The 114,451-nt window shown below is 67.7% G+C and carries 109 protein-coding genes, 2 tRNA genes, 1 pseudogene and 2 riboswitches (1 of these 114 only partly in view); of the genes and pseudogenes, 61 read left to right on the top strand and 51 right to left on the bottom strand.

Features of this window, described 5'->3' with window-relative positions; translation table 11 throughout:
- The 5 genes from glp to PQI66_RS08320 form a co-directional block, all read left to right on the top strand.
- Positions 1-1,112, top strand: partial view of a molybdotransferase-like divisome protein Glp gene (gene glp, locus PQI66_RS08300; protein ID WP_339997396.1) — the 3' portion only. It extends 139 nt beyond the left edge of the window; only the last 1,112 of its 1,251 coding nucleotides appear in the window; the start codon falls outside the window, past its left edge; its stop codon occupies positions 1,110-1,112.
- Positions 1,113-1,125: 13 nt separating this feature from the next.
- Positions 1,126-1,725: a GNAT family N-acetyltransferase gene (locus PQI66_RS08305; protein ID WP_445228020.1), complete on the top strand. Its 600-nt coding sequence runs from the start codon at positions 1,126-1,128 to the stop codon at positions 1,723-1,725.
- Positions 1,726-1,845: 120 nt separating this feature from the next.
- Positions 1,846-3,045, top strand: coding sequence for a divisome protein SepX/GlpR (gene sepX, locus PQI66_RS08310; RefSeq protein ID WP_339997400.1), 1,200 nt, complete (start codon positions 1,846-1,848; stop codon positions 3,043-3,045).
- 54 nt (positions 3,046-3,099) lie between these two features.
- A complete protein-coding gene (locus tag PQI66_RS08315; RefSeq protein WP_339997402.1) occupies positions 3,100-3,510 on the top strand; it encodes a DoxX family protein in 411 nt (136 codons plus the stop codon).
- Between the two features lie 5 nt (positions 3,511-3,515).
- Positions 3,516-4,349, top strand: a complete 834-nt coding sequence (locus PQI66_RS08320; RefSeq protein WP_339997404.1) for a hypothetical protein — start codon at positions 3,516-3,518, stop codon at positions 4,347-4,349.
- Positions 4,350-4,359: 10 nt separating this feature from the next.
- Here the strand turns inward: PQI66_RS08320 and PQI66_RS08325 are convergent, their stop codons facing one another.
- Positions 4,360-5,961 carry a dolichyl-phosphate-mannose--protein mannosyltransferase gene (locus PQI66_RS08325; protein WP_339997406.1) on the bottom strand — a complete coding sequence of 534 codons (1,602 nt, stop codon included), beginning with the start codon at positions 5,959-5,961 and terminating at the stop codon, positions 4,360-4,362.
- 45 nt (positions 5,962-6,006) lie between these two features.
- Here PQI66_RS08325 and rsmI point away from each other — a divergent pair, with 45 nt between their 5' ends.
- The 12 genes from rsmI to ppk2 all read left to right on the top strand — a co-directional run bounded on the left by rsmI (position 6,007) and on the right by ppk2 (position 20,740).
- The gene (gene rsmI, locus PQI66_RS08330) at positions 6,007-6,966 is read left to right on the top strand and encodes a 16S rRNA (cytidine(1402)-2'-O)-methyltransferase (protein ID WP_339997408.1); all 960 of its coding nucleotides are present in this window, start codon (positions 6,007-6,009) and stop codon (positions 6,964-6,966) included.
- A gap of 201 nt (positions 6,967-7,167) precedes the next feature.
- The gene (locus PQI66_RS08335; protein WP_339997691.1) at positions 7,168-8,823 is read left to right on the top strand and encodes a BCCT family transporter; all 1,656 of its coding nucleotides are present in this window, start codon (positions 7,168-7,170) and stop codon (positions 8,821-8,823) included.
- Positions 8,824-8,907: 84 nt separating this feature from the next.
- Positions 8,908-10,737: a methionine--tRNA ligase gene (metG, locus tag PQI66_RS08340; RefSeq protein ID WP_339997410.1), complete on the top strand. Its 1,830-nt coding sequence runs from the start codon at positions 8,908-8,910 to the stop codon at positions 10,735-10,737.
- Positions 10,738-10,742: 5 nt separating this feature from the next.
- A complete protein-coding gene (locus PQI66_RS08345; RefSeq protein WP_339997412.1) occupies positions 10,743-11,408 on the top strand; it encodes a TenA family protein in 666 nt (221 codons plus the stop codon).
- Between the two features lie 36 nt (positions 11,409-11,444).
- Positions 11,445-12,281, top strand: coding sequence for a TatD family hydrolase (locus tag PQI66_RS08350; protein WP_339997414.1), 837 nt, complete (start codon positions 11,445-11,447; stop codon positions 12,279-12,281).
- Positions 12,282-12,510: 229 nt separating this feature from the next.
- On the top strand, positions 12,511-13,662 hold the full coding sequence (locus tag PQI66_RS08355) for a transglycosylase family protein (RefSeq protein ID WP_339997416.1): 1,152 nt from the start codon (positions 12,511-12,513) through the stop codon (positions 13,660-13,662).
- A gap of 24 nt (positions 13,663-13,686) precedes the next feature.
- A complete protein-coding gene (rsmA, locus tag PQI66_RS08360) occupies positions 13,687-14,601 on the top strand; it encodes a 16S rRNA (adenine(1518)-N(6)/adenine(1519)-N(6))-dimethyltransferase RsmA (protein ID WP_339997417.1) in 915 nt (304 codons plus the stop codon).
- Entirely contained in the window at positions 14,598-15,656 is a 1,059-nt protein-coding gene (locus PQI66_RS08365; protein ID WP_339997418.1) for a 4-(cytidine 5'-diphospho)-2-C-methyl-D-erythritol kinase, read from the top strand. Before rsmA ends, PQI66_RS08365 begins: the two co-directional genes overlap by 4 nt.
- Before the next feature lie 39 nt (positions 15,657-15,695).
- Complete coding sequence (locus tag PQI66_RS08370) at positions 15,696-17,534, top strand: ABC-F family ATP-binding cassette domain-containing protein (RefSeq protein WP_339997419.1); 1,839 nt, start codon at positions 15,696-15,698, stop codon at positions 17,532-17,534.
- Positions 17,535-17,585: 51 nt separating this feature from the next.
- Positions 17,586-19,469, top strand: a complete 1,884-nt coding sequence (locus tag PQI66_RS08375) for an alpha/beta hydrolase (protein WP_339997421.1) — start codon at positions 17,586-17,588, stop codon at positions 19,467-19,469.
- 17 nt (positions 19,470-19,486) lie between these two features.
- On the top strand, positions 19,487-19,810 hold the full coding sequence (locus PQI66_RS08380; protein WP_339997422.1) for a putative quinol monooxygenase: 324 nt from the start codon (positions 19,487-19,489) through the stop codon (positions 19,808-19,810).
- Between the two features lie 18 nt (positions 19,811-19,828).
- The gene (gene ppk2 / locus PQI66_RS08385) at positions 19,829-20,740 is read left to right on the top strand and encodes a polyphosphate kinase 2 (protein WP_339997423.1); all 912 of its coding nucleotides are present in this window, start codon (positions 19,829-19,831) and stop codon (positions 20,738-20,740) included.
- 10 nt (positions 20,741-20,750) lie between these two features.
- Here the strand turns inward: ppk2 and PQI66_RS08390 are convergent, their stop codons facing one another.
- Complete coding sequence (locus PQI66_RS08390; protein WP_339997424.1) at positions 20,751-22,643, bottom strand: AMP-dependent synthetase/ligase; 1,893 nt, start codon at positions 22,641-22,643, stop codon at positions 20,751-20,753.
- Positions 22,644-22,802: 159 nt separating this feature from the next.
- Between PQI66_RS08390 and PQI66_RS08395 the strand changes: the two genes are divergently transcribed.
- Positions 22,803-23,858 (top strand): 3-hydroxyisobutyryl-CoA hydrolase, encoded by a 1,056-nt coding sequence (locus tag PQI66_RS08395; protein WP_339997426.1) that lies wholly within the window; start codon positions 22,803-22,805, stop codon positions 23,856-23,858.
- Here the strand turns inward: PQI66_RS08395 and PQI66_RS08400 are convergent.
- Positions 23,833-24,591 (bottom strand): nicotinamide mononucleotide transporter family protein, encoded by a 759-nt coding sequence (locus PQI66_RS08400; RefSeq protein ID WP_339997428.1) that lies wholly within the window; start codon positions 24,589-24,591, stop codon positions 23,833-23,835. The two genes, PQI66_RS08395 and PQI66_RS08400, sit on opposite strands and share 26 nt — an antisense overlap.
- 9 nt (positions 24,592-24,600) lie before the next feature.
- Positions 24,601-24,733, bottom strand: a riboswitch (FMN riboswitch).
- Positions 24,734-24,889: 156 nt separating this feature from the next.
- Here PQI66_RS08400 and PQI66_RS08405 point away from each other — a divergent pair.
- The 3 genes from PQI66_RS08405 to PQI66_RS08415 are packed head-to-tail and all read left to right on the top strand — an operon-like array spanning position 24,890 to position 26,149.
- The gene (locus tag PQI66_RS08405) at positions 24,890-25,603 is read left to right on the top strand and encodes a DUF1648 domain-containing protein (RefSeq protein WP_339997693.1); all 714 of its coding nucleotides are present in this window, start codon (positions 24,890-24,892) and stop codon (positions 25,601-25,603) included.
- Between the two features lie 46 nt (positions 25,604-25,649).
- On the top strand, positions 25,650-25,970 hold the full coding sequence (locus PQI66_RS08410; protein WP_339997430.1) for a DUF1648 domain-containing protein: 321 nt from the start codon (positions 25,650-25,652) through the stop codon (positions 25,968-25,970).
- Positions 25,940-26,149: a hypothetical protein gene (locus tag PQI66_RS08415; RefSeq protein WP_339997432.1), complete on the top strand. Its 210-nt coding sequence runs from the start codon at positions 25,940-25,942 to the stop codon at positions 26,147-26,149. The genes PQI66_RS08410 and PQI66_RS08415 overlap by 31 nt, the downstream gene beginning before the upstream one ends.
- Positions 26,150-26,277: 128 nt before the next feature.
- Here PQI66_RS08415 and PQI66_RS08420 read toward each other — a convergent pair whose 3' ends face one another.
- The gene (locus tag PQI66_RS08420; RefSeq protein ID WP_339997434.1) at positions 26,278-26,928 is read right to left on the bottom strand and encodes a TetR/AcrR family transcriptional regulator; all 651 of its coding nucleotides are present in this window, start codon (positions 26,926-26,928) and stop codon (positions 26,278-26,280) included.
- Positions 26,918-29,368 (bottom strand): MMPL family transporter, encoded by a 2,451-nt coding sequence (locus tag PQI66_RS08425; RefSeq protein ID WP_339997435.1) that lies wholly within the window; start codon positions 29,366-29,368, stop codon positions 26,918-26,920. The genes PQI66_RS08420 and PQI66_RS08425 overlap by 11 nt, the downstream gene beginning before the upstream one ends.
- Before the next feature lie 112 nt (positions 29,369-29,480).
- Between PQI66_RS08425 and PQI66_RS08430 the strand changes: the two genes are divergently transcribed.
- Positions 29,481-30,152 (top strand): GAP family protein, encoded by a 672-nt coding sequence (locus PQI66_RS08430; protein WP_339997436.1) that lies wholly within the window; start codon positions 29,481-29,483, stop codon positions 30,150-30,152.
- A 4-nt stretch (positions 30,153-30,156) separates the two neighbouring features.
- Positions 30,157-31,161, top strand: a complete 1,005-nt coding sequence (locus PQI66_RS08435; RefSeq protein WP_339997438.1) for an alpha/beta hydrolase-fold protein — start codon at positions 30,157-30,159, stop codon at positions 31,159-31,161.
- Here the strand turns inward: PQI66_RS08435 and PQI66_RS08440 are convergent.
- Both PQI66_RS08440 and PQI66_RS08445 read right to left on the bottom strand, forming a co-directional pair.
- Positions 31,142-32,674, bottom strand: a complete 1,533-nt coding sequence (locus PQI66_RS08440; protein WP_339997440.1) for an alpha/beta fold hydrolase — start codon at positions 32,672-32,674, stop codon at positions 31,142-31,144. The genes PQI66_RS08435 and PQI66_RS08440 overlap by 20 nt on opposite strands.
- Positions 32,675-32,743: 69 nt before the next feature.
- Positions 32,744-34,423, bottom strand: a complete 1,680-nt coding sequence (locus PQI66_RS08445; RefSeq protein ID WP_339997442.1) for a peptide chain release factor 3 — start codon at positions 34,421-34,423, stop codon at positions 32,744-32,746.
- A 131-nt stretch (positions 34,424-34,554) separates the two neighbouring features.
- On the opposite strand from PQI66_RS08445, the gene PQI66_RS08450 reads away from it, so the two are divergent.
- Positions 34,555-36,555, top strand: a complete 2,001-nt coding sequence (locus PQI66_RS08450) for an aconitate hydratase (protein WP_339997444.1) — start codon at positions 34,555-34,557, stop codon at positions 36,553-36,555.
- Entirely contained in the window at positions 36,548-37,405 is an 858-nt protein-coding gene (locus tag PQI66_RS08455) for a DNA-formamidopyrimidine glycosylase family protein (protein WP_339997446.1), read from the top strand. Before PQI66_RS08450 ends, PQI66_RS08455 begins: the two co-directional genes overlap by 8 nt.
- 3 nt (positions 37,406-37,408) lie before the next feature.
- Here PQI66_RS08455 and PQI66_RS08460 read toward each other — a convergent pair whose 3' ends face one another.
- The 10 genes from PQI66_RS08460 to PQI66_RS08505 all read right to left on the bottom strand — a co-directional run bounded on the left by PQI66_RS08460 (position 37,409) and on the right by PQI66_RS08505 (position 46,171).
- A complete protein-coding gene (locus PQI66_RS08460; RefSeq protein ID WP_339997447.1) occupies positions 37,409-38,203 on the bottom strand; it encodes an ABC transporter permease in 795 nt (264 codons plus the stop codon).
- Entirely contained in the window at positions 38,200-39,162 is a 963-nt protein-coding gene (locus tag PQI66_RS08465; RefSeq protein ID WP_339997449.1) for an ATP-binding cassette domain-containing protein, read from the bottom strand. The genes PQI66_RS08460 and PQI66_RS08465 overlap by 4 nt, the downstream gene beginning before the upstream one ends.
- 41 nt (positions 39,163-39,203) lie before the next feature.
- The gene (locus PQI66_RS08470; protein WP_339997451.1) at positions 39,204-40,403 is read right to left on the bottom strand and encodes an HNH endonuclease signature motif containing protein; all 1,200 of its coding nucleotides are present in this window, start codon (positions 40,401-40,403) and stop codon (positions 39,204-39,206) included.
- An 83-nt stretch (positions 40,404-40,486) separates the two neighbouring features.
- Positions 40,487-41,371, bottom strand: a complete 885-nt coding sequence (locus tag PQI66_RS08475; protein ID WP_339997452.1) for a spermidine synthase — start codon at positions 41,369-41,371, stop codon at positions 40,487-40,489.
- On the bottom strand, positions 41,368-42,012 hold the full coding sequence (pth, locus tag PQI66_RS08480; RefSeq protein ID WP_339997454.1) for an aminoacyl-tRNA hydrolase: 645 nt from the start codon (positions 42,010-42,012) through the stop codon (positions 41,368-41,370). Before pth (PQI66_RS08480) ends, PQI66_RS08475 begins: the two co-directional genes overlap by 4 nt.
- A gap of 11 nt (positions 42,013-42,023) precedes the next feature.
- Positions 42,024-42,593: an aminoacyl-tRNA hydrolase gene (gene pth / locus PQI66_RS08485; protein WP_339997456.1), complete on the bottom strand. Its 570-nt coding sequence runs from the start codon at positions 42,591-42,593 to the stop codon at positions 42,024-42,026.
- A gap of 35 nt (positions 42,594-42,628) precedes the next feature.
- Positions 42,629-43,261 (bottom strand): 50S ribosomal protein L25/general stress protein Ctc, encoded by a 633-nt coding sequence (locus PQI66_RS08490; RefSeq protein ID WP_339997457.1) that lies wholly within the window; start codon positions 43,259-43,261, stop codon positions 42,629-42,631.
- A 176-nt stretch (positions 43,262-43,437) separates the two neighbouring features.
- Positions 43,438-44,403, bottom strand: coding sequence for a ribose-phosphate diphosphokinase (locus PQI66_RS08495; RefSeq protein ID WP_339997458.1), 966 nt, complete (start codon positions 44,401-44,403; stop codon positions 43,438-43,440).
- 123 nt (positions 44,404-44,526) lie between these two features.
- Positions 44,527-45,978, bottom strand: coding sequence for a bifunctional UDP-N-acetylglucosamine diphosphorylase/glucosamine-1-phosphate N-acetyltransferase GlmU (glmU, locus tag PQI66_RS08500; protein ID WP_339997460.1), 1,452 nt, complete (start codon positions 45,976-45,978; stop codon positions 44,527-44,529).
- Positions 45,979-46,099: 121 nt separating this feature from the next.
- Positions 46,100-46,171: transfer RNA gene (locus PQI66_RS08505), tRNA-Gln, on the bottom strand.
- Positions 46,172-46,241: 70 nt separating this feature from the next.
- On the opposite strand from PQI66_RS08505, the gene mfd reads away from it, so the two are divergent.
- Together mfd and PQI66_RS08515 are read left to right on the top strand one after the other, a co-directional pair.
- Entirely contained in the window at positions 46,242-49,970 is a 3,729-nt protein-coding gene (gene mfd, locus PQI66_RS08510) for a transcription-repair coupling factor (RefSeq protein ID WP_339997462.1), read from the top strand.
- A gap of 31 nt (positions 49,971-50,001) precedes the next feature.
- Positions 50,002-51,159: a MazG nucleotide pyrophosphohydrolase domain-containing protein gene (locus PQI66_RS08515; RefSeq protein WP_339997464.1), complete on the top strand. Its 1,158-nt coding sequence runs from the start codon at positions 50,002-50,004 to the stop codon at positions 51,157-51,159.
- Here PQI66_RS08515 and PQI66_RS08520 read toward each other — a convergent pair.
- From PQI66_RS08520 to PQI66_RS08530, 3 genes are read right to left on the bottom strand one after another with little or no spacing between them, the layout of a single operon-like run.
- Positions 51,086-52,009, bottom strand: coding sequence for a metal ABC transporter permease (locus PQI66_RS08520; RefSeq protein ID WP_339997466.1), 924 nt, complete (start codon positions 52,007-52,009; stop codon positions 51,086-51,088). The genes PQI66_RS08515 and PQI66_RS08520 overlap by 74 nt on opposite strands.
- Positions 52,009-52,707 carry a metal ABC transporter ATP-binding protein gene (locus PQI66_RS08525; protein WP_339997467.1) on the bottom strand — a complete coding sequence of 233 codons (699 nt, stop codon included), beginning with the start codon at positions 52,705-52,707 and terminating at the stop codon, positions 52,009-52,011. The genes PQI66_RS08520 and PQI66_RS08525 overlap by 1 nt, the downstream gene beginning before the upstream one ends.
- A complete protein-coding gene (locus PQI66_RS08530) occupies positions 52,707-53,630 on the bottom strand; it encodes a metal ABC transporter substrate-binding protein (RefSeq protein WP_339997468.1) in 924 nt (307 codons plus the stop codon). Before PQI66_RS08530 ends, PQI66_RS08525 begins: the two co-directional genes overlap by 1 nt.
- 129 nt (positions 53,631-53,759) lie before the next feature.
- On the opposite strand from PQI66_RS08530, the gene PQI66_RS08535 reads away from it, so the two are divergent.
- The 7 genes from PQI66_RS08535 (at position 53,760) to PQI66_RS08565 (ending at position 58,886) form a co-directional block, all read left to right on the top strand.
- Positions 53,760-54,431 carry a metal-dependent transcriptional regulator gene (locus PQI66_RS08535; protein ID WP_339997470.1) on the top strand — a complete coding sequence of 224 codons (672 nt, stop codon included), beginning with the start codon at positions 53,760-53,762 and terminating at the stop codon, positions 54,429-54,431.
- The gene (locus tag PQI66_RS08540) at positions 54,428-55,129 is read left to right on the top strand and encodes a hypothetical protein (protein ID WP_339997471.1); all 702 of its coding nucleotides are present in this window, start codon (positions 54,428-54,430) and stop codon (positions 55,127-55,129) included. The genes PQI66_RS08535 and PQI66_RS08540 overlap by 4 nt, the downstream gene beginning before the upstream one ends.
- A 90-nt stretch (positions 55,130-55,219) precedes the next feature.
- Positions 55,220-56,500, top strand: a complete 1,281-nt coding sequence (gene eno / locus PQI66_RS08545) for a phosphopyruvate hydratase (protein WP_339997472.1) — start codon at positions 55,220-55,222, stop codon at positions 56,498-56,500.
- A gap of 30 nt (positions 56,501-56,530) precedes the next feature.
- Positions 56,531-57,253, top strand: coding sequence for an FtsB family cell division protein (locus tag PQI66_RS08550; protein WP_339997473.1), 723 nt, complete (start codon positions 56,531-56,533; stop codon positions 57,251-57,253).
- Positions 57,253-57,840, top strand: a complete 588-nt coding sequence (locus PQI66_RS08555) for a DUF501 domain-containing protein (RefSeq protein WP_312980932.1) — start codon at positions 57,253-57,255, stop codon at positions 57,838-57,840. Before PQI66_RS08550 ends, PQI66_RS08555 begins: the two co-directional genes overlap by 1 nt.
- The gene (locus tag PQI66_RS08560; protein ID WP_339997475.1) at positions 57,837-58,796 is read left to right on the top strand and encodes a Ppx/GppA phosphatase family protein; all 960 of its coding nucleotides are present in this window, start codon (positions 57,837-57,839) and stop codon (positions 58,794-58,796) included. The genes PQI66_RS08555 and PQI66_RS08560 overlap by 4 nt, the downstream gene beginning before the upstream one ends.
- Before the next feature lie 16 nt (positions 58,797-58,812).
- Positions 58,813-58,886 (top strand) — tRNA-Leu (locus tag PQI66_RS08565).
- A gap of 123 nt (positions 58,887-59,009) precedes the next feature.
- On the opposite strand, the gene PQI66_RS08570 is transcribed toward PQI66_RS08565, so the two are convergent.
- Entirely contained in the window at positions 59,010-60,161 is a 1,152-nt protein-coding gene (locus PQI66_RS08570) for an SPFH domain-containing protein (protein ID WP_339997476.1), read from the bottom strand.
- 155 nt (positions 60,162-60,316) lie between these two features.
- Between PQI66_RS08570 and PQI66_RS08575 the strand changes: the two genes are divergently transcribed.
- Together PQI66_RS08575 and thiC are read left to right on the top strand one after the other, a co-directional pair.
- Positions 60,317-61,069: a sulfite exporter TauE/SafE family protein gene (locus PQI66_RS08575; RefSeq protein WP_339997478.1), complete on the top strand. Its 753-nt coding sequence runs from the start codon at positions 60,317-60,319 to the stop codon at positions 61,067-61,069.
- Positions 61,070-61,121: 52 nt separating this feature from the next.
- Positions 61,122-61,230: riboswitch (TPP riboswitch) on the top strand.
- Complete coding sequence (gene thiC, locus PQI66_RS08580; protein WP_339997480.1) at positions 61,229-62,986, top strand: phosphomethylpyrimidine synthase ThiC; 1,758 nt, start codon at positions 61,229-61,231, stop codon at positions 62,984-62,986. It overlaps the preceding riboswitch by 2 nt.
- On the opposite strand, the gene PQI66_RS08585 is transcribed toward thiC, so the two are convergent.
- Positions 62,977-63,159, bottom strand: a complete 183-nt coding sequence (locus PQI66_RS08585; RefSeq protein WP_339997482.1) for a hypothetical protein — start codon at positions 63,157-63,159, stop codon at positions 62,977-62,979. The two genes, thiC and PQI66_RS08585, sit on opposite strands and share 10 nt — an antisense overlap.
- Here PQI66_RS08585 and PQI66_RS08590 point away from each other — a divergent pair.
- The 5 genes and pseudogenes from PQI66_RS08590 (at position 63,149) to PQI66_RS08610 (ending at position 66,026) form a co-directional block, all read left to right on the top strand.
- Positions 63,149-63,319, top strand: a complete 171-nt coding sequence (locus PQI66_RS08590; protein ID WP_339997484.1) for a hypothetical protein — start codon at positions 63,149-63,151, stop codon at positions 63,317-63,319. The genes PQI66_RS08585 and PQI66_RS08590 overlap by 11 nt on opposite strands.
- A gap of 242 nt (positions 63,320-63,561) precedes the next feature.
- Positions 63,562-63,940, top strand: a pseudogene (locus PQI66_RS08595) (aldo/keto reductase); the annotation flags it as partial.
- 221 nt (positions 63,941-64,161) lie between these two features.
- On the top strand, positions 64,162-64,602 hold the full coding sequence (locus PQI66_RS08600) for a VOC family protein (RefSeq protein WP_339997485.1): 441 nt from the start codon (positions 64,162-64,164) through the stop codon (positions 64,600-64,602).
- A 67-nt stretch (positions 64,603-64,669) separates the two neighbouring features.
- Positions 64,670-64,849, top strand: coding sequence for a hypothetical protein (locus PQI66_RS08605; RefSeq protein ID WP_339997487.1), 180 nt, complete (start codon positions 64,670-64,672; stop codon positions 64,847-64,849).
- Positions 64,850-65,105: 256 nt separating this feature from the next.
- The gene (locus tag PQI66_RS08610) at positions 65,106-66,026 is read left to right on the top strand and encodes an NADP-dependent oxidoreductase (RefSeq protein ID WP_339997489.1); all 921 of its coding nucleotides are present in this window, start codon (positions 65,106-65,108) and stop codon (positions 66,024-66,026) included.
- A gap of 19 nt (positions 66,027-66,045) precedes the next feature.
- Here PQI66_RS08610 and PQI66_RS08615 read toward each other — a convergent pair whose 3' ends face one another.
- The 5 genes from PQI66_RS08615 to PQI66_RS08635 all read right to left on the bottom strand — a co-directional run bounded on the left by PQI66_RS08615 (position 66,046) and on the right by PQI66_RS08635 (position 70,364).
- Positions 66,046-67,677: a CotH kinase family protein gene (locus tag PQI66_RS08615; protein WP_339997492.1), complete on the bottom strand. Its 1,632-nt coding sequence runs from the start codon at positions 67,675-67,677 to the stop codon at positions 66,046-66,048.
- Between the two features lies 1 nt (position 67,678).
- On the bottom strand, positions 67,679-68,365 hold the full coding sequence (locus PQI66_RS08620; protein WP_339997494.1) for a DUF4956 domain-containing protein: 687 nt from the start codon (positions 68,363-68,365) through the stop codon (positions 67,679-67,681).
- Positions 68,366-68,380: 15 nt separating this feature from the next.
- Entirely contained in the window at positions 68,381-69,220 is an 840-nt protein-coding gene (locus PQI66_RS08625) for a polyphosphate polymerase domain-containing protein (protein WP_339997496.1), read from the bottom strand.
- A gap of 115 nt (positions 69,221-69,335) precedes the next feature.
- The gene (locus tag PQI66_RS08630; protein WP_339997498.1) at positions 69,336-69,686 is read right to left on the bottom strand and encodes a Fe-S protein; all 351 of its coding nucleotides are present in this window, start codon (positions 69,684-69,686) and stop codon (positions 69,336-69,338) included.
- A gap of 126 nt (positions 69,687-69,812) precedes the next feature.
- Positions 69,813-70,364, bottom strand: coding sequence for a DinB family protein (locus PQI66_RS08635; protein WP_339997694.1), 552 nt, complete (start codon positions 70,362-70,364; stop codon positions 69,813-69,815).
- A gap of 100 nt (positions 70,365-70,464) precedes the next feature.
- Between PQI66_RS08635 and PQI66_RS08640 the strand changes: the two genes are divergently transcribed.
- Positions 70,465-70,938, top strand: a complete 474-nt coding sequence (locus tag PQI66_RS08640) for an SRPBCC family protein (RefSeq protein WP_339997500.1) — start codon at positions 70,465-70,467, stop codon at positions 70,936-70,938.
- A 2-nt stretch (positions 70,939-70,940) separates the two neighbouring features.
- Here the strand turns inward: PQI66_RS08640 and PQI66_RS08645 are convergent, their stop codons facing one another.
- On the bottom strand, positions 70,941-71,822 hold the full coding sequence (locus PQI66_RS08645; protein ID WP_339997502.1) for a siderophore-interacting protein: 882 nt from the start codon (positions 71,820-71,822) through the stop codon (positions 70,941-70,943).
- Positions 71,823-71,847: 25 nt separating this feature from the next.
- Positions 71,848-72,834 (bottom strand): ABC transporter substrate-binding protein, encoded by a 987-nt coding sequence (locus tag PQI66_RS08650; RefSeq protein ID WP_339997504.1) that lies wholly within the window; start codon positions 72,832-72,834, stop codon positions 71,848-71,850.
- A gap of 229 nt (positions 72,835-73,063) precedes the next feature.
- Between PQI66_RS08650 and PQI66_RS08655 the strand changes: the two genes are divergently transcribed.
- From PQI66_RS08655 to PQI66_RS08670, 4 genes are all read left to right on the top strand, one after another.
- Entirely contained in the window at positions 73,064-74,338 is a 1,275-nt protein-coding gene (locus PQI66_RS08655; RefSeq protein WP_339997505.1) for an AraC family transcriptional regulator, read from the top strand.
- 79 nt (positions 74,339-74,417) lie between these two features.
- On the top strand, positions 74,418-75,122 hold the full coding sequence (locus PQI66_RS08660) for an HAD-IA family hydrolase (RefSeq protein ID WP_339997506.1): 705 nt from the start codon (positions 74,418-74,420) through the stop codon (positions 75,120-75,122).
- Positions 75,123-75,131: 9 nt separating this feature from the next.
- The gene (gene ilvD, locus PQI66_RS08665) at positions 75,132-76,856 is read left to right on the top strand and encodes a dihydroxy-acid dehydratase (RefSeq protein ID WP_339997507.1); all 1,725 of its coding nucleotides are present in this window, start codon (positions 75,132-75,134) and stop codon (positions 76,854-76,856) included.
- A gap of 54 nt (positions 76,857-76,910) precedes the next feature.
- Positions 76,911-77,645 (top strand): lysophospholipid acyltransferase family protein, encoded by a 735-nt coding sequence (locus tag PQI66_RS08670; protein ID WP_339997509.1) that lies wholly within the window; start codon positions 76,911-76,913, stop codon positions 77,643-77,645.
- On the opposite strand, the gene PQI66_RS08675 is transcribed toward PQI66_RS08670, so the two are convergent.
- From PQI66_RS08675 to PQI66_RS08690, 4 genes are all read right to left on the bottom strand, one after another.
- Positions 77,630-78,658, bottom strand: a complete 1,029-nt coding sequence (locus PQI66_RS08675; RefSeq protein WP_339997510.1) for an ABC transporter substrate-binding protein — start codon at positions 78,656-78,658, stop codon at positions 77,630-77,632. The two genes, PQI66_RS08670 and PQI66_RS08675, sit on opposite strands and share 16 nt — an antisense overlap.
- Complete coding sequence (locus PQI66_RS08680; protein WP_339997511.1) at positions 78,655-79,449, bottom strand: ABC transporter permease; 795 nt, start codon at positions 79,447-79,449, stop codon at positions 78,655-78,657. The genes PQI66_RS08675 and PQI66_RS08680 overlap by 4 nt, the downstream gene beginning before the upstream one ends.
- Positions 79,446-80,237, bottom strand: a complete 792-nt coding sequence (locus PQI66_RS08685) for an ABC transporter ATP-binding protein (RefSeq protein WP_339997512.1) — start codon at positions 80,235-80,237, stop codon at positions 79,446-79,448. The genes PQI66_RS08680 and PQI66_RS08685 overlap by 4 nt, the downstream gene beginning before the upstream one ends.
- A 177-nt stretch (positions 80,238-80,414) precedes the next feature.
- The gene (locus PQI66_RS08690) at positions 80,415-80,618 is read right to left on the bottom strand and encodes a DUF7489 domain-containing protein (protein WP_339997514.1); all 204 of its coding nucleotides are present in this window, start codon (positions 80,616-80,618) and stop codon (positions 80,415-80,417) included.
- Positions 80,619-80,697: 79 nt separating this feature from the next.
- Between PQI66_RS08690 and PQI66_RS08695 the strand changes: the two genes are divergently transcribed.
- Positions 80,698-81,327, top strand: a complete 630-nt coding sequence (locus PQI66_RS08695) for a TetR/AcrR family transcriptional regulator C-terminal domain-containing protein (RefSeq protein WP_339997516.1) — start codon at positions 80,698-80,700, stop codon at positions 81,325-81,327.
- Positions 81,328-81,354: 27 nt separating this feature from the next.
- Here PQI66_RS08695 and PQI66_RS08700 read toward each other — a convergent pair whose 3' ends face one another.
- The gene (locus PQI66_RS08700) at positions 81,355-82,539 is read right to left on the bottom strand and encodes a calcium:proton antiporter (RefSeq protein ID WP_339997517.1); all 1,185 of its coding nucleotides are present in this window, start codon (positions 82,537-82,539) and stop codon (positions 81,355-81,357) included.
- 108 nt (positions 82,540-82,647) lie between these two features.
- On the bottom strand, positions 82,648-83,955 hold the full coding sequence (locus PQI66_RS08705) for an SLC13 family permease (protein WP_339997518.1): 1,308 nt from the start codon (positions 83,953-83,955) through the stop codon (positions 82,648-82,650).
- Positions 83,956-84,212: 257 nt separating this feature from the next.
- Here PQI66_RS08705 and PQI66_RS08710 point away from each other — a divergent pair, with 257 nt between their 5' ends.
- Complete coding sequence (locus PQI66_RS08710) at positions 84,213-85,286, top strand: alpha/beta hydrolase (RefSeq protein ID WP_339997520.1); 1,074 nt, start codon at positions 84,213-84,215, stop codon at positions 85,284-85,286.
- A 3-nt stretch (positions 85,287-85,289) separates the two neighbouring features.
- Here the strand turns inward: PQI66_RS08710 and PQI66_RS08715 are convergent, their stop codons facing one another.
- Positions 85,290-85,934, bottom strand: coding sequence for a TetR/AcrR family transcriptional regulator (locus PQI66_RS08715; RefSeq protein ID WP_339997522.1), 645 nt, complete (start codon positions 85,932-85,934; stop codon positions 85,290-85,292).
- 66 nt (positions 85,935-86,000) lie between these two features.
- Between PQI66_RS08715 and PQI66_RS08720 the strand changes: the two genes are divergently transcribed.
- Complete coding sequence (locus PQI66_RS08720) at positions 86,001-87,422, top strand: DHA2 family efflux MFS transporter permease subunit (protein WP_339997523.1); 1,422 nt, start codon at positions 86,001-86,003, stop codon at positions 87,420-87,422.
- 105 nt (positions 87,423-87,527) lie between these two features.
- Here PQI66_RS08720 and PQI66_RS08725 read toward each other — a convergent pair whose 3' ends face one another.
- Together PQI66_RS08725 and PQI66_RS08730 are read right to left on the bottom strand one after the other, a co-directional pair.
- The gene (locus PQI66_RS08725; protein WP_339997524.1) at positions 87,528-88,085 is read right to left on the bottom strand and encodes a GNAT family N-acetyltransferase; all 558 of its coding nucleotides are present in this window, start codon (positions 88,083-88,085) and stop codon (positions 87,528-87,530) included.
- A gap of 47 nt (positions 88,086-88,132) precedes the next feature.
- A complete protein-coding gene (locus PQI66_RS08730; protein ID WP_339997525.1) occupies positions 88,133-88,744 on the bottom strand; it encodes a TetR/AcrR family transcriptional regulator in 612 nt (203 codons plus the stop codon).
- A 61-nt stretch (positions 88,745-88,805) separates the two neighbouring features.
- On the opposite strand from PQI66_RS08730, the gene PQI66_RS08735 reads away from it, so the two are divergent.
- Positions 88,806-89,378 carry a GNAT family N-acetyltransferase gene (locus PQI66_RS08735; protein WP_339997527.1) on the top strand — a complete coding sequence of 191 codons (573 nt, stop codon included), beginning with the start codon at positions 88,806-88,808 and terminating at the stop codon, positions 89,376-89,378.
- On the opposite strand, the gene PQI66_RS08740 is transcribed toward PQI66_RS08735, so the two are convergent.
- Complete coding sequence (locus tag PQI66_RS08740) at positions 89,326-90,546, bottom strand: MFS transporter (protein ID WP_339997528.1); 1,221 nt, start codon at positions 90,544-90,546, stop codon at positions 89,326-89,328. The genes PQI66_RS08735 and PQI66_RS08740 overlap by 53 nt on opposite strands.
- A gap of 16 nt (positions 90,547-90,562) precedes the next feature.
- Positions 90,563-91,189, bottom strand: a complete 627-nt coding sequence (locus PQI66_RS08745) for a TetR/AcrR family transcriptional regulator (RefSeq protein ID WP_339997530.1) — start codon at positions 91,187-91,189, stop codon at positions 90,563-90,565.
- Between the two features lie 162 nt (positions 91,190-91,351).
- Between PQI66_RS08745 and PQI66_RS08750 the strand changes: the two genes are divergently transcribed.
- Entirely contained in the window at positions 91,352-93,826 is a 2,475-nt protein-coding gene (locus PQI66_RS08750; RefSeq protein WP_339997532.1) for a prolyl oligopeptidase family serine peptidase, read from the top strand.
- Positions 93,823-94,425: a hypothetical protein gene (locus tag PQI66_RS08755; RefSeq protein ID WP_339997534.1), complete on the top strand. Its 603-nt coding sequence runs from the start codon at positions 93,823-93,825 to the stop codon at positions 94,423-94,425. Before PQI66_RS08750 ends, PQI66_RS08755 begins: the two co-directional genes overlap by 4 nt.
- Before the next feature lie 24 nt (positions 94,426-94,449).
- On the opposite strand, the gene PQI66_RS08760 is transcribed toward PQI66_RS08755, so the two are convergent.
- The 3 genes from PQI66_RS08760 to PQI66_RS08770 all read right to left on the bottom strand — a co-directional run bounded on the left by PQI66_RS08760 (position 94,450) and on the right by PQI66_RS08770 (position 96,263).
- Positions 94,450-95,079, bottom strand: coding sequence for a class I SAM-dependent methyltransferase (locus tag PQI66_RS08760; protein ID WP_339997535.1), 630 nt, complete (start codon positions 95,077-95,079; stop codon positions 94,450-94,452).
- A gap of 9 nt (positions 95,080-95,088) precedes the next feature.
- Positions 95,089-95,370, bottom strand: coding sequence for a PLDc N-terminal domain-containing protein (locus tag PQI66_RS08765; protein WP_339997536.1), 282 nt, complete (start codon positions 95,368-95,370; stop codon positions 95,089-95,091).
- An 80-nt stretch (positions 95,371-95,450) separates the two neighbouring features.
- Entirely contained in the window at positions 95,451-96,263 is an 813-nt protein-coding gene (locus PQI66_RS08770) for a methyltransferase domain-containing protein (protein ID WP_339997539.1), read from the bottom strand.
- A 103-nt stretch (positions 96,264-96,366) separates the two neighbouring features.
- Here PQI66_RS08770 and PQI66_RS08775 point away from each other — a divergent pair, with 103 nt between their 5' ends.
- Together PQI66_RS08775 and PQI66_RS08780 are read left to right on the top strand one after the other, a co-directional pair.
- On the top strand, positions 96,367-96,690 hold the full coding sequence (locus PQI66_RS08775) for an ArsR/SmtB family transcription factor (RefSeq protein WP_339997540.1): 324 nt from the start codon (positions 96,367-96,369) through the stop codon (positions 96,688-96,690).
- Entirely contained in the window at positions 96,687-97,859 is a 1,173-nt protein-coding gene (locus PQI66_RS08780; RefSeq protein ID WP_339997541.1) for an MFS transporter, read from the top strand. Before PQI66_RS08775 ends, PQI66_RS08780 begins: the two co-directional genes overlap by 4 nt.
- Here the strand turns inward: PQI66_RS08780 and PQI66_RS08785 are convergent.
- Both PQI66_RS08785 and PQI66_RS08790 read right to left on the bottom strand, forming a co-directional pair.
- On the bottom strand, positions 97,831-98,892 hold the full coding sequence (locus PQI66_RS08785; protein WP_339997543.1) for a glucose 1-dehydrogenase: 1,062 nt from the start codon (positions 98,890-98,892) through the stop codon (positions 97,831-97,833). The two genes, PQI66_RS08780 and PQI66_RS08785, sit on opposite strands and share 29 nt — an antisense overlap.
- 21 nt (positions 98,893-98,913) lie before the next feature.
- The gene (locus tag PQI66_RS08790; protein ID WP_339997545.1) at positions 98,914-99,792 is read right to left on the bottom strand and encodes an SMP-30/gluconolactonase/LRE family protein; all 879 of its coding nucleotides are present in this window, start codon (positions 99,790-99,792) and stop codon (positions 98,914-98,916) included.
- Positions 99,793-99,894: 102 nt separating this feature from the next.
- On the opposite strand from PQI66_RS08790, the gene PQI66_RS08795 reads away from it, so the two are divergent.
- Genes PQI66_RS08795 through PQI66_RS08805 form a run of 3 tightly spaced genes read left to right on the top strand, consistent with a single transcriptional unit; the run spans position 99,895 to position 103,982 of the window.
- Entirely contained in the window at positions 99,895-100,533 is a 639-nt protein-coding gene (locus PQI66_RS08795) for a YczE/YyaS/YitT family protein (protein ID WP_339997546.1), read from the top strand.
- Positions 100,534-100,564: 31 nt separating this feature from the next.
- Positions 100,565-101,998: a magnesium chelatase gene (locus PQI66_RS08800; protein WP_339997547.1), complete on the top strand. Its 1,434-nt coding sequence runs from the start codon at positions 100,565-100,567 to the stop codon at positions 101,996-101,998.
- Positions 101,991-103,982 carry a VWA domain-containing protein gene (locus PQI66_RS08805; RefSeq protein WP_339997549.1) on the top strand — a complete coding sequence of 664 codons (1,992 nt, stop codon included), beginning with the start codon at positions 101,991-101,993 and terminating at the stop codon, positions 103,980-103,982. The genes PQI66_RS08800 and PQI66_RS08805 overlap by 8 nt, the downstream gene beginning before the upstream one ends.
- A 5-nt stretch (positions 103,983-103,987) precedes the next feature.
- On the opposite strand, the gene PQI66_RS08810 is transcribed toward PQI66_RS08805, so the two are convergent.
- The 3 genes from PQI66_RS08810 to PQI66_RS08820 all read right to left on the bottom strand — a co-directional run bounded on the left by PQI66_RS08810 (position 103,988) and on the right by PQI66_RS08820 (position 106,148).
- Complete coding sequence (locus PQI66_RS08810) at positions 103,988-104,770, bottom strand: SCO1664 family protein (protein WP_339997551.1); 783 nt, start codon at positions 104,768-104,770, stop codon at positions 103,988-103,990.
- Complete coding sequence (locus tag PQI66_RS08815; protein ID WP_339997552.1) at positions 104,767-105,342, bottom strand: DUF3090 domain-containing protein; 576 nt, start codon at positions 105,340-105,342, stop codon at positions 104,767-104,769. Before PQI66_RS08815 ends, PQI66_RS08810 begins: the two co-directional genes overlap by 4 nt.
- Before the next feature lie 74 nt (positions 105,343-105,416).
- Positions 105,417-106,148 (bottom strand): histidine phosphatase family protein, encoded by a 732-nt coding sequence (locus PQI66_RS08820; protein WP_339997554.1) that lies wholly within the window; start codon positions 106,146-106,148, stop codon positions 105,417-105,419.
- Positions 106,149-106,394: 246 nt separating this feature from the next.
- On the opposite strand from PQI66_RS08820, the gene PQI66_RS08825 reads away from it, so the two are divergent.
- Genes PQI66_RS08825 through PQI66_RS08835 form a run of 3 tightly spaced genes read left to right on the top strand, consistent with a single transcriptional unit; the run spans position 106,395 to position 111,900 of the window.
- A complete protein-coding gene (locus tag PQI66_RS08825) occupies positions 106,395-107,900 on the top strand; it encodes a DUF3375 domain-containing protein (RefSeq protein ID WP_339997556.1) in 1,506 nt (501 codons plus the stop codon).
- Positions 107,897-108,562, top strand: coding sequence for a DUF4194 domain-containing protein (locus PQI66_RS08830; RefSeq protein WP_339997557.1), 666 nt, complete (start codon positions 107,897-107,899; stop codon positions 108,560-108,562). Before PQI66_RS08825 ends, PQI66_RS08830 begins: the two co-directional genes overlap by 4 nt.
- Before the next feature lie 2 nt (positions 108,563-108,564).
- Complete coding sequence (locus tag PQI66_RS08835) at positions 108,565-111,900, top strand: ATP-binding protein (RefSeq protein ID WP_339997696.1); 3,336 nt, start codon at positions 108,565-108,567, stop codon at positions 111,898-111,900.
- Positions 111,901-112,231: 331 nt separating this feature from the next.
- On the opposite strand, the gene PQI66_RS08840 is transcribed toward PQI66_RS08835, so the two are convergent.
- The gene (locus tag PQI66_RS08840) at positions 112,232-112,420 is read right to left on the bottom strand and encodes a hypothetical protein (protein WP_339997559.1); all 189 of its coding nucleotides are present in this window, start codon (positions 112,418-112,420) and stop codon (positions 112,232-112,234) included.
- A gap of 482 nt (positions 112,421-112,902) precedes the next feature.
- On the opposite strand from PQI66_RS08840, the gene PQI66_RS08845 reads away from it, so the two are divergent.
- Positions 112,903-113,079, top strand: a complete 177-nt coding sequence (locus PQI66_RS08845) for a hypothetical protein (protein WP_339997562.1) — start codon at positions 112,903-112,905, stop codon at positions 113,077-113,079.
- A 17-nt stretch (positions 113,080-113,096) separates the two neighbouring features.
- Here the strand turns inward: PQI66_RS08845 and PQI66_RS08850 are convergent, their stop codons facing one another.
- Together PQI66_RS08850 and PQI66_RS08855 are read right to left on the bottom strand one after the other, a co-directional pair.
- On the bottom strand, positions 113,097-113,357 hold the full coding sequence (locus PQI66_RS08850; protein ID WP_339997564.1) for a hypothetical protein: 261 nt from the start codon (positions 113,355-113,357) through the stop codon (positions 113,097-113,099).
- 551 nt (positions 113,358-113,908) lie between these two features.
- A complete protein-coding gene (locus tag PQI66_RS08855; protein ID WP_339997566.1) occupies positions 113,909-114,223 on the bottom strand; it encodes a hypothetical protein in 315 nt (104 codons plus the stop codon).
- Between the last annotated feature and the right edge of the window lie 228 nt (positions 114,224-114,451).

The following is a 114,451-nucleotide window of genomic DNA, read 5'->3' on the forward strand; positions in this document are numbered from 1 at the left end:
ACCAGGCCGCGGTGGACGGGTACGCGGTGCGTTCCGTGGATGTCCGCCACGCCGGCAGCGTCGACCCGGACGTGCCGTCGGCGAAGCTGCCGGTGGTCGGCGACGTGGGGGCGGGGTCGCACCGTCCGGTGCGGCTGCAGCCGAGGCAGGCGGTACGGGTGCAGGCGGGAGCTCCGATCCCGACCCTCGCCGACGCCGTGGTCCCCCTCGACTGGGCGGAGGACGACGGCCGCCGGACCGAGGCACTGCGGCCGGTCGCCACCGGGCAGTTCATCCACCGGGCCGGGTCCGACGTTCAGCCGGGCGATGTCGTGGTCGAGCAGGGGTCGGTGATCGGTGCGGCGCAGGTCGGACTGCTGGCCGCCGTCGGGCGGTCGAAGGTGCTGGTCTACCCGCGTCCCCGGATGGCGGTGCTGTCCTTCGGCCCCGAACTCGTCGACATCGACCGGGAGCCGGGGCTCGGCCAGATCCATGACGTCAACTCCTACGCCCTGGCCGCGGCCGGCAGGGAGGCGGGGGCGGACGTCAACCGTCTCGGGATCGTCGGCGGTGAGGACCGCAGGCTCCGCGACATCATCGAAGGCCAGCTGATCCGCTCGGAGATCCTGGTGATCGCCGGGGGCGTCGGCGGGGCGTCGAGCGACCGGCTCAGAGAGATCCTGGGCGAGCTCGGGGAGCTGGACGTCTCCCGGGTGGCCATGCACCCCGGGTCGGTGCAGGGGTTCGGGATTCTCGGTGCGGACCGGGTCCCGACGTTCCTGTTGCCGTCGAACCCGAGTGCGGCGCTGGTCGCGTTCGAGGTCATGGTCCGCCCGCTGGTGCAGATCCTGCGCGGGCAGCGCCAGGCGAAGCGACGGGTGGTCAAGGCGAGGACGATCGCCGGACTGCAGTCCGCCCCGCACCGCCGCGGTTTCATCCGTGCCCAGCTCATGCGCGACCGGGAGACCGGCGAGTTCCTCGTGGACCCGCTCGGCGCCGGGGCGGGCGGTGAACCGACCCACCTGCTCGGCAGTCACGGGCAGTCGAACTGCCTGATCGTCGTGCCCGGTGACCTGACCAGGATCGAACCCGGTGAGGTCGTCGACGTGATGTTCCTGACGAACCGGGTGTGAGCCCCCCGTGCTGGTGACGAACCGTCATCCCGGGTGGCCGGCGACGACGCCGGCGGTGCCCACCGCCGCTGGCGACGTCCGGCTGCGACCGCTGTCCCGACGGGACGGCCGCCGCTGGTCGGAGTTCCGGAACGCCGACGAGCATGTCCTGCGCCCGGTGGAACCGACGGTGCCGGGACCGTGGTGGGAGGCGCACACCCGGGCGATGTGGCGACGCAACTACTCCGGCCTCACGGCGATGGCGGGTCAGGGGACGCTGCTGCCCTTCGCCATTGAGGTGGACGGGGCCTTCGCCGGGCAGTTGACGTTGGGCAACGTCCAGCACGGTGTGGTCTGCAGCTGCTGGATCGGGTACTGGGTGTACTCCGGCTTCAGCGGCAGGGGGGTGGCCAGCGCCGCCCTGTCGGCCGGTGTGGACCACGCGATGACGGCGGTGGGGATGCACCGGGTGGAGGCGACGGTGCTGGAGTCGAATGTGGCGTCGCGGCGGGTGCTGGAGAAGGTCGGTTTCCGTCAGGAAGGCCTGCTGCAACGCAACCTCCACATCGACGGCCAGTGGCGTGACCACCTTCTCATGGGCTTGACGGTGGAGGAGCGGCGTCCCGCCCGGTGAACCGGTGGACATGCTGCACGGCGCGCCTGCGGCGCAGCCCGCGGAGTGGCACGTATCGTCGGTGGCATTGTTCTATCGTGATGCGTCCTGCAATGTCGTCGGTGAAAGGAATGGCCGCTAGTGTCCGGCTCCCTCAGCTCTCTGATCCTGATCGCGGTCGTCTGGCTTCTTCTCCTTGCGCCGTTGTTCCTGCGTAACCAGTCACCGGTCCGACGCACCTCCAGCGCCCTGTCGGAGACCCGCGTGCTGCACGAAGGCGGGGCGCAGATCGACCGACCCCGCAAACGGCCGCTCCCTGCGGAGTCGCTGTACCACGCCGACGTGGACGAGGACATCGAACTCGTCGAGGCTGAGCCCGAGCAGGTGATCATCGACGACACCGGGCGTGACGTGCCGGGGATCATCGAGGGCGAGGTCGTGGGCTACCGCCCCCTCGACGACGAGGACACCGGCGAGTTCGCCCCGGTGGACCCCGACGCCGAACTCATCGACGGGCTGGACGACGATGCCGGCGACAGCGCCGGTGAGGCTGCGGAGGTTCCGGAGACCATGGACGACGAGTCCGGGGACGCGGGCGGGTCCGTGGAGCAGGTGGAGCCGCCGGCGCAGGTGGAGTCCGCCGTCGCCGTGACAGATGACGGTCAGTGGGACGGGCGCACCGCGCGGTTCTCCGAGATCCCGTCGGCGTACCTCCGTGGCGGAGACATCGACGTGTCGGTCGGTGCCGGCGAAGAGACGGACGGGGAACCCCTGGTCCCCGGTGCGGAGGTGGCGCCGCCGGCGGACTTCCTCGACGACGGGTACGGCGACGGTGAACTGACCGCCGAGGAACTCGACTACGCCGCGGCGCGACGTGGCCGCGGGTTCTACGACCCGGAAGCCTCCCAACGCATGGTGGAACGACGTCAGACGAGGCGCAAGCGGGTGCTGTCGGTTCTGGCGGCTCTGTGTGTGGTGTCGGTCGTCGTCGCCGCCCTGCTCGGCGGTGCCGCCTGGTCCGCCGTGGTCGTCACGGTCGCGCTCGCCGGTGTGTACCTCTACTACCTGCGCCGCCAGGTCGTCGAGGAGGCACGGCTGCGACGGAGGCGTATCGCCAGGATGCGACGGGCCCGACTGGGCGTGCGCAACACCGACGACCGCGAACTCGGTGTGCCGGACCGTCTGCTGCGGCCGGGGGCCGTCGTCCTGGAGAGCGACGACGTGGACCCGGAGTTCGCCGACCTCGACTACACCGACTACACCGACTACAGCGACTACGGCGACTACGAGGAGTACGACGGCTACGCCGACCGCCGTGACTCCCACATCCGGGCGGTGTAGTGCCACGTACCGCGAAGGGACGGCGGGGGCCCGGGGCGATATGATGGCCCCATCATGAACAATCCTGCCTTCCGCGACGCCGCCCTCCTGATCATGCGTGTGGCCCTCGGGGTCGTCTTCATCGCCCACGGGTGGGACAAGGTGTTCCACGTCGGTGCGGACGAGACCGCGCAACAGTGGGCATCGATGCACATTCCCCAGCCGACGCTGTCGGTGTGGGTGGTCGCCGTCGTCGAGATGCTCGGTGGAGCGCTTGTCGTCCTGGGTTTTCTCACCCCCGCCGCGGCCGGTGTCCTGGCCCTGGACATGGTCGCAGCCTTCTACTTCGTCCATCTCGGCAACGGGCTCTTCGTGTCTGACGGGGGTGGAGAACTGGTCATCGTCCTGTTCGCCGCCTGTCTTGTTCTCCTTGTCTTCGGTGCCGGACGGGCGAGCCTGGACAAGGCCCTGTCCAGGTTCGGGTGACGGCGGTGGGGGAGTCACGTCAGGACATGCACGCGGTGGTCCGTGCCGCGTTGTCTGCCAGGCTCGACGGGGAGAACGCGCCGTCGGACATCGGCGACGACATGATCGACACCCACCTGTCCGCCTGCGCTGACTGCCGTGAGTGGTTCGCCGCGGCGAGCGACCTGAACCGTCGGCTGAGGATGTCCGTCGCCCCGGCGACCGGAGGTTCTGGCGGTACGGGCGGTGCCGGTGGAGCGCGGGCGCTGGCGGAGTCCATGGCACGTGTCGCCGATGAGACACCGCAGTTGTCCCACCGGCTGCGCAACCGGTCGCTCCCTCTGGTGCTGAGCAGGATCGCGCTGGTCGTCGTGGCGGTGTGTTATGTCGCCTGGTCGTTGCTGCTGCTCACCGGTGCAGCCGGCGGTGGTGCCGAGGCACTGGACGGGGGGCCCGGCGGCACCGTGGGTAATGCCGGTGACCCCGACGTCGCGTCACTGTCGGTCGATGCGGCGGCGGTGCGGCTCGCGCTCGCGGCAGGCCTGCTCTGGGGTGCCGCGCGTCCGCGGTCCGCCCCCGGACTCTTCCCGGTGTTCCTCGCGTTGTGGGGTTTCGGTGCGGGGTTCGCGACCCGTGACATCGTCCTGGGGTTCCTGGACGGGGGCACGGACGTGACCCTCATCGCCGGGCTGCTGCTGCACCTGGCGGCCTGCGTGGCGCTGGTCAGTGTGTGGCTGTCGCGGAACCACGCCGTGACCCCGCTACGGCAGTCGCTGCGGGGGTTGTCGGCGCGTCCGGTGCGGTACAGTCCGGACGACGTGGAGGAGAACTCGTCCTGGCGACCGGGCGACGACCGGTGAGGACGCCCGGTCACGTCCAGCCGGGCAGCCACATCCGCAACTGCCACTGCTCGTCGGAGATCGGCATGCCCGTGTAGATCGGCAGGAAGAACAGGAACATCCACACGACCAGCACCAGGTAGCCGACGGTGAGCAGCATCCCGGTCTTGCCGGCGACGAGCGACCGGATTTCGGCCCCGAGGCCGACCCCACTCGCGTCCCTGCGCCGGGACACCGGTTCGTCGGGGCGCAGAGCCCACCCGGAGACCTGCCCCAGGGCCAGCGCGATCCCGATGATGAGGAACGGGGCGAGGTTCGTGGCGTAGAAGAGGTACATCTGCCGGTCGACGTTCAACAACCACGGGAGGAAGCCGGCGGCGTAACCGATGACGGGGACGAGCCAGCGCATGTCACGGCGGCCGATGAGCCGCCAGATGCCCCACAGGAGAACCGGTACGGACAGCCACCAGATGGCCGGTGTGCCGACCAGCAGCACGACCTCACGGTGGTCGTTGTCGTCGCCGGCGGAGTGGTACAGCAGGGCACGGGTGGACGCCAGCCAGTCCCACGGCTTGGATTCCCAGGGGTGGTGGTGCCCGTTGGAGTTCGTCAGCTCGCTGTGGAAGCCCAGCACAGAGACATGGTAGTAGAGGAAGCTGAGCCAGCTGTCGGGCAGGACGTCCAGCCCCCAGGCACTGATCCGGTCGCTGTCGGCGGCGGCCTCGTGCCGGAACACACCGGTCTCCGAGGCGAACCACGACCGCCAGGACAGCAGATAGGCTCCCACCGGGACGAGGACGAGTGAGGCGAAGGCGGGGACACAGTCGCGCAGCAGCGTCCCGACGAACGGCCGGGTGACGCCGAAGCGCCGCCGCCGCCACCAGTCGACGGCGACGACGGCCACGCCGAAGAAGGCCATGTAGTACAGGCCCGACCACTTCACCGCGAGCGCGCAGCCCAGGGCGACCCCCGCGGCGAAGCGCCACCACCGGTAGCCCAGGCGCGGGCCCAGCGCGTGGTCGCCGGTCCGTCCGTCGGCGGCGACGAGGGCGAACCGGTACTCCATCTGCGCGTGGTCGCGCAGCAGCAGGTACACCGCCAGGACGACGAAGAACACCTGGAAGTGGTCCAGCATCGCCGAACGTCCGGTGACGAACAGGATGCCGTCGCACAACGCCATGACGCCGGCGGTGAGGCCGACCCAGTCCGACCCGCTGAGTCGTCGGGCCGTGGCCGCGATGAGCAGGATGACACCGACGGCGAGGAGCGCGACGATGACGCGCCAGCCCCAGGGGTTGTTCCCGAAGACGGCCATGCCGAGCGCCTCGAGGTGTTTGGCGAGCGGGGGATGGACGACGAGGCCGTAACCGGGGTTGTCCTCGATACCGCCGATGACCAGCCGGCCGCCGCCTTCGGTGCCGCGGAGGACCTGCCAGGACTGCGGGACATAGTGCTTCTCGTCGAAGACCGGCGTGCCGGCGTCGGTGGGGTGCCAGAGCCACAGCAGCCGGCTGAGCAGACCCAGGACCCCCAGCGCCGCCAGGATCGACCACCAGCGGCGTGGACGGTGCGACCGGCCTGCCGTGGGGGCCGGTCGGGGCGCGGTGCCTGTCGTGGCGGAAGTCTCGGTCACAGTGGCTCATCCTATACTCCGGCCGCGGGGTAGAGTCTGGTGACCATGGAGGACAGCAACACCGGCAGAGACACCGGCAGAGACACCGGCAGCGACAGTACCGACGAGGTTCCCGACACCGACCCGGTGGTCCGCGCACTGGAGCGCGCACGCCAGGCCCGCCCGCTCTCCGACGGCGGTGTGATTCTCGCGGCGACGCCGCTGGGCAACCCGTTGGATGCCTCGGTCCGGCTCATCGACGCGCTCGGCAGCGCCGACGTCATCGCCGCGGAGGACACCCGGCGCACGCGGGCGTTGGCGGACGCCCTCGGCGTGGAGATCTCCGGGAAGATCGTCTCGAACTTCGACCACAATGAAGCCGACCGCGCCGCGGGCCTGGTCGCCCGGGCCGCTGCCGGGGCACGGGTACTGGTGGTGACCGACGCGGGGATGCCCGCCGTCTCCGACCCCGGTTTCCCGCTGGTCCAGGCGGCGCAGGAGGCCGGTGTGCCGGTGACGTGCCTGCCCGGACCCTCCGCGGTGCCCACCGCCCTGGCCCTGTCGGGGGTGGGGGTGGGCCACTTCGCCTTCGACGGTTTCGCCCCGCGGAAGGACGGAGCACGCCGCCAGTGGTTGGAGTCGGTGCGGGACTCGCCCCGCGCGGTGAGTTTCTTCGAGTCACCGCACCGGCTGGCGACGACCCTGTCGACCGCGGCGGAGGTCTGCGGTGAGGACCGTGAGGCGGCGGTCTGCCGTGAACTGACCAAGACCTACGAGGAAGTGGTCCGTGGTCCGTTGGGGGAGCTGGCCCGGTGGGCGTCGGACGGCGTGCGCGGAGAGATCACGGTCGTCATCTCGGCGTCCCCCGGGCCGGTCGTGCGCGACCCGGGGGAACTGGTCGGCGAGGTCGAGCAGAAGGTGGGGGAAGGGACCCGGATGAAGGACGCCACCAGGGAGGTCGCCGCTGCTCACGGAGTGTCCCGACGGGAACTCTACGAGGCGGTTCTGGCGGCCCGCGGAGACTGACCGGACAAGCTCCCCGGGAGCAGTGGTGGAGGGGCCCCCGACGCCGTACGCGGGGAGTATGGCAGAGTGGTCTGCATGTCCGTTTCAGAAGAGAACCCGCAATCTGACGATATCGGCCCGCCGGGCACCGGTTCCGGTGATGCTCCTTTCACCGATCCGGGACTGAACCTGGAGAAGATCTCGCCGGTCGCCACCGAGGACATGCTGCCTCCTCCGGCCGAGGACGAGAACGCCAAGATCGACAAGGCCGTCGTCGGCTTCGCCGCCCTGATCGTGCTTGCCGTCGTGGTCTGGGGGCTGATCGCCCCCGACAACTTCTCGTCCTTTGCCGACAGTGCGCTCGACTTCGTGGTCACAGACTTCGGCTGGGTGTACATCATCGCCGGCTCGGTGTTCGTGTTCTTCATCCTGTGGGTCGCCTTGAGCAAGTTCGGCAATGTGCGGCTCGGCCAGGACCACGAGCGTCCCGAATTCAACGCGGCCAGCTGGATCGCGATGATGTTCGCCGCCGGCATGGGCATCGGCCTGATGTTCTACGGTGTGGCGGAACCGATGAACTTCTACCGCAACGGCGTTCCCGGTGAAGCGACCGAGAGCAATCCGGTGGCCTTCTCCACCACGTTGTTCCACTGGACGCTGCACCCGTGGGCGATCTACGCCATCGTCGGTCTCGCGATCGCCTACGGCACCTTCCGTCTGGGTCGCAAGCAGCTGCTGAGCTCGGCGTTCATCCCGCTGATCGGGGTGCGCCGCGCCGAGGGCTGGCTGGGCAAGCTCATCGACGTGCTCTCGATCTTCGCCACCGTCTTCGGTACCGCCGCGTCCCTGGGGCTCGGCGCCCTGCAGATCGCCTCGGGCCTGGACGCCACCGACATGGTGCACAGCCCGGGGACCGGGTGGCTGATGCTGATCATCGGCGTCCTCGGCATCTGCTACCTGATCTCGGCCTTCTCCGGCGTGAGCAAGGGCATCCAGTACGTGTCGAACTTCAACATGGTCATGGCCGCGGTTCTGGCCTTCTTCGTGCTGATCGTCGGCCCGACCGTCGTGATCGCCAACACGGTGCCGACCGCGTTCGGGAACTACATCCAGGAGTTCTTCGGCATGGCGGCCCGCACGGCGGACTCCGCACCGGGCATGGACGAGTGGCTCGCCGGCAACACGCTGTTCTACTGGGCCTGGTGGATCTCCTGGTCGCCCTTCGTCGGTACCTTCATCGCCCGCATCTCCCGGGGGCGTACCGTCCGCGAGTTCATCCTCGTCGTCATGCTGGTCCCCACCGCGGTGTCCGTGGTCTGGTTCGCGATCTTCGGCGGCAGCGCCATCCACCTGGAGGACCAGGGCTCGGACGTGTACGGGGACGGCACCTCGGAGTACATGCTGTTCAACCTGCTGCACGAGCTCCCGCTGGGCACCGTCTCGTCGATCATCGCCATGATCCTGCTCGCCACCTTCTTCATCACATCCGCCGACTCGGCGTCGACGGTGATGGGCACGATGAGCCAGAACGGCAAACTCATCGCCGACCGCAAGGTCACCGTGCTGTGGGGTCTGCTCACCGCACTGATCGCCGTGGTCCTGCTGCTGTCCGGTGGCGACGACGCGCTCAACAGCCTGCAGACCGTGACGATCATCGCGGCCAGCCCGTTCGTGATACTGATCTGTTTCCTGTGCCTGGCGATATACAAGGGTCTGTCCCAGGATCCGCTGTTCCTCGACGAGAAGCAGAAGCGTGCCTTCGCACTGCGACTCGCCCGCGAACGCCGTCACCAGGAGACGGCCGAAGCCCGGGCGGCACGGGAGCGCCGCCGTGGTAAGCGGGGTGGCGCCCCGGAGAAAGCCGACGCCACCACGTAGTACAGTCTGTGCATGACGCAAGCGCGCACCGGGGAACCAGCCCCTGGTGCGCGCTTCATCTGTGTCATGGCTTAATCTGGTCGCATGTCGAAACACGTGCTCACCGCCGTTGCCTGGCCCTATGCAAACGGACCCCGCCACATCGGACATGTCGCCGGCTTCGGCGTCCCCTCGGACGTCTTCGCCCGGTTCCAGCGAATGTCGGGCAACAAGGTGCTGATGGTCTCCGGCACCGACGAGCACGGAACTCCTCTGCTGGTCCAGGCGGAGAAGGAGGGGGTCGGCGTCCAGGAACTCGCCGACCGGTACAACCGCGTCATCGTCGAGGACCTCGCCGATCTCGGCCTGTCCTACGACCTGTTCACCCGGACCACGACCCGGAACCACTACGCGGTGGTCCAGGAGCTGTTCCGCGGACTCAACGACAACGGTTACATGGTCCGTCAGACCACCACCGGTGCCATCAGCCCGTCGACCGGGCGTACGCTGCCGGACCGCTTCATCGAGGGGACCTGCCCGCTGTGCGGCGCCACGGACGCCCGCGGTGACCAGTGCGACAACTGCGGCAACCAGCTCGACCCCGCCGACCTCATCGACCCCCGGTCGAAGATCAACGGGGAGACCCCCGAGTTCGTGGAGACCGAGCACTTCATGCTCGACCTCCCCGCCGTCGCCGAGGCCCTGGAGTCCTGGTTGACCACCCGCGAGGGCTGGCGGCCCAACGTGCTGAAGTTCTCGCTCAACCTGCTCAAGGACATGCGTCCGCGGGCGATGAGCCGGGACATCGACTGGGGCGTGCCGGTACCGATCGAGGGCTGGCAGGACAACAACGCCAAGAAGCTCTACGTCTGGTTCGACGCGGTCGTCGGCTACCTCTCCGCCTCCATCGAATGGGCCTGGCGCACCGGCCAGCCCGAGGCGTGGCGCGAGTGGTGGTCCGATCCGGAGGCCCTGTCCTTCTACTTCATGGGCAAGGACAACATCACCTTCCACTCCCAGATCTGGCCCGGTGAGCTGCTCGGCTACGCAGGAAAGGGCGCTCACGGAGGTGAGGCCGGCGAGTTCGGTGAGCTGAACCTGCCGACCGAGGTCGTCTCCTCCGAGTTCCTCACGATGTCGGGGTCGAAGTTCTCCTCGTCCAAGGGTGTGGTGATCTACGTGCGGGACTTCCTGCAGGAGTTCGGTCCGGACGCACTGCGCTACTTCATCGCCGTCGCGGGCCCGGAGAACATGGACACCGACTTCACCTGGGACGAGTTCGTTCGTCGCATCAACACCGAACTGGCCAACGGCTGGGGGAACCTGGTCAACCGCACGGTGTCGATGGCGCACAAGAACTTCGGCGAGATCCCGGCGGCCGGTGAGTTCACCGCCGAGGACACCGACCTGCTGGAGGACGCCGCGGCAGCCTTCGACCGGGTCGCCGAGTGCCTCGAGCACTCCCGGTTCAAGGCAGGTATCGCCGAGGCGATGCGTATCGTCGACCGTGGCAACCAGTACATCGCGGCGCAGGAGCCGTGGAAGCTGGCGAAGGACGAGTCTCAGCGTGAGCGTCTGGCGACCGTCCTACACACCGCGCTGCAGGTGGTCTCCGACGCCAACACCCTCCTGACCCCGTACCTGCCGTTCTCCGCCCAGCAGGTCTTCGAGACCCTCGGCGGTACCGGTGTCTGGGCCGCCCAGCCGACGGTCGTCGAGGTCACCGACGATTCCCCGCGCACGCCGGTGGGCGTCGGTCTGCCGGCTGAAGGACGCAGTTACCCGGTCATCATGGGCGACTACGACAACCAGCAGGCCCACTGGGGTCGGACCACCCTGACCCCGGGGACGGCGCTGACGAAGCCGTCGCCGCTGTTCACGAAACTGGATCCGGAGCTCGCCGAGACCGGTCCGTCCTGGGCTGCGGTGGAGTAGACGGCATGACGGACGAGCGGTTCACCGACCGGTTGCGCGGGGAGAACCGGGGGACCTGGGACGCCGCGGCGACCCACGGTTTCGTCCGGCAGCTTTTCGCCGGGACCCTCCCCGACGAGCGGATGGCGGCCTACCTCGTGCAGGACTACCGGTTCGTCGACGGGTTCATGGCGCTGCTCGGTGCCGCCGTCGCCACCGCGGACACCTTCGCCTCGCGCCGTCGGCTGGCGGAGTTTCTCGGGGACGTCGCCGGCGACGAGAGCACCTACTTCGTGGACGCGATGGAGGATCTCGGTGCGGCGGAGCGGCAGGACGCCCCTGACACGGACTCCACGGCAGGGTTCAAGAGAATCTTCGCCGAGGCGACGGAGACCCGGAACTACGCGGCGATCCTCGCCGTCCTCGTCGTCTGTGAGTGGCTGTACCTGGACTGGGCGACGAGGGAGTCGAACCGCGCCGAGGCTCCGGAGGGTTATGGCGGGTACCCGGCCAGGTACGTGCACGCCGAATGGGTGCGGCTCCACGACTACCCGGACTTCCACGACCTCGTCGCCTTCCTGCGTGACGAGGTGGACCGCGTCGCGGCACAGTCTGCGGAGAATGCGTCGACGGCGCGGGAGTTCTTCCGGCGGACCGTGGAGCTGGAGCTCGCGTTCTTCGGGCAGTCCTGAGGGCGGTCCTCCTCCGGCGCCCGCTAGCCTGGGGGCATGTCACGGAAGAAGCCACGTCCTGTCCCTGTGCCTCCCGAGCCGCTGGCGGAGGTGTTCGACGCGCACACCCACCTGGCGTCCTGCGGGGCCGCCGACGCGGAGTCCGTGCGCGCCGTGATGGACCGCGCTGCCGCCGTCGGGGTGCGCTCCGTGTGCACCGTTGGTGACGGCATCGCGGAGGCCGAACTGGCGCTGGAGGCGGCCCACGCCGACGACCGCGTCGTCGCGGCCTGTGCCGTGCACCCGACGAAGGCCGGTGAACTCACCGACGATGCCCGGGTGCGGCTCCGGGAGCTCGTGGCGGACCCACGCTGCGTGGCGGTGGGGGAGACGGGCCTGGACACCTACTGGATCACCCACGATCCCGACGGCACGGCACCACTGGAGGTCCAGGAGGAGGCGTTGCGCTGGCACATGGACCTGGCGTCCGGGGTCGGCAAGCCGCTGATGATCCACAACCGTGAGGCCGACGACGACCTCCTGCGGGTGCTGTCGGACGCCCCGTCGGATCTCACGGTGATGCTGCACTGCTTCTCCTCCCCGCTCGAGGTGGCACGCGAGGCGGTCGACCGGGGCTACTACCTGAGCTTCTGCGGCAATGTCACCTTCAAGCGCAACGAGGAGTTGCGACAGGCTGCCGCCCTGGTCCCGGAGGACCGGATCCTCGTGGAGACCGACGCCCCCTACATGACGCCCGAGCCGTTCCGGGGCGCCCGGAACGAGCCCGCCTTCGTCGGTTACACCGCACGGCTGCTGGCCGAGGTGCGCGGTGTCGACCCGGACGGGTTCGGCGCACTGGTGTCGGCGAACGCCCGACGGCTCTACGGTCTGTGAGCCCGCAGGACTGGGGTGGATGTGACGGAGGGGTCTGCTGAGCACTGCCGGGGCGTCGCGGGTGTGACGATGGCGACAGAAACGGGGGCGGATCACCGAATTTCTTGATCGTGACCCAATCGTTACCGTATCGTGATCAACGTTATGTCGGTTGTCCCGAACCGCCGACCCTGACAGGCCTGACCGGCCTGACCGCCAGGAGTCGTCGTCACCGGAGGTAGAAGAGCGCGTGTCCCCCAAGAAGAAGTCCACCCTGCACCGTATCAACAGCACCAGCTCGGTCCCGCTGCGCGCGGCGACCGGCGGCATGCTGGCGGTGCTGGTTGCCGGCGGCACCGTCGTCGCCACCAGTCACAAGGACGTCACCCTCGACGTCAACGGTGAGATCATGCAGGCCAGTGCGATGTCCGGCGACATCCGCGGTCTGCTGGAGGACAACGACGTCGCCGTCGACGACCGTGACATGATCACCCCGGGCCTCGACGAGAAGGTCGAGAACAACGGCACCGTCACCGTCCGCTCGGCCCGCCAGGTCGCCGTCACGGTGGACGGTCAGCTCAAGGACGTCGACACCACCTCGCTCACCGTCGCCGACCTGCTCTCCGAGCTCGGCTACGAGGGCAACGCCGCAGCCCTCTCCGAGGGAGTCGGCACGCAGATCCCCGTCGAGGGCATGGAACTCAACATCACCACGCCGCGGGACTTCACCCTCAACGACGGCAACCCCGGTGAGGAGCCCGCACGCCTGTCCCTGGCGGCGGCGACGGTCGGCGAGGCGTTGGAGCTGCGGGGCACTCCGCTCGGCAAGGACGACGTCGTCACCCCGCCCGCCGGCACCCCGCTGACCCCCGGCACGCACATCGAGGTCCACCGCGTCTCGACCGACGAGGTCACCGAAGAGCGTCCCTTCGACCCGCCGGTCACCGTCAAGGAGGACCCGGAGAAGCCCGAGGGCGAGGAAGAGGTCGTCGAGGAGGGCTCGGCCGGCCGCGAGAAGGTCACCGTCAAGGTCACGAAGACCAACGGCGAGGAGACCGACCGCGAGGTCGTCGACCGTACCGAGCTGGAGCCGGCCACCGAGCGCGTCGTCATCCGCGGGACGAAGAAGGGCTCCAGTGCCGCAGCCGTGGCCGGTGGCTCCGTGTGGGACGAACTGGTGCAGTGTGAGGCGACCGGTGACTGGTCCGCCAACACCGGCAACGGCTTCTCCGGCGGTCTGCAGTTCACCCCGTCCACCTGGGCGGCGTTCGGCGGCACCGAGTACGCCCCCGAGGCGCACATGGCCTCCCGCGAGGAGCAGATCGCCGTGGCGGAGAAGGTCCAGGCAGCGCAGGGCTGGGGCGCATGGCCGGCCTGCACCTCCAAGATGGGGCTGCGGTAGATCCACCGGCTAGGCTGGTGAACCGTGGAACCTGAGAACAGCACCGACGTCCGTCTGCTCGGCCCCGGCGACATCCGGGCGTTGGCGGCCGAGCTTGACGTCACCCCGACGAAACGGCTCGGCCAGAACTTCGTCATCGACCCCAATACCGTCCGGCGCATCGTCTCGGCGGCCGAGGTCGGCCCCGACGACCACGTGGTCGAGGTCGGTCCCGGTCTGGGATCGTTGACCCTGGCACTGCTGGAGTCCGTCGGCACGGTCACCGCCGTGGAGATCGACCCGCGGTTGGCAGGACGGCTGGAACGCACCGTCGGCGAGTTCGCCCCGTCGCGTGCCGGTGCCCTGAACGTGGTCACCGCCGACGCGCTCACCGTCGGAACGGACGACCTCCCCGCTCCGACCGCGCTGGTGGCGAACCTCCCGTACAACGTCTCGGTGCCCGTCCTGCTGCACCTGCTCGAGGTCTTCCCCAGCATCCGTCGGGTCCTGGTGATGGTGCAGCTCGAGGTCGCCGACCGTCTCGCCGCCGACCCGGGCAGCCGGGTCTACGGTGTCCCCAGTGTGAAGGCCGGCTTCCACGGCCGCGTCCGCAAAGCGGGCACCATCGGCAAGAACGTCTTCTGGCCGGCCCCGAAGATCGACTCCGGGCTGGTGAGAATCGACCGGTGGGACGACGGCGACCGCCCGTGGCAGGACTCGGTCGACACCGTGGGGGAGGACGTGCTGCGCCGTGAGGTCTTCGCCGTCACCGACGCCGCGTTCCTGCAGCGGCGCAAGACACTGCGCGCCGCTCTGTCCGGCTACTTCGGGTCGGGCCCGGCGGCGGAGAAGGTCCTCACCGACGCCGGGATCGACCCCCGCGAACGAGGGGAGAAGCTGGACACCGCGGCATTCGTGGATCTGGCGGTGGCGTCCCTGGCGGCGAGGGGTGCGTCATGACGGCGGGACGTTCAGTCACGGCGACGGCCCAGGGGAAGGTCAACCTCCACCTCGCCGTCGGCGACGCCCGTGAGGACGGCTACCACGAGCTGAGGACCGTCTTCCAGGCCCTCGACCTCACCGAGACGGTCACCCTGACGGTCGTCGGCGTGCACGAGGGGGTGCCGGCAGACCTGCTCGACCTCGTCGCGTCGGTGTCGGTCACCGGTCGCGACGCCGCGAAGGTGCCGACCGGTGAGGCACTGGGGGACAACCTCGCCGTCCGGGGGGTGTTGTCGGTGCTGGAGCACTACCGCGACGAACTGGCCGGCGTGCCGTCGGCGACGTTCCCGGTACTCGACATCCTGGTGGACAAGGGCGTCCCGGTGGCCGGCGGCATGGCGGGCGGCTCGGCGGACGCGGCGGCGGCGATGATGGCCACCCGCGAGATCCTGCACGGTGACGGTGCCGCGGAGAGCGGCTTCGACCGTGCACCACGTCCGGGCGACGAGACACTGTCGGCGCTGGCCGCCACACTCGGCGCCGACGTCCCCTTCTGCCTCGCCGGCGGTACCGCGCTCGGCCACGGCCGCGGCGACGTCGTGGTGCCCGTGCTCACCCGGGGCACCTACCACTGGGCCTTGGCGATGGACCCGCGGGGGCTGTCGACTGCGGAGGTCTTCGCCCGACTCGACGAGCAACGGGACGCCGCGGCCCGGGGCGACCGTCCTGACCTGCGGGCCGGTGGTCCCGAGGAGGCGCAGCGCGCCATCCTCGCCGGGGACGTCGACGCACTTGCCGCCCACCTCGACGGCACGACCGTCAACGACCTGCAGGCACCCGCCATCAGCCTGAGCCCGGACCTGCGCCGCACGCTGGCGGCCGGCAAGGACGCCGGTGCCCTGGCGTGTCTGGTCTCCGGGTCCGGGCCGACGGTGGCGATGCTCTGCCGCGACCGGGACCACGCCGTCGACGTCGCGACCGCGTTGTCGTCGGAGGGCGTCGGCGGCAGGGCCGTACCGACCACCACCGCGGCGTCGAGCCGGCACGGTGCGCGTATCGTGTCACCTGCCTGACCCCTGTCTTCCCCACCGAGAGGATCCCCCCGAACCGCCATGGCAACACCGGTCAACCTGATCAACCTCGAGAACGTCGAGAAGTCCTACGGACTGAAAACCCTGCTGGACAAGGTCAGCCTGGGGGTGAACACCGGCGACCGTATCGGTGTCGTCGGACTCAACGGCGGGGGCAAGTCCACGCTCCTGCGCATCCTCTCGGGCGCGGACACCGCGGACGCCGGACGAGTGTCGCACAACAACGACCTGCGCCTGGCACGGGTGTCACAGGACGTCGACCTGGTCGGCGAGACCGTCGGACAGTCCGTCCTGGACCCCCTGGGCCTGCAGACCTACGAATGGGCCTCGGACCCGCGGGTCCGGGAGGTCCTCCACGGTCTCGGCGTCGTCGACCTCGGCACACAGGGCCTCGACACGCCCGTCGCCGGCCTGTCCGGTGGTGAGCGGCGGCGCGTCGGTCTCGCCGCCGCGCTGGTCCGTGACCTCGACCTGCTCATCCTCGACGAGCCGACGAACCACCTCGACGTCGAGGGTGTGCAGTGGCTCGCCTCCCACCTGTTGTCCCGCCGGTGCGCACTCATCGTGGTCACCCACGACCGGTGGTTCCTCGACACCGTCGCCAACCACACCTGGGAGGTGCACGACGGTGTCGTCGACGTCTACGAGGGGGGTTACAACGACTGGACGTTCGCCCGCGCCGAGCGTGCCCGGCAGGCCGACGCCGCGGAGCAGCGTCGTGCCAACCTCGCGCGCAAGGAGCTGGCCTGGCTGCGCCGTGGGGCACCGGCCCGGACGTCGAAGCCGCGCTACCGTATCGAGGCCGCGGAGGCGCTGATCAAGGATGTCCCGGCCCCGCGTGACTCCGTGGAGCTGATGAGTTTCGCCACCCGTCGCCTGGGGAAGAAGGTCATCGAGCTCGAGGACGCCACCATCGCCACCCCCGACGGCCGACCCCTCGTCGACGACCTCACCTGGCGACTCAACCCCGGTGAACGGATCGGTCTGGTCGGCGTGAACGGATCGGGGAAGACCACGCTGCTGCGCACCCTCGCCGGTGAGTACCCGTTGGCGGCGGGACGGCGCGTCGAGGGGCGGACGGTGAACATCGGCTGGCTCCGCCAGGAACTCGACGACCTCGACCCGGCCCGTCGGCTCCTCGACGCCGTGGAGGACGTCGCCACCCGGGTGCAGATCGGCGACCGGGAACTCACCGCGTCCCAGATGGCCGAACGCCTCGGCTTCTCCTCCAAACGCCAGCGCACCCCGGTCGGGGACCTCTCCGGCGGGGAGCGTCGGCGCCTGCAGCTGACCCGCGTGCTCATGGCCGAGCCGAACGTCCTGCTGCTGGACGAGCCCACCAACGACCTCGACATCGACACCCTGCAGGAACTCGAGAGCCTGCTCGACGGCTGGGCGGGAACCATGGTGGTGATCTCCCACGACCGTTACCTGGTCGAGCGGATCTGTGACTCCACCTGGGCGCTCTTCGGCGACGGGAGGCTCACCAACCTGCCCGGCGGTATCGCCCAGTACCTGGAACGACGTGCGGAGCAGGCCGCCGGGGAGAACCGGCACGCCGGCAACATGTCCCTCGGCGGGACGCCGGCGGCACAGCAGCAGACGGGCCTGTCGGCACAGGAGGACCGTGCACTGGCCAAGGAGCTCAACGCCCTGGAACGGCGCATGTCCAAGGTCCAGGTGACCATCGGGGACCTCAACCAGCGTCTCGCCACCGCCTCGGCGCCCGCGGACGGCACCGTCGACACCGCACTGCTGGCCGAACTCGACTCCGCGCTCACCGCGGCGAAGGACGAACACGACGAGCTGGAGATGACCTGGCTGGAGACCGCGGAGAAGCGGGAGACCGGCGGCGCCTGAGGTTGCTAGACTCGCTACCTGTACATGACGAGGCGGTGAGGGAGGTGTCCGGTGGCGCACGACAGCGACACACCGGGGTCGGTGACAGGTCGACCCCCGGTCGTGCGGCACGTCGGTGACGACGACTTCCCCGGGGTGATCGTCCGGCAGCGGCACGGGGGTCGGGACGACCGCCGTGGCAGACCGGACCGTGACGGCTTCCTGCGGTCCCTGATCGAACCCAGCCCGTGGGGGCTGGTCGTCGGCGCCCTGATGTTCGCCCTGTCCCTGACGCCGTCGCTGCTCACGCGGGACTGGCTGTTCCAGGGGGTCGCGGCCGGCCTGTCGGCGGCGACCGGCCATCTGATCGGTGTCCTGCTGCAGTGGGTGTGGGTGCTGTGGATCCGTGACCTGGTCGAGCCGCTGTCGCTGCTGCTGACGCGCGGCCGTGCGGTGCCCGGGCACTGGCGACCACGCCTCCGGATCGCGCTGATCGCGGTGATCGTCGTCGCGCTGCTGGTGTGGATCCTCTTCGCGGTGCGGTGGCAGCAGGAGATCGCCGACCTGATGGGGGACGAGGCCTACACCGCCGGAGAGTTCCTCAAGGTCCTGCCGGTGGGGCTGCTGTTGTGGGTCGGTATCTACCTCGTGGGCACGGTGTTCGCCCGTGGCACGGTGATGCTGGCCAGGGCTGTGCCCGGTCAGCACACCCGCTACGGGCTGAAGCTCCTGGTGTCGTGGTGTGTCGTCGGGCTGGTGACGGTCTTCGTGGCCGACCAGGTGCTGCCCGGGACGATCCTGCGGGTCAGCGAACGGATCTTCTCGGTGCGTGACAAGGAGATCCGGGAGGACCTGGTCCGCCCCCACGTCAGCGAGCGCAGCGGTGGCCCGGGCTCCCACAACGAGTGGGAGGAACTGGGCGCCTACGGGACCAGGTTCACCGCACTGGGGCTGTACAAGGACCAGCTCGAGGGGCTCACCGGGCGTCCGGCGGAGGAACCCATCCGCGTCTACGCCGGGCTGGACAACGGTGACACGGACCACGAGCGGGCCCTCAACGTCGTCGAGGAGCTGGAGCGCACGAATGCGCGGGACCGGGAGGCGCTGATGGTCGTACCCACGACGGGGACGGGATGGGTGAACCCCACCGCCGCCCAGGCGTTTGAGCTGATGTTCGACGGCGACACCGCGATCGCCGCGGACCAGTACTCGTACCTGCCGAGCGCACTGCAGTTCATCACCGACCGCAACCGGGTGCGGGAGGCGGGCAAGGAGCTGATCTCCACCGTGGCGGACTGGTGGAACCGGCTTCCGGAGGACAACCGTCCGAAGCTGTACGTCTACGGTGAGTCCCTCGGCACCACCGCCGGTGAGGGTGGGTTCTCCGGGATCCGTGACATCGCGTCGACGGTGGATGGCGTGCTGTGGCTCGGCCCGCCGAACAGCAACGAGCTGTGGCGCGATTTCGTCTCCCGTCGGGACCCCGGTACCCGGGAGGTCGACCCGGAGTACTCCGGCGGGATGATGGTGCGGTTCGCGGAGAACTCCGAGCAGATCCAGAAGTGGATCGACGATCCCCAGGAGGGGGGCGCCTCATGGCCGGGGACGCGTGCGCTGTACGTCCAGCATCCGTCGGATCCGGTGGTGTGGTGGTCCCCGAACCTGATCTTCCGTGAGCCGGACTGGTTGAAGGAGGCGCCCGGCTTCGACCGGTCACCGACGATGCAGTGGATGCCGATCATCACGTTCTGGCAGGTCACCCTGGATCTTCCCCGTGCGGGTAATGTGCCGAACGGGCACGGCCACAATTACGGTACCTCGGTGTTGGACGGTCTCGTCGCGGTGGCGGGGGAGGACCGGTTCTCGGTGGCCGACGTCGAGAAGCTGCGTGGTGAACTGGACGGGGCGATGGAGAACCAGGGCCCGGAGAAGGAGGTCGGCGTCGACAACGGGTGACGCGTACCCTGGTCCCCATGATTCTGATCAACGTTCGCTTCCGTCCGCTGCCCGAGTACGTCGAGAACTTCCGGGAGGTCGTCGCCGACTTCACCGACGCCACCCGTGCCGAGGACGGCAACCTGTGGTTCGACTGGTTCCGCGGCACCGATGACCCGTCCGAGTACTTCCTCGTCGAGGCCTTCGAGGACGGGGCTGACGGGGCGCACGTCAACAGTGACCACTTCGCCGCCGCCTGTGACCTGTTCCCGACGGTGCTGTCGGAGACCCCGCAGATCATTAACACCTCCATCCCGGGTAAAAGCGAATGGGACCGGATGGCGGAGTTCTCCGTGGACTAGCAGGTAAGCTCGGTCCCCATGACGTCACAGAAGGCTCCGGGACAGACAACCGCCAGGGAGAACCCGGGGGAGACCCCAGCGGAGAACCCGGCGGGAACGCGTCCGCCGGCACTGGACAAGAAGGCCTACGAGAAGGAGCTGAAGAAGCTCCAGGCTGACCTCGTGGACCTGCAGCAGTGGGTCCGGGAGACCGGGGCGCGCATGGTGATCATCATGGAGGGGCGTGACGCGGCCGGCAAGGGGTCGGCGATCAAGCGGATCACCCAGTACCTCAACCCCCGCTTCTGCCGGGTGGAGGCGTTGCCGGCACCGACGTCCCGGGAGCAGGGGCAGTGGTACTTCCAGCGGTACGTCGAGAAGCTCCCGACCGCGGGGGAGATCGTGATCTTCGACCGGTCCTGGTACAACCGTGCCGGTGTGGAGCGGGTCATGGGGTTCTGTTCCGCCTCCGAGTACCGGCGGTTCCTGCACCAGGCCCCGATCTTCGAGCGCCTGCTCGTCGAGGACGGGATCATGCTGCGCAAGTACTGGTTCTCGGTGTCCGACGAGGAGCAGGTCAGCAGGTTCACCTCCCGGCGTGAGGATCCGTTGCGGCAGTGGAAGCTGTCGCCGATGGACCTGCAGTCGATCACGCGGTGGGAGGACTACTCGCGGGCGAAGGACGAGATGTTCGCCCACACCGACACCCCCGCCGCCCCGTGGTACACGGTGGAGAGCGAGGACAAGAAGCGGTCACGGATCAACGTGATCAACCACATCCTGTCCTCGGTGCCGTGGGAGAAGGTCGAACACACGCCTCCGCGCATCCCCGAACGCCCGGAGGTGGCCTCGGACTACGAGCGTCCGCCGCGCACGGAGTTCCGCTACGTCCCCGACCGGGCCTCCCGCCTGGAGCGGGGGCAGCAGAAGAAAAAGAAGCGGAAGAAGTAGCGGTCCCCGCTCACTCCTCGTAGAAGGAGGCGATCTCCTTCGCGAAGTGGTCGTGGATCACCGTGCGGCGGAGCTTGAGGGACGGCGTGATCTCCTGGTAGTCGACACCCAGGTCGCGGTGCAGGACGGCGAACTTCTTGACCTGTTCCCACCGGTTGAGGTGCGTGTTGAGTTCGTCGATGTAGCCCTGCACCATCGTCCTGGTTTCAGGGGCGCTGACGATGTCCTTGTAGGACCCGGAGAGTCCCTGCCGCGCCGCCCATGCCGTGACGGCGTCCTCGTCCAGGGTGACCAGCGCCGAGACATACGGCCGGTCGTTGCCGACCACCACCAGCTGGCTGGCGACGGGGCAGAGACCCTTGAACTTTGCCTCGACCTGCGCGGGCGCGACGTACTTGCCGTTGGAGGTCTTGAACAGCTCCTTCTTCCGGTCGGTGATCCTCACCCGGCCCTCACCGTCCATCTCGCCGATGTCGCCGGTGTGGAACCATCCGTCCGGCTCCAGGACCTCGGCCGTCGCCTCGGGGTTGTTGTGGTAGCCGTCCATCACGCCCGGCCCCCTGACCAGGACCTCGCCGTCCTCGGCGATGCGGACCTCGATCCCCTCGAGCGGCCGGCCGACGTACCCGGCCCGGTAGATGTAGGGACGGGTGAGGCAGGTCGCCGCACTGGTCTCGGTGAGACCGTACCCCTCGAGGATCGGCATCCCCGCGGCCCCGAACCACCGTGCGATGTCGGTGTTCATCGCGGCGGAGCCGGAGATGAAGTAGTTGACGTTGCCGCCGAAGCGTTCACGGATCTTGGACATGACGAGACGGTCGCCGATCTTCGCCTGCAGCCGGACCCAGGGGCCGGCCGTACCGACGCCGTTGTCCGCGTCGAAGACCCGGACCCCCGTACGGCTCGCCCAGTGGAACAGCTTCTCCTTGACGCCGCCCTCGGTCGCCATCATCGTGGCGATACCGTTGTAGGCCTTCTCGAAGATTCGGGGTGCTGAGCCCATGAACGTGGGCTTGACGACGGCGAGGTTCTCGATGATCTTGTCGATGCGCCCGTCAATCGCCGTCTCGTAGCCGACCTGCAACGGCAGGACGAGCAGCAGTTTGCCCATCACGTGGGCCAACGGCAACCAGAGGAACTGTTTGTCGTCGATGGTCAGGAGCTTCTCCGGGCCGGAGTTCGAGGTGATCTCGGAGGCACGGGCCTCGAACACCCACACCCGGTGGGGGAGACGCACGCCTTTCGGGCGGCCGGTGGTGCCGGAGGTGTAGATCAGGGTCGACAGGTGTTCGAGTCGGGTGGCGTCGATACGGTCGTCGACGGCGGTGGGGTGCGTCGACAGGTGGTCGCGTCCGCGGCGGCGCAGGTCGTCGAGGGTGATCACCCAGCCTGGAGCCGTCTCCTCCACCGCGTCCGGTACGTCACCGCTGATCAGCACAACCGTCTGGACCCCGGGGATGTCGTCGCGGAGACCGAGGAGCTTGTCCACCTGGTCCCGGTCCTCCGCGAAGACGACCCGCGTCCCCGAGTCATCGAGGATAAACGAGACATCGTCGGCGATGGTGGTGGGGTAGACCGTGACCGTGGCGGCGGAGGCGTACATGATGCCGTAGTTCGCCAGCGCCCACTCGTAGCGGGTGGAGCTCGCGATGGCGACGCGCTCTTCAGCGTCGATCCCCAGCGAGATCAGGCCGCCCGCCACCTCAGCGGCCTGCGTACCGAGCTCGGCCCAGGTGACAGCCTCCCACGTCTCACCCGATGCGCCGTCGGCCACCGGGAAGCTGTAGGCCCGCCGGTCGGGGGTCTCCTTGATCCGGTTGCGGAGCATGTGGCCGACCGACTGGATTGCGGGGTCGATCGGCACGGTGGTGGACGAGCTGCTGCCTGTGGACGCGGTGGTCATGTCTTCTCCATCCGGACGGTGGTGGGGATCGCCTCGACGATCATCCTTTGTGTCACGATAGCAAATGAACCGTGTTTCAGCTCACAGTTTCATGACGTTCACCCCGGCGTAGTGGGGTGCCCGCGCCACGGCGCACGGTTTCGTGCCACCATGGCAGTCATGGACACCACCCCCGCTTCCCAGTCGCCCCTGGTCCGTGTGGAGAGTCTCCACGGAGCAGGAGTCATCACACTCGACCGCCCGAAGGCGCTCAACGCCCTGAACCACGAGATGATCACTGCGATCGCCGCTGCTCTCGAGGCATTCCGCCACGACGACGCCGTCGACCGGGTCCTGTTGTGCTCGGCGGGGGAGAAGGCCTACTGCGCCGGCGGCGACGTGCGCTCGGTGCGGGACTCCGACCTCACCGGCGACTTCACCGCGGGGGACGACCTGTTCCGTGACGAGTACGACATGAACCATGCGTTGGCCTCGTTCCCGAAACCCACGGTCGCCGTGGTCGACGGTATCGCCATGGGCGGTGGGCTGGGTGTCTCCGCCCATGCCGACATCCGGGTGATCACGGACCGGACCTGGCAGTCGATGCCGGAGATGGCGATCGGGTTCATCACCGATGTCGGGATCTCGCACGCCTTCACGCACCTGCCGAATGTTCCGGAGGAGTCGCGGGCCGCCCTCGGGTTGTTCCTGGCGACGACGGGGTACCGGCTCACCCCGGACGATCTGCTGTGGAGTGGCCTGGCGACGCACCTGACCGCGGAGCCGGCGGCGTTCCGGTCCGTCCTCGTCGAGGACGGCACGGAGGCGGCGCTGAGCGGCACGACGACGGGTCACGGAGACTCCGTGATCGCCGGGAACCTGGGGTGGATCACGGCCACGTTCTCCGGGGAGGACTGGTCAGCGATCGAGCGCAGGGTCGGGGACGCCGAGGGCGACTTCGCGGACGGCGTCCGGGGGATGCTGGCACCGGCGAACCCGTTGTCGCTGGTCGCGGCCACGGCGCTGCTGAACCACGCCGCCCGTAGCACGCTGCGTGAGGCGCTGGACGCCGAACTGGCGCTGGGGAAGCTGCTGCGGCGTCAGTCCAATTTCCCGGAAGGGGTGCGTGCGGTGCTGGTGGACAAGGACCGGCAGGCGCACTTCGATCCGGCCACCACGGCCGAGGTCACCGAGACGCAGGTCGCGGAGATCAGGCGGACTGTGGAACGGAGCTGACCTGTCCGGCCGCCGTACGTCGCTGCACCCTCAGCCACACCACGAACCCCCAGGCGACGAACACACCGTAGACGAGGTAGAGCACGGCACTGGGGTAGTAGCCCGCCGTGAACAGCAGCGGGACGCCGACGATGTCGACGGCGATCCAGATCAGCCAGAACTCCGTCCACCCCCGTGCCATGCCGAAGGTGGCGAGCAGGGAGCCGGTGAAGATCCAGGCGTCCGCCCACGGTCCCCAGGAGCCCAGGGCGCTGAAGATCCAGGCGAAACCGCAGGTCCCGATGACGGCGACGGCGAGCATGAACAGCCGTTCGCGTGACGTCGCCCAGCGTGGCTGGACCGCCTCGTAGGTGTCGGCCGGTTCAGAGAGGATTGACCGGGAGGGGTCGGTGTCCTCGGGCTCCCTCATGCCGGCGGTCGTGGCCCGGTGCCACTGCCACCAGCCGTAGACGCTGACGATGAGGAACATCACCTGACGTCCTGCCTGGCCGTAGAGGTCGAGGTCCTGGGGGGTGTGGAACATGCCGCCGAGGAAGACGGTGAACAGCAGGATGTTCCCGGCGATGCCCACCGGCCAGGCCCAGACGACTCTCCGCATGCCTCCGATGGCAGAGGCGATGCCGAAGCCGTTGCCGATGACTTCACGCCAGAGAACCGCAGAATCGCCGATCGACCACTGCGCGTTGAGGAATGTCGTGAGGGCATCGGTGACCGACGCCAGAATTCCGGACATGAGGTGTCCAGCCTTTCTCTCCCGTCCGGACTGTGACCGTCGGCTCCGGAATTACACCGGATCTGCTTGACCCACCTGGTGGAGGTGGCGCTCGCGGGCTTTCACCGCCGGTGGGGAATTTCACCCCGCCCTGAGAATGCGTACAGGACGTCACGTTACACCTGTCGTCGCGGTGCGGCGGGCGTTCTGCTCATCCGGACTGTTACTCTCTGAGAATATGTCGGCGGAATCACACGGAAAACCTGGGAAACCCGGGAAACCTGGGAAACCTCGGAAAGCAGACTATCCGCCGGTGACGATGCCGGGGTACCTCTACCTGCTGGCGTTGCTGCCACCTGCCGTGGCGGCGATCGCGCTGGTGGCGTCCTATGACGCACTGCCTGATCCGATGCCGACACACTGGGGCTTCACCGGGGAGCCGGACTCCTGGTCGCCGAAGTCGATGGGGACGCTACTCTTCAACGTGCTGTTGGGTCCGTCGATATGCGTCTTGACCATGGTATTCGCCGGCATCTTCATCCGGATGCACTCCGGGTCCCTGTTTGAGCGAGGTGGGGCGAAGTCGACCGTGGATGCCCAGCGCACCTGGCACGAACTCAAGGTGATGCAGCCGCTGACGGGCTGGTACTGCGTCATGCTCTCGACGTCGATGACCGTGATGATGCTCGGCCTGAACGGGCCGTGGGGGTGGTTGCAGGGAGTCTCCGGATGGCTCGACGCGCTGGGGATGCTCGGCATTCTCGCCGGCACCGTTTGGCTGCTCGTGGTGATGGGACGCCATGGCGACGCCATCGCCGAAAGGTTCCCCCACCCGGACGGACGCCGACGCCGGTGGCTGATGTTCATGGACATCCCGGGGAGTGACAGGGTGATGGTCGACACCGGATCGGGAATGAACTTCACGTTCAACGTCGCGACCCGTGGTGGACGGATCGGCGCAGTGGTCATACTGCTTCTCCTCGCAGGCACGGCTGTGATGTTCCTGTCTATGGCCGTCACGGCGCTGTTCTGAGTCGCTGATAACGTAGATTCTTATGGATGCTCGGCGGACGCCCAGGGTGGCGACTTTGTGGCCTGTACATCTTCTGGCGCTCGTCCCACCGGTCGTCCTCGGTGTCGGGCTCGTCGCCGGTTACGGCGCTGTTCCGGACCCGATGCCGGTTCACTGGGGTGTCGACGGCTCCCCGGACTCCTGGGTCGACCGTTCCCTTCCGTTGCTGCTGTTCATCACCCTCGCCGCGCCCGTCGTCACCGTGGTGGGCTTTCTCGTGGCCGCAGCGGGGATGGCCTCGCAGGCCCATGGAACTGGGCGGGCGGCGGTCTCGTGGTGCTCGGTGGAGTCGGTGCCGTGGCGACACTCGTCATCCTGGTGCTGGTGACCGGGCAGGCCAGTCGAACCATTGACTTCCAGTACCCGTCGTCCTCCGGTCGCCGCACGCGGTGGCTGGTGTTCGTTGACGCTCCGGGGGACGGGGTCATCGCGCAGAACAACCGCGGAAAGTACACGCTGAACATGGCGACGACGGTCGGCAGGTTGCTTGCCGGGGCGGCGGTCTGACGTCGGCCGGTGCCGGTACAGACACGAACGACGGTTTCTGTCTGATGTCGGGCGCGAAGTGGCTCTTTCGCCCGACGATTCAGACAGAAACCGTCGTTCAGTCCAGGTTCAGTACGTGTCGGGCAGCCTCAGCCCCCGAATCCGCCGCGCAGCAGCGCGAACCCTTCGTCGAGGACCTCGGCCGGGGTCTGGTCGGTCGACGCCCAGCTGGGGAACATGACCATGCAGTCGCGTCCCTTCTCTGCGGCCCGCGACTCCACCGCGATCGCCCCGGCGGTCAGGCACGACACCATCATCAGCGCACTGGCCTGCCGGCTCATCGTTCCCCGGGCCCGTTGGTGGAGGGCGTCCAGCAGTCCGTCGGCGATGTGTATCACCCGCTCCTTGTCCTCCGGTCCCGTGATGTAGCTGAGGTGGTCGGCGATCGACCGGAGATTCAGCAGGGTGCCGGGGTCGTCGGAGACCGTGCCGTCGTCGTCCACGCGGTCGGTCACCAGCTGCTGCATGATGTCCAGGGGGTGTTCCTCCGCGGGGGCGTCCTCCACTTCCTGGCGCAGTTCGTCGATCGTCTCCTCGATGAAGAACAGTAGCGCGTCCTCCCGCCGGGGGAAGTAGTTGTGGAATGTCCGGGGGGACACCCCGGCCCGTTCGGCGACCGCGGCGACGGTCATTCCGTCGCTGCCCTCGCTGAGCAGGAGTTCGGCGGACGCGCGTGCCAGTGCGCGCCGGGTCTCCTCCTTCTTCTGCTCCCGGTGGGAGAGTGCGTCGTTAGCGGCCATCTGTCGTGGTGCTGTCGTCGGACGGGTCGGCGGCGTGTTCGCCGTTGGTGCCGTCGGGGGTGTCGGCGCCCACGGTGGCGGGCTGCTTCTCGTGCTTGCCGGCGGTGTCGTCGTGCTCCGGTGCCTCGAGGCCGACGAGGCCTTCGCCCTCGACGTCGACGGACGGGATGATCTTGTCGAGCCAGGCGGGCAGCTTCCACGCCCGGTCACCGAGCAGGAAGAGCACGGCGGGAACGATCGTCATGCGCACCACGAAGGCGTCGATGAGCACGGCCATCGCCAGGGCGGAGCCCATGACGGCGATGAACGGCTCGTCCATCAGGATGAAGGCGGCGAACACCGAGATCATGATCAGGGCGGCGGCGGTGACCACGCGGGCGCCGTGCTTGAAGCCGTTCGAGACGGCGTTGCCGGCGGTCTTGCCGTGGACGTACCCCTCGCGCATGCGGGTCACCAGGAAGACCTGGTAGTCCATCGCCAGTCCGAAGACGATGCCGATGAGCATGATCGGCAGGAAGGAGATGATCGGCTGCGGGTCATTGGTGATGCCGAGCCAGCCCCACTGCCAGATGCCCACGGTCAGACCGAAGGTGGCGGCGACGGACAGGGCGAAGCCGAGCGCGGCGATCAGCGGGACCCACAGGGAGCGGAACACCACGACCAGCAGGACGAAGGCGAGGACGACGACGATCGCGACGTAGGGGATGAGGACGTCGGAGAGCCGGTCGGAGATGTCCTCGAAGATCGGGGTGACACCCGTGATCGAGTACTCGCCGCCGGTGTTCTCGTGGAAGGTGCCCTCAGCGTCGCGCAGTGCCTGCAGGGTGTCGTTGGTGGCTTCGTCGGTGGCGCCGGTGGTGGGGGTGACCATCACCTGTGCGGCGGTGCCGTCCTCGGAGACCTGGGCGATCTGGGCGTTGGAGACGCCGTCGACCTGGCTGATCTCCTCGACGGCGGCACCGAAGGTGGCCGGTCCCTGTTCGGGGTCGTCGGTCTTGACCAGTGCGACCATCGGAGCGTTGCGGCCGGGGCCGAAGTCCTCGTTGATCCACTCGGACGCGGTCCGCTGCGGGCTGCCGAGCTTCGCGGAGTCGTCGGTGGGCATGGCCAGCTGCAGGCCGAGGGCCGGGATCGCCAGGACGACGAGCAGCAGCACCGAGCTCAGCGCGAACACCAGCGGGCGCCTGCGGATCTGGCGGACCCACTTCAGGCCCATGGTGGGCTTCTCGTCCTCGGGGTCCGGGGCCTTGACCACCGGTGCACGTCCGGCGAAGGACTTCGTGCCGAAGGCGCCGAGGATGGCGGGCAGCAGCGTGACCGCGACGATGACGGCGATGAACACGGTCAACGCCGCAGCCAGCGCCATGGCGGTGAGGAAGGGGATGTTGATGATCGACAGCGCGGTCAGTGCGATGATCACCGTGAGCCCGGCGAAGCAGACCGCGGATCCGGCCTTGCCGACGGCGAGGCCGGCCAGGTGGGCCCGTTGGCGGTGGGTGGTGCCCTTGACCGCCTGGGCGAGCTCCTTCGGTGTCATGTTGTTGCCGCCGGCGAAGGCGACGAGTTCATTCCTGAACCTGGACACGATGAACAGGGCGTAGTCGATGCCGACGGCCAGCCCGATCATGGAGGCCAGGGTCGGGGTCATGTTGTTGATCGAGTCGGTCAGCGCGGTGCCGGCGTAGATCAGCATGATTCCGGTGCCCACGCCGACGACGGCGGTGATCAGCGGCAGGCCGGCGGCGACGAAGGAGCCGAAGGTGATGATCAGGACGAGGGCGGCGACGGCCATGCCGATGAGCTCGGCGGTGCCGCCGATCTCCTGCGTCTGGAAGACGTTGCCGTTGTAGGAGACCTCGAGGTTGTCGGTGGCGGCGTTGTCGAGGACGTCGGTGACACTGCTGATGTCTTCAGAGGAGACGTCCTGGGCGGTGTCACCCTTGAAGGTCACCGTGAATGTTCCGGTCCGCTCATTCTCGCTGACGGGGGAGAGGGCCTGCAGGTCGGCCTGGATCTGCTCCTCCGGCATACCCTGCTGGGCCTTCGCCTCGGTGAGCTGCTGCTCCATTCCCGCGGCGGCCGTCACCGGGTCCACGATGGACTCGGGGTCGACCAGGGCGTCCTCGCCCTGCAGCTCGGTGATGAGGTTGTCGAGGTCGGCCTTCGTCGCCTCGTCGGTCAGTGAGCCACCTTCGGGGGCCCGGACGACGACGGTGCCCGTGGGGGCCTCCATGTCGTCGCCGCCACCGGGGAAGAGCTCGCCCATCTCCTCCTGGGTCTCCACGGACTCGAGCCCGGGGATGGTGAAGGACATGGAGGTGGGCTTCATCATGGTCGCGGCAGCGGTGCCCGCACCGATGAGCAACAGCAGCCAGACGGCGATGAATCGCCACCGGTACAGGTATGCGGATCGTCCGATCCGGTAGAGGAGTTTAGCCATGGACGATATTATTGCACCGCTTGCGCAATATTGCACGGTCAGTGCACAGCTATGTTTTTAGCTGCGCTGGGGGACGGTATGCCGTCGCGGCCGCCGTGTAGGATCAGCCGGTGTGCTGTACGTGCTGAGTTTCGCCCTGATGGACACGGTCAACTTCCTGTTGATCGGTGTCCTCGTCGCCGTCGGCGTGGCCCAACCGCTGCGGGACAAGGGTGGACGGTACGGACCTGTCGCCGGACTGCTGGTGTTCGGTGACTGGCTCGGGGTGCTGCTGCTCGCCCTGCTCACCATGGTCGTCTTCGACGGACTCGGTGAGAAAATCGAAACCCTTGTGGAATCCCCGGTGTTCGGCGTCCTGCTCATTCTCACGGGTGTCGCCAGCGCCGTCCTGGCGTGGCGCGGCGGCGGGGACGGGTCGTCCGGCCTGGTGCGGCGCATCATGAGGCCACTCAAGACACCCTCCTGGGCGACCGTCGGCACCGGCGTGGTCCTGGGGCTGGTGCAGTCGGTGACATCCGTTCCTTTCTTCGCCGGCATCGCCGTGATGAGCGCCGGTGACTTCGCCACCGTCACCCGCTACGTCGGCATGATCGCCTACGCCTCGGTCGCGTTGAGCCTGCCGTTCCTGTGCGCCCTGGTGGTCGGGTACATCAGGATGCGTCCCTACAGTGCCGTGGGTCGTGGGTTCGGGTGGATGCGGCAGAACCAGGGGACCGTCGCCCGCGCCGGGGGCTACATCGTGGCGCTGTTCCTCATTCTGCTCGGCGTCATCCACCTGGTGTGACGCAATGGACCTGACCTTCGTCTACCGCGGCAGCGCCGACCGCGTGCTCCTGCACATCGACGGGATCCACGACCACCACACCCCGGACCTGCACCGGATGGAGTCGCACGGGGAAGGGTGGAGGTCCACCCTCGCCGTGCCGGACGACCTCGTCTCGTCCTACCGGGTGATCCCGGTGGACGCGACCGCCGCGGCGCGGTTCGACGCCACGGCCGATTCGCGTGCGCGGTGGCTGGACCTGATGGACTCCGTCGTCCCGCACGTCCTGGACCATCCCGCCTGGTACCCGCCGCTGCCCGGCAGTGGCGCGTCCGGACGGTTGATCATGCCGGAGGGCCCGGAGCGGCCCGGGTGGGTCGAGGGGGATCCGGTGGTCTGGGACGAGGCCGAGGTCCACGCGCGACGGCTGTGGACCGGCGGACTCCGCGACGCGGAGCACCTGCTCGTGATCAGCGACGGTGCGACGTGGGCACGGACCGCGCTGCCCGCGACACTGCGCCGGCTGCGCGACCAGGGACGTCTGCCGCACGTCGGCGTCGTCGCCGTGGACACCGCCGATGACCGGGTCGCTCTGCTCTCGCGTTCTGAGGACTACCGCACCCTCATCGCCGACCGGGTACTGCCCTGGGCACGCGGCGTCGTCGACGTTCCGGCGGAGCGTACCGTCATCGCCGGTGAGAGCCTCGGCGGACTGTCGGCGGTGGACCTGGTGCTGCACCGTCCGGACGCCGCCCGCCTCGCCGTCGCGACGTCCGGATCCTTCTGGTTCGGCGACGTCGCCGCCGAGGTCCGGGCATCCGGTGCGCCGGATGGTCTCCGGATCCACCTCAGCGCCGGGCGCGGAGAGGGACGGGACATGCCGGGCCATGCCACCAGGGTGGTCGCGGCGCTGCGGGAGGCGGGCGTCCCGACCAGCCTCGACATCGGGACCCACGGCCATGAGATGGCCGGCTGGACCGGCGCACTGACCCGGGGCCTGGTGGAGCTGCTCAGGCGAAGTACACGCTGATCTCGTCCTCGAACGTCGCCGGGGCCTCCAGTTGGACGCCGTGGGAGAAGCCCTCGGCGACGAGCAACTCGCCGCCCATGGCACGGTGCATGTCGGTGGCGCCCGCGGCGGTGACGGCGGTGTCGTGGGAGTAGCCGATGTGCAGCGGTGCCTGCTCCAGTTCGGCGCCGGACGGGTCCGTCGGCACCGTCGTGGCAGGCCAGCCGTCGCAGTAGAGGCCGGAGCCGAGGAGGTCCTCGTTGTACCGGATGAGGTCGCCGCCGGTGTACTGGGTGACCAGGGTCGGCACGACGAGGGAGGGGTCCGCGGCGGTGGTGTTCTCGTTGCACACGATCGCACGGTCGACGTAGGTCGACTGCGTCTGCATCAGCTCCAGGGCGGCGGCCTCCTCCTCGGACAGCTGCGGCTGCTCACCTGGCTGCGCACCCGGATTGCTGAGCTGCTCGCCGATCACCGGCCACACCTTCTCGCTGTACAGTCCGTCCATCAGCCCCTGCTGCCCGGCGGACACACCCGTCAGCGCGCTCTCGTCACCGAGGAGCATGCGTGTGGTGTCCGACAGGGTCCCGGCCCGCCACTGGGCGTAGACCACGGCGTCGACCACCTGAGAGGCGAGCCGGCCGGGCAGCGGGACATCGTCGGCGCCGGCGGCGGGCGGGGCGGTCGGCAGCTGGACGCCGTAGGGTCCGGCGACGACCTCCGCCCACCGCTGGTAGACCTGCAACGGGGTGGTGCCGAGGTGGTACTCGTCGTCGCGCTCGGCGAGCCAGGAGAACATGGCGTTGAGGCCGTCCACGCGGGCCTGCTTCCGGACCTGCCCGAGTCCGAACCACCGCTGTTCCGGGGAGGCGGAGGAGTCGAGCAGCACCTTACCGGTGGTCCCGGGGAACAGGGTGGCGTAGGTGGCCATCAGCGGCCCGCCGTAGGAGATGCCGTAGAGGTTCAGCGTCTGCTCACCGAGGGCCTTGCGTGCCTCGTCGAGGTCACGCGCGGTGTTGTCGGTGGTGACGGTCGCGGCGTAGCCGGGGTCGTTCGCCTCGCAGGCGGCGAGCATGTCGGCCGCGGGTATGCCCGGGGTGCCGCAGTCCAGCGGGGTTCCCCAGGCCAACCCGCGGGGTTCGACGGCGAGGAGGTCGTAGCTCTCCCGGACGTCGGCGGGCAGCGCGATCCGGCCCTCTGCCTCAGGGGAGCCGATGTCACTGCTGGTGAACATGCTCAACGCGTCCCCGCCGGGACCACCGGGGTTGCCGGCGATGACGCCCTTGCGCTCCCCGGTGGCGGCGATGCGGCTCATGGTCAGCGTGATGGTGCCGGCGTCAGGGGTCGAGTAGTCCTTCGGGACCTCGATGTCGGCGCACTCGGCGGACGGGTCGGCGAAGGACCCGGCGGGGCAGGTGCCCCACTCCAGGGGGCCGGGGGCGGCCTCACCGGCGACGGCGACGGGAGCGGTGAGGGCACCGGCGAGGAGGGTGGCGAACGTTGTTCGGAGGATCAGCGAGGGCCGGAAGGACACGGGGGAGCACTACCTTTCACAGAGACGTCCCGCCGGACCTTACCTCATTTCCGGGTGGAAATCTTACGCTCAGTCGGCGACCATCGGCTCCATGGTGAGTTCCGGGTGCTCCTTCTCCACGAAGGCGAGCTTCCACTTGTCGCCGAAGAGGGCGACGAGCTCGCCGTCGGAGCGGGTGAAGATCTCCACGCCGCGCTGTCGTCCCAGCTCGGGGGCGCTGGCGGCGTCGGTACGTCGGGCCACGGAGTAGGGCACGGGTTCGGTGACGGTCTCCACGTTGTACTCGGCCATCATCCGGGCCTGCATGACCTCGAACTGCATCGGGCCGACGGCGGCCATGACCGGGCTGGCGTCGCCGCGGGCGTCGTTCTTCAGGATCTGGACCACGCCCTCGGAATCGAGCTGGTCCAGGGCCTTGCGGAACTGCTTGTACTTGCCCAGCGTCTTCGCACGCAGGGTGCGGAAGTTCTCCGGGGCGAACTGCGGCATGGGACGGAACTGGACCTTCCGTCCGGCGTAGATCGTGTCGCCGGGCGCGAGGGTGCCGGCGTTGACCAGCCCGACGATGTCGCCGGGGTAGGCGGCCTCGACGGTGTTGCGGTCGCGGCCGAAGACGGTGAGGGCGTACTTCGTGGAGAAGGAACGCCCCGACTGGGCGTGACTGACCTGCATGCCACGGGTGAACTCCCCGGAGACCACGCGCATGAAGGCGAGCTTGTCGCGGTGGTTGGTGTCCATGCCGGCCTGCACCTTGAAGACCACGCCGGCGAAGGCGTCGGTGATGTTCCGGACGGGGTCGATCGCCGCACCTGCGGAGGACGCCGCGGCCTCGACGACGGCCGGGTCGGATTCCCGGGGTCCGGGCTGTGGCGCCAGTGCGCAGAGCGTGTCGAGGATCTGGTGGACGCCGAAGTTCAGCATCGCGGACGCGAAGATCAGCGGGGACGTGGTGCATTCCAGGAAGAGCTCCTGGTCGTGCACGGCACCGTCGGCGGCGAGGAGCTCGGCCTCCTCGGCCGCGGTGTCCCAGGCGTCCTCCTCCCTGGTGGACGCCTCGTCCGGCGAGTAGTGCTCCTCGGGGGCGATGGTGGAGCCGCCGGCGGTGCGCAGGAAGTGGATGTACTCCTGCACCTCGCCCTCACGGTCGAGGCGGGCGAGCCCGCGGAAGTCACCGGCGGGGCCGACGGGCCAGAACAACGGGGTCGGCTGCAGACCGATCTCCGTGACGATCTCGTCCACCAGCTCCAGGGGCTCCTTGCCCGGACGGTCCCACTTGTTGACCACGGTGATGATCGGCAACCCGCGGGCCTTGCACACGCGGAAGAGCTTCAGCGTCTGGGGCTCCAGGCCCTTGGCTCCGTCGACGAGCATCACGGCGGCGTCGACGGCGGTGAGTACCCGGTAGGTGTCCTCGGAGAAGTCGGCGTGACCGGGGGTGTCGACCAGGTTGATCATGTACGGCTCGCCGGTGTGGCCCTCCGGGGCGTACTCGAACTGCAGCGCGGAGGACGCCACGGAGATCCCGCGGTCCTTCTCCATGTCCATCCAGTCGGAGACCGTGGACTTGCGGCCGGCCTTGCCGTGGACGGCGCCGGCCTCGTTGATGACACGGGCGTGCAGCGCCAGCGCCTCGGTCAGCGTGGACTTACCGGCGTCCGGGTGGGCGATGACGGCGAAGGTCCGCCGTCGGTGCGCTTCGGAGTCGACGGTGGAGGTGCTGGCCGGGGATGTTGCTGCGGTGTCTGACACGTCTGGACACCTTACCTGCGTTGCAGTCGCTCCGGAAAAGGGGGACAAGGGGGGCGACGTACTTGTTCACGATCTGAAACATGTTTCACTCCGGCGTAGCGTGGGGGCACGCGATGAAGGAGGTGTGCCGTATGCAGACCGCACAGCACGAGAAGAGGAATGTCGCACAGAAACTCATCGCCGACCACCTGGTCGGCGGTGACACGGCGGACACGGCAGACAGGGCCGTTCCTGCTCCGGGGAGTGAGATCGGCCTGACCGTCGATCAGACGCTCACCCAGGACGCCACCGGCACCATGGTGATGCTGGAACTCGAGTCGATGGGACTGGACCGGATCCGGACGGAGCTTTCCGTCCAGTACGTCGACCACAATCTGCTGCAGACCGACGAGAAGAACCCCGATGACCACCTTTTTCTCGAGTCCGCGGCCCAGCGGTTCGGCCTGTGGTTCTCGAAGGCGGGCAACGGCGTGTCGCACCCGGTCCACCAGGCCCACTTCGGTCGGCCCGGTGCCACGATGATCGGCTCGGACTCCCACACCTGTGCCGCCGGTGCCCTGGGAATGCTGGCCATCGGCGTCGGTGGCCTCGAGGTCGCCATGGCCATGGCGGGTCAGCCGCTCTACGTGTCGATGCCGGAGGTCTGGGGTGTCGAGCTCACCGGTGAGCTTCCCGCCTGGGTGTCGGCGAAGGACGTCGTACTCGAGATGCTCCGCCGCCACGGGGTGAAGGGCGGCGTCGGACGGATCATCGAGTACCACGGTCCGGGACTGGACAACCTCACGGCGATGGACCGCCACGTAATCGCGAACATGGGCGCCGAACTCGGCGCCACCGCGACCGTCTTCCCCGCCGACGACGCGGTGCGGTACTACCTCGCCGCCGTCGGACGTCCCGACGACTACACCCGGATCGTCGCCGACGCCGGTGCGCGGTACGACGTCACCGAACACATCGAGCTCGGCGACCTGGAGCCGCTGATCGCCCGCCCGTCGTCCCCCGGCAACGTCGTCCCGGTCCGGGAGGTGGCGGAGGAGGACGAGGAGGTCTCCCAGGTGGTCGTGGGGTCGTCCGCGAATCCGGGCCTGCGTGACTTCGCCGTCGTCGCGGAGATCCTGGACGGGAGACAGACGGCGCAGACGGTGTCCGTGGACATCAACCCGACCTCCCGTGAGGTGCTGGCCGACCTGATTGCCGGAGGATGGCTGACGTCGCTGGTGACGGCGGGCGCCCGGATCCACCAGTCCGGGTGCATGGGATGCATCGGTATGGGGCAGGCGCCGGCCAGCGGCCGGAACTCGCTTCGCACCATGCCCCGGAACTTCCCCGGCCGCTCCGGGACGGAGGAGGACGCCGTCTGGCTGTGCTCACCGGAGACCGCGGCCGCTGCTGCGCTGACCGGGAAGATCACCGACCCGCGTGAGCTGGAGTCGTTGTACGACATGAGCTGCCCGGTACCGCAGATGCCCGAGCGTTTCAGCTCCGTCGACGACATGCTGCTGGCCCCGCCGGAACCGGAGGAGGCGTCGAAGGTCGAGCTGGTCAAGGGGCCGAACATCTCGTCGCTCCCGGAGTTCACCCCGCTGGACGACAGTATCGCTGTGCCCACCCTGCTGGTCATGGGCGACGACGTGTCGACCGACGAGATCATGCCCGCCGGGTCACGGGTGCTGCCGTACCGCAGCAACATCCCGAAGATCTCGGAGTTCAGCTTCTCCCGCATCGACGACACCTACGTCGAGCGCGCCAGCGCGACCGAGGGTGGGCACGTGGTCGTCGCCGGCGAGAACTACGGTCAGGGGTCGTCCCGTGAGCATGCGGTGATCGCCCCGAGGTACCTGGGGCTGCAGGCCGTGGTGGCGACGTCTTTCGCGCGGATCCACTGGCAGAACCTGGCGAACTTCGGGATCCTGCCACTGGAGTTCGTCGATCCCTCCGACCACGACGCCGTCTCGCAGGACGACGAGTTCGTGGTCACCGGGCTGCGTGACGCCCTCCGCGAGGGAAACCAGGTCGCTGCGACGATCGGTGGTCGCGATGTGACGCTACGCCACCGGCTGTCGGAGCGGCAGGTCGAGATGGTGATCGCCGGGGGACGTATCCCGTACACCGCGGGTGGTTCCGGTGCCTGAGCTCCCCGAGGTGGAGGCGCTCGCCGCAGATCTGCGACGCCGCATCGGCGGGAGGGTCGTCGACCGCGTCGACCTGACGGCGTTCTCCGCGCTCAAGACGGTGGCCGTGGCGCCGTCCTCACTCGTGGGTGAGACGGTCACCGACGTCCGTCGCCACGGGAAGTTCCTCGACCTCCGGATGGACGGGGTCCACCTGGTCATGCACCTGGCGCGAGCGGGGTGGGTCAGGTGGCGTGACACTGTCCCGGCGACCCCGCCCAAGCCCGGCAAGGGGCCCCTCGCCGTCCGGCTGGTGCTGGGGGAGGGGTGCCTGGACGCCACGGAAGCGGGGACGAAGAAGAAACTCGCGCTCTATCTCGTGAACGATCCTGCCGAGGTGACCGGGGTCGCGGCACTCGGGGTCGATCCGGTGGGGCCGGAGTTCACCTTCGAGGCGTTCTGCGGGGTGCTGGACGAGGCTGGTCGCGCCCGGATCAAGGGCGCCCTCCGCGACCAGACACTCATCGCGGGAATCGGCAACGCCTACTCCGACGAGATCCTGCACCGGGCCCGCATGTCACCGTTCGCCTCCGCCACGATGCCGCGCGGGGAGCGACGCCGACTGTATGAGGCGGTCGTCGGGACGATGACCTCGGAAATCCAGCGCCTCTCGGGGCTCGATGCCGCGGACATCAAACACGCGAAGAAGGACGGCATGCAGGTGCACGGCCGTGCCGGGGAACTCTGCCCGGTCTGCGGCGACACCGTACGGGAGGTCGTGTTCAGCGAGTCGTCGTTCCAGTACTGTCCGACGTGCCAGACCGACGGGAAGGTTCTCGCCGACCGGGGGATGTCGCGGCTGCTGAAGTAACCGCTACTCCGCGCGCCGGAACCTCATCACCGACAGCGGCGCGAAGACCAGGACCAGGACGATCGCGGCCGCGAAGACCGCGAGGACGGGGTTCTGCATCGTCCAGATGTCCGGGGCCGGTGCGTCCCCGGTGTTGCCGAAGAGGTCACGTGTCGCCTGGACCAGTGCGGACACCGGGTTCCACTCGGCGAAGACCCGCAGTGCCGTCGGCATCGTCTCGGACGGGACGAAGGCGTTGGACAGGAAGGTCAGGGGGAACAGGACCATGAAGGTCGCGGAGTTCATCACCTCAGGGCTGCGGACGACCTGGCCGAGCAGCACCATCACCCAGGAGAACGCCCACGAGAACAGCAGGAGCAGCCCCATCCCCGCGAGGAAGCGTCCGACCCCGTCCTCGAACCGCCACCCGACGGCGACACCGGACACGACCATGACGACCAGCGTGAGCGTGTTGAGGACGAGGTCGGCGAGTGTTCTCGCCACCAGGACCGCGGACGGCGCCATCGGCAGGGTCTTGAACCGGTCGATCAGGCCCTTCTTCCGGTCCTCGGACATGAACATGCCGGAGAAGGTGGACCCGAAGACCACGGTCTGCACGAAGATGCCGGCCATGAGGAAGTCGGTGTAGTCCTGCCCGGGGACCTGGATCGCGCCGCCGAAGACCTGGCTGAAGAGCAGCACGAACATGATGGGCTGGACCATGCCCCACATCAGCACGTCCGGGGTGCGACGGAAGTGGATGAGGTTGCGCAGCGTCACCGCGCGGACGTCGGTGAACCAGTTGCTGACTGTGGTCATGACGCGTCCTTCCCGGCGCTGTCTCCGGTGAGGGAGAGGAAGACGTCGTCGAGGGTGGGCCGGGCCAGCCCGATGTCGTGGACGTCGATGTGGTGTGAGCGGATGTCGTGGACGGCGCGTTCGAGAGCGGCGGGTCCGTCGTCGACGGCGAGGGTGAGCGTGCGTTCCTGCCTGGTGACGCTCTCACCGCCGACGGCGAGTGGCTGCAGCAGCTGTGTCGCGGCATCGACGTCGGACGGGTCGGCGAGGGTGACGGTGACGCGCTGGCCACCGACCTGCGTCTTGAGGACGTCGGCGGTGCCCTCGGCGATGACGGTGCCGTTGTCGATCACGCTGATCTCGTCGGCGAGCTGGTCGGCCTCCTCCAGGTACTGGGTGGTCAGCAGGAGCGTGGTGCCGGCGGCGACACGTTCCCGGATCACGTCCCAGAGGCTGAGCCGGGCCGCGGGGTCGAGGCCCGTCGTCGGTTCGTCGAGGAAGAGGATCCGCGGATTGTTGACGAGTGATGACGCCAGGTCGGCGCGGCGGCGCATGCCCCCGGAGAAGCCTTTGACCGGGCGGTCGGCGGCGTCGGTGAGGTTGAAGAGTTCGAGGAGCTCGTCCGCACGCTTCGTGGCAGTCCGGTCACCGAGGTGGAACAGGCGGCCGATGAGCATGAGGTTCTCTCGGGCGGAGAGGTCTTCGTCGATGGTCGCGTACTGACCGGATGCGCCGATGATCTCCCGGACGCGGGCAGACTGCTTCACCACGTCGAGCCCCGCCACGGTGGCGGTGCCGGAGGTGGGTCGGATGAGGGTGGTCAGTACTTTGACTGTGGTTGTCTTGCCCGCACCGTTAGGTCCGAGGAGTCCTCGGACGGTGCCTTCTTCCACGGTGAGGTCGAGGCCGTCGAGGGCCCGGACCTCACCGGAGGAGGACTGGTAGGTTTTCCGGACGCCATGCAGCTCGATGAGGGGCATGGTGACGGATAGTACTGGACGGGGCGGGCGGTGAACAGTACTCAACCGGGATGCCCCGCCTGGGACAGTGGTCCGGCGGCGACCGTGGTGGCACGGATGCCGCCGGGGCCGTGCCAGTGCAGGGTGAGGGCGTCGTCCGGGGTGGTGGGTTCCCAGATCCCGGCGGTCTTGAGGGTGTGGTGGTTGCGGCAGAGGCAGATGCCGTTGGTCACACTGGTCGGGCCGTCGCTGTCGGGGTCGGTGTGCGGGGAGTTGACCAGGTGGTCATGCTCGCAGTCGTCGGCGGGGATCTCGCACCCGGGGAACCTGCAGTGCCCGTCGCGGCCTTCGATATGGGCCCGCTGCACCGTCGTGAACCGGTAGGCGTCGGTCGGCGGGACCTGGTCGAGCGGGGGAAGCTCGCGGATGTGCCGGGCGATGGCGGTCAGTTCCGCGCCCGTGGCGGGGGAGACCCACCCGGTACCGAGGATGTAGGCCGGGCCGTCGTCACGCATGCGGTAGGTGTTCACCGTGACCTTCAGTTGGTCACGCCGACCGCCGAGTGCGCCGAGGGCGACCTCCCCGCGACAGCGGGACATCGACGGTGGCGACGGAGGTGCGGTCTTCGCGGTCTGGTCGGCATGGTCGGTGAGGGCCTCCCGGCGCACGTCGAGTGCTGCCGAGCTGATTGAGGACCACAATGCGTCGGCGACGAACTCGCTGCCGCAGTCCAGGGTGAAGCGGCTCCCGCGACGGGTCAGGGACACCGTCGCGGCCTCCTCCTTCTCGGTCGTTTCGACGATCAGTGGTGCGACGGCGGTCAGCACCTCGTCGGCGACGTCGGCGATCGCGGTCAACGCGGTGATGCCGGTCGTGCGGATCCAGTTGGCGATGCCGAGGGCGACGGCGGCGTCGAGACACTGCGGTACGTCCGCTCCGGCGGCGTGGAGCGCCGTGGCGTGCCGGTTGATGCGGCTCCAGATGGCGTCGAGATGGTCGACGGAGTAGCGGCCGTCGTCCCGGAAGTGGCTGAACAAGGTCGGCATACGCTGGGCGATGTCCGCGGCGTGTGCGTACCGGTACGCCTCCCTGGTGGTCCGACGCCGGACGGCCTGCGCGGTGGACAACCGGCTGTCATCCGGGATGCCCATGAGGAATGCGACGAGTTCGAGCTCGGCGGTGTTGATCTGGACGGAGTAGGTGGTGGCGAGAGAGGTGTAGCTCTCACCGGTGGTGGGTTCGGTGGTGTAGGTGCTGGTCATGGTCCCCTCCTTCGGATACGAACACTGTATCGGAGGCCCCGGACATGAAACGGACGCACATGGTCAAGACTCGAACATGCGTTCTATTCAGGGATGGGGTCCGCCCGTCGCGGCTTCGCACCGGAGAAGAACTGCCGCACCCAGGCCTCGTCCTTGTACTGCGCGGGCACCGCGCCGCCGAGGAGCTCGCGGGCGACGGCGGCGTGGGCGGTGGACCCGGCCTCCAGCAGGGGGGCGTCCGACGCGAGCAGGATGATGTTGCCGTACCGGCGGCCCTTGAGCATCGACGGGTCGGCGATCACGGCGAGGTGCCCCCACACCTCGGCCATGCCCGCGAGTTCAGCCTTCGCACCGCGCAGGTCGGGGTGGTCGCCACAGTTGGCGATGTACACCCCGCCGGGAGCCAGGCCCCGGTGGCAGTCACGGAAGAACTCCACCGTCGTCAGACCGGCCGGGGTGACTGCGCCGGCGAAGGCGTCGCGGATGATCACGTCGCGGCTGGCCGGAGCGAATGATTCTGCGACCTCGCGGGCGTCGTCCACCCGGATCTTCACCCGTGGCGACCGGGGGATGTCGAACCACTCACGGGACAGGCGCGCGAGCTCGCCGTCAAGTTCGACGACGGTGTTGCGGGAGTCCGGGTAGACGTCCGCCACGTAACGCGCCAGCGTGCAGGCACCGCCGCCGAGGTGTGTGACCCGCAGGCTGGCCGGGTCCAGGTGCTCGGCGACGTGTGCCCGTAGCCCGCCGGCGATCCACTGCATGTACTCGAAGACGAGCACACTGGGCGCACCGAGGACGACGTGGCTGCTCGGCACCCCGTTGACGCTGATCAACCACCCGTCGGTGGTGTGGGGGTCCGGCTCGAGCTCGAGGATGCCGTAGTCGCCCTCGTAGGTTCCGGCGACGGGGGAGGGGTGTCGGCCGGACTTCCGTTTCGGGTACTTCGCGTTCTTCGGGGTGCTCACGCCCGGGAGTGTATCTCGTTCTGGGCCGCAGGGAGTCCGCGGGTGACCGTGATGTCGACGGCGTCGGCGGCGGTGGCGACGACGGCACCCCAGTCGGTGTCCTCGTCGAGCGGGGTGAGGACGTGGTCGATCACGCTGGTGCCGGCCACCGGGCGCCCGATGCCGATCCGGACGCGTACGTAGTCCCGGGTGCCGAGTTCGGCACTGACCGACTTCAACCCGTTGTGACCGTTCTCGTTGCCGCCGAGCTTCACCTTGACCTTGCCGGCGGGCAGGTCGAGTTCGTCGTGGATGACGATCACGTGGTCCGGGCTGACCCCGTAACTCGTGGCGAGCGGGGCGACGGCCTCCCCGGACAGGTTCATGAACGTCGTCGAGCGCACCAGCAGGACACCGTGGTCGTTGATCTCCACCCGCGCCACCTGCGCCTTCGTTCCGGGGATGCCGCGCAGTCCGTCCGCACCCGCACGGTCGACCAGGAGGTCGGTGACGAGGTAGCCGACGTTGTGGCGGGTCCCCGCGTACTTCCCGCCGGGATTGCCCAGCCCGACGACCAGCCACTGTGCGGGGGCCAGGGCGTCGGCCCCGGGGGACACGGGACGGCGACGGAACGGGGCGACCAGGCGGGAGAGCAGGCTCATGCCGCTAGAGTCTACCGGCCGGCCGCCAGGTCGAGAATCAGGTCCGCTGCGTCGGCGAGTGTGATCGGCAGCTCCGCACGCTCGGTCTTCGCGAAAGGCTTGAGGACGTAGGACGCTGGCGCCATGCGCCCCGGCGGGCGTCCGATACCGATCTGCACCCGCTGGAAGTCGCGTGTGCCCAGGGACTTCGCGATGTCACGCAGACCGTTGTGTGAATTCAGGCCACCACCGGACTTCAGCTTCACCACCCCCGGGTCGAGGTCCAGTTCGTCGTGGACGACCACCACGGAGTCGGCCGGCACCCGGTAGTAGGACGCCAGAGCCTTCACCGGGCCACCGGACTGGTTCATGTAGCTGCGGGGGACGGCGAGAATGACCTGGCGGTCGCCGATCCTGGTCTCCGCGACCCGCGCGTTGAGCTTGCGGTTGGTGCTGAACGTCGCCGGACCCGCCGGGCCACCGCAGCGCCCGGCAAGCTCGTCGAGGACCATGGCGCCGACGTTGTGGCGGGTGCCGTCGTACTGTGCCCCGGGGTTTCCGAGGCCGACAACGAGAAAGGGAGACCGGTCAGTGCTGTTCACTGATCCAGTCTCCCATACCGGGGTGCGGCGTAAAACTACTCCGCGGACTCCTCGGAGGGGGCCTCGGCGTCGGCGTCGGCGTCGCCGGCAGCCTCGTCGGTCTCCTCGGGCTCCGGGGCGACCTCGGGCTCGATGATGTTGACGATCAGGGTGTCGGCGTCGGACACCAGGGAGGTGTTGCCCGGCATCTTCAGGTCGCCGGCGGTGACCTGGTCGCCGATCTGCTTGCCCTCGATAGAGAAGGTGATCTCCTCCGGGATGGAGAGGACGTCGGCCTCGATGGTGACGACGTCGGCGTCCTGCACGACCTGGGTGCCCGCGGCGGCCTCGCCCTCGGCGACGACGGGGACCTCGACCTCGACGGTCTCGCCGCGCTTGACGGACAGCAGGTCGGCGTGGTCGATGTCCAGGGTCAGGACGTTCTGGTCGACGGCCTTGATCATGCAGAGGTTGTCCTCGCCGTCGATCTCGACCTCGAGGATGGCGTTGGAGCCGTGGTTACGCACGATGCCCTGGAACTCGAGCAGCTCGAAGCTGACGTGGATCGGCTCGTGGAAGGAGCCGTAGATCACGGCCGGGATGCGCCAGTCGCGACGCAGACGGCGGGACGCGCCCTTGCCGAACTCGGTGCGCGGCAGGCCGCTGATGCGGGTGATGTTCGTTGCCATGGTGTTCTCCTCATGGTCGGGGACGGACGGAACTGATCGGTCTCACGAAAAAAGCCGCAGACTCTGCTGCGGCTCAAGGTGCGGTGACCGTCCCGTGGTGAAAGGACACCCTGGAACGAATGCGCGCCGATAACGGCCGGTATACACCAGCCCTCGCCGAGACGGTCACGAGTGTATCACTCGAAGAGCGTGGTGACCGAACCGTTCTCGAAGATCTCGTGGATGGTCTTGGCGACCAGCGGGGCGATCGGCAGGACGGTGAGGTTGTCCCAGCCCTCGGTGCTCTGCGGGAGGGTGTCGGTGGTGATGACCTCGCGGGCACCGCAGTTGTCGAGCCGTTCACGGGCGGGGTCCGAGAACACACCGTGGGTGGTGGCGATGATGACGTCGCCGGCACCGGCCTCACGCAGGACCTTCACGGCACCGGCGATGGTTCCGCCGGTGTCGATCATGTCGTCGAGCAGGATGCAGGTCATGCCCTCGACGTCACCGACGACGCGGTTGGCGGTGACGCTGTTGGCGACGTCGACGTCGCGGGTCTTGTGGACGAAGGCCAGCGGGGCGCCGCCGAGCACGTTCGACCACTTCTCGGCGACCTTCACGCGACCGGCGTCGGGGGAGACCACGCAGAGGTTGTCCTTGCCGTACTTGTCGATGATGTAGTCGGTGAGGATCGGCATGGCGTGCATGTGGTCGACGGGACCGTCGAAGTAGCCCTGGATCTGGTCGGTGTGCAGGTCGACCGAGACAATGCGGTCGGCACCGGCGGTCTTCAGCAGGTCGGCGATCAGCCGGGCGGAGATCGGCTCACGGCCGCGGTGCTTCTTGTCCTGGCGCGCGTAGGGGTAGAACGGCAGGATCGCGGTGATGCGCTTGGCGGACCCGCGCTTGAGCGCGTCGATCATGATCAGCTGCTCCATCACCCACTTGTTCAGCGGCTGCGGGTGGGACTGCAGGACGAAGGCGTCCGAGCCGCGGACCGACTCCTCGAACCGGACGAAGATCTCGCCGTTGGCGAAGTCGTGTGCCGTGGTGGGGGTCAGCGCGATACCCAGTTCACGGGCGACGGCTTCGCCGAGCTCTGGGTGGGCACGACCGGAGAAGAGCATCAGGTTCTTCTGGTTGTCGATCCAGTGGGACACGGATTCTACGACCTTTCCGACTTTGGGGAGGTGTGTGGGGCACAGGGCGTCAAACAGCTTATCGCTGCTGTGAGTGTAAGACGGGGGCTTCGCACGAACCAATCCGGCTAACCCCGCCCGGGGTCAGGATTCAGGGGTGTGCTGTGCCGCCTCGGCAGCCTCGGCGGCGGCGCTTCCGGGCCGCTTGCGCTGGACCCAGCCCTCGATGTTGCGCTGCTGTCCGCCGGAGACAGCCAACGCGCCGGCCGGGACGTCCTCCTTGATCACCGTTCCGGCGCCGGAGTAGGCGCCGTCGCCCACGGTGACCGGGGCGATGAACATCGTGTCGGACCCCGTACGGACATGGGAGCCGACGGTCGTGTGGTGCTTGTCCACGCCGTCGTAGTTGACGAAGACGCTGGAGGCGCCGATGTTGGAGTACTCGCCGATGGTGGCGTCGCCGACGTAGGTGAGGTGCGGGACCTTGGAGCCGCGCCCGATGGTCGCGTTCTTCGCCTCGACAAACCCGCCGAGCTTGCCCTCCTCGCCGAGGACGGTACCGGGGCGCAGGTAGGTGAAGGGGCCGACCTCGGCACGGGCACCGATGGTGGCGTCGACGGCGTGGGTGCGTACGACCGAGGCGCCCTCGCCGACGGTCACGTCCTGCAGGGTGGAGTCCGGTCCGACGGTGACGTCGGCGGCGATCGAGGTGCGGCCCTTGAGCTGGGTCCCCGGCAGGACGGTGACGTCGGCGCCGACGGTGACCTCGACGTCGATCCAGGTGGTGGCGGGGTCGACGATCGTGGCACCGCCCCGCATCGCGGCCTCGACCGTGCGACGGTTGAGCTCCCTGCCGGCGGCGGCGAGCTGGACGCGGTCGTTGACGCCGGCGAGTTCGCGGTAGTCCTCGGAGCGGTAGGCGCGCACCGGGTGGCCGTCGTGCCGGGCGATGCCGAGGACATCGGTGAGGTAGAGCTCGCCCTGGGAGTTGTCGGTGCGCAGGCGGGTGAGCGCGTCACGCAGGATCGCGGCGTCGAAGGCGAAGACCCCGGAGTTGATCTCGGTGACGTGGCGTTCCGTCTCCGTCGCGTCCTTCTCCTCGACGATCGCGGTGACCTCGTTCTCCTCGTTACGGATGATGCGGCCGTAACCGTACGGGTCAGTCAGGTCCGTGGTCAGCACCGTTACCGCCGTCGGCACCTCGGTGTGTGCGGCGTGCAGGTGGCCGAGCGTGTCGCCGGTGAGCAGAGGGACGTCGGCGTTCGTGACGATGACCGTGCCCTCGAACCCCTCCAGGGCGGGCATGGCGCACTGGACGGCGTGTCCGGTGCCGAGCTGTTCCTCCTGCACGGCGAGGTCGACCGGTGCGGTGAGCTCGCCGGCGATCGTCTCGGCGGCGGGGCCGACCTGGTCACGGCCGTGGCCGACGACGGCGACGATACGTTCGGGGGAGACGGTGTCGGCGGCGTGCAGACTGTGAGCCAGCAGTGTCCGCCCGCCGATGGAGTGCAGGGTCTTCTGCGTGGCGGATTTCATGCGGGTCCCGGCGCCGGCGGCGAGTACGACGACGGCGACCGGCTTGTTCTGTTCAGTCACGATGGGCGGTGTCCTTACACATTGGCGGATCAGCGTAGCGGGGGTCACGCGAATGACCGACAGTCTAACGCCGCGAACCTGTGGTCCGACGAACCGGTACACCCCACCCGGACACGAAAAGCTCCCCCACCAGGACTCGAACCTGGAATGACGGTACCAAAAACCGCAGTGTTGCCGATTACACCATGGGGGAAGGACCAGGTCCGTGCGTCCCGGTCAACCGGTCACTCTACCTGATGGTCGTCAGACTACGATGGTTGCCCATGAGTGCCACCCACACAACCCCGACACCTCCGCTGTCCGGGGTACTGCGTTCCGTCGCCTCCGATCCCAAACTCAGGGGCATGGTCACCCACGTCGGTGACCGGCGTCTGCACCTGCAGGGGCCGGAGGCGGCGTGGCCGTTCGCCGTCGGCACGCTGGCACAGCACGCGCCGGTCCTGCTGGTGACGGCGACGGGACGCCAGGCCGAGGACCTCACGGCCCAGCTCACCGGAATGCTGGGGGACCGGGTCGCGATGGTGCCGTCCTGGGAGACGCTCCCGCACGAGCGGCTGTCACCGGGGGTGGAGACGGTGTCGCAGCGTCGTCAGGCGTTGTACCGGCTCGCCCACGGCGATGTCCGGGTTCTCGTGGCACCGACCCGGTCGGTGGTCCAGCCCGTGATGGCCGGCCTGGGGGACGTGGAGCCGGTACGGCTCGTGGAAGGCGAGGAACTCGACTTCGCCGACGTGCAGAAACGCCTCGTGGAATTCGGCTACACCCACTCGGACGTGGTCGGCCGACGTGGCGAGTTCGCGACCCGCGGAGGGATCCTCGACATCTTCCCGGCGACCGCGGAGATGCCGGTGCGTGTCGAGTTCTGGGGCGACGAGGTCAGCGAGGTCCGGGCCTTCTCGGTGGGCGACCAGCGCACGATCCCGGAGGCGGTGACGCAGCCGGTGCTCGCGCACCCGGTCCGTGAACTGCTGATCACCGACGACGTCGCCCGGCGCGCCGCATCGCTGGCACGGGAGAACGCGGGCAACCCGGAGCTGGCGGAGGCGTTCGACAAGATCAGCCAGCACACCCCGGTGCAGGGGATGGAGTCGCTGATCCCGCTGCTCTACGACGGGCCGATGCAGACTCTGCCCGAGCTCATGCCCGACGGCGCCCACACCGTGGTGCTCGCGCCGGCGGCGGTGGAGCGCCGGGCGGAGGATCTCATCGCCACCGGCCGTGAGTTCCTCGCCGCCGGATGGGAGGTCGCGGCGATGGGTGGTGCGGCGCCGATGGACGTCAATGCCATTAACGCCATCGCCGACAGCTCCGGCGACCGGGACGTCGACCGCGCGGGGTACCGGAGCCTGGCGTCGTTGCGGGCGACGCAGGACGCCCTGGAGGCACCGTGGTGGACGCTGTCGCCGACCGGTGTCGCGGACTGGGACGACGACGCTGATGACGAGTCCGAGCCGCTGCTGCTCGACTTCGACCCCGCGCCCGCGCCGCACGGTGAGATGGAGGCCATCGGCCAACTGATGTCCACGATCCGTCGTCGGGTGGAGGACGGCGGACGGGTGGCCTACGCGGCACCGTCGCCGACGATCGTGGCCCGGATGCTGCGGCGGTTCCGGGAGGCCGGGATCGCCGCGGAGGCCGTGGGGGTGGACCTTGACGGCATCACCGGGCAGGGGCGGATGCGTCGCTCGAAGCACACCCCGGACGAGGTTCCCGCCGCCGGGACGGTCAGCATCTACCAGGCCGCGGCGCACGCCGGGCTCGACACCCGCGAACTGCTGTTCGTCACCGAGTCCGATGTCACCGGCAACCGTGTGGAGGCCAGCGCGAACGGGCGGCGTAAACCGGCCAAGAAACGCAACCGGGTGGACCCGCTGGCCCTGGCACCGGGTGACCTGGTCGTCCACGACCAGCACGGCATCGGCAAGTTCGTGAAGATGACCGAACGCACGATCGGCAAGGGGCCGGACGCGTCCCGACGTGAGTACCTGGTGCTGGAGTATGCCCCGTCGAAGCGGGGTGGTCCCGGTGACCAGCTGTACGTGCCGATGGACCAGCTGGACCTGCTGTCCCGCTACGTCGGTGGCGAGAAGCCGTCCCTGTCGAAGATGGGCGGGTCGGACTGGAAGAACACGAAGAAGAAGGCCCGGGGAGCGGTCCGGGAGATCGCCGGCGAGCTGGTGCAGCTCTACGCGGCCAGGCAGGCCGCACCCGGCTACGCCTTCGACCCGGACTCACCGTGGCAGCGGCAGATGGAGGAGGCGTTTCCCTTCACCGAGACCGAGGACCAGTTCAACGCCATCGAGGCGGTGAAGGGTGACATGGAAAAGCCGGTGCCGATGGACCGGGTCATCGTCGGCGACGTCGGCTACGGCAAGACCGAGGTGGCGGTGCGTGCGGCCTTCAAGGCGGTGCAGTCCGGTCGACAGGTCGCCGTCCTGGTGCCGACGACGCTGCTGGCGCAGCAGCACTACCGCACGTTCATCGACCGGATGCAGGACTTCCCCACCCAGGTCCGGGAGTTGTCGCGTTTCACCTCGCCGAAGGAGTCGGCGGAGGTCTTCGCGGGCATGGCCGACGGCACCGTCGACATCGTGATCGGCACGCACCGGCTGCTGGGGACCGGGATCCAGTGGAAGAACCTGGGGCTGATCGTCGTCGACGAGGAGCAGCGTTTCGGTGTGGAGCACAAGGAACACATCAAGTCGCTGCGTACCCACGTCGACGTGCTGACCATGTCGGCCACCCCGATCCCGCGGACCCTGGAGATGTCGATGGCGGGCATCCGGGAGATGTCGACGATCCTCACCCCGCCGCAGGACCGGCATCCGGTGCTGACCTACGTCGGCTCGCAGGACGAGAAGCACGTGGCGGCGGCGATCCGTCGGGAGCTGCTGCGCGACGGGCAGGTCTTCTACGTCCACAACAAGGTCAAGAGCATCGAGGACACCGCCTCGAGGATCCGGCAGCTCGTGCCGGAGGCCCGGGTGGTCGTCGCGCACGGCCAGATGAGTGAGGAACAGCTCGAGACCACCGTGCAGGGTTTCTGGGACCGGGAGTTCGACGTGCTGGTGTGCACCACCATCGTGGAGACCGGGCTGGACATCGCCAACGCCAACACCCTGATCGTGGAGAACGCCCACCACATGGGACTGTCCCAGCTGCACCAGCTGCGTGGACGCGTCGGGCGCTCGCGTGAGCGTGCCTACGCCTACTTCCTCTACCCGAAGGGGGAGACGCTCACCGAGACGTCCTACGACCGGCTGACCACCATCGCGCAGAACAACGACCTGGGCGCCGGCATGGCGGTGGCGATGAAGGACCTGGAGATGCGCGGGGCGGGCAACGTCCTGGGTGCCGAGCAGTCCGGCCACATCGCCGGGGTCGGCTTCGACCTCTACGTCCGGCTCGTCGGTGAGGCCGTCGAGGCCTTCCGCGCAATGGCGGACGGGGAGACGGTGGACGGTTCGGACACGGCGGAGCGTCGGGAGATCCGGATCGACCTGCCGGTCGACGCCCACATCCCGGTGACCTACATCGCCAGCGAGCGGCTGCGTCTGGAGGCCTACCGGAAGTTCGCCGAGGCCACCGACGACGGTGCCCTGGAGCAGGTCCTGGAGGAGCTGCGGGACCGCTACGGCGACATCCCGGAGGAGGTGCAGCGACTGGTGGTCGTGGCACGCCTGCGGATGGTGTGCCGGGACCTGGACGTCACCGAGGTCATCCAGACCGGGGCGAAGATCAGTTTCTCCCCGATCACGCTGGCGGACTCCGGACAGGTGCGGCTCAAGCGGCTGTTTCCCGCGGCGACCTACCGTGCGACACCGAAGACGGTGCTGGTCCCGGTGCCGAAGGAGGGGTCAGGGATGCGTGCCGTCGCCCTGCGCGACCTCGACCTGGTGCAGTGGTGCGCCAACGTGCTCACCGACCTGGCGGGCGTGCCGCGACGCGACGTCACGGCGGTGGCCGGACACACGGAGCCGGTTACCCGCTGAGACCGGACGGTGACCCGGTACACTGACCTCCATGTCAGTCGTGCTGCTGGATCCCAGGTTCCCCGCGATGCTGCCTGTGGAGGCGGTACCGCTGCTCGGTGATGACGTCTGCTACACCGAGGAGGTGCCCGTACGGATCCGTTGGGTCATCGCCGACCTCGGCGGGCACACGGTGGACGACACGGAGGTGATCGTCACCACCGACCTCGCCAATGACGCGGTCATGGAACGGCTCGAGCGCGGGGACGCGCTGGTCAAGGCACCGAGTCTGCTGATGGAGATGGCCGGTGACCGGGAGATCGAGGCGCCGTCGGACACGGCGTTGGCTGCGACGACCGGGCAACAACCGGCGGCCGTGGACTACTCGGGCGGCGGCGTCGTGGACGGGGAGATCGTCGGCACGGACGACCACACCGCCGCGGTGGCAGGACTGCGACGCACCTCGCGCACCGAGGTGCCGTCGTCGGTGATGGACGAGGTCGAGGATGCCGTGGCGCTGATGACCCGGGCGATGCGGCAGGGGGAGTGGGAGCAGTCCCAGACCCACCACTCCTTGCTGGCCTACCTGCGGGAGGAGACCGAGGAACTGGCTGAGGTCATCTCCCAGGTGGAGCCCGGTGAGGACGAGTCCGGCATCGACCAGCAGGAGCTGTGCACCGAGCTGTCGGACATTCTGCTGCAGGTGCTCTTCCACGCCGAGATCGCCAACCGGCGCGGCGCGTTCGACATCGGGCACGTCGCCGGCGCGTTCGTGGCGAAGATGCGCTCGCGGGCTCCGTACCTCTTCGAGGACGTGGAGCGTCCGGTGTCCCGTGACGAGCAGGACCGTCTGTGGGCCGAAGGACGGGAGAAGGAGGGTAAGCCGGCCTACAAGGAGAAGGCCACACACCGTGAGGAGCCCCATGCCGGGACCTTCGCCGCGGTGACGGCCCCGTCGCCGTCTGCACCGTCTGCACCGTCTGCACCGTCTGCACCGTCTGCGCTCGCGGCAGCCGAGGAGGTCATCATCCTGGCTCGTCGCAACGGCCTGCACGACTCCGAGATCCCGACGGACATCCGGTTCCCGATGATCGGCCTGGAGCGGGACAACGTCGGCGACTCGGACAACCGGCTGATCACCGCGGTGGAGACGTTCCGTCGTGAGCTGGAGCACCGCTTCGGGGGGAACTCCGAGGGGTGGGGGAAGTAGCGCGACGGCGTCGCAGCACCGCCGTGGTCACCAGTCCCTCGCGCGGGGCGAACAGGTAGACCAGCAGGAAGACCCCGGCCTGGACCAGCACGATCGCGCCGCCGGCGGAGATGTCCTCGTAGAAACTCAGCCAGATCCCGGCCACCGAGCTGCCCCACGCCACGGCCGGGGCGATGAGCATCATCCGGGCGATCCGCCGGGTGAGCAGGTAGGCCGTCGCACCGGGGGTGATGAGCAGGGCGACGACGAGGATCACGCCGACCGCCTGCATGGAGGCCACGACAACCAGGGCGAGGCAGACCATCACCGTCCACCGGATCGCGCCGGTGCGCATCCCGATGATGCGGGCATGATCGGGGTCGAAGGCCCAGGCGGTGATGGTGCGGCGCATGACGAGCATGATCACCAGGGCGAGTGCGCCGAAGAGGAGGACCTGGACCAGCGACTCCCGGGAGATGCCGAGCAGGTTGCCGAAGAGGATCTCCTGCAGGTTCGTCCCTGCCGGGGTCACCGAGACCAGGACGAGCCCGAGGGCGAACAGCGCGGTGAAGATGACCCCGATGGCGGTGTCGCCCTTCAAGGTGGTGCGTTGCCCCACCGCCCCGACCATGCCGACGGCGAGCAGCGCGGCGATTAGGGCGCCGACGGCGAACGGCCAGCCGAGGATGTAGGAGACCACCACCCCGGGCAGGACGGCGTGGGAGACCGCGTCGCCCATCAACGACCAGCCGATGAGCACGAGCCAGCAGGACAGCAGGCCCGCGATCACGGCCGTGACCGTGGCCACGAGCAGGGCGCGCTGGATGAATCCGTACTCGAGGGGTTCGAGGAGCCACAGAAGGTCGGACATTATCTCCCCTCTCCGGGTGTGCTGAAGGTGGACAGGAGGTTGCCGGTGGTGAGGACGTCCGCCGGGGCGCCGTGGGCGACGACGGTGCGCTGCAACATGGTGACCGTGTCGCACAGCTCCGGGACGGAGCCGAGGTCGTGGGTGGAGATCAGGACGCAGCGTCCGTCCCCGGCCATGGCACGCAACAGGTCGCTGATCGTCGTCTGGCTGACCGTGTCGACCCCGGCGAACGGTTCGTCGAGCAGGACGACACCGGCGTCCTGCGCCAGCCCGCGGGCGACGAACGTCCTCTTCTTCTGGCCGCCGGAGAGCTGGCCGATCTGACGGTCGGCCAGTGCGGTCAGGTCGGTGCGGGCCAGGGCATCGTCCACCGCCTTCCGGTCGGCGGGGCGGGGACGTTTGAGCAGGCCCATGTGCCCGTAGCGACCGGTCATCACCACGTCGCGCACACTCACCGGGAAGGTCCAGTCGACCTTCTCCGACTGGGGCACGTAGGCGGTGCTGCCGGTGACGGTGACTGTCCCGGTGTCGGGGCGGACGCCACCGGTGAGGGTGGCGAACAGGGTGGACTTGCCGGACCCGTTCATGCCGACCAGTCCGTGGACGGCGCCGGCGTCCAGGTCCAGGGAGACGTTGTCGAGTGCGCGGACCGTCCCGTAGCTCACCGACACGTCCCGCAGGGTGATGGCGTGTCCCACTAGCTGTCGCCCCGCATGCCCGCGACGATGGTGTCGACGTCGTAGCGGATCAGGTCGAGGTAGGTCGGGGCGTCGCCACCGGCCTCGGTGAGGGAGTCGACGTAGAGCGTGCCGCCGTCGCGCGCGCCGGTGTCCCGGATGAGCTGCTCCTTCGGCCCCGGGTCCACGGTGGATTCGCAGAAGACCGCGGGGACGTCGTTGTCGTCGACGAAGGACGCGGCGGTACGGATCTGGTCGGGGGTGATCTCCGCGTCGGAGTTCACCGGCCAGATGTAGCTCTCGGCCAGGCCGGCGTCCCGGGTGAGGTAGCTGAACGCGCCCTCACAGGTCTGCAGGGCACGCTGACTCTCCGGCAGGTGGGACAGTCCCTCGGTCAGGTCGTTCTGGACCTCGTCGAGCTGTCTCTTGTAGGCCTCGGCGTTGTCCCGGAAGGTGTCGGCGTCGGCCGGTTGAAAGTCGCTGAGGGCCTCGACGATGTTGTCGACGTAGACCGTCGCCAGCACCGGGCTCATCCAGGCGTGGGGGTTGGGTTCGTCGGTGCCGTCGATCGGGACGGGGTCGATGCCCTCGGTGACGGTGACGCGGGTGGCGTCGGAGTCGGCGGTGAGCTTGTCCACCCAGTTCTCCAGTCCCAGGCCGTTGCTGAGGATCACCTCGGCGCCGGCGGCAGTGCGGATGTCCCCCGGGGTGGGGTCGTACCCGTGGATCTCGGCGCCGGGGCGGGTCAGCGAGGAGACCTCGAGGGCGTCCCCGGCGACCTCCTGTGCCATGTCGGCGAGGATCGTGAAGGTGGCGAGGACCTCGGGGACGTCACCGCCTGTGCTGCCTGTGCTGCCTGTGTCACCTGACGAGCAGGCGACGAGGCCGCCGGCCAGAAGGACGGAAGCGGTTGTCGCGGCGGTTCCGCGGATAGTCGGGATCACAGAAGTTCTCCATGGGCGATGAGATAAGTTCAACAACGCGAACTCTATACTTCATGCCGTTTTACCCGCAACGGTGCCGGTGGGGCCGTTGCCGTGGAGCACAGGGGGAGTTGGGGTAGACTCACCGCCATGCATGTCACCGATCTGCCGGACCGGTCGCAGGACTACCTCAAGAAGATCTACGATCTCCAGGAGTGGGACCGCAGCGGCGCGTCCCTCTCCGTCCTCGCCGACGAGCTGGGGCAGCGCCGCTCCACCGCGTCGGAGGCGGTGAAGCGGCTCGTCGCCGAAGGGCTCGTCGTCCACGCGCCCTACGGTGACATCACCCTCAGCGAGGACGGTCGGCGACTGGCCCTGCAGATGGTCCGCCGCCACCGGCTCATCGAGACCTACCTGCTGCGCGAGCTCGGCTACGGTGTCGATGAGGTCCACGACGAGGCGGAGGTCCTCGAACACGCCGTGTCCGACACCTTCATCGCCCGTATCGACGCGGCGATGGGGCACCCCGTCCGCGACCCCCACGGTGACCCCATTCCCGACCCGGACGGGGCGATCGCTGTCCCGGACACCGAACCACTCTCCGAGGCGGGTGTGGGCCAGCGACTGCTCGTCGACCGGATCAGTGACCGCGACGGGGCACTGCTGCGCTACCTGCAGGACAACGGCATCGCGCCGGGGGCCCGCCTCGTCGTCGGGGAGCGCCCCTACCCGGACATGGCCGTGGTCACCGTGGAAGGGCGTGACGTCCAGCTCTCCGTCGCCTCCCTGTCGGCGATCCTCTGCCTCGCGGAGGGGACGTGACGGACGTGTCCCGAGGCTCCCGTCCGAGCGGCCGCGCCGGGTGCGGCGGCTTCCTCGGCCTGGTCGCCACCGTCCTGCTCGTCGTCATCGTCGTCGGGGTGTTCCTGGTCGACGAGCAGGAGCCCGAGGAGGAGCGCGTCCCGGTGCCGGAGGACGTGCCGCCGGCGCGCGCCGCCACCGTGCACGACCTCGCCGCCACGGCCGAGTCACTCTCGATGCCCGAAGACCACCTCGCCGGCTACGTCAGTGGCGCCCAGACCGCGGCGACGGAGTTCCCGTCCTGCAACATCGCCTGGAACACCCTGGCGGGCATCGGGTTCATCGAGTCCCACCACGGCACCTACGGGGTGGGGGAGGACGGCGGTCGCATCATCGGGCCACGGTTGGACGGGTCCGGCGACTTCATGGAGATCCCGGACACCGACAACGGTGAACTCGACGGGGACCCGGAGTACGACCGTGCCGTCGGACCGATGCAGTTCCTCCCCGAATCCTGGGGGATCTACGGCGCCGGGGGAGACCCCCACGACATCGGCGACGCCGCGGCCGCCGCCGGACGTCTGCTCTGCGGCCATGAGCGGGACCTGGACACCGCCGACGGGTGGAGTCGGGCACTGTTCAGCTACAACCGCTCCGAGGAGTACATGATCTCGGTGCGGGACGCCGCGGCGAACTACGCGCTGGGTCAGGCGGCCTGACCGGTCTCCTGACGGACACGGTGCCGATAGGGCAGTATGATGGTGACTGACATCCCACCGACTTCTCCAGCCGAGGAGGCTGACACCCACATGGCCGAAATCATGCAGATCATCGCCCGCGAAATCCTGGACTCCCGTGGTAACCCGACAGTCGAGGTCGAGGTGGGTCTGGACGACGGCTCCGTCGGACGGGCCGCCGTGCCCTCCGGTGCCTCCACCGGCGTGCACGAGGCGCACGAGCTGCGTGACGGTGGTGACCGTTACCTCGGCAAGGGCGTCCTCGGCGCAGTGAAGAACGTCATCGACGAGATCGACGAAGCACTCGTCGGTATCGAGGCGGACGACCAGCGCCTCGTCGACCAGGCCATGATCGAACTGGACGGCACCCCCAACAAGTCCCGTCTCGGCGCCAACGCCATCCTCGGTGTCTCCATGGCCGTGGCCCGGGCGGCCGCCGAGTCCGCCGGCCTGCAGCTCTTCCGCTACGTCGGTGGCCCCAACGGCCACGTCCTGCCGGTGCCGATGATGAACATCCTCAACGGTGGTGCCCACGCCGACTCCGGGGTGGACGTCCAGGAGTTCATGATCGCCCCGATCGGTGCGGAGACCTTCAGCGAGGCCCTGCGTATCGGCGCCGAGGTCTACCACTCCCTGAAGAAGGTGCTGAAGGACAAGGGACTGTCCACCGGCCTGGGTGACGAGGGTGGCTTCGCCCCTTCCGTCGACTCCACCCGTGCGGCACTGGACGTCATCGACGAGGCGATCTCCGCCGCCGGTTACACCCTCGGCACGGACGTGGCCCTCGCGCTCGACGTCGCCGCCTCCGAGTTCTACGAGGACGGCCACTACAACTTCGAGGGCGGCAAGCGCACGGCCGAGGAGATGGCGACGGTCTACGGCGAACTCGTCGAGGAGTACGCCCTGGTCTCCATCGAGGACCCGCTGCACGAGGACGACTGGGAGGGTTGGGCCAAGCTCACCGCCGAGATCGGCGACAAGGTCCAGCTCGTCGGCGACGACCTCTTCGTCACGAACCCGGAGCGCCTGCGCCGCGGCATCGACGAGGACGTCGCCAACGCCCTGTTGGTCAAGGTCAACCAGATCGGCACCCTCACCGAGACCTTCGACGCCGTCGCCCTGGCACACAACAGCGGCTACAAGTCGATGATGTCCCACCGCTCCGGTGAGACCGAGGACACCACCATCGCCGACCTGGCCGTCGCGCTGAACTGCGGCCAGATCAAGACCGGTGCCCCGGCACGCTCCGAGCGCGTGGCCAAGTACAACCAGCTGCTGCGCATCGAGAGCTACCTGGAAGGTGCCGCGGTCTACGCCGGTGCATCCGCGTTCCCGCGGTTCACTGCGAAGTAGTCCCGGGGCAACGGGCTAGAATCGGTCCCCATGGGTACACGCGACCGGAGGGACCGGGACGACACGAGGCCGTCGGACGAGCGCGACAGCGCACGTACCGACGGCCCCGGTCTGCCACGACCACGGTCCGTGGAGAAACGCGACCGGCGGCAGCGGCAGGTACGGCAGGCGCCGCGGAAGTTGGCGCGGTCCTTCGTCGAACTCCCGAAGAAGATGAACCCCCTGGTCACCGTCGCGGTGATCCTGGTGGTGGCGTTCGTCGCCCTGTCCGTGGCGACACCGCTGCGCAACTACTTCCAGCAGCGTGCCGAGCTGGCGGAGGTCAACGCCACCATCGAACGGCAGTTGGCGGAGCGTGATGACCTCAACGCCGAGCTCGACCGGTACAACAGCGAGGCCTACGTGCGGGAACAGGCCCGGACACGCCTCGGGGTCGTGGAGCCGGGGGAGTCCGCCTTCCGCCTGATGGACCCGCGGATCAACACCAGTTCGCCGACCGACCCGGGCGTGGAACACGATGATTCCGAGCCCGACCCCTGGTACACCCAGCTGTGGGGCTCCGTCGCCACGCCCGACGAGGACGGGGACAGCGACGGCGACAGTGAGCCGGGGCAGGGCGGCCGTCGTGACGGTGAGTCCGGTAATCTGCCGATTGACCCGGACCAGCCCGAGGCGCCCGCCCAGGAGGGCGACCCCGACCTGCAGCGTGAACTGCAGGAACAGCAGCAGCAACAACAGCAGGGAGCACAGTAGTGACCGTGAGCGAGACCGACTACGAGACCATGTCCCGCCAGCTCGGACGCAAGATCCGTGGTGCGATCGAGGTCTCCTACCGCACCCCGGACGGGGCGCCGGCCGTGGTCAAGACCGCCCCGCGCCTGCCGGACGGCACACCGTTCCCCACGCTGTACTACCTCACCGATCCGCGGCTGACCGCCGAGGCGTCCCGCCTGGAGGTCGCCGGCGTGATGCGCACGATGCAGGCCCGCCTGCGGGAGGACGCCGAGCTCGCCGCCGACTACCAGGCGGCCCACGAGCACTACCTGGCGGAGCGCGACGCCATCGAGTCGTTGGGCACGGACTTCTCCGGCGGCGGTATGCCGGACCGGGTGAAGTGCCTGCACGTGCTGATCGCCTACGCGCTGGCGGAGGGTCCTTCGCGGGTGCGCCTGGGTACCGAGGCGGTGGCGCTTGCTGCGGCGCACACCCCGAAACTCTCCGGTACCGCCATCCCCGCCGACTGGCCCACTCCGGAGGACCTCGGCACGTCCATTGAGGTGGCGTTCGACGAACACGTCGACGAGATGACCTATGACCGTTCTGACGAGGAGGACCAGTGACCGGCACCTTCGCCGCCATCGACTGCGGCACGAATTCGATCCGTCTGCTGATCAGCGAGGTCCTCGACGACGGGAGCCTGCGGGAGATCAACCGCGACAACATCATCGTCCGACTCGGACAGGGTGTGGACGCCACCGGACGGTTCGCCGACGCCGCGCTCGACCGTGTCGACGAGGCGCTGGGCATCTACGCCGACCGGATGATCATGAACGGGGTCACCGACGTGATGATGGGGGCGACGTCCGCCACCCGCGACGCAGAGAACCGTGAGGACTTCTTCGCCATCACCCGTCGTCACCTGGGGCGCGTGGCCCCGGGTGTGCAGGCGGAGGTCGTGACAGGTGTACGCGAGGCACAGCTGTCCTTCGCCGGGGCCGTCGCCGACATGGACTCCACCGACGGGCACATCTGCGTGATCGACCTGGGCGGGGGATCCACCGAGTTCGTCGTCGACGCCTACGGGGAGGGGAGCGGTCAGGCGTACTCCGCGGACATGGGCTGCGTGCGGCTCACCGAACGCTACCTGCACACCGTGCCGCCCACCGACGGGGAGATCGCCGAGGCCCGGGCCTACGTGGACGGTCTGATGGCCACCGTGGAGGAGAACGTGGACCTCGACAGTGTGACCCGCGTCGTGGGTGTCGCAGGCACCGTGACGACCGTGGCGGCAATTCAGCAGGGGCTCACCGAATACAACCCGGAGAAGACCCACATGTCGGAGATTGACCTGGCGGGCTTCCGGTCGACGGCCCGCTCTCTGCTGGGCGAGACGGTGGAGCAGCGCCGGGAGCACCCGGCGATGCACCCGGGGCGTGCCGACGTGATCGGTGGCGGTGCGATCGTGATCGACGCCTTCGCCTCCCGGTTCCTGGACAAGGGGCTGACGTCGATCACCGTCAGTGAGAAAGATATCCTGGACGGTATCTTGGCCGAGGTCATCGAGCGCAACAGCTAGACGGCCCGGGAAGTACGCCCCTTTAGCCCAATTGGCAGAGGCAGCCGACTTAAAATCGGCACAGTGTGGGTTCGAGTCCCACAGGGGGCACTCTTTGTCCGGGCGTGCCGCCGGCTGATCACCGCCGTCGACCTCATGGCGTGATTCAGGTGCCGAAAACGGTATGCCGAGAGGCTCGGCATCGACCGATTTCGGCACCTGGGTTACGCGCACCTACTCGGTGGTCGCGACCTCGCCACCCCGGGACCCGGCAGCGGTCTCCCGTAGGTTCGGGATCACTGCGGCGAACTGGCCGAGCAGCTTGGTCAGGTCCTGCCCTTCACCGACCATGGTGAGGTTCGCGCCGGTGAGGCCCTCCGCCATGGCGGAGAAGATCTCCGGAAGCTGGTCGACGACCTGCTTGTCCAGGATCACGCCGTTGTTGGACGCCACTGCCGCGGCCTCGGTCCGCAAGGCCGCAGCCTTCGCCTCGGCGTTGATCCGGGTGCGCTCGGCCTCCGCCTCCGCCGGTTTGATGACCTCAGAGACTAGCTCCTGCTCACGCAGCGCGGCCTGCGACTCGGCTAGACGGGCCTGCTCCTCGGCGACCTCACGGTCGGTCTCGGCACGGCGACGCGCCAGGGCGGCCTGTGCGGCGATGACCTGCTCCTGGGCCTCGGCCTCAGCACGCGGACCCGCGGCGTTGGCCTCGGCCTTGGCGGCGGCGATCTCCTTGGTGTTCTCCGCGACCTTCGTGTCCGTCTCCCGCTGGAAGTCGGACTTGCGACGCTCGGACTTCTGCTGCTCCTCGGCGATCTCGGCGTCCCGCTGGGCCTCGGCGACGGCACGCTCACGCTGGACGCGGGCCAGCTCCGGGGCGGAGAGGGCCTGGATGTAGCCGTTCGGGTCGCTGATCGAGTTGATCTGGAAGCTGTCGATCTGCCAGCCGAAGCGCAGCATGCGCGGCTCGGCGTTGGAGAGCACCTGGCTGGCCAGCGCCGTGCGGTCGGAGATCATCTCCTCCACGGTGAGCTGCCCGATCATCGCGCGGGTCTCGCCGGAGAAGATGTCCTGGGCGGTGGAGACGATCTGGCCCTGATCGACACCCAGGAACCTGTTCGCAGCCTCGACCACGCTGTTCTTGTCCGCGGTCACGGAGAACACCACGGAGGCCTCGACGTCCACGTCGACGTTCTGCTTCGACTGGGCACGCACCGCGATGTTCACGGTGTTCGCGCCGATGTGGAAGCGCTGGACACGGTGCAGCACCGGGACGGACCAGGCACCGCCACCGATGACGACACGGTAGGGGTTGTCGGGTTTACGCGCGATCATGCCACCGGTGATCAGCAGGGCTTCGGTCGGCTTCGGGACATCGTAGAGCATTCGTTCTTCTTTCGGTCGCAACGGGGAACGGGCAGGAGAACACTTAGTACACCCTGAGCATATCGCACAGGGGGAAACGTTCTCGGGGACGGGCGACCACGGACGGCAGGCCTGCCGACGTACCGGCGTGCCCACGGTGTTTATGCTCGGGGGTTGTGTCCACCGTCGCGATCGTGCTGATACTCGCCGTTCTTGTCGGAGCGGTGCTCCAACGCATCACCGGGATGGGCGTCGGTCTGGTCGCCGGCCCGGTGCTCTCCGTGGCGCTGGGCCCGGCGGCGGGAGTGACCGTGGTCAACGGACTGTCCACGATCAACGCGGTGAACAACGCCTGGGCGGTGCGGGCGAAGACCGACTGGCGACGTTTCAGCTGTCTTGCCGGGGGACTGTTCCTCGGCTCGCTGCCGGCAGCGTTCGTCGTCCTGCTCATCGACGGCCCCTGGCTGCTGGTCACCGTCGGTGTCCTGGTCCTCGCCGCACTGGCGGTCACGTTGTTCCAGCCGGACACGGCGCGGGTGTCGGAACGAGCCGTCGTCCCCATGGTGCTGGCCGGAGCTGCGGGCGGGTTCATGAGCACCGTCGCCGGCATCGCGGCGCCTGCGTTCACCGTGTACGCGCGCCTGACCGGCTGGGACTACCGCGACTTCGTCGCCACACTGCACCCGGTGATCGTCGTCGCCAACTTGCTGTCCTTCGTGCTCAAGATCGTCATCTTCGGTGGCGTCGACGTCGGCGGCCTGCCCGCCTGGTTGTGGATCCTCGCCGTCGCCGCGATCTTCGTCGGAGCCTGGTTCGGCGACAGACTCTACGACCGGCTCTCCAGCGACGGGACGAGGAAGCTCGCCACGCTGCTGGCATTCGCCGGTGCGGTGACGCTGGTCATCAATGGTGTCGTAGCCATGCTCTGAGCAACGCTGAGCGTTGACCGATTGCAGGTGCTGTGCCGCCGTGGTAGGCATGAGGCGTCCACACGGGTGCCCCACGAGGGGCTGAGACCGGACTGTGATCGTCCGGGACCGTCGAACCTGATCCGGTTGATACCGGCGTAGGAAGTGAGGAGCGTAGCTGTGTCTACTCCGTCTGCCCCGTCCACCCCTGTCCAGCAGCACCCCGCGCACCGTCGCGGATGGATCGAAGACCATGGTATCCGGGTCCCGGTCACCGAGATCCACCAGGAGGCCTCCCCGGACGGCAGTCCCAACCCGCCGCTGCAGGTGTACCGGACCGCCGGGCCGGGCAGCGTTCCGGAAGAGGGCCTGGACCCCTGGCGTGATGAATGGATCCGGGCACGCGGCGACACCCGGGTCCAGCGAATCCGTGAACGACAGTTGCTTGACGACGGCCGGGCCGCCGTGCGCCGCGGCGCACCGTCCCAGCAGTGGCAGGGACGACGTCCCGAACCCCGTTGTGCGGCACCGGGCCGCACGGTGACGCAGATGCACTACGCACGTCGGGGTGTCGTCACCCCGGAAATGCGGTTCGTCGCCCTGCGGGAGAACTGCGACGTGGAACTGGTGCGCAGCGAAGTCGCCGCCGGTCGCGCGATCATCCCGCTCAACATCAACCACCCGGAAGCGGAACCGATGATCATCGGTCGGGCGTTCCTGGTGAAGGTCAACGCCAATATCGGCAACTCAGCGGTGACCAGCTCAATCAGCGAGGAAGTGTCGAAGCTGGAGTGGGCCGCGACCTGGGGTGCCGACACCGTGATGGACCTGTCCACGGGCAACGACATCCACACCACCCGGGAGTGGATCATCCGGAACTCGCCGATCCCCATCGGCACGGTCCCGATCTACCAGGCACTGGAGAAGGTCGACGGCAACGCAGAGGCACTGACCTGGGACATCTACCGTGACACGGTGATCGAACAGTGCGAGCAGGGCGTGGACTACATGACCGTGCACGCCGGCGTCCTGCTGCGCTACATCCCGCTGACCGCCGAGCGTGTCACCGGGATGGTGTCACGCGGCGGATCGATTATGGCTGGTTGGTGCCTGGCACACCACGAGGAGAACTTCCTCTACACGCACTTTGATGAGCTCTGCGAGATCTTTGCGGCCTATGACGTCGCCTTCTCCCTCGGCGACGGTCTGCGCCCGGGGTCGATCGCGGACGCGAACGACGCCGCACAGTTCGCCGAACTCGACACCCTCGCCGAACTGACACGCAGGGCCTGGGAGCACGATGTCCAGGTCATGGTGGAAGGTCCCGGGCACGTCCCATTGCACAAGGTTCGCGAGAACGTCGAACGTCAGCAGGAGTTGTGCGATGGGGCGCCGTTCTACACCCTCGGGCCGCTGGTCACCGACATTGCGCCGGGGTACGACCACATCACCTCGGCCATCGGGGCGACCGAGATCGCCCGCTACGGCACCGCCATGCTCTGCTACGTGACTCCCAAAGAGCATCTCGGTCTGCCGAACCGGGACGACGTGAAGACCGGTGTCATCACCTACAAGATCGCCGCACACGCCGCCGACGTGGCCAAAGGGCATCCGGGTGCCACCGCACGCGACGATGCCCTGTCCACGGCCCGGTTCGAGTTCCGGTGGCGGGACCAGTTCGCCCTCGGACTGGACCCGGTGACCGCACAGGACTTCCATGACGAGACGTTGCCCGCCGAACCGGCGAAGACGGCTCACTTCTGCTCGATGTGTGGACCGAAATTCTGTTCCATGCGCATCTCGCAGGATATCCGGGACACCTACGGCACTGCCGAAGCTCAGGCGGCGATTGTCGGGATGCAGCGCAAGAGCAAGGAATTCCTCGCCACGGGCGCGCAGGTGTATCTCCCGCATCCCACGGTGGGCGATCAGAGCTGACTGCGCAGCTGCTGCAGGGCCCGGTGCGTCACGGAGCCCTCCGCGGCGGTCCAGATCACCAAGTGCTGTTCCGGGGCGCCCACGGAGAGCTCAGCGACCAGGTTCGCCCGCCGGGAATCGTCGGGGTACTTCGCCGCCTCCATGCGTAACTGGGAGGCGGCGGTGCGGGCCACCGTCTCCCCGTCCGTGTACAACGAACGCATCCGGGGATCGGTGAACAGGAGCCGGAACAACTGGCACATCCACCACGCATCGTCCGGCGGTGGTCAGATCCTGCTGTGCACCGACGGCAGCGGCTGGTACCAGGCAGAGGGGGAGGCGCAGGCCACATGACACCCCGGAACCGTGGTGAGCATCCCCGCAGGGGTGAAGCACCGGCACGGGGCGACTGCGGACTCCTGGTTCACCCACCTCGCGATTGAGGTGCCGGGTGAGGACACCGGCAACGAGTAGTTGGAGCCGGTCACTGACGAGCACTACAACGCACTGACGAAGGAGAACCGATGACGTACAGCCAGACCCACACCCTGTCCAATGACGTGGCGATCCCGGCGCTGGGACTGGGAACCTAGTTCATCGACGACGACAAGGCAGCCCCAGACCGTCCGGGATGCGGTGAAGGCCGGTTACCGCAACATCGAACCCGCCCAGGCCTACGGCAATGAGCGCGGGGTCGGTGAAGGGGGCCGTACCAGTGGTGTGACACGTGGGGACCTGTTCGTCCCCACCAAGCTCGCCGCCGAGATCAAGGACTACGGCGGTGCCGTCGCCGCGATCGGCCGTTCCCTGGAGACCATGGGACTGGACTACCTCGACCTGATGCTGATCCACGCCCCACAACCGTGGGACGACTTCCGGGGCGGCGACTACGCCGACGGCAACCGTGAAGCGTGGCGCGCCCTGGAAGAGGCCTACCGGGCAGGCACACTGCGGTCCATCGGGGTCTCCAACTTCCTCGGGAGCGACCTGATCGACTACTGCGCATCCAGGCCAGGGGCGTGGTGGTCGAGGCTTATTCACCGATCGCCTACGGCGAGAAGGACTACGGTGCGAGCAGCGCGTTTCCGGTGTACAGCGGGAAGTAGACGAGGAGATGGCGGAGCCCCTCGCCCACGGGGCGTTGCGTACAGCCACGGGGGTCTACGGGGAGAGTCCACAGGTCTAAGCTCGGCACCATGGCACTTCAGCGCATGGACCATGTCACCGTCGTCGTCCGGGATCTTGATGCGGCAGTCGACTTCTTCGGGGAACTCGGGATGGAGGTCGACGGGAGAACACAGGTCCACGGTGAGTGGGTGGACCTGATCTGCGGTATCGACGGGGTGACCGCGGACATCGCGATGCTGCACACTCCGGACGGTCACGGACGCATCGAGCTCACCAGGTACCTGAGCCCGGAACCCGGGCCTGCGGCGCAGGCACCGGAGCCGGTGGAGGCGCCGGGACTGCGCCAGGTCATGTTCGCCGTCGATGACGTGGACGATACCGTCCGCCGACTCGTCGGGCACGGTTCCGAGCTCGTCGGTGACATCGTCCGGTACGAGGACGCGTACCGGCTGTGCTACCTCCGGGGGCCCGAGGGGATCATCGTCGCGTTGGCGGAAGAACTCCGCTGAGACGCGTATCCTGGTCTGCGCAAGGTATCCGACACGTGGACCAGAGACAAGGGAAGTGGAGGCCACGATGAGTGACGACAAGAAGCGCGACGACCGTGACGATGTGGACCCCGACCTGAAGAAGGTCGCGGACGACGAGTCGGAGCGCCCCGGTTCCGGCAAGGAAAGTGCTGAATCTGCCGAGCGTCGTGTGGACCAGTGGGAGGAAGAGTCCTTCCCGGGCAGTGATCCGCCCGCCCACTACTGACATATCTTTCAGAGTCCCTTCGCCCCTGTCCTCGCGGACGGGGCGAAGGGACTCTGGTACGAGGGGGGGGAATGTCGCTCAGGTACTCGCGACGCTCATACAGCGCTCACCGAGGAGATGCGCGGCGCTGCCCGCGTGGAGGTCGGGGTAGGGGAACAACCATGGTATGCCCAGTTCAGCGCCCGGTACGGGGGTAGTGCCCCAGGGGGTATGGAATACGACGGTGTTCCGACCTGTTGGCTGACACATGCGTGCCATGACTTACCCGGAATACGGAAATCCTGACATTCTGCAGCTCACTGATGTGCCGGTGCCCAAAGTAGGCCCCGGCAGCATCCTAATCCGGGTCGAACGCGCCGCCGTGAACCCCGTCGACTGGAAAGTGATGTCCGGCGGCCTCGATTCGATGCTGGAGGCCGTCTTCCCCGTCATCCCGGGGTGGGACGTCGCCGGCACCGTCGAAGCGACGGGGCCTGATACCCCCGAATTCTCGGTGGGAGACCGGGTTGCCGCCTATGCCCGCAAGGAAATCGTCCACGGTGGAACCTATGCGGAGTATGTCGCCGTCCCTGCAGAATCGGCGTCGGTCATCCCTGCAGACGTGGACATCGACACCGCCGCCAGCATTCCACTGGTGGGAGGCACCGCACTCCGCGCCCTCGAGACGGTGCAGTTGTCGCCCGACGACACACTACTGATCCACGGAGCGTCCGGCGGGGTCGGGCATATCGCCGCACAACTCGCCGTCGACTACGGAACCACGGTGATCGGTACGGCATCGCCGAAGAACCATGAACGGCTCCGTGAGATGGGCGTGACGCCGGTCGCCTACGGCGACGGACTCGAAGACCGGGTACGTGAGATCGCGCCGGGCGGGATCACCGCCGTCGTCGATTTCGTCGGCGGTGTGCTGGACCAGAGCCTCGCCCTGCTGGGGGAGGAGCGCGGAGACCGCCTGGTCTCGATCGCGGACAGCGAGGTCGAGGAGCACGGCGGGCGCTGGGTGTGGGTCCGTCCGGACGGCGGACGCCTGCATTACCTGCTGGAGAAGGTCTCCGAAGGGGCGGTCTCGGTGCACATCGACCGGACATTCCCCCTGGCGGACGCCGCCGAGGCGCTGGAGGTCTCGAAGTCGGGGGAGGCCAACGGAAAGCTCGTCATCGACGTGACGCGCTGACCTCGTCGGCACGCCCAGGTCAGGCCTCAGTGGTCTCGACGTCCGGGGGTGCGCCCATGCCCATCCCGGAGCTGGGTTCGGGAGCCGTGTCGGGGAGCGACTCCAGGGTGGACCGGATCGACTCCGCGAGTGCTGTTGCGCCGGTGTCTCCGGCGTCCTCCGCACGGGTGGTGAGGTCGTCGAGGGTGTCGGCGGCGTATCCGCTGGCGATCAGCTGGTCGTAGAGCTCCGCGTAGGCGCTCTCGTACATGGCGTAGAACTCGTTGTTGTCGAGGAACCGCTCCTTGAGGATACTGCTGTCACTTCCACCGCCGGGTCCACCGTCCTCCCCGTCCCCGCGGTCGGGCATCTGCGGCATCTCCTGGTCCCCACCGCCGGTGTCGCCACCCGGTGCCGGGCCACCCTGGGGCATCTCAGGCATCTGGGCACCGTCGGGAAGCTCCGGCATGTCGCCGTCCTGCGGCATCTGGGGCATGCCCTCGGCACCCACGCCGCCCATCATTCCGGACAAGGCCATGTTCAGATCCCACGACAGGATCGTGAACTTCTTTTCCGTGGTGTCGTACCAGAGGTAGTAGTTGTTTCCCGGGCCGTCCATCGCATCGTTGTTCGCCAGGATCTCCTGCATGGCGAGGTACTGCGCGAAGGACTCGGTGTCGACGTAGTCGTCCAGGTCCTCGGAGAACTCCTCGTCGGAGGACCGGTTGAGGAACTTCGCCAGGCTCATCACCGGTTGGAGGTCGTACCCACCGTCACTGTTGATCTGGTTGAAGGAGTCCTCGTAATCCGTCGGGTCGTCCCCGAGATAGTCGAGGGACCCGCCGGCCCGGGCCTTGTACAGCACGCCGTCGCCGAGTTCATCGGCCCATGCGGCATCCGGTGTGTCGACGACCAGGCGCGAGGCGCTCTCGCCTCCGTTGACCGTCACCGTGGAGAAACTGTAGTCCTGGGTGGTCTGTTCGCTTTCCGCAGTCATCTCGAGTGCGAGCGCCTCGTTGAGCGCCACGTCCGAACCGCTGGCGGCGGGCCGCAGGGCGATCTCGGTCATGCCCTGGTACGCCCGTCCTTCCGCGTACTCGTCGAAGCTGATCAGCCAGGGAAGCTCCTCGGGAGAGTCCTCGGAGAGCTGGGTCATCATGCCGCCCATGCCGCCGCCTTCCTGGCCGTCAGGCATCGCCATGCCCTCCGGCACCTCCGGCATCTCGGGCATCTGGCCGTCCTCGCCCTCCCGGCCGCCACCGGCCCCCATGCCGTTGCCGCTCAACGACGACAGCGTGGAGTTGCCCTTGAGTCGGAGCCCCACGTCCTCGATCAGGGTGCCGTCGATGGTGATGTCGGCGTTGATGAAGTCTTTCTCACCCTCCTTCTGGAAGGTCGAGATCATGTCGTCGTACTCGGCCTGGTTGACGGTGATCTCAATGGTGTGGTCGCCGTCGTCGAGGAGGTCGGACTCGCCCTCAATGTTGTTGGTGATCACTGTCTCCGAGACCAGGCTGGAGGTGATGTAGGGACGCACCATGCTGGCCCCGAACACGAGGGCGATGGCCACGCACACCGCCACCGCTGCGACGAGCAGTTTCCAGTGATGGCGCAGCCGCACCGGCAGGCGGTGACGCAGCGGCGTCCGTTGTGTGTTGGTGGGCTGGGTCATGTCACATGTCCGTCTGGTCGTACCCGGTCAGGACGGTGGCCTTCTGGCCGGCGTTGACGACCCGTAGCTCGGTGATGAGGTCGGATGCCTTGACGTTCTTCTTGAGTCTGGCGGTGTAGCTGTACTCCACCAGCGAGCCCCCGCGCACACTCTCGGTGCTGATCAGCTCGTACTCGGTGGTGTTGCGGATGAGGATGTCGTCGATCATGGGAGCGTAGTCCTCGCCGTCGGCCGGGACCTGCAGCTTGACCACCTGGCGCTGGACGTCCAGGGCGAACCAGTTGAACCGGTGCATGACCAGGATGACCGCACAGATCACGACGGTGGCCAGGATCGCCAGTGTGTAGAAGCGTGTGCCGCAGGCCATGCCGATGCCCATCACCAGGAAGATGAAGCCCACGTCGCGGGTCTCCTTGATGGCGTTCCGGAACCGGACGACGGACAGGGCGCCCACGAGGGCGAAGGCCCGGGCCACGTTCGAGCCCACCACCAGCATGATCAGGGAGATCAGCATGCCGAGGATGATCAGGGTCTGCACGTAGCCCTGGCTGTAGCTGATGTTCTTGTGGGTGTTGCGGTAGACCCAGGCGACGACGAGACTGCAGACGAACGAGAGGGTGAGGGACAGGAGCACGTCAGCGACGCTGAAGGTGCCGGAGAGGTCGGTGAGACCGAAATCGAGATCCATGGAAGAGGTTCTTTCTCAGTTGGAGCGGACGAGGGCGGAGGGGTCGACGTGCTCGTCCTCCGGTGCGTGGAACAGTGACCGGGGTGCCAGGCCGTGGGCCTCGACACTCTGGCAGTACTTCGAGATCCGTTGGACCTGCATGTCGTGCCGGGCGGCCATGTCCGTCACCCAGTACGGGGCACGTTCGTTGACCTTGACCTCCATCACGGCCAGGTCGGGTCGGATGATGTAGCGGCTCTCGGCCTCGGAGCGCAGGTCGAAGTCACGGTCACGTCCGCGGACGCGGTGGTCGAGGGTGACCCGCAGGCCGAGGTCGGCGTCCGTTCCGACGTACGGTTCACGGCGGTAGCCGGTCATGGCCGTCGGACGCAGGTCAAGGCGGATCACCAGGTCGAGGACCTCGTCGATGAAACTCTGGTCGGCGCCCGGGTACTCGACGCGCTTCCGGCGGTCACACAGGTCCAGCGCCAGGTGGTAGGGGAGCATGACCCGGCGCTTCTGGGTGACCCGGTTGACCCGCTGCTTGATCTCCACCGAGACCATCGAGTCGGCCGAGACCGGTTCATCGGCCCCGCCGGTCTCGCCGTAGCGGCGGATCCGCAGCTTACGGCGGAACTTCAGTCCCTCGATCTTCTCGTAGTAGAAGCGCAGCTTGTCGGTGTCGTAGTAGACGCTCCACACACCGTAGCCGTCAGGGCCGGCGTGGGGGTCACGTTCCATGCGTTCGCTCAGTTCAGCGCGGATGGCCGGGATCTGCTCAGCAGGTACCAGGTACTTCAACTCGTAGCGGTTGAAGGCATGGAGTTTTCCCGGCGCACGCAGCTGGTGGCTGACGTTGTTCGGTCGATTGGTCATGTGACCATTGTTTCGGGACCGGCCAGGGTGCGAATCCCGCAGACATGGGATCTTCACGTACCGCAGTCGTGGTACGTGATCGGCACCCCCGCCCCCTGTCTACGGAGTCAATTTCCTAGACCAGCACGGCGATGGTCGCGTTGACCAGCGTCAGCAGACCTGCCGACCAGAAGAGTGCCGGAGGGACGGTGCCCTCCCGCTTCTGTCGGGCGGCCCCGATGCCGAGGACGGCACCGATGGCGATGAGGACGACGAGTTTGATGCCGATCTTCATGTAGTTCAGGTCTCCGTCGAGGCCCCACGGTGCGGCGAGGGCGAGTCCGGAGACGAGAGCCACGGTGAGCCCGATGTGCATGGTGGAGGTGATGCGGATCCGCCGGGCGAGGGCTTCGACGGCCCAGGAGCCGAAGAGAAGGGCGAAGCCGACGAGGTGAAGCACGATGACGATGTCGCGCAGAAGTTCCATGGATAGTCAGTCCTGTCAGTCGGTCGAAGTGGATCAGACACCGACGGAACACTGCATGTCAGCATGGTGAAAGTGGCTGCCCGCCGGGCATACTCAGGCTAACAGCGCACCTGTCGTGAACGTAATTTACCTGTACAGGTCGCGGAGCAGGCTTACCTCGGACAGGTGGTGGATCATTTCACGGTGGATGTGCAGGACGAGGCGCGCCAGGGGGTCCTCGGCGAAAGGGCCCTCCGACTCCCCGCAGGGGCGCGAGAGCCCCTCCTCGCCAAGCGACGCCACCCCGTCCTTCCAGGCGGCGTACTGCTCATCGAGCTGGGCCAGAGCGTCCTGTGCCGTGGCTGCGTAGGTGAAGGAGTCGTAGTCGACGGGCGGAGCGCCGAAGTGGGAGGCGTTGCGCATACCGAGGACACCGACAATGACATGTCCGAGCCGCCAGGCGATCGTGGTCACCGGAGGTGGGGTCGGCGCGGGGAATGCGAAGTCGATGGTCATCTCACCGGCACCTGCCTGGACCGGGGCGGTGCCGGTACCTCGTGGACGTACGTTCCAGCAGTCCGGGACAGGCTCCCAGAAGTACTCCTCGTCGGTGAGTCCCTCGAGCCGTGCCCGGAGCTGGTGCGTCCAGTGCCAGTCGATCTGGTCGAGGAGCAGTTCGTTCCAGCCGTAGGTGGTCATGTCACCCATGATCCTCCGGTTCCCGGGAAGTTTCCACGACGAACTGTGATACTGGGGCGGTCAGGCACGGCCCGCAGAGACCACAACCAGGAGAAATTCCATGGGAAACAACGACAGTGCGCGCGAACTCAGCTCGTCGGTCACCATCGATGCCCCGGCGCAGGACGTCTGGTCGGTGATCACTGATTTCCGGAACCTTGCGGCGGCCAGCCCCGAACTCGTCACCATGGTGCCGGTCCCGCCCGGTGGGCTTCGGGAGGGACAGAACTACATCGGGATCAACCGGCGGAAAGTGGTGGTGTGGCCGACGCGGAGTCGTATTCGTACCGTGTCTCCGGACCGGGAACTGTCCTGGGACACCGTGACCAGCGGGGCGAGATGGGTGTACGAGCTCAAGGACACTGACGGCGGGACCGAACTCACTCTCCGCCGGCCGGTTCCGGAGTCGCTGACCACCGTCAGCAATCTTTTCGCCCGCTTCCTGCTGGGTGGAGCAGGCGGCCACGCCGACGAGCTTGAAGCCGGTATGCGCCGGACGCTGGAGGTGCTCAAGCAGCGGGTGGAGAAGAACTGACCTCAGATCTCGATGTCGAAGTCATCGGCTTCGCTGAAGGACCGCCCCTCTGCCTGGTAGCTGGCCGCAGCGCGCAAGCGTGCCAGATCCGCCTGGGTGCCGGTCCTGCCACGTCGCCAGTAGCCGAAGACCTGGACCTGTTCCTTCCGCAAACCCAGCGTACGCAGGCAATGGCGACGCACGCTCCGGATGTCCTCGCGCTCACCGGCGGCCCAGAACACGGTTGACCCGTCCGAGGGCAGGGAGCCGATCACGTCAGCGAGGGCTGTGGGCGAGGAACCGTCGGCCGTGTGGAGCGTTGCGCCGGGAAAATCACCGGCGTAGCGATCGACGGGGCCGGCGTCGGGAAGTGCCAGCGTGACGGTGTCGACCGGCACCGCCCTCGCGATCGCACTGGCGGCCGGGTACGCCGAACCATCGGCGAGAAGATGGATGCGTCGGCCGTCGGCACCCGCGGACGGGGCGGGATGGGGCCGGGGACCGGCGAAGGGGACACGGTCGCCGGGGACAAGGTCGCGCAACCAGCACATCATCGGGGAGTCGGAGCCGTGCACCACGATGTCGATCGCCACCGTGGACGACCGCCGGTCGAACTCCGCGACGGTGTACACCCTCCGGCACACGTCGGGTTGGCCGGTGAGTGCTCCGATCTCGTCGCCGGGGTCGGGGATCGCCAGTCGCACCGCGAGATTGGGGTGCTCCCAGGCGGTCGTGTCCGCGAGACCGGCGACATGGCCGGTGACGCGGGCCAGCCACGGGTGGCGGTGGCTCACCGAGGTGACGCTCAGTACCAGTTCACTGAGACCCTTCCTGTGCTCTGTGCTGTTGAGGACGGACGTGACGTTCCTGGCGTCCTGTGTGGTTCGGTCTGCGGGGTCGGTCATGAGGTGCTCCTCCCGGAGTGCGGTGTCAGAGGTTGGCGAAGTAGGGGGTGAGCTGGTCGAGCAGCCAGGGGATGCTCAGCGCTGTCGGGGCACCCAGGGCGGTGGCGGCCGGCGAGTCCAGTTCGGCAGCGGTACGGTGTTCCACCGACGGCAGTGCCGACCAGCCGGCGATGCCGTCGGGACTGTCGGCCCGCACCCACAACGCCAGCAGGTCCATGTCGAGCAGACTGATGTTCTCGGCGGACACCGAGATCCCGCGGTTGGTTGCGGTGCCGGGGATGTCCTCGGCGGCCAAGGTCATGCCCAGGTCGGTGAAGAACCGGTTCGCCGCGTCCTCCGGCGAGGAGATCACGCTGAAACTGCCCTCGGCGTACGCGGCGTAGGCGAAGGTCGCACCGTCCACTGCGGGGTGGTCTTCGCCGACCTGGTGCATCAGGTCATCGACGCCGGCAATGACCTCCTCGGCACCGTCCGCGTCCTCGAGGATGTCGCCTGCGGCCGTGGTGACCTCACGCCAGTCATCGACTTTCCCGGTCCCGACCGTGGCCACCGTCGGTGCGATAGCGGAGAGTGCGTCGAAGGTCTCCTGGTCGGGGACGTAGCCGGCGAAGATGACGTCCGGGTTCTTCGCGGCGATCTCCTCCACCCCGAAGGACGAGATGGCGTCGGCACCGCCACCGGGATTCCCGATGGTTTCTCCGGCAGCGTCCGTGGACCAGGGCACGCCAGAGTCGAAGAGCGTACTGACGACCTCCGTCGCCACGGGGTGCCCGAGGGAGGCGAAGGCATCCGTCCACGCCTGGCTGAAACTGATGGCCCGTTCAGGGCGAACCGGAACCTCGGTGTTGCCGAAGGCGTGCTCGACGGACACCGAGGTCTCCGCGGACTGCGCTGCTGTGCTGTAGGTGCTTGCGGATCCGCCCGTCTCTGTCGCGCACGACGCCAGCCCCGTCGCACACACGCACGCGACGATGACCGGGACGCAGCGGTGTGTCCATGCCTGTGTTCTCACCGTGCTCCTCCTGTAGCTAAGGCTTACTTTCCTCACGGTGGGCAAGTGTACGGTCAGTCCCATGGGCCGTACTGACCATATGAGGCATATTGTTGAACTGAAATCTCCGGTCTTCTACTGGACCGTCTCCGGTTCCGCGCAGGTCGTTGTGCGAACTGGAGCAGGTGGCGCAGATGGTGTTCTCCGCGTGGGCGGGGGCCAGGGAATCTGGATTGACCAGGGGGCCAGAGTGCGGGTTGATCGCGCGCCGGACGCGGTGGTCGTCGGCTTCCGGTGCAGCGACGCTGACGTCCTGCCGTTTTCGGTGAGCGGCACGGTGTCCACCGGCCCGGTCGGGGGACAGTGGTGCGGCAGTCTCGTCGAGCAGTTTGCAGCGAGTCTCGGCTATCTGCGTGAGAGTGGTCCGTCGGTAGCCCCGACGGCGGGACTCGGCCGACCGCCGTTACCGACCTCGGCGGGTGCGCGGGCCGCGGCGAAACTCATCCTGGATCGCCCGGAGTCCCCCGGGACGGTGGCAGCCCTGGCGGATGCGGTCCACATGTCGCCGGCGACCCTGAACCGGCAGTTCCGGAGCGAGACGTCTCTGTCCGTCGGTCAGTGGAGGGCACGGGCACGGGTCGCGGCCGCGGAGGCGTTGTTGAAGGACGGTAAGGACAGTAAGGACGGTGAGATCACGCTGGAGACTGCAGCTCACCGCGTCGGGTTGTCGTCGGCGTCTGCTCTGTCGCGGCTCTTCCGGCAGACGGCGGGGATGACCGCCGCGCAGGTGCGGTCGTCGGGGAGCCCGGGACGCGCCGAGTTGCCGGCGACGGGCGCCGGCAGTCAGAGATCCACCTGGCCACGGACCAACAGGATGCACGTCCTGATCTGGGTCCACCGGGGTTCCGCGCAGGTGGCCGCCGGTGGCGGGAGCCTGGAACTGGAGGAGGGCGACCTGGCCTGGCTTCCCGCCGGGATCCCGAATGTCGTGCACATGGGGAGTGGCAGCCTGGTCCTGCCGGTCGGGGCGCGGGTAGGGCGGGTACAGCACAGTGGCGGGCCGGTCCGACTGGACTCAGGGGGCCTTGACCCACGCGCCCTCCTCGGAGCATCGGCCCAGGAGTACGATCCGCTCTTCGCCACGCAGACGGCACTGGTGGACGGACTCTTCTACGCCTACCTGGCCAGTGGGAGTGACGGGGACGTACAGGACTCCAGACTGATGACACGACTGCTGGAGACGTTTCGCCGGGACCCGTCCTCGGAACGCACCGTGGCGCAGTGGGCGGAGCATCTCGGGTGCTCCCGGGCAGAGCTGTCCGGAGCTCTCGATGCGGACGGAGCCGGGGCATTCCGCCAGTGGCGGACCTCGATGAGGATGGGAATCGCCCGCCAACTTCTCTTTGCCGGAGTTCCGGTGACCAGGGTCGCCCAGCATCTGGGCTACTCCACCACCAGCTCCTTCGGCCACGTTTTCTCCCGGCACCACGGCGTCTCGCCGAGCAGGTACCGGGGCTATGTGTGAGCCACCGTGTCCGACCGTATGACCGTAGACTCGTGCCACACCGCCGGAACCCACGCTGACGCCACCCACGGGAGCATTGATGAACACCGATTCCAGATTCACCGTCGCCGCCATCCTCTTCGACATCGACGGCACCCTGGTGGATTCCACCCCGGCCGTGAACCGGGCCTGGCGTGCCTGGGCAGCCGAGCATGACATTGACGCCGACGAGGTCCTCGCCGTGTGTCACGGCCGACGGTCCGCCGACACCATCGCCGACTTCCTCCCGGCGGACCAGGTGGCCGCCGAGGCCGGGAGGCTCGAGGAGAAGGAAGCCGGCGACGTCGACGGTGTCGTCGCGCTGCCGGGTGCGGCAGAACTGCTCACGTCCCTGCCCGCCGACATGTGGGCGGCGGTGACGTCGGGTTCGCAGGCGCTGATGCGAGCGCGGCTCGGCGCGGCGGGCCTCCCCGTCCCGGGGAACCTGATTGCCGCCGAGGACGTCACCGACGGGAAGCCGGACCCGCAGGGATACCGGATGGCAGCCGAGGCACTCGGTGTGGATCCGGCAGACTGCCTGGTCATCGAGGACGCCCCGGCAGGGTTAGGTGCCGGACGCGCCGCCGGTGGCCGCGTCCTCGCGGTGGCGACCTCCCACCCGCGGGACGAACTTGAGGCGCTCGGCCGCAACCAGGCCGCGGACCTCGTCCTCGACGCACTGACGGATCTTGCCGTGGAGGTGCAGGACGGTCGGCTCGCCGTCACCGTCAGCGGTGGCGCTGGCGGGGAGAGACGTGTCCACTAGAGTTGGGATATGGATCACACCACAGACGCAGTAGACACAGACGCAGTAGACATCAAACCCCGGTCCCGTGACGTCACGGACGGACTGGAGAAGACCGCCGCCCGCGGCATGCTCCGCGCGGTCGGCATGGGCGACGACGACTGGGACAAACCACAGATCGGCGTCGCCAGTTCCTGGAACGAGATCACCCCCTGCAACCTCACCCTGAAGAAGCTCGCGGGCTTCGCCAAGGAGGGTGTGCATGCCGCCGGCGGGTACCCACTCGAGTTCGGCACGATCTCCGTGTCCGACGGCATCTCGATGGGGCACGAGGGCATGCACTACTCGTTGGTGTCCCGCGAGGTCATCACGGATTCGGTGGAGACGGTCATGTCCGCGGAACGACTCGACGGGTCGGTGGTCATGGCCGGCTGCGACAAGTCCATCCCGGGCATGCTCATGGCCGCCGCACGGCTGAACCTGTCGTCGGTGTTCCTCTACAACGGGTCGACGATGCCGGGGCAGGCACGCCTGTCCGACGGGACGGAGAAGGAGGTCACGCTCATCGACGCCTTCGAGGCGGTCGGCGCGTGCCGCGCCGGGAAGATGTCGGAGGAGGACGTCGGAATCATCGAACGCGCCGTCTGCCCCGGTGAGGGCGCGTGCGGTGGCATGTATACCGCCAACACCATGGCCTCGGCCGCCGAGGCCATGGGCATGAGCCTGCCGGGGTCCGCCGCGCCGCCGGCGATCCACCGCAACCGGACCGAGTACGCCCGCCGCTCCGGCGAGGCCGTCGTCGGCCTGCTGCGTGAGGGCATCACGACCCGCGACATCATCACCCGGGAGTCGCTACTCAACGCCGTCGCCGTGGTGATGGCGCTCGGCGGTTCGACCAACGCGGTGCTGCACCTCATGGCCATCGCCCACGAGGCGGGCGTGGACCTGAAACTGCAGGACTTCAACGATGTCGGCGACCGCGTCCCGCACTTCGGCGACCTCAAGCCGTTCGGCCGGTACGTGATGAACGACGTCTTCAAGGTCGGGGGCATCCCCGTGGTCATGCGGGCACTGTTGGACGCCGGGCTCATCGACGGCAGCTGCATGACGGTGACCGGCAAGACCGTCGCGGAGAACCTGGCGGAGATCAACCCGCCGGACCCGGACGGCAAGATCCTGCGCAGCATGGATGAACCGTTGCACGCCACCGGCGGGCTGAGCATCCTCACCGGGTCGTTGGCGCCCGAAGGGGCGGTGGTGAAGACCGCCGGCTTCGACGCCGAGGTGTTCGAGGGCACCGCCCGGGTGTTCAACCAGGAACAGCCGGCGATGGATGCGGTGCTCAACGGTGAGTTGACGAAGGGCGACGTGGTCGTGATCCGTTACGAGGGGCCCAAGGGTGGCCCGGGCATGCGGGAGATGCTGGCGATCACCGGGGCCATCAAGGGCGCCGGCATCGGCAAGGACGTCCTGCTGATCACGGACGGACGGTTCTCCGGAGGGTCGACGGGCCTGGTGATCGGCCATGTCGCTCCAGAGGCCGTCGACGGTGGGCCGATCGCCTTCATCGAGGACGGAGACCCGATCCGGGTGGACATCCCGTCGCGCTCCATTGATCTCCTCGTCGACGAGGAGACCCTGGCGCAGCGGGCGGAGGGGTGGCAGCCGCCGCCGAACCCGCGTCTGCACGGGGTCCTCGGCAAGTTCGCCAAGCTGGTGCAGTCCGCGTCGGTGGGAGCGGTCACGAATATCTGAGGAACTTCTGGGTTCCCGGCACCGGTGTCCGTAGCGACGGCTAGGGTACTTCCCATGTCGAATGAAATGTCTTGGGCGGCACGCGCCATCATCACCACCCCCGACGGCACGCGGCCCGCCCCGAGACAACGTCGACGGTCCTTCTACGACCTGGCGAAGAACCTGATCCTGTGGATTTTCTGGGTGCAGAACATCCGGCTCGAGATTGTCGGATCAGACAACATCCCGCTCCGCGGTGGGGTGATCATCGCGCCGAACCACCGTGCCTACTACGACGTCATTCCCGTCAGCGGACCACTCCAGCTCCGTGGCGACCGTAAACCCCGGTACATGCTGAAGAAGGAGGCGTTCGCGACCCGGTGGATCACGAGGCTCTTCGTGGAACTGGGTGGTATCGCCGTGGACCGGGCGCCGGGGAAGGGCAGGGAGTCGTTCTCCGCGGCGTCCGACGCGCTGAAAGACGGTGAGGTGGTCGCTGTTTTCCCGCAGGGGACGATCCGGCACGACAGGGAGATCGGCGAGGTGAAGTCCGGTGCGGTCCGCATGGCGGCGCAGTCCGGTGCGGTGATTGTGCCGGTGGGGTGCGCCGGGACACAGAAACTGTGGACCAAGGGGGAACGGCCCCGACTGGGGGGCCGGCGGGTGACGGTGCACGTGGTGGTCGGTGAACCGTTCAGCGTCGACGAGGACAACCTCGAGTCCGGCCTCCGTGAACTGCAGACCAGGATGCAGGAGGTCAAGGACCGGGCGGATGAGGCTACTCAGGGGAGGGTCTACTCCGGGAGGTAGTCGTTGGTGGTGGCGTCGGCGCCGTTGACCAGGGCGTTGGTGCCGGTCGAGGCGTCCAGCAGGTCGTTGTCACGCATCCAGTCGGCGTACTCCGACCACGCCTGCGGGTTCTGCACGCCGAAGGTCGTGTCGCCGTCGCTGTTGCCCTTCCTCAGGATGTCCAGGGTGGCGTCGACCATCTTCGCCAGGAGGTCAGGGTCGTAGGCGCCCGTGGTTTCCGGGGTGAGTGCGTCGACGGCGAGATCGGCGTCCTGCAGGGCGGCATCGTGGCCCTCGGCGGTCGCGGCGAGGAAACTGCGGACGCGGTCGGCGTAGGCCTCGTCGTCGGCGAGGCGGGTGGGGTTGGCGATGATCACCAGTTCCGCGGACGACGGCACCCCCATCTCTGCGGCGGTGAGCGTGGTGACGTCGGTGCGCCGGGCGAGCTCGACGCCCTCGATATTGGGGTAGGCGCCGAAGATGGCGTCCACCTGGTCGCTGAGCAGTGCCTGGTTGAGGTTCTGCTGGACGTTGGGCATGGTGATTGACCCGGGGTCGATGCCGGCTTTCCGCGCGATGTAGTTGAGGGTGGTCTGCTGTGAGGGCAGTCCCGACGTGGCGACGGACTTTCCGGCGAGGTCGGCAGGGGCGGTGATCCCGGAACTGGCCTTGGTGATCAGGGAGTTCAGCGGCGTGGGGATCAGCGCCCCGACATTGATCACGTCCAGTCCCTCGGCACGGGCCAGGATCGTGTCGGTCTCGTAGCTGACGGCGAGGTCCGCCCGTCCGAGGGAGACGTCCTTGGCGGCGTCGGCGGTGTTTCCCGGCAGCAGGAACTCCACGTCCAGACCACGGTCGTCGTAGGCGCCGGTGTGCTCGGCGGTGTAGAGCGCCAGGTGGTCGGGGTTCGGATTCCAGTCCAGAAGAACGCGGGTGTGGACGGTGTCGTCGTCCTCTGCACCGCCACAGGCCGTCAGCGACAGCGTGGTGGCCACAGTGACAAGGAGGGCGGCGGATCTGACCAGGGTTTTCATCGGGAACCTTTCGGAGACGGTGAGGGGGAGGGGGAGTGCGCCGCCCAGGGGCAGCAGAGTCGCTCCAGCACGGTGGCCAGCAGCAACAGGGTGGCGGACATGACGGTCAGCACCACCACGAGAGCGAAGACGTAGTCCGTCTGCAGGCGGGGGATGGCCTGGAGCAGCAGGTACCCCACACCGTCGGTGGACCCGGTGTACTCGGAGAACACCGCGGCAACAGGGGCGTAGGTCACCGCGACCCGGAGCCCGGCGAAGCCGGCGGGCAGGGCGGACGGGAACCGCAGCCGCCAGAACACCGCACGGCGGTTGCCGTGCAGGCTGCGCATGGTCTCGACCAGGCGCCGGTCGACGCCGGCGATGCCTGACAGCAGGTTCATCGCCACGGGGAAGAAACAGACCAGGGCGACCACAATCACCTTGGGCAACATCCCGTACCCCAGCGCGATCGTCAGGATCGGGCCGAGCACGATGGTGGGTACCGCCTGCGACGCCACCAGCAGTGGTGTCAGTGCGCGGCTGAGCAGCGGCAGGTAGCCAGCGGCGACGGTGACGGCCAGGGCGACCGCCACTCCGCACAGGACGCCCAGCAGCGTTTCGGTCAGCGTAAGCCACGTCGCCGGGGCCAGCCGTCCCGTCCAGTTGTCCCGTAGCGCGGCGGCGACCGACACCGGAGAGGGAAGGACGTAGTCTTCGATCCGGGTTCCCGAGGTGGCCGCCACCCAGAGCAGGGCGACGAGGACCACGGTGACCAGGGGAGGCGCGACGGAGGAGAGGACACGGGTACTCACCGCCCACCCCCCGCCAGCTCCCGCAGCAGGCCGGACCGGGCTGCGGCGAACTCGGGGTCGGCGAGGACGTCTTCCCGGCGGCGGGCGCCACGGCGCCCGAACCACCCCGGCCACGTCTCGCGTACCCGGCCGTCCGCCAGGAGAATGACCCGGTGGGAGAGCAGCAACGCCTCGTCCACGTCGTGGGTGACCATGATCATCGTGGTGGCTGCCCGTCGGGCATCGTCTGAGGGTGGTTCGCTGAGCACCATGTGGAGCCAGTCCTGGATCTCCGCCCGGGTGATGGCGTCCAGCGCCCCGAGCGGTTCATCGGCCAGCAGCACGGGTTTCTCGGCGAGCAACGCCCGGGCCAACGCCGCCCGTTGTCGCATGCCGCCGCTGAGCTGGTCGGGACGGCGGCGGGCGTGGTGCTCGAGGCCGCACCACGCCAGTGTCTCCGTGGCACGCGCCCGGGCTTCGCGGCGTCCGACGCCGGAGTTACGTAACGGGACGGCGACGTTGTCACGCACGCTGAACCAGGGCAGCAGACTGTCGCCCTGGGGCATCAGGGCGCAGTGGCTGAGGCGGGCGTCGTCCCGGAGGTCCTCGAGGACACGCACGCTGCCCTGCGTCGGAGTGAGTAACCCGCCGATGAGGTGCAGCAGCGTGGACTTGCCGCACCCGGACCGGCCGATGACGGCGACATGGTCTCCGGGTGGGACGGTGAGGTGCACGTCCTGCAGGACGGCAGGGGAGTTCGGGTAGGCGACGTCGACATGGTCGACCGCCACCGCCGGTACGGGCGGCATAGGACATTCCTCCGCTCATGTGAATGAGGTCAGGTTCAGCGGGTGTGATCTCAGCCCCGGCGCAGCACAGTGGCTGCGCGCCGGGACACCCCGTGTCTGTGGGTGGTCAGGTATTCAGTTGGTCAGGTGCTTCCGGGAGACATCATAGGGCATCGGTGTCGGTACCGGTGTCGAGGCTCAGGGGCGACGGGGTTTGTGTCCCCTTTCCTTGACGAGACGGTCGCCGGCCTGGAGCTCCTTCCACAGGGGCCGGTCCACCCGTGTCTTTCTGGTGGCTCCGGTGTCTGTTCTCACGGTCACCCGCCGGTACATGTTGGCACCGTCCAGCAGGGCCCGGGACTTTCCGGTCACGGTGCCTGTCCAGGAGTCGTTCTTCGCCATGTCTGTTCCTTTCAGTCGGTGTTAGCGTAAAGATTATCATTGATAATCTTGTTGCGGAGCCCATGCTACCCTCGCTTCCATGCCTTACCCGTCCCGTACCGATAAACGGTCGATCGTCGAGGCGGCGATCGATGTGTTGAATGACCAGGGGCTGGACAGGTTGTCACTTCGCGCCATTGCGGGGCATCTGGGGGTCCGCCAACCTGCGCTCTACCATCACGTACCGAACAAGGCGGCCCTGTTGGATGACGTGGCCGCCGCGGTGCTGGGCCGGTGGCACACGCAACGGTCGCCGAGACACGGTGAGAACTGGGAGGATTTCCTCGCACGCTACGCACGGAGCTTCCGGCGGGCGATGCTCACGGTCCGTGACGGGGCACGTCTGGTCGCCTCCACGGGGTCGAGGAGCCCGGCCCCGGAACGTGCGATGCGGCAGCTGTCGGTGCTCGAGGATGCCGGCTTCAGCACCACCGACGCGATTCTGGCGTTGATTGCGGTGACACGCTACACCATCGGGTCAACACTGGAGCAGCAGACGGCGCGGGATGACGGTGACATCGTGCTGGAGGTCGGGGACGCCGCGGAGACGGACCACCCGACGGCGTCGTTTTTCGCGGCTACCAGGGAGGTCGTCGCTCTCGGGCAGGACCACGAGTTCGACTTCGGGCTCACTGCGGTGATCAGGGGGCTGCGTCCGCCGTCGACGTGAGCCGAGTGCGACGTGGCCTGCCGACGGTCAGGCGAAGATGGACAGACAGAACACGAAGAACACCATGAGGTGCGCCGCGCCGTGCAGCGCGGTGACCCGACGTCCGGTGAACGTCGCCACCGACAGCAGCAGAGTGACCGCCAGGAGCGCCAGGTTGGTCGGCGACTCGAAGAGCTCGACCCGCTGGCCGGTCAGCATGCCGATGGTCAGCACGGCGGGGATCGTCAGCCCCACCGTCGAGACCAGCGCCCCGTGGCAGAGGTTGCTGACCCGCTGGATTTCGCCCTGATAGGCCGCCCGGATGGTGGTGATCGTCTCCGGCAGGAAGACGACCATCGCGATGAGCACACCGGAGAGCGCGACCGGCGCACCGGCGCGGGCCAGCCCGTCGTCCAGCAGGGTGGCCATGTCGTGGGACAGTAGGACGATGGGGAGGACGGTCAGGAGCAGGATCAGCGAGCGCGCCATGACCTCCCGACGGTGTTCGGCGAGAATCTCACGGACGCTGGTCCGCGGTGTCGTCTTGGCGTTCTCGGCATTCTCGTCGGCGGGGTGAGTGGGCTCTTGGCTGACCTCCTGGAAATCGCCGCGCTGCGCCCCCATCTGTCGGTAGAGGAAGAAGACGTAGAGCGCCACCGTGAAGACGATGATCGGGATCTCCTGGCCCCCGGTGTAGGTGCCGTCTGTTCCGATCAGGCCGGGCATGACGAAGGCCATCGTCGCCAGGACCACCAGCACGGAGAGATAGGCCGACGTTCCCGTGCGGTTGGGGAGCATGCCCCCGTGTCGGTGACCGCCGACGATCAGCGCCACTCCGATGACCAGGGTGAGGATGATCATGGACACGGCCATGACGGAGTCCCGGGCGATGGTGGTGTGGTCACCCGGACCGAGCATCACCGCAGAGATCAGGATGACCTCGATGACCACGATCGAGAGGGTGAGTATCAGGGTGCCGTAGGGGTCGCCGAGTCGGTGAGCCAACTGCTCTGCCTGGGCGACGACGCCGAAGGCACAGAGGACGATGGCGGCGATGATCCCCACGAGAACGGTGGCCAGCGCCGGTGTCGAGAGAGTGCTCTGCAGCCACGGACGGGCGATCAGGGTGGCGACGAACGCGCCCCAGCCGAGGGCGAGGCGGACGAAGACGGCGGGGGAGAAAGCGTCGCGCAGGGAACTACGGTGCCCTGCGCGATCGGATGCACTGGTCATGGCTGTGTACCCGGGGTTTCTGCGGGGTCGTCCCTGCTCAGTGTGTAACCGGACGGGCCGTCCCGCCGGTGTCGTGACGTGGCCATGGTAACACCGGGTGTCGGAGACTCAGAACGGCAGGAACACCAGCAGCCACGCCAGCAACGGGCCGATGACCACGACGACCCCGGAGTAGATGAGCATCTGGCGGAAGAACCGGTCCCGGTGCGCGGCGTCGACGTTGGCCAGGACCATTGCGCCGTTGGTGGAGAACGGTGAGACGTCCACGACCGTGGCCGCGATGGCGATCGCCGCGGCTGTCCCTGCGATAGGTAGGTCGCCGCTGACCAGGAACGGTGCGGCCATCGTGATGGCGATACCGATTGTCGCGATGGACGACGCGAGCGCTGAGACGATTCCCGACAGGTAACACAGCAGGAGCAGACCGATCAGCGGAGCTCCGAGGGAGGAGACCGCGTCGGAGATCACGTCGACCGTGCCTGCGGCCTCCAGCACCTCGATGTAGGTGATCATGCCGCCGACCAGCACGATCGTTGACCACGAGACAGTGGACAGTGCGGTGTGGGAGGCGGTCGGTTTCAGGATGGCCAGGCAGCCGCCGATGATCAGTGAGACGACACCGATGTTCAGGCCGAAGATGCCGGCACCGATCACGAGTGCGGCGAGTCCGACCATCGTGGCGACCTGGTATGAGCTGATCCGGGTGCGCGTGGTGGTTCCCGCTTCCGTAGGGAGTCCGTCCGATTCCTCGGCGTCGATGAGAGCCTGGTCGGCCCGTGCGCGGGCGCCGAAGAGGTGGCGTCCACCGAGGAAGGCGTAGACGATGATTCCCATCAGCACGTTGAAACCCAGTGCCATGAGGAACAGTGTCCACTGGTGGTTGCCGAGGTCGTTGGTGCGGAGAAAATCGTTGACGTAGATGCCGTACACACTCAGCGGGGAGAGTAGTCCCGCCATGCCTCCGTGGACGACCATCATCCCCATCATGAGCTGGTTGATGCGGTATCGGCGGGCGAAGGGAATGGCCAGAGGAGAGATGACGCCGATGGCGAAGATCGCACCGATGGACATGAACGCCCCGGTCAGGGCGAAGAAGATCCAGGGCATCACCGCACGGTTTCCGCGTACCGCCTTCATCGCCCAGCCGAGGATGATGTCGATGGTGCCGTTCTGCTGGGCGAAGCCGAACAGGTAGGTCAGACCCATGAGGGCGATCATCAGGTCGACGGGGAACCCCGCGAAGACCTGGTCGAAGACGCCGTCGGCACCACCACCGGCGTCGTCGCCGAAGCCGGGGACCGCCAGACCGACGATGAATGCCCCGATAAGCCCCAGAATGCCGAGGTTGACATTACGTAATGTACCGATGAGGAAGATCAACACCAGGACGGTGATCGTCAGGACGTGCGGGCTCACAGGTGTTCCTTGGGAGGGGAGAAGTTCGCTGCCGGTGCCGGGGCGGGGACGGGCACCGCAAGGGGTGGGCGGTGACCTGTCACCACGCCTGGCAGCGGCGGGGACTCGACGCGACATGCCGTGGTGGGGCGTGCGACCGGAGTGATGGTACTCCGGTGGGCAAAACATCCCCGTCGGTGGGGTCCGGAGACCTGTGTGAGCGGACTTTTCCCCTGTTCGGGCTCTGATTCAACGCTGGCGCTGTACGCTGCTGTTTCATGATCAAACTGAATACGGGTCGTACCGTACACCCCTCACCGTTGTTCTTCGGCGTCTCCGCCGCCATCGTCACCGCACTTGCCCTCACGGGTCTCGCGGTCCCCGCGGCGGAGGCGTCCCCGTCCGCCCCGGCCGGGTGTGAAACCTATGTCCCGCGGGCGGTGGAGGAGGATGGTGCGGCAGCGTCCGGCTCGGCTGGTGGGGCGGCCACGGTGCGGGTGGAGACCGCGCCCGGCGCTCTGGAATGCCAGGTGCCTTCGCCGTCGATGGGTCGGGACTTCTCGGTGGTCGTCCGACCGTCGCTGACGACCGACAACAGCAAGGTGGCACTGTTCCTCGACGGTGGCGACTCCGGTGAGGTCAACGGGTGGGTCGAGAAAGCCGGTGCGGTCAACAAGCTCACCGACGTCGACATGACGCTGGTCTTTCCGGTCACCGACCCGTGGACATGGTCGCAGAACTGGGACGGTGGCGACGAGTCGGCTGACGCGCAGTTCGAGACCTTCCTGGCCCACGAGCTGCCGGCCTACCTCGAGTCGGCCTTCAGTGTCCCCGACGGCGGCCGTGGGACGACCGGTGTGGTCGGCCTGAGTGCCGGTGCCTACGGCACGTTGAATCTGGCCACGAAATACCCGGAGCAGTATAACTCGGTGTACGCGCTCAGCGGGATCTACGATCCGCAGTCTGCGGGAGGTCGCTTCGCCATCGACGCGACGTCGCGGTATCTCAGTGGCAGGGACCGGACACCGTGGACGTCCGAGGCGAGCCGGGCTGCGAACAACCCGATGCGCAACCTGGACAAACTCACCATGCCGACGATCGTCAATGTCTCCACCGGCATCGTTCACCCCGAAGAACTGGCGGGCAAGGACCCGGTCGCCGCATTCTTCGTCGGTGGTCCGGTCGAGACCGGGACGTTCGTGATGACCGCACAGCTGCAGGCCGAGGCCATCCGCCAGGGCAAGGACAACATCGACTTCCGCTACGACATCCTCGGCGGGCACACCTGGCCCACCTGGCGACGGGCTGCCTTCGACAACGGGACGATCTGGACGTTCCTGGAACGGATCTGAAGTCTAAGACTGGCCCCGACGGGCGTCGCGGCGGATGGAGGCCAGGGGTCCCTGGTCGGCGGTCAGTGAGAGGACCTCGCGGGTGTCATCCTCGAAGATGCAGGTCATCAGGTTCCTGGCATCGGGTTCGTCGTCGACGATTCCGGGCAGTCCGAGTCCGAGGACGGTATTGATCAACATCCCCTTGGCGAGGAATGCCTCGCACTGTGCGTCCGTGAGTCCGACGTCGTCACGCAGGCCCCGGTAGATTCCCAGCATCCCTTCCCTGGCCAACGGCCCGAAACGGGGATGGTGGCCCAGGGTGAAGAGATGCATCGTCGTCAGCAGAATGCCGCGGTCGGCGACGAGCTCGACGTATGCGCGTCCGAGGACCGACTGCATGTCCTCACCGGGGGAGGGGGCGCGGGTGCCTGCCTCGCGGAAGACCGCGGCGATGCGGTCGATCGCCCGGGACGCGGCCTCGGCGAAGAGATTCTCCTTCGAGCCGAAGGTGCGCACGACGTACGCCTGGCTCACCCCGGCGGCGTCGGCGATGGCGTCGGTGGTCGCGCCGGCATAGCCCCGTTCGCCGAAGACGACGCTGGCCGCGTCGAGCATCAGTTCGCGACGTTCGGTCGCGGGGATCCGTCGGGATGCGGGTTTGTTCACGTTGACAGGGTATCAGTCGATTACTTAGATTAGTTGTAATCAACTGATTACAACTAAGGGCACGTGATGGCTGACAGATCCCTGCACGGACAGGACCGGGCGCGACGGCCGGTCTGGCTGGTGATGCTCTCCGTGTCGCTGCCGATGTTCATGGCGGCACTCGACAACCTCGTGGTGACCAACGCACTACCTGTGATCCGCGAAGACCTCGGCGCCTCACTGGAGGCCCTGACGTGGACCGTCAACGCCTACACCCTCAGTTTCGCCTCCCTGATCCTGATGGCGTCAGCCCTGGCGGACAGGTTCGGACGCCGGCGGATGTTCATGGGTGGGCTCCTGGTGTTCACACTTGCCTCGCTCTGGTGCGGGTTCAGCGACGATGTCGGAACGCTCATCGCCGCCCGCGCGCTGCAGGGGGCTGGGGGAGCGGCAGTCATGCCGTTGTCACTGACCCTGCTGAGCACGTCCGTTCCTCGGCACATACGGCCGGCGGCGATCGGTATCTGGGGCGGGGTGTCCGGTCTCGGTGTCGCGCTGGGGCCGATCATCGGGGGAGCGGTCGTAGAAGGCCTGAGTTGGCAGGCGATCTTCTGGCTCAACGTGCCGGTGGGGCTGGTCTGCCTGCCACTGATCCGCTACGCGTTGCCGGAGTCGCACGGTCGTCCCGAAAGGCTCGACGTCCTCGGCGTCGTCCTGGCGGCCGGCGGAATCTTCGCGCTCACCTTCGGTATCGTTCGTGGTAATGATGCCGGCTGGACCAGCGGTGAGATCGTAGCCCCGCTGGTGGGTGGTGCGGTGCTTCTCCTCGCATTCATCGCCGGGGAGACCCGGACGCCCGCGCCGCTGCTGCCGCTGCGGCTCTTCCGGAACAGGAGCTTCGCCGCGGCGAATGTCATCGGCGTGATCTTCTCCTTCGGGATCTTCGGTGCCGTGTTCCTCCTGATCCAGTTCCTGCAGCTCGTGCAGGGGGCCAGCCCTCTCCGTGCGGGAGTCATGACCATGCCCTGGACACTCGCGCCGCTGGTGGTGGCGCCGCTGACCGGCTTCATCACACCGCGCACCGGGACGCGACCGGTGCTGATCGCCGGGCTGTTGCTGATGGCGACCGGGCTGTTCTGGATTGCTGCTCTTCTCGACCCCGCAGTGGAGTACCACGTCCTCGTCCCGGCGTTTGTCGCCGCCGGTGTGGGAATGGGCCTGGTGTTTGCACCGTTGGCGACGGCGACGCTGCACGGGGTGGCGGCCGAGGACCAGGCGACGGCATCGGGAACCAACTCGACGGCCCGCGAACTCGGCATTGCCGTGGGAATTGCGGTCCTCACGGCCGTCTTCACTGGGGCGGGAGGCGAACTCACCCCCACCGGGTTCACCGGGCCAGCTGTCCCGGCAGTCCTCGTCGGTGCGGTGGCGCTCGTAGCTGCGGCTGCGACGGCCATGATGGTTCCCGGGGATTCCGGTAGGGCGACATCTGAGATGGTCACCGCCTGACTGCCTGTGTGCGGAGCATCGCGCTGCGAGGACGGTTCTCCCGGACTCCGCGGACTCGGCCGTCGGAGGCGTGGTGTTCGTGCCGACCTGGCCGTCGTATCGCTGTCAGGTGGGCCGTGGGGCGTCGGTCCGGGTGAGGTCGTGGACGTAGTGCAGCAGCGTGGTGCTGTGGCCGGACGGGGCGCGGTCTGCCGTTCGTCCGACGTGTGTGAAGCCTGCGCGGGTCAGGACGTGCTGGGAGGCGGTGTTCTCCGGCACGGTTCGCGCTGTCAGCTGTGACAGTCCGCTATGCCGGGCGAAAGTCGCTGCCAGGTCGAGTGCCTCGGCCGTTCGACCTGTTCCGCGGTGTGACGGGTGGAGCCAGAAGCCAACCTCGGCGAGGCGATCAGTGACGTCGAAGAGCACCAGGCTGCCGCAGAAGTCGTCGGTGGAGGCGTCGGCGATGGCCAGGACGGCCAGATCGCCGCGGGCGAGGCCGGGGGTAGCCCCGTCGCGGACCATGGCCCGGACGGAATCCGGAGTGTAGGTGGGTTCCGGCAGGTGGCCGTACTGGCGGACGGCGACGTCCCGGCTGCCCTCGGCGAATGCCTGAGCATCTGTGTCGGCGAGCGGTCGGAGGCGGGTGCAGGTGCCGTCGAGAGGAAGAACTGAGCTGTCGAGCATGCCGACAAAACTAACATAGATAGTTTAGTGGTGCACGCGGGGCTGGTTCAGGGTTCTGCTGCCTGCGCTGAGAGTGCTGCGAGCCCGGCAACGACAATCGCCTCAGCATTGACGGAATGTTCGGAATGGAGCCGCGAGTAGGCCGGCGCGATCCCGGAATCAACGGTGGCCGTGCGTTCGTTGTCCACCATGGGGGAGGCGTTGGCGCTACCGATGACGAAGTTCGACAGCGCGTACGCTGAGCCCAAAGGGTCGGCCACGCCGGCGTCGTCGAGAAGGACACACATTCGTTCCGACAGTCGGAGATAGTTCGGCCCACGGGGCGCACGCATGCCGATGACCTGGCAGGCCCACCGGTGCCGTGCCAGGTGGTGGTAGTAGGCGAGCATCAGTGCCTGTATGGAAGTGTCCTCTAGTGCTGCGGTTACCCCGGGGTCGGTTCCGAGTGACTCGTCCAGGGCGAGGTCGAAAAGATCGTCCACTGATTCAATGCGTGAATAGAGACTCGGCGCGGCGACGCCGAGTTCTTTCGCGACCGCCCGAACCGTCAGGGCACGCAGTCCTCCGGCATCGAGGAGTGTGGCGGCGGCGCGGGCGATGTCCTGCTCGGTGATGGTTCGCGTGCGTTGGGCGGGCTTGCGGTGTTCCCAGTAATTCACGTCCACCAGCCTATCGGGTGGAACTCACCGCACTAAGCAACCTATGTTAGTTTTGGTGGTCATGTCCCCGGATACTCGTCCCCTGACCGTCCTGACCACGGACCGCCTCCACCTCCGACTGCACACGCGTGCCGATGTCGGCGCCTTGCACGGGATCTACTCGCAGGAGGATGTCGCCAGATACCTGCTGAACGATCCCTGGACCGCGGAGGACGCTGCCCGTCATGTCGCGGACCGGTGCGTGAAGACCGGTGTGGACGGCGGCAGCGGAGCTCTGGCCGTGGTCATCGAACGGGACGGGCGGGTGGTGGGAGACGTCCTGCTCTGGTGGACGGATCGGGAACGCCGTATCGCGGAGATCGGGTGGGTCCTGGATCCTGCCTACGGCGGGCAGGGGCTCGCCCGTGAAGCGGTCAGTGCTGTTCTGGATCTGGCGTTCCGACGCTACCGGGCGCACCGCGTCGCGGCACAAATGGACGCACGCAATGCGGCGTCGTCCAGACTTGCAGCTGCGGTGGGGATGACGCGCGAAGCCCATCTGCGTCAGGACTGGTGGAACAAGGGGGAGTGGACCGACACGGTCATCTACGGTGTCCTCGCCGAGGATCGTGCCCATTGCCCTGAACTGTCGTAGGCACGGGTAACCGCCGCAGCGACACAGCTCCGAGCGCCGCGAGAATTACGGCGGCGATCACCATGGCGGTGGTGAAGCCTGCGTGTTCGACGGCGAAGCCGGTCACCAGCGGACCACCGGCGAGTCCCACGGCGTACGCCAGGGTGTAGAGGGAGAAGGAGCCGCCCAGTGTCGGTGGCTGTGCCTGGAACCCCTGGTCACCGATCAGGGTGGCTGCCGGAGCGTGGAGCAACGCGGCGGACACGCCGAGCAGGCCCATACCGATCGCCGTCTGCCACAGTTCCGTTGATATGCCGACCGTCAGGAGCGAAGCGACGACGGCCACGATCCCGAGTCCGATGAGGATGCGGGACGAGACCGAGGCCACGAGGCCACCGACGATCGGATTGGCGATGACCCCTGTCAGGGCGGCGAGCCCGAACAGCAGGCCGATGGTCAGTGCGCTGGCATTCAGGTGGACGGGCAGGACAGGTTCGACGCCTGCCATCACGGCCGCACCGATCACGATGGCCACGACGATGGACACTGAACCGGGAACCCTGAGTACCGCAAACGGGCCGGAGGTGTCGTCGGCGACGCGGGGTGAGTCCTTGATCAGGATGATCCGGAGGACGCCGTCGATCAGTGCGACGCCTGCCGCGAACAGGAATGGTGAGGCCGTGCCGAAGTGCTCGACCATGACACCGGCGAGGGGTGGGCCGACGAGCACTCCGAGGGTGATCATGGAGATCGCGATCCCCATCTGCTGGCCGCGTTTATCGAAGGTGGTCGTTGCCGCGATCAGCGATAGCGCGGCGACCCAGGACATCCCGCCGGACATCCCCTGGGCAGTGCGCGCGAGGAGCAGCAACCAGTAGGGGCCACCGGTGGCGAACAACAAGGTGGCGGCCGCCAGACCCACCATGCCGATCAGCAAGGGGGTCTTCGGCCCGTAGCGGTCGACGAAGCGCCCGGCGACGAGGGCGGAGGCCACGACGGCCACCGCGTAGGACGCGAACAGAACACCGGTCCACGTGGGACCTGCATCGACCACGCTGGGCAGAAGGGGGAGGACGGGCACCGCGAGTCCGACGACGAGATTGTCGGTGAACAGTGCGATGGATGCGACGATGAGCGCACGGGTCGAAGAGGTGCCCCGCGGGGACGGGGAGGGATCATGAACGGTCATGATGAATCGGTTTTCCTTAGGTGTCGAGCAACCCCCTCACCAGTGCTGACATTGCAGCGTCCAGGTCATCGGGTTGCGGTAGATCGTGAGGGCGGGTCACCGCGGTGACGGTGAGTCCCTGGAGAAGGGTGAGAACCATTCCTGCGATCGTCTTCGTGGACGAGGCACGGGGCGGTCGAGGTGCCTGAGGCGCCCGGGGTGCCCGTTGGACGACGGCGTCAGCGATGCGGTCTTTCCAGGCGTCCAGTGCCTGGGTCTTGGCGTCGCCGGGACCTGTCGCCTGCGGAGCAACAAGAACGGTGGTTGATGCCAGCGCCCTGAACTGGTCGTCTGTCTGTAGCCGCGTGACATAGCCGCTGAGAAGCGCGGTGAGCCACTGGGCGGAGTCCCGGGGCGTCGGGTTCTCGGGGAGGTCGTCAGTGAAGAGCCGGTCCCCGTAGGTCGCCCACCCCCACTCCAGCGCGGCCGAGAGGAGTTCCGTCTTGGACTGGAAGTGGTGGTTGAGTGCCCCACGGGTAACACCGGCACGTTCGGCGATGTGCTCGAACGTTGCCCCCCTCCACCCCTTCGATTCGAAGGACATCAACGCCGCCTGTAGCAGCGCCAGACGCGTCTTTGCCGCGTCCTCGGCTGTTCGTCTCATACAAACAAACTAGCATGTATGTAAGCGAGGTCAAGTAGTCCGCCGGCGTACCACCTGCACTGGGTGCGCATGGAGATTTCGATAGCGACGTTGGCGGTGACGTTAAACCTTGAGTAACTCCCGTACTAGCACGCGTGCTAGTCGGTCGGGTAGTATCCGATTATGGCTGAAAGTAGTGATGGTCTCAGTACGCGTGAGCGGATTTTGGAAGCAGCTCGCCACATCTCATCGGAACGGGGGATGCGTGCTGTGACCGTGCGAGCTGTCAGTGATGAGGCAGGTGTGGGGATGGGGACGCTACGGCACTACTTCAAGTCTCAGCGCGAGCTGTTCGCGACGCTCGTGGGCGAGTTCGTCGACGATCGTGTTGATGACTCGGTGATGGACGACACGTCCCTATCTGGGCCGGATCGCTTGTCTCAAGCAGTCGGACAGTTCCTCCCCGCTGACTACGCGGACAAGTCATTGCTCTCAGCGTGGTTCGATGTGTATGCGACGGCTTTCGCTCAGCCTCCGTCTGAGCACAGTCGGCAGTTACTCGAAGCTGCTGCGCGGCGTTCCCATGCGCATGCCAGGGCTTGGCTGACACGGCTAGCGTCCGAAGGTTGGCTTGACGCGACCCGCATTGACGACGCAGCGAACATGTTGCTCGCGCTGTCCTCAGGGCTGCTTCTGGAGACTCTGACGCCGGGGTCACCAATCACGTTCGAGAATGCGAAGAACACGCTGTCGCTCGCAGTAAAATCTGTCCTACGTTCCAACCCGGCACCGCTCGGACAGCTCAACGACGAAGCTCGGAGTAGGTTTCTTTCACCCACGCGAACATTGCCAGTGTCGTCACGACAGCATCCTGAACGCGCGATCTTCGTCTCCAATGAGTCAGGTACCTTTCAGGTCTACGCATGGAACCGCGAAGACGACACTCGCTGGCAGATTACCGATACCCCTACCGGCACTTACCTGTGCGCGATAAGCCCTGACGGAAACACGGTGTGGTCATTCCAGGACGGCAACGGAAGTGAGAAGGGGTACTGGCACCTCACGCCGTTTCCTAAGAGCCCCGGCAAAGTGCTTCCTGCTCGCTCCATCCTGAACAGCGAACCTGGAATGCCAGTCGGTCACGCCATCGGTAACTCTCGCACGGTTCTGAGCATCGCCACTGCAGATGGCTCCGCGATCTGGGTCGTGGACGACCCAACCGGTGACGCCCGAGAAAGACACCTGCGCTCCGAAACCGGGGTGACGACCGTATATGCGATGGACGCCGGCGAAGAACTGGTTGTCATCGGGAGTCCAGAAGGGACGAACGCGCTTCGCCCACAGATCATCGTGCTCCGAATCTCTGACGGCAGTGAGGTCTCCCGCATCTGGGACGGCGTGGAAGGCGGCCTCGAAGTGAGCGGATTCGCTCCGGCCGAAGGTGACAACAGGCTGCTAATGACCCACGAGCGCGGAGGTATCCGGAGGCCGTTCATCTGGAACATCGCAGATGGTGAGCGCATCGAGCTGAATGTCGACTTACCTGGAGAGGTCTGGGCGCGTTGGTATCCGGACGGCACCGCGCTGCTGCTCGCACATACCGAAAAAGGCCGGATGAGACTGTATCGCTATGTGCTTGATAGCGCTGACCTCGAATCGCTCAACACTCGACCGGGATGGGTCGGCACCGGGGCAGTTCGGAGCGATGGAAAGGTCGACTATCTGTGGTGCGACGCAGTCCACCCGCCTGAGCATCGCGTGCTCTATCCCGATGGAACCGAACACAGCGCCGCGCAAGAGCACCGGCAGGGAGCCCGATCGCGACCGGTCAAGGATGCGTTCATCGCACTCGATGATGAACCGGGCGAGAGCCTTCACATTCTCTTCGCCACCCCTGACGATGAGCCTCGCCCATACCCGACCGTGTTCATGATCCATGGCGGCCCTTACGCTGCAGACGAAGACTTCTACTCGCCCACGCGGGCCGCATGGCTAGACGCCGGATTCGCCGTCGTGCACGTCAACTATCGCGGCTCTACTGGTTACGGCCGGCGATGGCGAGACGCGATCATCGGTGATCCAGGACGACGCGCGGTCTCCGACATCGCCCGCGCTCGAGCCTGGGCGATCGAGAACGGGCTCGCCCGTCACTCACAGTGCTTCATCGAGGGATGGTCATGGGGCGGGTACCTCGCTCTGCTCTCTGCTGGTCTCTTCCCGCGCTCATGGGCGGCTTGTATCGCCGGAGCGCCCATCGCGGACTACCGGCACGCTTACGAGGAACAGCCCGAGGCTCTGCGAGCATTCGATCAGGCGCTCTTCGAAGGGTCGCCGGAAGAAAAGCCCGACCTATACGCCGTGTCCTCTCCGGTAACGTACGCATCTAATTTCGATTGCCCGATTCTGATTCTGCATGGACGTAACGACCCACGCGCCCCGGCCGGGCAGATCGAGTCCTTTACCAGTCGTCTCCGGGAACAGGGCAAACCCTACGAGATATACGAGTTCGACGCTGGACACGGCTCTCTTGACACCGCCGAATTCATCCGACAGACAGAGACCGAGATCGCATTTGCCCTCGGCCACCTTTTACTATCCCCGTCCGCCAGCGCATCTGAATCGGCGGGCGATCCCCAAAGGAAGCGACAGCATACATGACCGATCGAAGCACGGAGCCTCGCAACATCTACCATCTCGCACAACCCGGCGGAGTGGACTCTGGAGGGTTCACGATCGAGGCGTCAGAGACATCTGCCTGGTCTCGCATAATAGTGGAGAAGACTAAGGCGGACGGAACAAGCCTGAGGCTATATTCCGATTCATCACCTGCGCCAGTCGCTATAGCACGAGAACGGAAGCTCTCCGACAGGCCTGGAGTGGCCGAGTCAACGCGGGCGATCGCGGGTGTCTTTGAGGTCGTCGACGAACAGGGGGTGGCCCTGGCCACGCTTCACAAGAACGCACTTCACAGCGTGCTGCGGACGACGTGGGAAATCGAGTTCACCGACCGCTCGCAAGCCACGGGCCGCGAGACCAACCCGTTGAAGGTCGCCGTTCGGCGGCTTCTCATGCTGGCCGAGCTGCTCATTGACATTCCGATCCGTTTGAGCAGCGGGTTCGTGTTCCATCGCGATGGGGAAGTGCTGTTCACCGTCGAAACGGCTTCGGAGACAAGCGGTGCGCAGACAGTGTCCGTGTTTTCGCCCTTGGACGAGCGGATCGTTCTCCTGCAAGCCGCGCTAACACGCACACGATGAATAGGTCTACAATGCCCCGACGACTCAGTGGGGTTTCTGCCAGGTGAGTAGGTAGCGCCAGAACAGCAGTCGTCGCACCCGGACGTCGGGAAGTAGGGGAGCGGCAGTTACAGCGACATCATGAGTGGTGAGTGCTGGCGACAGGTCCATCGGCATGGAAGTATCAGCCGGGCCGGTCGGATACGGATTCTGAAGTCCCAGTAGTCGCCGGGCGTGGAAGAATCCGCCCAGAGCATGGTGAGTGACCGTTGCCGCGAGCTCGACCGGCCACTCCCGCCGGAGGTCGGTCTTCGGCAGCGCGATAGCGGCGAGTATGCCTCCGGGGCGCAGCGCGTCGGCAAGTACCGGCAGCACCTCCGTCAGCTCCATGTGGTGCAGCGTGCTGATCGAGAAGATCGCGTCGTACGTGTCCCGTGGGGGCGGCGACTCCAGTACATCGCCGAGAATGCACGTCACATTGTCGGGGACCCGTCGCTGTGCGCGGTCGATCATTGCCGGTGACCGGTCGAGTGCGTCGACGTGGTAGGCACGTTCGGCCAGCTGCGCAGCCAATGCCCCGGAACCACAGCCGACATCAAGCACCTGTCCGCAGCCTGTCGGCAGCTGCTCCGTCAGGAGCCGGTGGTAGAAGGCGTTGTGGTCCCAGGGCGTCATGACCGCATGCTACCTGGGCTGCAGTGCAGCGTCGTTCTTCGTGAACTGTCCGGTCCGCCCCCAGAGGAACCAGAGGGCCGCACCGAGGATCGGGAAGGCCAGGATCAGGAGGATCCACACGGCCTTTCCGCCTCCGGCGAGAACGTCACTGGTGACGACGCTGACCACCGCGGCGATGACGAAGGCCAGGATGGCGAGGGCGATGACGGCGAGGACGACGAGCAGGGCGATGGCCCAGCCGCTGGACAGGCTGCCGTCGGAGTTGGTGACGGCGGCGAGTGTGTACGGCATGATTCCTCCATGGATGGTGGGGATTGAACTCCGCTATTATCTGGCGTCGCGTCCAGTGCCCGCATCATCCCACGGTCTGATTATTCGCTGTCGTCGCTTCGTGGTCTCCGCGCCTCGACGAGGTGCCGCGTGGAGTGGGCGACGAACGGACGTCCGGCTCGCATCCGCGCGTCCAGCTCGCGCAACTCGTCGGTGTAACGGTCCACGGAGAAATCCGGGACCCACCAGACGCATTTGCGCAGGATCCACACCACGGCCCCGACATCGAAGAACTCCATCCGGCAGCGTGCCGTCTCAAGTCGCTCGACGGTCAGCCCGGCGGCTTCGGCGGCGGCGACCTCACCATCCGGCCCGTGCGGGTCACGGGCTTTCCGTTCCACGGGCCGGGGGCCGAGGAAGAACTCGATGAGTTCGAACCCGGAGGCGGGCCCGACGTGTTGTGCGAGGTAGTGGCCCCCGGGTGCCAGGACACGGTAGATCTCCGCCCAGTTCGGTGTCACCGGGTGCCGGGCACTGACCAGGTTGAAAGAGTGCTCAGGGAAGGGGAGAGGGGCGTCGCCGGACCCCGCGGTCTCGACGACGTCGACGCCCCGCGGTCCCAGGAGTTCACGTGCTCGCTCCGCGTTCGGCGCCCAGCTCTCTGTCACGGTCATCCGGTGAGGCAGTGTCGGTGCCTCATTCACCACTTCGCCACCACCGGTGTCGATGTCCAGGGCTGCAGCGTCGGAGGCATCAGGCTCCGACGCGGCCAGGGAGCCGAGACGGTCAGCGAGGAGGCGCGCATACCCCCACGGGGACCGTTCCTCGGTGGCTCGGCCATCCAGCCAGTCGAACCCCCATCCGTCCACGTCGGCGCTCTCGGCCTCGGCGATCAGGTCCTCGAAAGATCTCATGGGCCCACTGTAACGAACCGTGGACGTCCGACCCCACCTTGACCGTGCGGGAATTGTCGCACTATCATCGTGCGGAAATAGTCGAACGAATAAGGAGAAGGACATGTCCCCGTCCCGGACCTACGAACACCCCGACACCGACGACATCACCATTCACCGGGTTCTCTTCGCACTCAGTGAACCCCTGCGGCTGAACATGGTGCGGATCCTTGCTGACCGTGGCGAGGTCGACAGCATCGACCTCGGGCCCGACCTCCCCCGGTCCACACTGACCCACCACACCAGCCTGCTGCGCGAATCGGGCGTGGTCTTCGTCCGCGCAGAAGGCCGGAAGTGCATGATCGAGTTGCGCACCGATGACCTCGACTCCCGGTTCCCCGGGCTGATCGACACCGTGCTCGGCGGATACGCGGAGGTGGACCCGTGATCCGGAGGGTCTGGCCGCTCACTGCCGCCGCGGTTGCCCTGGGTATCGACGCCTACGTCCTCGCCGGTGTTCTGCCGCAGATCGCCGGTTCCCTGTCCACCACGGCAGCGATGATCGGGCTCGGTGTCACCGCGTTCACCGCCGCGTACGCGGTGGCCGGCCCCCTGTTGTCAGGACGGCTGACCCGCGGAAGCACCGCCCGTGCGTTGTTGATCGCCCTCGGGGTGTTCAACCTCGGCAACCTCATCACCACGCTGGCACCCGGCGTGGAGATCTTCCTCCTGTCACGGGTCATCGCCGGGGCGGGCGCCGGTATCCTCACCGCTGTCGCCACGGCGACGGCCGCAGCAATGGTGGAGGACGCCGAACGGGGCCGCGCGATGTCGATGGTGACCTTCGGGCTGTCCGCCGGGACCGTCGCCGGCGTCCCCCTCGGCATGCTGATCGGCGACACCGCCGGCTGGCGGTGGACCATGGCCCTGGTCGTCGCTTTCGGAGTGTGCAGCATGGCGGCGCTCGCTGTGCGTGCCAGCAACCTCCCGGTACTGGACAGTGGTGGTGGGCCGGTCTTCAGCGTGCTGCGCTCGGCGAAGACCAGCCTCGGCGTCGTGGCCGCGTTCCTCCTCGGTGTCGCGAGCCTGGGGCTGTACACCTATCTCCTGCCGATGGCGGAATCCCGCGGCCTGGACGACTGGGGGTTCGCACTGGTGTGGGCCTGGGGTATCGGTGGGGTCGGGGCAACGGCCCTGATCGGAAAACCGCTCGACCGTTTCGGTCCGCGACCGTTCCTGATCGCCCTGCCGGTGGTCCTCGCGCTCGGTTTCGCCCTGGCCTGGCTCAGCAGCAGTCCCGTCGCGTGGATCGTCGCCGCGGTGCTCTGGGGAGCGGCAGGGTGGGCGACGGTCCCCACACTGCAGCAGGCCTTGACCGCCGATCGACCCGCCCAGGCCATGCCGGTCATCGCCTTCCAGATGGCGGCGATGTACCTCGGTTCTGCCGTCGGGGCTGCGGCCGGGAGCAGTCTGCTCAGTGGCGGGACCGTCGCAGCGGACCTCGCCGGATGGGCGCTCATCCCGGCCCTGGCAGCACTGCTGTCGGCGGGGACGATCAGCCTGCGTTATCTGCAGGCGACACCGTCCGTCACGACTGCAGGTCGATCAGCACCTTGATGTCGTCGTCCTGGTGCTCGAAGGCCTCGGCGAACCGCGAGAGCGGCACGGTCCGGGTAATCAGCGACGACAACCAGTCACGGTCGGCCTTGCCCAGCACCTCTGCCGCGGTACGCCAGTGGTCGACGTTGGCGTTGACCGAGCCGACCACGGCGGTGTTGTTGAGCACCATGCGCTTGCCGGCGGCGGCGATGTCGACCTCCATCTCATCGCCCTCCCGAATCCCCAGCAGGCAGATCACCGGATAGGGGTGCTCGTGGGTGAGGGCGGCGCCGACGAGGGGACCGGCACCGGTGGTCTCGATGACGATGTCCGGGTCCACCGAGTCCAGGATGTCCCGGAACTCGCCGGTGTGGTACTCGGCACCCAGCTCAGCGACGAGTGCCGGTTTCACCCCCTCGGTCACCCGGTCGACGACATGGACGTCCAGACCCCGCTGCTTCCCGATCAGCGCAGCCAGGAGACCCACGGGGCCGGCACCTGTCACGACCACGGAGGACGGCTCGAACCAGGCGCGGTTGCCGAGGCGGTCGACCTGGTCCCACGCCTTGGCGACCACGGAGGTCGGCTCCAACAGTGTCCCGGCGACGCCGAGAGCGTCGTCGACCTTGACCACGAAGTCCTTGTGGACGACCCACTGTTCGGCGCCGAAGCCGTCGATCTCCTTGATGCCGCGTTCGCGGTACTTCCCGTTACGGCACATGTCGAACTCGCCCCGTGCGCACGCGCCGCAGGGCTCCGGGTCAGGGCGACGCACCACACCGACCACATGGTCGCCCTTCTCGAAACCGGACCCCTCCGGTGCGGACAACACCTCGCCCAGGGACTCATGCCCGATGATCAGGCGCTTGTGCCCGTCCGGCGCCCACCCGTAGCCACCGGAGTTGAGGTCGTGGTCGGTACCGCACACCCCCAGGGCGAGTCCACGGACGAGCAGTTCGTCATCGCCGGGGACGGGGGCGGTGAACTCCTCGACGGTCAGGGAGTCGGGCCGGCCGGGTTCGACGGTGATGGCCTTGACGGTGGTGCTCATTGTTCCTCCTGGGTAGGTGTGTCAGCCGGCGAAGGGCCGGACAGGTTGGCCGTGGACGCCGGGGTCGGCGACGTAGACCGATCCGGCGGTCGGTTGTGTCCTCTCCGGGACATTCTCGCGGGTCGTGGTGATGAACAACCGGCCCAGGTCGGGGCCACCGAACGTGCAGGCGGTCACGTTGGTGACCGGCAGGTCGATCTGCCCGATGAGGTGGCCCGACGGATCCCGGCACTCCACCCGTGAGCCACCGTAGATCGCGGTCCAGACGTTGCCTTCGGCATCGACGCACAGTCCGTCCGGGCCACCGGCCGGATCATCGGCGTCGAGCGTGAACAGCGTCCGACCGTCGTGCAGGCCGAGCTCGGTGTCCCACGCATAGACCGTCGTCGACCGGGTCGGGGTGTCGTTGTAGTAGGCGAGGGAACCGTCCGGGCTCCAGTCGATGCCGTTGGAGACGGTCACCGCGTCCCGCACCGTCGTCACGGAGCCGGCACCGGCCACCGCCACCAGGCTTCCGCCACCGGGTGCCTGGTCGTAGCGCATCGTCCCGCCGTAGAGGGTGCCGTCCGGTGCGCAACCGCCGTCATTGAAGCGGACGTCGGGAGAGGCCACGACGGTGACCAGCGTGTGCAGGTCCGGGAGCGAGGCATCGTCCGTCAGACAGACCGCCCGCTCGGTCGCGAGCACGGCACCACCTTCCGCCCGCGGTCGGAGGAACGCCGCAACCGGGCTCCCGACGTCCACCGACGTCACCGAGCCGTCGTCGGCAGCGGTGAGCACCCGGCCCGCGGTCATGTCGACGTAGCGCAACGTACCGGCGACCGACGAGCCGTCCTGCGGCCACCACACGGGGCCTTCGGCGTGGTAGGCGACCGGGTCGGTGAACTGCTCTGCCTTCATCAGCCCGAGTGTAGGCACCCGCCGGACAGGGTGCACCGGCGGCACCCCCGCCCCAACCGTGGCGTACCGTGGCAGCGACACGACGGACACAAGGAGAATGACGTGGCGAAACTTGGCAGCCGAGAAACCTGGTTGCGCAGCGGCTATGCGCTGTTCGGCGTGGCGGTCATCGGCCTGGGGGCGGCGATCCTGCAGACCGGCGGAGTCGGTGTGGACCCCTACACCGCCCTGAACACCGGTGTCAGCGCCACGGTCGGCTGGTCGCTGGGCACCTACCAGCTGGTCAGCAACCTCGTGCTGTTCATCCCCGTGCTGATCTGGGGACGGAAGTACATCGGGCCGGGCACGGTGATCAACATGGTGCTCACGGGTTTCTTCATCGACCTGTTCTCGTACCTGCTGTCCCCGCTGGTCCCAGACGACCCCTCGCTGTTGACGATGACGGTCTTCTTCCTCGCCGGTATCGGTGTCTTCGCCTTCGGCGCCAGCGCCTACATGAGTGCAGGAGTGGGCACCGCCCCCTACGACGCCATCGCTCCGATGATCGTCGACAAGACCGGATGGAACTACACCGCGGTCCGCGTGCCGCAGGACGTGATCACCGTCATCGGTGCCGTCCTGTTCAAGGGGCAGGTCGGCTTCGGCACGGTGATGACCGCCTTCTTCAACGGCCCGTTGATCCAGTTCTTCACCGAGAAGGTCAACAAGCCGGCCGTCGAACGACTCGTCCAGCGGTACTGAGGGCGGCCGCGATCGGCGTAGCGTTGAGAGGGTGAGCGAACGCACCGATACCACCGCCATCACCACCACCACCGCCATCACCGCCACCGACACCCTCGGGGACCTCCGTGCCGCCGGCCACGTCCAGAAGAGCCTGCGCGCGGAGATCCGGGACAACCTCCTCACCGCCCTCCGCGACGGCCGCGATCCCTGGCCCGGTCTCCACGGGCTGGCAGACACCGTGATACCCCAGGTGGAACGTGCCCTGATCGCCGGGCACGACATCGTCCTGCTCGGCGAACGCGGCCAGGGCAAGACCCGGCTGCTCCGTACCCTGGTCGGGCTCCTCGACGAATGGACACCGGTGATCGCCGGCTCCGAACTGAGGGAGCACCCCTTCGACCCGGTCACCCCCGGGAGCCGGCGCCGGGCAGCCGAACTCGGCGACGACCTGCCGGTCGCCTGGGTCCACCGGGACGAGCGCTACGCCGAGAAACTCGCCACCCCGGACACCAGCGTCGGCGACCTCATCGGTGACGTCGACCCGATGAAGGTCGCCGAGGGCCGGAGCCTCGGCGACCCCGAGACCATCCACTACGGTCTGATCCCGCGTAGCCACCGTGGCATCGTCGCGATCAACGAACTTCCTGATCTGGCGGAACGTATCCAGGTGGCGATGCTCAACGTCATGGAGGAGCGCGACATCCAGATCCGTGGTTACATCCTGCGGCTGCCCCTCGACGTCCTCGTCGTCGCCAGCGCGAACCCGGAGGACTACACCAACCGCGGACGGATCATCACCCCGCTCAAGGACCGGTTCGGCGCCGAGATCCGCACTCACTACCCGGTCGCCCTGGATGACGAGATCGCCGTCATCCGGCAGGAGGCGGACCTGGGCACCGACCCACAGGCGGAGGTGCCCGACTACCTGGTCGAGGTTCTCGCCCGGTTCACCCGTGCACTGCGGGACTCGTCCTCCGTGGACCAACGCAGTGGAGTCAGTGCCCGTTTCGCCATCGCCGGGGCGGAGACGATCGCGGCCGCCGCCGTCCACCGCGCGGCCAGACACGGGGAGGACCGCCCGGTCGCACGACCGGTGGACCTCGAGACAGCGGTCGACGTCCTCGGCGGGAAGGTCGAGTTCGAGTCCGGCGAGGAGGACCGCGCCGACGACATCCTCGACCACCTGCTGCGTACCGCGACGGCGGCGACGGCGCGGTCCCTGTTCCGCGGGATCGACCTGGAACCCCTGGTGGCGGCCCTGGACGGCGGAACCCTGATCAACACCGGCGAGCAGATGACGGCCGCGGACTTCCTCGCCGGGCTCCCCGACAGTCCGGGAGGGCTGTACGGGCGGATCTGGGAGCGCCTCGACGCCGTGGACGACGGACAACGTGCCGCGGCGCTCGAATTCGCCCTGGAGGCGCTGTTCCTCTCGCGCCGGATCGACAAGGAGATCGTCGGAGGCGACACGGTCTATGGCTAACAGGCGCCTCACCAGGCAGGCGAGATTCGGACGCTACACCGGCGGCCCCGACCCGTTGGCGCCGCCGGTCGACCTCAGCGCCGCGCTCGACGCGATCGGTGAGGACGTGATGGCCGGGGACTCCGCCGAGCAGGCCGTCCGGGAGTTTCTCCGACGTGAGGGACTCGACGACCTGGCACGCCGGGTGGCGGAACGACGGCGCGACCTGACGCGTGGCACCGGCCTGGAGGGGACGCTGCGGGAGGTCCGGACGCTGCTCGATGACGCGGTCCTGGCGGAGCGACGCCAACTGGCCCGCGACATCACCCTCGATGACACCGACCGGGCCTTCGCCGAGATGCGGTTGGAGAATCTTCCTCCGTCCGCCGCGGCCGCGGTCAGTGAACTCAACGACTACCGGTGGCAGAGCAGCGAGGCGCAGGAGGCCTTCGACACGATCCGGGACCTGTTGGGCCGGGAGATGCTGGACCAGCGCTTCGCCGGCATGAAGAATGCTCTGGAGAACGCGACCGAGGAGGACCGCGCCGCGACCCAGGAGATGCTCGACGACCTCAACCGCCTCCTGGACGCCCACCAGCGTGGCAGTCTCTCGCCGCGGGAGTTCGACGAGTTCATGGACAAGCACGGTGCGTACTTCCCGGAGAATCCGCGGACGGTCGACGAGTTGCTGGACACCCTGTCCCGTCGGTCGGCCGCGGCCCAACGGATGCGCAACTCGATGTCGCAGGGCCAACGCGAGGAACTCGACGACCTGGCACAACAGGCGTTCGGGTCGCCACGCCTCCTGGACTCCCTGCGCCACCTGGACGGATACCTGCAGGTGCTGCGTCCGGAGGAGGACTGGAGCGGCAGAGAGACGATGGGGGACGGCGAATCCCCGGAACATGCCGGGCTCGGCGACGGGACGGGTGTGTTCCAGGACATCGCCGACCTTGACGGCCTGGTCGACCAGCTGTCGCAGTCCTACGCGGACTCCTCGCTGGGCGACATCGACCTGGACGTCCTCCAGCGACTGCTCGGGGACGAGGCCGCCGCCCAGGTCCGGTCGTTGCGGGACCTGGAGTCGGCGCTGACGACGTCGGGAACCCTGCGACGCGGCCGGGACGGGCGGCTCCGACTGAGCCCGAAGGCGATGCGTGCACTCGGACAGTCCCTGCTCCGGGACGCGGCCGACCGGCTGTCGGCACGTCGCGGACAGCGGGACGCGCAGGTCGGTGGAGCAGGGGGAGAGGTGTCGGGGGCCTCGCGACCGTGGGAGTTCGGCGACACCGCGCGGTGGGACGTCACCAGGACGGTGGGCAACGCCGTGCGACGCACCGTCACCGAGGGCGCCGACGCGACGGCCGGCGTCCGGCTCGATATCGACGACATCGAGGTGCAGGACACCGAGGCACGAACACGTGCCTGCGTCGCCCTGCTGGTCGACACCTCGTTCTCCATGGCGACGGAGGGACGCTGGGTGCCGATGAAGCGCACCGCCCTGGCACTGCACACGCTGGTCACGACGAGGTTCCGGGGCGACGCCCTCGAACTGGTCACCTTCGGGCGGCATGCGCAGGTCACCGACGTCGACCGGCTCACCGGTCTGGAGGCGGAGTGGGAGCAGGGGACCAACCTGCACCACGCGCTGCTCCTGGCGCACCGTCACTTCCGCCGCCACCCGGACGCCCAACCGGTGCTGCTGGTCGTCACTGACGGGGAGCCCACGGCCCACCTGGAATCCGGCGGGCACGCCGTCTTCCACTACCCGCCGCAGCCGCTGACCGTCGCCAACACCGTGCACGAACTCGACGCCGTGGCACGCGCAGGGGCACGGACGACGTTCTTCCGGCTCGGTGACGACCCCGGACTGGCCCGTTTCATCGACACCGTGGCGCGGCGTGTCGGCGGAACCGTCGTCGCGCCCGACCTCGGTGATCTCGGGGCCGCGGTGGTGGAGTCCTACCTGGGGTCGCGGCGTGAGCAGCAGCGGCGGGCACGCTGATCGCGTTAGTACAGTGGCCAGGGAACCGCGGGCATGTCGCTGCCGGGGGCGGGGAAGCGGCCGGTGCTGAGGAGCCGGTCGCACCGGTCGGCGAGTGCGACGACCTCCGCCACGCTGAGCAGCTCGTCGAAGGAGTCGCCCAGCTCCCCGTCGAGTCCGTCGCGCACCTGCCGGACGGCGGCGAGTTCGTCCTCGGAGAGACGCTCGCCGATCCACCCCCACAACACGGTGCGCAGTTTGTTCTCGGTGTGGAAGGTCAGCCCGTGGTCCACCCCGTACCGGTGCCCGTCGGCCATCGGGAGGATGTGGCCGATCTTTCGGTCGGCATTGTTGGCCAGGACGTCGAAGACGGCCATCCTCCGCAGCCCGGGGGAGTCCTCGTGGAAGAGGGAGACCGGTTCATCGTCCTCGTCGACTCCGTCGAGGACGTGGCGCCACCCGTCCTGTTCCATGCGGGGGGCCTCCGGGGTCGACACGAGTTCGACCGGGCCCCGACCGGGGACCGTCTCGCACCACAGCTGGACCATGCCGTCGCCGAACGGCCCGTTCCGCAGCCAGGTGCGGGGGACGACGTCGAACCCCAGCGCGTCCGACAGCGTGTACGCCGCGACCTCGCGCCGTGCGAGGGTGCGGTCGGGGAAGTCCCACAAGGGTTTCTCGCCGATCAGCGGTTTGTAGACCACGGTGGTCTCACCGATCTGGCCGCGGAACGTCGCGTTGGAGGCGGAGACGATCCGGCCCTCCAGCTCAAGGTCGCCCTCGGGCACGCTCCGGGGGAACGGACTCACGGAGCCTCGCAGTCGTGGCCCTCAGGATCCATGGGCTGACCGCACCGCGGGCAGAGCGGGCGCCCGGAGTTCACGATCGCCAGCGTCCGGTCGACGAAGGCCTTCGCCGCGCCGACGGGGATACGCACCGACAACAGTTCCTCGGGTTCGACCTCGAGCTCCACCGGTTCGTCGGCGTCGACGGAGGCCTGGAGCTCCTCCAGCTCGTCGGCGTCGATCTCCGGCGGGGGAGCGGCCTCGATGACGACCTGGGAGGTCTTCGGGTCCCAACCCAGGCTCAACACGCCGACGCGGAACTCCTCGTCGACCGGCATGTCCAGCGGGTCGTCGTCGACGAGGAGTTCATCGGTCTCGTCGGGGACGTTGAACGGGTTGCCGTCCTGGTCACGGAGCTTGCCGAGCAGTTCGGCGACGCCCTCGGCGAGAGCGGCGGACTGCTGCTTCTCAAGGGAGACGCTGACGGTGACGCCCCGGTCACGGGCCTGCAGGTAGAACGTCCGGTCACCGGGCATTCCCACAGTGCCGACGACGAAGCGGTCCGGCCAGTCGAATCCGTATGTGGTGGTGGGCATGGGCCCATTGTAGGAGTCTTGGCGCCTGTGGTGCAGCGAACGGCCGATGCGACCGGTCCGGCCCGTCGGAGATGTCAGTCCTCGTGGCCGGCACCGCCACCGACCTGGACGTCGTTCCCGCCCCGGTTGTCGCCCCGGTTGTCGTCCCGGTGCTTCTCCCGGTCGGGGGAGGGGCTGAGCCACGCCAGGTCGCCCCCGGAGGTGTTGACGCAGAGGACATGCGGCATCGCCGCGGTGTAGCGGATGACCGACACCGACGCGGGGTCGGCGTAGACGCGTTGGAAATGGTCGAAGGGCATGCCGTAGGCGTCGGCGATGACGGACTTGATGATGTCCCCGTGGCTCACCGCGACCCAGACGGCGCCGGGGCCGTGCTCTGATTCGACGACGGCATCATGGTCACGGATCGCGGTGACGGCCCGGGCCTGCATGTCCGCCAGGGATTCGCCGTCGGGGAAGACGGCCGCCGACGGCTGCCCGACGACGGTCTTCCACAGGTCCTCCTTACCGAGCTCGGCGAGTTTGCGGCCCTGCCAGTCACCGTAGTCGCACTCGGTGATGCCCTCCTCGGTGGTGAAGGCCGGAGCGCCCGACTGGTGCTCGAGGATGGCCTGGGCGGTCTGCCGGCACCGCTGCAGCGGGCTGGAGACCACTCCTACCAGGGGGACCGTCGCCAGGCGTCCCGCGGTGCGTTCCGCCTGCCCGCGGCCGGTATCGTCCAGAGTGACGCCGGGCGTGCGTCCGGCCAGGATGCCGTCGGTGTTCGCGGTGCTACGTCCGTGTCGGACCAGGATGACTGTGGCCATGGGATCGAGGCTAGTCGGGACGGGGCCACCGGTGCATGCGGCGCCGGGCCTTCGTCATCTGAGCCACCCCTCAGGGCAATTCTGGCCTCGGATTCGTCCTGAGCGGTGTCTCAGATGACAGGGCGCGCACACGGAGTCGCGAGCAGGCACGTCAGCCCGGCCCGCACCACCCGGAAACCAGCCCGGAATCCGCCCCCGACCACACAGAATCCAGCGCCGCGAAGCCGGGCGCTACACTCTTCCCCGATGGTAATCATGCGTGCAGAGGCGGCCTATCAACGGACAGCGGCGGCCTTCAAGAACCCGACACTCGACCTGCTGCACGGCAGGTACGCGCCGTTCGTCGTCGCGGCGTTGTCACTGATCTTCACCCCGGACCGTCCCACCGTGGCGATCTCCGACGCACACGTCGAGGTCGGCGACGTCGTCGACGAACTCCGCGCTGCAGGTTACGACGAGGACGACCGGGGCTCCCGGGGCCTGCCGTCCGGGAACGGTCGGGAGATCTGCCGCTACTGGGTCCGCGTCGGCTGGTTGGTTCCCCAGATCGAGGACGACGTCGAGGTCTACCGGCTCTCCGCCCAGGCCGTCGGCGCCCTGGAGATCGTCGGTCGCAGTGGTCTCGGCCGTGCCCGGGTGTCCCGCTCCCGCGTGCGGACCCTGTTGGACGCGGTCGAGCACCTCGCCCACGAGGCCGAGACCGACCCGCAGGAACGCATCGCCACGCTGCGCGCGGAACGTGCGGCGATCGACGAGGAGATCGAGAAACTCGAACGCGGGGAGGTCGACCCGGTCGATGACGACCAACTGCTCGAGGAGGCGGAGAACGTCGTCCACCTGTCCCGCGAGCTTCCCGCCGACTTTGCCCGGGTCGCAGAGTCGATCAACGCGATGCAACGCGACGTCGTCGCCGACCTGCGCCGGGACGTCCGGCCGACCGGCGAGGTGCTGCGCGAGTACCTGCACCGCGGCCAGCATGTCATGGAGGCCACGCCCGAGGGGCGTGCGTTCTCCGGCGCGCTCAACCTCATCGGCGACCCGGAGAACATCGACCACCTCACCGACCAGCTCAGCATGCTGATGGCCCTGCCGTTCTCGCGGCACATGAGTGCCGATCAACGCCGCGAACTCCTCGCCATCGCCCGTCGGGTCGAGCAGGGCGTGCAGGAGGTGCTGACGGCGCAGCGTCGTGCGTCCCACGTGATCACCGCGCAGGTGAGGACACACGACCCGGTGCGCGACCGCGAGGTCGACGACCTGTTGCGGACCGCGATGTCCGGGCTGCAGACCTGGATGCAGGAGACACGGACCGACCCCAGGGCCCACGACGCCGTGGAGCCGCTCCGCAGTTTCCCGACGGCACACCTTGGACATCTGCGGCAGACCCTCAACGACCTGCACGTCCCCGGTACTCCGGAGCCACTGCGCCGGGAGGACGACGCCGTGGACGCCGAGTTCGTCCACGCCGACACCCGCGCCTGGGGAGGGCCGCGCTACCCGGAGTTGGAGCAGTTCGTCGCGGACCTCGACGGGCCATTCGACCTGGCCACGGTCTTCGGCACCGTGCCGGACGACACTCGACGACCCGTCGACCTGCTGGGACTCCTGGAGATCGCCCACCGCAACGGCATGGAGGAGAGCGACGACGTCTCGGTCGCCGAGACCCTGCGTCCGGACGGGACCGTCCGCCGGTTCGCTTTCGGTGCCGTCACCGCCCAGACGTCGCAGCCCGGACAAGGAGCAGAGGAATGACCGAGAACGATCCCTTCATCGACACCGTCTCCATGGAGCAGGACCCGGACGAATGCTTCGCCGGTGACCGTGGAGTGCTCGACCCGGAGGTCCGCAGAGTGCTGGTGCGTCTGCTGCAGCGCCGGTTCCTGCAGGCCGACCGGAACCGTGACGACTGGAAAGTCCTCATGGACAACCAGCAGGTCATAGAGTCGCGCCTGCACGATCTGTTCGTCCGGCTCGTGGTCGACTCCGACCGCGGGGTCGCCTACAAACAGCAGGTGCGCTCCGACGAACTCGACGTGCCCATCCTGCTTCGTGACGAGGCGTACAGCCGCGCCGAGACACTGGTGCTGGTGTACCTGCGCACCGTCTACCAACGGGAGTCCACGGCCGGTGAGCTTGCCGCCCGGGTGGACGTCGAGGAGGTCGAGCAGACCGTGATGACCTACTTCACCGAAGCCAACGGCGACATCGCACGGCGGCAGAAACTGATCCGCAACGCCCTAGGGCGACTGCGTCAGGAGGGCATCATCGACGAGGAGACCGAGGGCCGCTACCGGATCAGCCCCCTGGTCGAGATCGTGCTCAGCGCGGACCGGCTGCGGGAACTCAATGATTGGCTGCAGGAACAGATACAGGAACAGATACAGGAACAGATCCAGGGAGGTTCTGAGCTGTGACGATGCTCGACACGTTGTTCGGACTGGTGCCGGCGGAGTCCCGCGGGCAGCAGTGGCTCGCCGACGAGCTTCACCTGGTCAACTGGGGTGGGTACGACGGCGCCCACCGCGTGAAGTTCTCGCCGGAAGCGACGCTGCTGTGCGGCGGGTCCGGCTCCGGCAAGTCCACGCTGATGGACGCCTACATCGCCCTGATGATGCCGCACACCACGCCGTTCAACGGCGCGTCCAACGGTGGTGTGACCGGCCGTCCCCGTGGGGAGGACCAGCGCAACATCCTGTCCTACAGCCGCGGCAAGATCGACGAGTCCCGCACCGATGACGGCACCCAGGTCACTGTGCTGCGTGGGGACGGGTGTGACACCTGGACCGCGGTCTCGATGACCTGGACCGACCACGACGGCTCCCGGTTCACCGCCGTGCGCGCCTGGTACGTCCCGGCGTCGGCCCGGGTGCTGGAGGACACCGTCAAGGTCCGCGGAGTGGTCGAGGGAGATTTCGACCCGGCCGCTCTCGAGACCGCCGCGTCCCAGCGTCTGGCGGATTCCGCGGTCAAGGCCGCCGGCCTGGAGACGATGGCCACCGACCGCGAGTTCCTGGCCCGGGTGCACTCCGTCCTGGGCATCGGGGCGGCGGGTGCAGGTGCCAAGGCCATGAGTCTGCTGGCCCGGATCCAGGCGGGACAGCAGATCACCACCGTGGACGAACTCTACAAACGCATGGTCCTCGAGGAGCCCGAGACGATGGCCACCGCGGATGCCGTGGTGGCACACTTCGATGAGCTGGAGAGCACCCAGACCAGGATGGTCACCGCACAGAAACAGGTGCGGATGCTGCAGCCGATCCGGGGGATCCGGACGAAGATCGAGGAGTCCGCCGAGCGGTTGCGCCTGCTCGACGAGATCGGGCGCTTCTCGGACCCGGCGTCGTTGGCGGCCCTGTGGCGTACCGGGCGCCGACTGGAGCTGCTCCACGAGGCGGAGACCGAGGTCAGACAGCGCAAGCAGGCGGCGGATGCGGAGGTCCGCACGCAGACGGCGCTGGCCGAGGCCGCGGAGGCAGAACGCGACGGACTGGTGGACGTCCTGCGTCACTCCGGTGGTGACCGGCTGGACACCGCCGAGCGGGAGCTTGCCCAGGTGGAACGCCGGCTGTCCGCGGTCAGACAGGCCCGCACCCGGTTCGATGAGAGCATCGCCTGCCTGGAACAGGACATCGTCTCCGAGGACGACTTCACCGCACTGGCCGAGCGCGCCCGCGCCGCCCTTGCTGACCCTGGAGCGAAGGCCTCCGCCCGTGACGACTACGCGGACTCCCGCGTGGAGCTCAAGGAGCTACGACGCCAGCTCGCCGAGCTGGAGACCGAACAGCGCTGGACCGAGCAACGCAGGGACAACATCCCGGAGCGGCTGCACGTCGCCCGACGGCTCCTCGCCGATGCCGCAGGCCTGTCGATCGAGGACCTGCCGTTCGTCGGTGAGCTCATCGACGTGTCGACGGAGTTCGAACCCTGGCGAGAGGCCTTCAACCTCGCCCTCGGCGGTTTCGCCACCACGATGCTCATCGACGCCGACGACCTGGCCCGTTTCCGGGCGGCCGTGGACGCCGTACGCACGGACGTCCGGCTGCGCTACGAGGGTGTGCACACCGGCTTCGCACAGCGCGGCCGTCTCGACCCGCAACGCCTGCCCGGCCGGCTCGACTACCGGGAGACCGCGTTCACCGGGTGGTTGCAGGACCGGCTGGAACGCCAGTTCGGTTTCTACTGCGCGGATTCCGCGGAAGGGTTGTCGGCGCATCAGCCGGCGCTGACGATCACCGGCCAGGTCTCCCAGGGAGACCGGGGTGCCCACGGCGGGCAGGGGGGTCGCAACGTGCTGGGCTTCTCGAGTCGGCGGCGGCTCGCAGAACTGGGGGACAGTATCGTCACCCTGCGTGACGGCATCCGCGCCGCCGAGGACGCGGAACGTCAGGCCGGCGCCGAGCTCGACGACCTGGACGCCCGCCATGCCGCCTATGCGCGTGTGATCGACGTGAGCTGGGACCAGATCGACGTCGCCACCGTCGAGCAGGAGCGTGACCGCTGGGCGGGCATCATCGCGGATATCACCGACGGCAGCCCCGAGATCGCCGTCCTTCAGCAACAGATCGCCGGGCTGAAGACGAAGGTCACCCGGCTGCAGGAGAGCACCGGTCGGGCCAAAGGTGAGCAGGAACGGCTGGCCCGGCAGTGGGCCGACACCGTCGACGAGGTCGACGCGGCGCAGGAGGCACTCGACGAGGCGGAGAACGCGGAGCGCTCGCTCGACGACGCCCAGGCGTCCTACCTGAATGAGCGCTTCGACCCGGCAGGGGACGGCATCGGCGGTTCGCGCCTGGCACGCTTCGACGCTGCGCTGGACACCGCCTCCCGCCGTCTCGAGGAGGACCGGGCGGCGGCGCAGGCGACGGTGAGCGAACAACGGGAGACGCTGCGTCGGACGTTGGAGACGTTCCTGGACGCCTGGCCGAACCCCACGTTGCGCGCCGACCCGGACACGTCGTTGACGGACTTCGAGCGGATTCTCGACGACCTGGAGACCAGCGGCCTCCATGAGCTGGAGGCAGAGTGGCGGAACAGTCTGCTCACCCTGTCCGGTAACGACCTGACCAACCTGGAGTCCACCCTGGGCCGCTCCCTGCGGGAGATCCGGGAGCGGATCGAGCCGATCAACCGGATCATGGAGAACCTGCCGTTCTACGACGACGACCACCGTCTCCAGATCGTCCCGCGCGAGAACCAGTCGGAGGTACGGCGACGGTTCCGCAAGGACCTGCGCGACGTCCGAAGCCTGATCGAGGACGCTGCCGGCGATGCCGAGCGTGAGCAGGCCTACGAGCGCATGGCCCGTCTGATCAACCGGATCCGACGGACCGCCCCGGACTTCGCCGACCTGGTCGACGTGCGCAACCACGTGCGGGTCAGTGCGGAGAAGATCGATGCGGAGACCAAGGAGCACGCCGCCCTCTACGACCACATCGGCGAGAAGTCCGGTGGCGAGTCGCAGGAACTGATCGCCTTCATCGTCGGTGCCGCGCTGCGCTACCAGCTCGGCGACGCCGACGCCGAGCGGCCACGCTACGCCCCGGTGTTCCTGGACGAGGCACTGATCAAGGCGGACGCGCACTTCACCAAGCGCGCCATCGGCGCGTGGCGCGGTCTGGGATTCCAGCTGGTCATCGGCGCGCCGAATGACAAGTACAGTGCGATCGAACCGCATGTGGACGTCGAGTACGACATCCTCAAGGACACCCGGGGCCGGTCGTGGGCGAAGCCGAAGGTGGCGTTGCCTGCTTAGGCGTCGTCGGCCCCCTTGGCGCGGTTACCGGTGAACGCCCCAGCAAGCATCACGACGTTTACGGAACACAGGAATCCAGCTAGCCAAGGTTGGTTTTCGTGAACAGCATAACCCGCCAAACCGAACACGGCGAAGACGGCGACCAGACCGACTACCTGGCCAAGGATTGCGATCTTCCTCGGATTGTCCACCGCGCTACGACGGACGTAGTTGTCCGTGTTAATCGTGTCCGTGGTGGTTTTGACCCATGCCTGGTAAACCTCCGGCGCTCGCGTACGGAGCTCCTCGGAGGTCTCAGGGTCAGGGAAATTCTGAGTGATCTGCTGGTGATTCAGCTGTATTTGAAGCTCTGGCGGAACTGCCGGCCCGTTGATCGGGCTGCCTGTGGGAAATCTCTGCTGGAAGTTGAGGGGGTCAGCTTCTGCATGCGGCGGTACGTAGTGTCGCCCCTCATGTCGATCAGGCTGCCGACTCCCGTGAGGAACGCCCTGCGCTTCGTGCTGGGGTTCAGGATGCTCATGATTCATACCATACCTTGTTGGTGTTGGGTTGTGGAGGTTTTGCTGGCTGCGACCGGTGCTTCTGGCTCTGATCGCCACGCTGGCGGGGAGGCCGGTTTGCCGGTTGTGAGGTTACGGGGCTTCCATGGTGGGGTCGCCGTTCTCGTCGTAGTACCGCGGCGAGCTCACTTGGTTTTCCTGGTCCCACCAGATCGGTTCCCCGTTTTCGTCGTAGTAGCCGCACACTGCGGCTGGGCCAATACATCCGTCGGAGCGGTACGGCTCGTCATATGTCCGGGTGGGCTCCGTCAGGCGGTAGAACTCTTCGGGGTCGATGACTCCGTTTGACGGGTTGCAGTCGGCGTAGTCCCACACGTAGGCATCGGTGCCGGGGCATCTGGTTCCCTGTCCTGGTGGCGCCCAGATACCCCGTTGGGCGGGGACAGGGTTCGCTGCCGCAGGTTCTTCTACCAACTGCTCTGGCTCGAGGGGCTCCGGTGTTGTGCTGCTGGTAGTTGTTGAGGTGGTCGCGCTCGTGGTGCTTGAGGTGGTGGATATAGCGCTGATCGTCGTAGAATCCGGGGTCTCGTCGGCGCCACACGCGGTGAGGGCGAGAGGAATGGCGAGCAGTGCGGCAAGGACAACTCGTCGTATGGTCATCGTGGATCTCTTCTCGTGAATACTGTCAGGCAGCGGTTAGGGTGTGCTGTTTCGCTCTGCTTCAGACTTGAGTACCCGCCGTTTGAACTCGTCCAGGAGTTCGTCAGTAGGCACTCTTTCGAGGTTCCGCAGGGAAACTGCTTCGTCAAGGTCACGGACATCCACATGCCAGGCATAGTAGAGGTCACTGAGGGGCGACTCACCGAGTTTCCTGGCCTCGGAGATGATCTGATTCGGAGTCATTTCCTTGATGCGTTTGTGCTTTTCAACAGTTCGTTGAATGGTCTCGAAATCCATACTTGTTTCCTTTCAGCTGGTACTGCAGGATCGTCATCAGAGTGCCGTCGTGCTGGTGGGTAACGGGATGGGTAACTCGCCCGACTTCTACGAGGCTGGGGGCTACCATGAGTTCTCCCGCACTTCGCCCTCCCCTCGCTGCTTGTTTATCGGTGCTCCTGTCCGCATCGAATCCATCTTCGGTGTCGGGGAAGGTGCGGACAGTTCCATCATGCTGATCGTTCGGACATGGGTGCCCCCAAGTGTTCGAATGAGCAACGTGAACCGCTGGGGATGCCGTGTTTTTCATCCCCTTGGAACCCGATGTGAGTGTCTGCCGACTGTGTTTTCACGGTAGTCAGAGCTTAGGACGTAGCCCCTGAGGATGATGTGCCCTCGCCAGGACTATCTTGCCGAGTTCCTTGAAGAACCTGCCGGGTCGGTGAAGGGCCTCCTGGTCTGCCGTCGCGCTGTCGGGAGGACCAAAGATCCGCTATATCAACGTCGCCATCTTGGCCAGCTCGGCAAAGACACCGTTGCGAACTGTGGGTGCCCCCGGGGCGTCTGTTGTTTTAACCACCGTCGCCGGTGCGACGGGTGACCTTCAACTCGCCGGACGTGGTCTGGCTGAGGTGCCAGTTCTTCGCGCCGATCGGCGTGCCCGCGCCGGTGGTGTAGGCGCTGACCTGCAGGTGGCCGGCCGTGGTGCCGGTACCGGTCTCGGCACCATGCGTCGGGACGAGCTCGGCCTCAGCCTCGGACTCGTCGGAGAAGACGAGCAGGCACTCGGCCGCGCCAGCGGGAAACTCCTGGCCGTCCCGGAGCCGGAGTACCGCTCCGGGGAAGAGGTGGGAATGGCTCACGTGGAAGGTGATGACACTGTCCATACGCCTTATCGTACGGAGCGCGGTCTCGTGCCATCGCTTGGTTGGTGTGACCTCAGGGAACCGTCCGACCAGAGGGCTGCTGACGCGTGTCCCAGTAGCAGCTTGGGGTAGTACGCGGGAGCGAACCATGGAACACTCCTCGAGGGGCCGAGATACCTGTCCAGTGTGAGACCGCCGATCGTGAGTGCAGGTCCGAGAATCCGCCGCGCCGGCCACCACGCACGGATC

Origin of the sequence: Corynebacterium sp. USCH3, assembly GCF_037619475.1 — a bacterium.
GTDB lineage: Bacteria > Actinomycetota > Actinomycetes > Mycobacteriales > Mycobacteriaceae > Corynebacterium.

Coding starts and splice junctions, on each gene's coding strand:
- PQI66_RS08470 (WP_339997451.1), bottom strand. CDS start 40,403: ATGACCAGCACCTACACCACCGAACCCACCACCGGTGAGAGCTACACC.
- PQI66_RS08785 (WP_339997543.1), bottom strand. CDS start 98,892: ATGAGCACCACCGTCAAGGCCATCACCGTCGAACCCGGCCGGCCCGAC.
- PQI66_RS08755 (WP_339997534.1), top strand. CDS start 93,823: ATGACCGATCGAAGCACGGAGCCTCGCAACATCTACCATCTCGCACAA.
- PQI66_RS08570 (WP_339997476.1), bottom strand. CDS start 60,161: ATGCTCTACGATGTCCCGAAGCCGACCGAAGCCCTGCTGATCACCGGT.
- PQI66_RS08660 (WP_339997506.1), top strand. CDS start 74,418: ATGAACACCGATTCCAGATTCACCGTCGCCGCCATCCTCTTCGACATC.
- PQI66_RS08405 (WP_339997693.1), top strand. CDS start 24,890: ATGCCGGGGTACCTCTACCTGCTGGCGTTGCTGCCACCTGCCGTGGCG.
- rsmI (WP_339997408.1), top strand. CDS start 6,007: ATGGAGGACAGCAACACCGGCAGAGACACCGGCAGAGACACCGGCAGC.
- PQI66_RS08615 (WP_339997492.1), bottom strand. CDS start 67,677: ATGACCCAGCCCACCAACACACAACGGACGCCGCTGCGTCACCGCCTG.
- PQI66_RS08420 (WP_339997434.1), bottom strand. CDS start 26,928: ATGGCCGCTAACGACGCACTCTCCCACCGGGAGCAGAAGAAGGAGGAG.
- PQI66_RS08605 (WP_339997487.1), top strand. CDS start 64,670: ATGAGTGACGACAAGAAGCGCGACGACCGTGACGATGTGGACCCCGAC.
- PQI66_RS08675 (WP_339997510.1), bottom strand. CDS start 78,658: ATGAAAACCCTGGTCAGATCCGCCGCCCTCCTTGTCACTGTGGCCACC.
- PQI66_RS08380 (WP_339997422.1), top strand. CDS start 19,487: ATGATTCTGATCAACGTTCGCTTCCGTCCGCTGCCCGAGTACGTCGAG.
- PQI66_RS08695 (WP_339997516.1), top strand. CDS start 80,698: ATGCCTTACCCGTCCCGTACCGATAAACGGTCGATCGTCGAGGCGGCG.
- PQI66_RS08820 (WP_339997554.1), bottom strand. CDS start 106,148: ATGGCCACAGTCATCCTGGTCCGACACGGACGTAGCACCGCGAACACC.
- PQI66_RS08425 (WP_339997435.1), bottom strand. CDS start 29,368: ATGGCTAAACTCCTCTACCGGATCGGACGATCCGCATACCTGTACCGG.
- PQI66_RS08520 (WP_339997466.1), bottom strand. CDS start 52,009: ATGTCCGACCTTCTGTGGCTCCTCGAACCCCTCGAGTACGGATTCATC.
- PQI66_RS08670 (WP_339997509.1), top strand. CDS start 76,911: ATGTCGAATGAAATGTCTTGGGCGGCACGCGCCATCATCACCACCCCC.
- PQI66_RS08550 (WP_339997473.1), top strand. CDS start 56,531: ATGGGTACACGCGACCGGAGGGACCGGGACGACACGAGGCCGTCGGAC.
- PQI66_RS08435 (WP_339997438.1), top strand. CDS start 30,157: ATGGACCTGACCTTCGTCTACCGCGGCAGCGCCGACCGCGTGCTCCTG.
- PQI66_RS08690 (WP_339997514.1), bottom strand. CDS start 80,618: ATGGCGAAGAACGACTCCTGGACAGGCACCGTGACCGGAAAGTCCCGG.
- PQI66_RS08770 (WP_339997539.1), bottom strand. CDS start 96,263: ATGAGATCTTTCGAGGACCTGATCGCCGAGGCCGAGAGCGCCGACGTG.
- ilvD (WP_339997507.1), top strand. CDS start 75,132: ATGGATCACACCACAGACGCAGTAGACACAGACGCAGTAGACATCAAA.
- PQI66_RS08760 (WP_339997535.1), bottom strand. CDS start 95,079: ATGACGCCCTGGGACCACAACGCCTTCTACCACCGGCTCCTGACGGAG.
- PQI66_RS08450 (WP_339997444.1), top strand. CDS start 34,555: ATGCAGACCGCACAGCACGAGAAGAGGAATGTCGCACAGAAACTCATC.
- PQI66_RS08515 (WP_339997464.1), top strand. CDS start 50,002: ATGTCAGTCGTGCTGCTGGATCCCAGGTTCCCCGCGATGCTGCCTGTG.
- PQI66_RS08620 (WP_339997494.1), bottom strand. CDS start 68,365: ATGGATCTCGATTTCGGTCTCACCGACCTCTCCGGCACCTTCAGCGTC.
- PQI66_RS08490 (WP_339997457.1), bottom strand. CDS start 43,261: ATGGCAACGAACATCACCCGCATCAGCGGCCTGCCGCGCACCGAGTTC.
- PQI66_RS08825 (WP_339997556.1), top strand. CDS start 106,395: ATGGTAATCATGCGTGCAGAGGCGGCCTATCAACGGACAGCGGCGGCC.
- PQI66_RS08700 (WP_339997517.1), bottom strand. CDS start 82,539: ATGACCAGTGCATCCGATCGCGCAGGGCACCGTAGTTCCCTGCGCGAC.
- PQI66_RS08830 (WP_339997557.1), top strand. CDS start 107,897: ATGACCGAGAACGATCCCTTCATCGACACCGTCTCCATGGAGCAGGAC.
- metG (WP_339997410.1), top strand. CDS start 8,908: ATGTCGAAACACGTGCTCACCGCCGTTGCCTGGCCCTATGCAAACGGA.
- PQI66_RS08610 (WP_339997489.1), top strand. CDS start 65,106: ATGACTTACCCGGAATACGGAAATCCTGACATTCTGCAGCTCACTGAT.
- PQI66_RS08635 (WP_339997694.1), bottom strand. CDS start 70,364: ATGACCACCTACGGCTGGAACGAACTGCTCCTCGACCAGATCGACTGG.
- PQI66_RS08335 (WP_339997691.1), top strand. CDS start 7,168: ATGCTGCCTCCTCCGGCCGAGGACGAGAACGCCAAGATCGACAAGGCC.
- PQI66_RS08400 (WP_339997428.1), bottom strand. CDS start 24,591: ATGTCCGGAATTCTGGCGTCGGTCACCGATGCCCTCACGACATTCCTC.
- PQI66_RS08640 (WP_339997500.1), top strand. CDS start 70,465: ATGGGAAACAACGACAGTGCGCGCGAACTCAGCTCGTCGGTCACCATC.
- pth (WP_339997454.1), bottom strand. CDS start 42,012: ATGAGCCTGCTCTCCCGCCTGGTCGCCCCGTTCCGTCGCCGTCCCGTG.
- PQI66_RS08850 (WP_339997564.1), bottom strand. CDS start 113,357: ATGGATTTCGAGACCATTCAACGAACTGTTGAAAAGCACAAACGCATC.
- PQI66_RS08345 (WP_339997412.1), top strand. CDS start 10,743: ATGACGGACGAGCGGTTCACCGACCGGTTGCGCGGGGAGAACCGGGGG.
- PQI66_RS08835 (WP_339997696.1), top strand. CDS start 108,565: ATGCTCGACACGTTGTTCGGACTGGTGCCGGCGGAGTCCCGCGGGCAG.
- PQI66_RS08685 (WP_339997512.1), bottom strand. CDS start 80,237: ATGCCGCCCGTACCGGCGGTGGCGGTCGACCATGTCGACGTCGCCTAC.
- eno (WP_339997472.1), top strand. CDS start 55,220: ATGGCCGAAATCATGCAGATCATCGCCCGCGAAATCCTGGACTCCCGT.
- mfd (WP_339997462.1), top strand. CDS start 46,242: ATGAGTGCCACCCACACAACCCCGACACCTCCGCTGTCCGGGGTACTG.
- PQI66_RS08315 (WP_339997402.1), top strand. CDS start 3,100: ATGAACAATCCTGCCTTCCGCGACGCCGCCCTCCTGATCATGCGTGTG.
- PQI66_RS08600 (WP_339997485.1), top strand. CDS start 64,162: ATGGCACTTCAGCGCATGGACCATGTCACCGTCGTCGTCCGGGATCTT.
- PQI66_RS08775 (WP_339997540.1), top strand. CDS start 96,367: ATGTCCCCGTCCCGGACCTACGAACACCCCGACACCGACGACATCACC.
- PQI66_RS08815 (WP_339997552.1), bottom strand. CDS start 105,342: ATGCCCACCACCACATACGGATTCGACTGGCCGGACCGCTTCGTCGTC.
- PQI66_RS08390 (WP_339997424.1), bottom strand. CDS start 22,643: ATGACCACCGCGTCCACAGGCAGCAGCTCGTCCACCACCGTGCCGATC.
- PQI66_RS08735 (WP_339997527.1), top strand. CDS start 88,806: ATGTCCCCGGATACTCGTCCCCTGACCGTCCTGACCACGGACCGCCTC.
- PQI66_RS08790 (WP_339997545.1), bottom strand. CDS start 99,792: ATGAAGGCAGAGCAGTTCACCGACCCGGTCGCCTACCACGCCGAAGGC.
- PQI66_RS08710 (WP_339997520.1), top strand. CDS start 84,213: ATGATCAAACTGAATACGGGTCGTACCGTACACCCCTCACCGTTGTTC.
- PQI66_RS08535 (WP_339997470.1), top strand. CDS start 53,760: ATGCATGTCACCGATCTGCCGGACCGGTCGCAGGACTACCTCAAGAAG.
- PQI66_RS08630 (WP_339997498.1), bottom strand. CDS start 69,686: ATGGAACTTCTGCGCGACATCGTCATCGTGCTTCACCTCGTCGGCTTC.
- PQI66_RS08625 (WP_339997496.1), bottom strand. CDS start 69,220: ATGACCAATCGACCGAACAACGTCAGCCACCAGCTGCGTGCGCCGGGA.
- PQI66_RS08370 (WP_339997419.1), top strand. CDS start 15,696: ATGGCAACACCGGTCAACCTGATCAACCTCGAGAACGTCGAGAAGTCC.
- PQI66_RS08365 (WP_339997418.1), top strand. CDS start 14,598: ATGACGGCGGGACGTTCAGTCACGGCGACGGCCCAGGGGAAGGTCAAC.
- PQI66_RS08765 (WP_339997536.1), bottom strand. CDS start 95,370: ATGCCGTACACACTCGCCGCCGTCACCAACTCCGACGGCAGCCTGTCC.
- PQI66_RS08805 (WP_339997549.1), top strand. CDS start 101,991: ATGGCTAACAGGCGCCTCACCAGGCAGGCGAGATTCGGACGCTACACC.
- PQI66_RS08855 (WP_339997566.1), bottom strand. CDS start 114,223: ATGGACAGTGTCATCACCTTCCACGTGAGCCATTCCCACCTCTTCCCC.
- PQI66_RS08745 (WP_339997530.1), bottom strand. CDS start 91,189: ATGAGACGAACAGCCGAGGACGCGGCAAAGACGCGTCTGGCGCTGCTA.
- PQI66_RS08350 (WP_339997414.1), top strand. CDS start 11,445: ATGTCACGGAAGAAGCCACGTCCTGTCCCTGTGCCTCCCGAGCCGCTG.
- PQI66_RS08465 (WP_339997449.1), bottom strand. CDS start 39,162: ATGCCCCTCATCGAGCTGCATGGCGTCCGGAAAACCTACCAGTCCTCC.
- PQI66_RS08395 (WP_339997426.1), top strand. CDS start 22,803: ATGGACACCACCCCCGCTTCCCAGTCGCCCCTGGTCCGTGTGGAGAGT.
- PQI66_RS08645 (WP_339997502.1), bottom strand. CDS start 71,822: ATGACCGACCCCGCAGACCGAACCACACAGGACGCCAGGAACGTCACG.
- PQI66_RS08460 (WP_339997447.1), bottom strand. CDS start 38,203: ATGACCACAGTCAGCAACTGGTTCACCGACGTCCGCGCGGTGACGCTG.
- PQI66_RS08750 (WP_339997532.1), top strand. CDS start 91,352: ATGGCTGAAAGTAGTGATGGTCTCAGTACGCGTGAGCGGATTTTGGAA.
- ppk2 (WP_339997423.1), top strand. CDS start 19,829: ATGACGTCACAGAAGGCTCCGGGACAGACAACCGCCAGGGAGAACCCG.
- PQI66_RS08725 (WP_339997524.1), bottom strand. CDS start 88,085: ATGCTCGACAGCTCAGTTCTTCCTCTCGACGGCACCTGCACCCGCCTC.
- PQI66_RS08720 (WP_339997523.1), top strand. CDS start 86,001: ATGGCTGACAGATCCCTGCACGGACAGGACCGGGCGCGACGGCCGGTC.
- PQI66_RS08840 (WP_339997559.1), bottom strand. CDS start 112,420: ATGAGCATCCTGAACCCCAGCACGAAGCGCAGGGCGTTCCTCACGGGA.
- PQI66_RS08740 (WP_339997528.1), bottom strand. CDS start 90,546: ATGACCGTTCATGATCCCTCCCCGTCCCCGCGGGGCACCTCTTCGACC.